This is a genomic window from Fontimonas sp. FW305-C-3 (assembly GCF_058783185.1).
Map to the genome: position 1 here is coordinate 797,442 of NZ_JBYSYK010000003.1, position 93,066 is coordinate 890,507.

Consider the following 93,066-nt stretch of genomic DNA (forward strand, 5'->3'; position numbering starts at 1 on the left):
GTGCTGGTGATCGGCGCGGCGGCGCGCAGCAGCGCAGGCCAGACGCCGAGGCTGTCGAGGATGCGCTGGCTGGCGAGATTGATCGCAATGCAGCGCTCGTCCCAGCTCGCTGCGCCGGCGGGCGGCGCGGCGGACTCGATCAGCACGACGCGCAGCTGGGTTGCCGCCAGACCGAGCGCGACGCTCGCGCCGACCAGGCCGCCGCCGACGATGGCGACGTCGAAGCTCGGGTTTTCGCTGCCGGCGCTCATGCGCCAGCCATCAGCCGCTCGATGTCGCGCACGGTCTTGGGCACCGCGGACGTCAGCACTTCCGGCCCGCGCTTGCCGACGACCACGTCGTCCTCGATGCGCACGCCGATGCCCCAGTACTTCTCGGCCACGCCCTTGGTGCCGGGCGCGATGTACAGACCCGGCTCCACCGTCATGACCATGCCCTGCTCGAACGGCCGCGGTTTGCCATCGATCCTGTAGCTGCCGACGTCGTGCACGTCCATGCCGAGCCAGTGGCCGGTGCCGTGCATGTAGAACTGGCGGTGACGGCCTTCGGCGATCAGGTCCGCCGGCTTGCCCTTCAGCAGGCCGAGTTCGACCATGCCTTCGGTCAGCACCTTTGTCGCCACTTCATGCGGCCGCGCCGACGAGTTGCCGGCCTTGAGTTCCTTGATCGCGCGGACGTTGGCTTCGAGGACAACCTCGTAGACCGCCTGCTGCGCCTTGGAGAACTTGCCGTTGACCGGGAAGGTGCGCGTGATGTCCGCCGTGTAACCCTGCAGCTCGCCGCCGGCGTCGATCAGCAGCAGATCGCCGTCGCGCAGCTCGGCGTTGTTCTCGGTGTAGTGCAGGATGCAGGCGTTGTCGCCGCCGCCGACGATCGAGCCGTAGCCGCACTCCATGTCGTGACGCGCAAAGTGGTGATGCAGCTCCGCGGCGATCTGCCATTCGTACAGACCCGGCTTGGCGGCGAGCATGGCCTTGCAGTGCGCCTCGGCGCTGACCTGGCAGGCCACCGCCATCAGATCCAGCTCCGCCTTGGTCTTGATCAGGCGCATCTCGTGCAAGGTCGCCTCGAGCGCAATGAAGTCGACCGGCGCCGCCGCACCACGGCGTGCGACTTCGCGAATCTCGCGCACGACCGTCGTGATGCGCTTGTCCAGAGCCTCGCGCTCGCCGAGCGTGTAATGCAGGTGCTGGCGCCCCTGCAGCAGTTTCGGCAACTGGGCGTCGATGTCGTCGAGCGTGAAAGCCTGGTCGGCGGCGTAGCGCTTGACCGCGCCCTGCGGTCCGGCGCGGCGGCCGTCCCAGATCTCGCGCTCGGGATCGCGGCGGCGCACGAACAGGATGAACTCGGCGCGCTTGCCATCGACCTTGCGGCCCGGCGCGAACACCGCCAACGCATCCGGTTCCGGAAAGCCGGTCAGGTAGGCGAAATCGCTGTCCTGACGAAACTTGTAGTGAGTGTCGCGGGCACGCACGACTTCATGCGAGGCGGGCACGATCGCGATGCCGTCCTTGCCGATGCGCCGCATCAGTTCGGCGCGGCGCGCGGCGTATTCCCTGCCAGCGGTCAGTTCTTTCATGGCTTTGGGCTCAGTGAAGGTGCTGCGAATCGGAGGGGTCCAGCGTCGGCCGCGGATGCAGTTCCATGAACACCAGCTGCGCGCCGACGCGGACGTACTCGACCAGTTCGGTGTAGGCGCTCTCTTCCATGTTGGCATCGGCCTCGTCGCCGACGCTGGCATGGGTCAGCTCGGTGAAGTCGCGGACGACTTCCTTGAGATCCTCCGAGCAGCGCTCCAGGTTCAGCCCGGGCCGGCTGACGAGGCCGAACAGGAAACCCTCGCACCAGGCCACCAGCGCGGCGACGCGCGGCACCAGCGCGACCTCGTCGTCCGGCAGCAGCGGCGCAAAGCGCATGTCGTCGTCGGCCAGATCGTCGAGCGTCTGGTTGCGCAGCTTTTCGAGCTCGGCGCGCACGGCCGGATTCGACACCGGCGCGGAGCTTGCCGGCTCGATGACCTTGAAGGCATCGATCGCCGCGGCGGGGGCAACGCACAGCGCGCCGCACAGGGCGCCGTGATACTCGGCGGCCTCGTCGACATAGCCGATCTGCTGCAGCAGGGCGTTGAGGGCGTCGAAGTCGAGGGCTTGGGAATCGGGTGTGGAGCTCATCGGCCAATTATAGGCCCTGACGGCGGCCGCCTTGGCCCCGGAAACCGCCTGGAAGCCCTCTATAATCCGCCCATGAGCTCCCTCGACTTCGTCTCCGTCCTGCGCGCCTGCGCGCCTTACGTGCACGCCCACAACGGCCGCGTGTTCGTCATCGCCTTCGGGGGCGAGGCCGCCGAGCGGGCAGATTTTGACCAGTTGATCTACGACATCGCCCTGCTCCACAGCCTCGGCGTGAAGCTGGTGCTGGTGCATGGCGTGCGTCCGCAGATCGACCAGCGCCTGCGCGCGCTGAAGCTGGAACCGCGGATCGTCAACGGCCTGCGCGTCACCGATCGCGCCGCGCTCGACTGCGCGAAGGACGCGGTCGGCAGCGTGCGGATGGACATCGAGGCGCGCCTGTCGACCTCGCTGGCGTCGAGCCCGATGGGCGGCGCGCGCATCCGCGTCGCCAGCGGCAACTGGGTCACCGCGCGGCCGGTCGGCATTCGCGGCGGCATCGATCACCTGTTCACCGGCGAAGTGCGGCGCATCGACGTCGATTCGATCCGCCAGGTGCTCGACCAGGACCGTATCGCCCTGCTCTCGCCGATCGGTTATTCGCCGACCGGCGAGATCTTCAACCTGCGCGCCGAAGACCTCGCGACCGCGACCGCCGCCGCGCTGGGCGCCGACAAGTTGGTGTTCGTGACGCCGACCGAGCCGGAGCAGTGGCGCCTCGGCGAGGAGTCCGGCGATGCCGGCCAGCTGTCGCAGGCCCAGGGCGCGGAGCTGCTCGCCAAGAGCAGCGACCTCAGCGAACTCGATCGCACCTATCTGGGTGCGGCGCTCGCCGCCGCGCGCGGCGGCGTCAAGCGCGTGCACCTCGTCGGCCATCAGGACGGCGCGCTGCTGCGCGAGCTGTATACGCGCGACGGCGTTGGCGTGATGCTGTACTCGGACCCCGACTACGAAGCGATGCGCGACGCGACGATCGAAGACGTCGGCGGCGTGCTGACCCTGATCCAGCCGCTGGAGCAGGAAGGCATCCTGGTGCCGCGCTCGCGCGAGCAGCTGGAACTCGACATCGCGCAGTTCAACGTCATCGTCCGCGACGGCCTGGTCATCGCCTGCGCCGCGCTGTTCCCGTTCCCGCAGAACCAGATGGGCGAACTCGCCTGCGTCGCCGTGCACCGCGATTACCAGCGCGCCGGCCGCGCCGGCGTGCTGCTCAAGCGGGTCGAGGCCGAAGCGCGCCAGCTGGGCCTCAAGCGCCTGTTCAGTCTGACGACGCACACGCCGCACTGGTTCATCGAACACGGCTTCCGCAAGGCAACGCCCGAAGACCTGCCGATGCAGAAGCAGCGGCTGTACAACTACCAGCGCAATTCGCTGGTTCTGATCAAGGATCTATGAGCCTGAACAGCGAATGGGTGCAGCGCTCGCTCGCCCATGTGTGGCACCCCTGCACGCAGATGCACGACCACGCCGGCGCCGATCCCGCGCTGCCGCTGGTGCCGATCAAGCGCGGCGAAGGCGTCTGGCTGGAAGACTTCGAAGGCCGGCGCTATCTGGATGCGGTGAGTTCCTGGTGGACCAACCTGTTCGGCCACGGCCATCCGCATATCGTCGGCCAGCTCAAGGAGCAGCTCGACCGTCTTGACCACGTCATGCTCGGCGGCTTCACGCACGAGACTGTCGTCGAGCTGTCGGAACGCCTCGTCGAACTCGCGCCGCCGGGTCTGACGCGCTGCTTCTACGCCGATAACGGTTCGTCGGCGGTCGAAGTCGCGCTGAAGATGTCCTTCCACTACTGGCGCCATGCCGGCAAGCCGCAGAAGACCCGCTTCATCGCGCTGACCAACAGCTACCACGGCGAAACCCTGGGCGCGCTCGCGGTCGGCGGACCGAGCATGTATCGCGACACCTACGCGCCGCTGCTGCTCGAACCGATCCATGTCGAGTCACCGGACTGTTACGAGCGCGCGCCGGGACAGAGCTGGGAAGACCACACGCGGCAGCGCTTTGCGCAGATGGAGCTGGCGCTGCAGCGCCATGCACACGAAGTTTGCGCGGTCATCGTCGAGCCGCTGATCCATTGCGCCGGCGGCATGCGCATGTACCACCCGCTGTATCTGACGCTGCTGCGCGAGGCCTGCACGAAATACGGCGTGCACCTGATTGCCGACGAGATCGCGGTCGGCTTCGGCCGCACCGGCCGGCTGTGGGCCTGCGACTGGGCCCCCGCACCGCAGGGCAATCGCGACGCACAGCCCGGCATCACGCCGGACTTCATGTGCCTGTCGAAAGGTCTGACCGGCGGCACGCTGCCGCTCGCGGTGACGCTGACGCGCGACGACATCTACGCGGCGTTCTACGCCGACTACAGTGCCGGCAAGGCTTTCCTGCATTCGCATTCCTACACCGGCAATCCGCTCGCCTGCCGCGCGGCACTGGCGACGCTGGACCTGCTGGAACGCGAACGTCCGCTGCGCACCAACGGCCTGCTGTCGGAGCTGATGTGGAGCCAGACCGCCGAGCTGCGCTCGCATCCGCACGTCGCTGAGGTACGCCTGCAGGGCATGGTGATGGCGATCGAACTCGCGAAGAACGTCCGCAGCAAGGAGCCGTATCCAGCGAGCGAGCGGCGCGGGCTGCGTGCGTATCGCCACGCACTGAACGCGCACAAGGACTACGGCGTGATCCTGCGGCCGCTCGGCAACGTCATCTACTTCATGCCGCCTTACGTGATCGCGCCGCGCGAGATCGAGCAGATGTGCAAGGCCGCCATTGCGGCGATCCACGAAGCGACGCGCGATTGAACATGACTCGCGTGTACGTCAATCAGGCGCTCGCGGCCGGCACCGAATTCGCCTTGCCTGAAGATGCTTTCCGGCATCTGGTCCAGGCACTGCGCATGCGCCCCGGAGATACCTTCGTCGCCTTCAACGGCCAGGGCGGCGAGTACAGCGCCAGCCTTGTCGATGCCGGCAAGCGCGCCGCAACGGCGCGCATCGATGCGCATGACGCCGTCGAGCGCGAATCACCATTGCAGCTGACGCTGGCGCAGTGCGTGTCCAAGGGCGACCGCATGGATTACACGATCCAGAAAGCCGTCGAGCTGGGCATCTCGCGCATCGTGCCGCTGCTGTCGTCGCGCAGTGTCGTGCGTCTCGATGGCGATCGCTGGGAACGCAAGACCGAACATTGGCAGGGCGTCATCGCGTCCGCCTGCGAGCAGTCGGGCCGCACGCGTCTGCCCTCGCTCGAAGCGCCGCAGGATCTGGCCCGCTGGCTGGATGCGCCGCGTGGCGCGGCGCTGGAGCTGACGCTGGATCCGAAGGCCGCGCACAGCCTGCGCAGCCTGGCGCCGCCGTCGGGCGCAGTCACCTTGCTGGTGGGACCGGAGGGCGGCCTCAGCGCTGCGGAAATCGAGCATGCGCAACGCAGCGGCTTCAGTGGCCTGCGGGTTGGGCCGCGTGTGCTGCGTACCGAAACCGCCGGCGTGGCGACCCTGGCGGCGATCCAGTCGCTCTGGGGCGACTGGTAAGACTCAGGACGGGTCGACCGTCTCGATCCAGACGCGGCTGACCTGACCGCCGATCAGCTCGACCCACAGCAGCTTGCCGGGCTCGGCATCGCGGCCGAAGTACATCCACTGCTGGCCGATGCGCACCGACTCGCCGTGGCGCAGGACGACATCGCGATCGGGTGCGCGTTGCGTGACCTCGCGCACTCTTGCGCGGCTGTCGCCGACGGCAATGCTCGCGCCGTGCCAGCTCACCGGCTGCGCGGTCACGAAGGGGCCCAGATCCTGTTGCGCCTGCGCGGAGCCGGCAAGGCCTAACGCAATCGCGGCAATGAATCGCTTGTTCATGCCGCCAGCTTACGCCTGAGATGGCTAGGCGCGCACGCCGCCCATCGCGATCCTGATCGCGTAACGCATCAAGGCGTGAGTGCCGCGAATGCCGAGTGCATCCATCATCCGCGCGCGGTGGGTCTCGACGGTCTTGATGCTGACGCCCATCTCGTTGGCAATCTCGCGGGTGGAGTTGCCGCGGCCGATCATCTGCAGCACCTGACGCTGGCGCTGGCTCAGCGAGGTTGCATGATCGGGTTGATGATGGCCCGGCGGTGTCGCCAGGTAGTGTGAAATCGACGGGCTGACATAGAGCTGCTGGCGCTGCGCGGCGGACAACGCGGCGTACAGGTCGTTGGGTTCCGCCGCCATGTCGACAATACCCAGCGCGCCGAGGCGTACCGCCGCACGCAGCAGCTGCGCATCCGGCGCACCGGTCAGCATCAGCACCGCCGTGCGCGTCACCTCGCGGCGGATGCGGGCCAGGGCTTCCAGCCCGCTCAGCTGCGGCAGATCGAATTCGGACAGCACCGCATCGGGTTGATTGCGGCGGACTGCCTCGAGCAACGCCGCGCCGTTGTCGGCAACCGCAGCGACCTGAACGTTCGGGCGCTCTTCGACGAGGCGCTTGAGCCCCGCCCTGATCAGACCCTGCGCCGTGGCTATGACGACCCGCATCGGCCCTGCTCCATCCATTTGGTAAGACTGGATTGCAGTCTCCACGCTTGCGGGCACTCGACGACCGCATGGCCGTCGAGCGTCGGGGCCCGGCTGACGGACGGTGGACTGGCGGCCGGCGCGGCCCCGGGCGGCATGGGTGGAACCCCGGTATGCGGCCGGCGGTGGAGACTCTACTATCGGCGGCAGACAACTCCAGGTGCGGCCAGCCTCGCACCGGGGTTTGAGTTTGGTTACGGGGGAGCGCCGCGTGACAGCAGCGCCGCGACTGACGGGGGAATGTCGCGCATGACGACCGATCACACCGCAACGCCGTTGGCGTCCGGCGCCGTTATTGGCGACTACCGGATTCGCCAGAGTCTCGGCGCGGATACTCAGGGCTTCCACTATCTGGCCGAGCATCCCGTGCACCGCACGGTGCTTCTCCATGAGTTCTTCGCGCACGAGTTCGCGCAGCGCGAAGCGCAGAGCATGGCCGCCAGCGATGCCGGCGACCGCGTCGCCCTGCGCTGGTGGGTGCGCAGTTACCTCGACCGTGCCCACGCCGTCGCGGCGGTTCGGCATCCGCGCCTGCTGCGGCTGATCGACAGCGCCGAACATCAGGGCGGCGCCTGGTACAGCTGCAGCGCACCGGCGGCACCGCTGCTCCAGGAACGGCTCGGCCGCGGCGACGCGATGGCCGCCGGCAGCGTCGAAACCCTGCTGACCGATCTGATGGAAGCCGCCGAAGCCCTGCACACGGCCGGCATCGTCCATCGTGCGATCGGCCCCCAGCTGATCTGGGCCGGCGATCAGGGTCGCGCGACGCTCGGCGGCTTCGGCAGCCTGCGCGCGGCCATCCGATTCAGGAAGCGCGCATTGCATAGCGTGGCGCCAGCGCCCTATGCAGCGCCCGAGGAACTGCAGGCGGACGCGCAGATCACGCCCGCGGCAGATATCTACGCGATCGCCGCCGTCGTCCATCACGCCGCGACCGGACAGGCGCCGCCATCGGCCGATCAGCGCCTCGCCGGTGCGACGCCGGGTTCGCTGGCGACCGCAATCGACAACGGCTTGCCGGCGACGCTTGCCGCGGGCATCGAACAGGCGCTGGCGCTGGATGCAACGCAGCGTCCGCAGACGATCGCCCAATGGCGCGCGCTGATGAAGCTGCAGGCCCCAGCCACCGTCGTTCCGGCGAGCAGCATGGCGCCTGCGGCGCCCACGGCAGGCGGCGCGCGAACCTGGATGCTGATCGGCGCACCGCTGGTGCTGATCGCGGCAATCGCCGGCTTCATGCTGCCCAAGGACAAGGCGCCGGCAGCGGCTGCCCAACCGGCGGCGACCGCCATCGACCCTTACGCCCGCGCACCCACCGACACCGATCGCCCGCGTTTCGTTTCCCTGGGCAGCGGCAGCGAAGCGCCGGTGCTCAATCAGGCGGCAATCGATGCGATCAGCGCAGAGACGGAACAAACCGGCGCCGCACCGGCGCCATTGCCGGTCGCACCCAAGCCCAGCCTTGCGCCCGTCGCAACCGGCCGGCCGCCAGCCACGCCGCCGCCGGCAGCGGTTGCCGAAGCCCCGGCATCGCGCGAGATCGCCGCACCCGAAGCCACCGCGGCGGCGAACCAAGAGTTGGCGGTGCTGACGCCGGCGACGGCCGATGTCATCGCCGCCACCGAAGCGGTACCCGAGCAGCCGGGCGACAGCGGCGCAATGAATCACGCGCAGCAGCTCGCGCTCGAACGCTCGCGCTGTTCGCGGCATGTTTCCGAGCTTTTCGCCGGACGCGATTTCACCTACGCCGACATCGCCAAGTTCGAAGACGTCGTCAAGCTCGAGGGCGGGCGACTGGAGACACCGAAGCTGCGCACCGACGATGGCCGCCGCTTCTCGTTCCTGATCGACAACCAGGGTTGCGTCATGCGCATGCTGCGCTGACGGCGGACGGCGATGTCGGGCCGCCCCCGACCGTTGCTCGCCGCGCAATCGCCGCTCGTCGCAACTCGCTCAATTGCGCCGAACACGCGCCGTAGCATCTGTTCATCGGAAGCTGTCGCGCGCCAAGTTTCGAATTTCCGGACCACGCCCCAGCCTCGATGTCTCTACGGAGCTAGGACTATGGACAGAATGCAGATCAACAAGGCAACCGCCGTCGCCATCGGCGCACTCTTCGGCATGACGGCGGGTAGCGCGCTTGCACAGACGTCGACCGATGACTTCCAGGTCAGGATCACGATCGAGAAAAGCTGCCTCGTCGAATCCGCCCAGACCACCGACATGGAATTCGGCACGCGTCAGCTGCTCAACACAGCCTATGAGGCGGAGTCCGCGATCGCGGTGACCTGCACGACCGGCGTGCCTTACACGGTCGCTCTCAACGCTGGCGCGCACGCCAGCGGCGGCGACACGACGACACGCCACATGGCCAAGGGCAGTGAGCTCATCGCCTATGACCTGTTCCAAAACCAGGGCCGCACGACTCACTGGGGCACGGTTGCCGGCGGCGCTTCGCTCGGCAGCGTGGGCACCGGCGTGACGCAGACGCTGCCGGTGTATGGCAAGGTGCCGGCAGGTCAGACCACGCCTTCGGTCGGCCTGTACACCGACACCATTACGGTTGAAGTTGCGTACTGACATCCATCGACTTCATCGATCGCCGGGATGACCTGCCCCATGGCCAGACACATGAAACGGATCCGCGCGGCGGGCTTGCTGATCGCCTCGCTGTGCGCGCTGCCTTTCGCGGCCAGCGCAGGCGGGTTCAGCGTTTCGCCGACGACGCTGGAGTTCAAGGCGGGCCAGACGGCGGAAGGTCTGCGCCTGCATAACAGCGGCGATCGGCCGATCAACGCCCAGCTGCGTGTCTTCGAGTGGACGCAGACTGCCGACGAGGACGTGCTGACGCCGAGCAAATCGCTGGTCGTCAGTCCGCCGATGGCAACCCTCGCACCGGGACAGCAACAGTTCGTCCGCGTCATCCGCACCGACGCCGCACCCGGCGCCGCGGAACGCAGCTACCGCCTGCTGATCGACGAACTGCCGCCGCCGGCAGCGCCGGCCGGAGTACCGGTTTCCGGTCTCGATTTCGTCGTGCGCTTCTCGGTGCCGGTGTTCGTCGCGGCGGCGAACGATGCGCCGGGCGAAGCGCGCTGGTCGCTGCACCCGGCCGCCGACGGCACGTTGCAGCTGCGCGGCGACAATCCCTCCGCAACGCACGTCCAGCTTGCCGATCTGCGCATCCTCGATGCGAGCGGCGGCACGCTCTACGAACAGGCGGGCCTGGTCGGCTATGTTCTCGGCGGCACGCAGCGCGGCTGGTTGCTGAAGACCGCGTCGTCTGCCAGCCTGAGGAACGCCAGGGAGATCGAAGCTCGCATCGATGGCCAGATCCGTCGCCAACCGCTGGAGCCCGGCGCTCCCTAGCCTTGTCGCGTCCGGCCTGATCCTTGCCTTGCTCGCCCACGGCGCGCTCGCGCTGGACGGCAGGCCGCAAGACGGCGCCCTCGATCTCCGCCAGCTCGGGCCGGCGGCGAACATCGCGCTGCTGCAGGGGCCAGGCATCGCCAACAGCGTCGAAGATCTCTACCTCGAGATCTATCTCAACAGCGTGCATACCCGCCGCGTGCTGCAGGTCAGCGTCACGCCGGATGGCCGCATGCTCGCGTGGGCCGAGAATCTTCGCGACTGCGGATTGAAGGTGGACGCCGGACAGATCGGCCGTTACGTCGCGCTGGACGGTCTGACCGACGTGAGCTACCGCTACGACGCGCCGAACCAGCGCCTGTATTTCGACGCCGGTCCGGCGCGCCTCAACGTGCGCGCGCAGCGCTACGGCTACGACGAAGGCAAGATCTGGCAGGCCAGCGTCAGTCGCGGCGCGCTGCTGAACTACGACCTCTACGCCAGCGCCGGCGAACAGCAGGCCCTGTCCGCCGGCACCGCGCTGCGCGTGTTCGGCGCGCATGGCGTGATCGAATCCAGCGGACTGACGCGCCTCGCGGAGAATCAGGATTCCGAGCCTTACGTCAGGCTGGACACGGCCTGGACCTACTCGATGCAGGACGAACTGCTCAGGCTGATCGTCGGCGATCACATCAGCGGCAGCCTGCCGTGGACCCGGCCGACACGGATGGGCGGCATCCAGCTGCGTCGCGACTTTGCGCTCCAGCCGGGGCTGCTCACCTATCCGGTGCCGCAGTTCTTCGGCGAAGCGGCGCTGCCTTCGCGCATCGAGCTGTACGTCAACGGCGTGCGGCAGTACGAAGGCACGACACCGCCCGGCCCCTTCCAGCTGAGCACGCCGCCGAGCGTCAGCGGCGCCGGACTCGCGCAGGTCGTACTGACCGATGCACTGGGCCGGGCGCAGACGATCGACTTCTCGTTCTACAACGCCAACCGTCTGCTGCGCGAAGGCTACAGCGACTACGCGCTCGGGCTCGGCGCGGTGCGCCGCGATTACGGCATCGATTCGTTCGACTACCGCGAGCGCGTCGCGGCCAATGCTTCGATCGCCCATGGCCTGAGCGACTGGCTGACGCTGGAAGCGCATGGCGAAGGCGACGGCAATGTGTGGATGGGCGGGCTGGGCAACGTCGTCCGCCTCGGCAGCTTCGGCAGCGCGCGCGCTGCCTACGCGCACAGCCGCAGCAGCGCTCAGGCGCAAGGCATGGACGCCGATCCGTACAGCGGCAGCGGCGGCCAGTTCGCGGTCGGCTACAACTACACCGCGAACGGCTACACCGCGGACTACAGCCTGCAGCGCGCCGACGACGGCTTTCGCGACCTGGCCTCGGCCGAAGGCCGCGCGCCGAGCCTGCGCAGCGAGCAGGCGCTGCTCGGCACCGCGCTGGGCCGCTACGCGAACGCCTCCGTCAGCTACGTCAGGCTCGACAGTCCGGACGACGAACGCTTCCGCAGCGTCGGCCTCAATGCCAGCACCTTGCTGATGCGCTCGCTGTCGCTGTTCCTCAGCGTTTCGCGCGATCTCGACGGCGATCACGACCTCAGCGTCTTCGTCGGCCTGTCCGCCAGTTTCAGCCCACGTCTGAATGCCGGCGGCGGCTACAGCGACAACAGCGGCTCCCGGGCCTACGACGCCTACGTCGCTTCGCCCATCCCCGCCGACGGCGGCAGCGGCTGGCAGCTGCGCGCGCGGCATGCGCAAGACATCGACACGCTGCAGGCCGACGTCGGCGGCCGCGGCGACTACGGCAACTGGAGCGCCGGCGTGCAGGCCATCGACGATCGCTACAACGGCTTTGCCGCGGCGAGCGGCGGCATCGTCATGATGGATTCGGCGTTGTTCCCGTCGCGCCAGGTCGATCAGGGTTTCGCGCTGATCACCACCAACGGCATCGCCGATGTGCCGGTGCTGTTCGAGAACCGCCCGATCGGCAAGACCGATGCGGGCGGTCACTATCTACTGACCGGTCTCAACGCCTACCAGCCGAACCGGGTGTCCATCGACCCGCTCAATCTGCCGCCGCAGATCCAGGCGGCGCACGAGGTGGTCACCGTGGTCCCGGCGGATCGAGCGGGCGTCCGCGTCGAGTTCGGCCTGCGTGAATCGCGCGCCGCGCTGCTGATCCTGCATGACATGCACGATCAGCCGATCGGCGTCGGCAGCGCCGTCATCCGCGACGGACAACCGCTCGGCATGGTCGGCTTCGACGGCCAGAGCTATCTTGAGAATCTCGGCACCCGCAATCGCCTCATGATCGAGCCGGCCGGGCAGGACGAATGCGTCGTGAAGTTCGACTACCCGCCCAAGACCGCGGGCATCCCCGTCATCGGTCCATTGAGGTGCCAGCCATGAGCATTCATCTGCGCCTCTGCGTCGCCGCTCTGGCACTGTTCGCGCTGCTCATGCCCGGCCGCGGTCAGGCGTCGACCAGCTGCAACGCCAGCATGAGCAACGTCAGCTTCGGTACGGTCGATCCCTTCGTCGGCAACGTCGACATCACCGCGACGATCACCTACAACTGCTCGACCAGCGGCCTGCTCGGCGTCGGCCTGCGCGGCGCGCGGCTGCGCATGTGCTTCAGCATCGGCAGTGGCGTCAACGGCGGCGGCAGCCTGGATCCGCGCCGCATGACCGGCGGCGTCGGGCCGATGTGGTTCCAGCTCTACAAAGATCCCGCGCGTACGCAGATCTGGGGCACCCGCGCGGACAGCTACGGCGCGGTGCAGGTCGATCTCGAATACAGCGCGCTGCTCGGCAGCTCGTCGGGCGGCAGCACGGTGACGGTCTACGGCCGAGTCCCGCTCGGACAGACCACACTCTCTCCCGCCAGCTACAGCAATCCCTACACCGGCATCCACACCGAATGGATCTTCCGCGGCAACGAGGGGCTGCTCAACCTGACGAGCTTCCCGACCAGTTGCTCCTCCGGCGGCAGCCAGAGCGGCAACGGCACGTTCCCGTTCACCGCCTCGGCCTCGGTCGACAGTCGCTGCAATCCGGTCTTCTCGGTCGAGGATGTCGATTTCGGCACGCATGGCCTGCTGAAATCGGCGATCGTCACGACGGCCACCGTATCGCCCCAATGCACCAACACGACGCCGTACCAGATCGGCCTGAACAACGGCCAGAACGCCGTCGGCAATGTCCGGCGCATGCGTAGCCCGGCCGGCAATTTCGTCAGCTACGAGCTGTACCGCAACAACGGGCGCACCTTGCGCTGGGGAAATTCCGTCAACAGCGACACCGTCAGCCAGACCGGATCCGGCTCGCCGCAGTCGACGACGATGTACGGCCGCGTGCCCGCGCAGACCAGCGCACCCGCGGGCAGCTACAGCGACACGGTGACCGTGACGATCACCTACTGATTCGTCAGCCGCCGCAGGCGTGGGCGATAATGGCGAATGTCCGACCTTCCCCTGTTTGTCACCTGCCCGCGCGGCGTCGAACCCCTGCTGGCGCAGGAGCTGATCGCACTCGGCCTGGTGGACACCAAGGAGCGTCCGGGCGGCGTCTCGGCGCAGGCGACGCTGGAACAGGCCTACCGCGCCTGCCTGTGGTCGCGTCTGGCAAGCCGCGTGCTGCTGCCGCTGCAGCGTTTTCCCGCCGCCGATACCGATGCGCTGTACGACGGCGCCAGCAGCATCGAATGGCCGGATGTCTTTGCCGCGACAACGACCTTCGCGATCGAAGTCGCCGGCCGCTCGCAGACGATCACGCACACGCACTACGCCGGCCTCAAGATCAAGGACGCGATCGTCGACCAGTTCCGCGCGCGCGAACAGGACCGGCCGAATGTCGATACCGACAACCCGGGCATCCGCATCCATCTGCATCTGGATCGCGAGAACGCCACGCTGAGCCTCGACCTCGCCGGCGACAGCCTGCACCGCCGCGGCTATCGCCGCATGGGCGTCGAAGCCCCGTTGAAGGAAAACCTCGCGGCGGCACTGCTGGTCCGCGCCGGCTGGCCGGCACTGGCCGCGCAGGGCGCGCCGCTGCTCGATCCGATGTGCGGCTCCGGCACGCTGGCGATCGAAGCGGCCTGGATGGCCACCGACGTCGCCCCCGGCATCCTGCGCCAGCGCTGGGGCTTCGAGGCCTGGCTCGACCACAAACCGGCGGTCTGGGCGCGCGTGCGCGAGGAAGCGCTGGCCCGCCGCGAAGCCGGCAAGGCGTCGCTGCCGGCGATTCGCGGCAGCGACCTCGATCCGCGCGCGCTTGAGGCCGCACGCAGCAACAGCGAACGCGCCGGGCTCGGCAAATCGCTGGTCTTCAGCCAAGGCGATGTGCTCGACGCCGACGCCGCGGGCGCACCGACCGGCCTGCTGATCAGCAACCCGCCGTATGGCGAGCGCATCGGCGCCGAAGCGGACCTGATCAAGCTCTATTCGCTGCTCGGCGTGCGCATCAAGCAACACTTCGGCGGCTGGCGCGCGGCGATTTTCACCTCGCGCGTCGACCTCGGCCATCGCCTCGGTCTCAGCGCCGACACCAAGCACACGTTCTACAACGGCGCGATTCCCTGCGTGCTGCTCGGCTTCGACATCCGCCGCGACACGCGCAGCGAGCCTGGGTCCGCGACTGGAGCCTCCAGCGCACCGCCGGCGCCGCGCGGCGGCGAAGACTTTGCCAACCGCCTGCGCAAGAACTACAAGCACCTCGCCAAATGGGCACGGCGCTCCGAGGTCGGCAACTACCGCGTCTACGACGCCGACCTGCCGGACTACGCGTTGGCGGTCGATCTGTATGCCTCGCCCGAGCTGCATGCGCATGTGCAGGAGTACGCGCCGCCGAAGACCATCGAACCGGCCAAGGCGGAGCAGCGCCTGCGCGAAGGCCTGGCGCAGTTGCAGGCGGTACTCGAGCTGCCGGCGGCAAACATCCATTACAAGCTGCGCCGCGCACAGAAGGGCGACACGCAGTACAGCCGCCAGGCCGAGACCGGCACCTTCCATGTCGTCGCCGAGCACGGCGCGCGGCTGCGCGTGAACTACGACGACTACCTCGATACCGGCCTGTTCCTCGATCACCGGCCGATCCGCCAGCGCATCCAGCGCGAGGCGGCCGGCAAGCACTTCCTCAACCTGTTCTGCTACACCGGCGCGGCGACCGTGCATGCGGCGGTCGGCGGCGCGGCGAGCACGCTGTCAATCGACCTGTCGAACACTTACCTTGAATGGGCACAGCGCAATCTCAACGAGAACGACATCCGCTCGTACGTCTATGAGCGCGCACCGGCAGCGGATGCCGATATCGCAACGCATGCGCTGGTGCGCGCCGACTGCCGCGAATGGCTGGCGGCCAATGCGCAACTCGACGACGCGCTGCAGTTCGACCTGATCTTTCTCGATCCGCCGACCTTCTCGAACTCGAAGAAGATGGAAGGCACGCTCGATATCCAGCGCGACCATGGCGAACTGATCCGCCACTGCATGGCGCTGCTGGCGCCGAAAGGCACGCTGTATTTTTCGACCAACCGGCGCGGCTTCAAGCTCGATGCCGAGCTGGCCGATGTCGCGCAGATCGAGGACATCACCGCACAGACCCTCGGCGAGGATTTCAAGCGGCCACCGCCGCCGCACAAGTGCTGGCGCATCCGTCATCCGGCCTGACCCGGCAGTCACCAAACGGAAATCTGGCCGTAATATCGGCGCTCTAGGATTCGGGCCTGCCTCGATCTGAAGAGCCTGCCGTGCAGACTGTCACGGATGATGTGGCGCGACTGCGCCTCAGCCTTGCCCCCTTGCCGCCGTCGACGACCATCGACCAGGCGGCCGACCTGTTCCTGTCCAGCGCCAATGCGCGAATGCTGTGCCTGCCGGTGGTGGGCGACGACGGCGTCCCGGTCGGCACGATCAGCCGCCACACGCTCAACGGCATCTTCCTGACCCGCTACGGGCGCGAACTGTATGGCAACAAGTCGATCACGACGGTGATGAACCGCACCGCGCTGATCGTCGAGCAGCGCATGCCGCTCGAACAGGCCGCCGCCTATGTCACCGCCAAGCTTGGCTCACCGATCACCGAAGACTTCGTGGTCGTCGACGGCGGACGCTATGCCGGCATGGGCATCGTGCTCGATCTGCTGTCCGCGCTGGAACAGCGCGTGGCCGGCCACACCCAGCAGCTGCAGAGCGCCTACAGCCAGCTGCAGGCCTCGCAGGCGCAGCTGGTGCAGTCCGAGAAAATGGCGTCGCTGGGCCAGATGGTCGCCGGCGTCGCCCATGAGATCAACACGCCGCTGGGCTATGTGCGCAACAACGTCGAGATGGTCCAGGGCGTTTTCGACCTGACCGCCGCGGCGCTGCAGACGCATCAGCATCTGCTGAAGATGATGACCGACGACGGCACCGACGAAGCGCAGCTCAGCGCGGCGATGAGCGCCTGCGCGCAGAGCATGGACGCGATCGGCGATGTCGCCGTCATCGAGGACGCGCAGGCCTTATTCGGCGACACGCTGTTCGGCGTCGACACGATCAAGGATCTGGTCGTCAACCTGCGCAACTTCTCGCGCCTGGATCAGGCCAAGACCGTCGACGTCAGCGTCAACGACTGCCTCGACCAGACGCTGACCATCGCCAACAACGTGTTGAAGAGCAAGGTCGAGATCATCAAGCGCTACGGCGACGTGCCGAAGCTGCGCTGCTCGCCTTCGCAGATCAACCAGGTATTGCTCAACATGATGACCAACGCCGCGCAGGCCATCGAACACGACCAGGGCAAGCTGTTGCTGAAGACCGAGTTCGACGGCACCTGGGTGCGCATCCATATCCAGGACAACGGCAAGGGCATCCCGCAGGAGCAGATCGACAAGATCTTCGATCCGTTCTTCACGACCAAGCCGGTCGGCCATGGCACCGGCCTGGGCCTGTCGATTTCCTTCCAGATCATCCAGGCCCACGGCGGCGCGATCCGCGTGGTCTCCGAACCGGGGCGCGGCACCAAGTTCGTCATCAGCCTGCCGCTGCGCGGCGCCGATGCCCTCGCCGCATGAACGCCCTGACCTCGCCATGAGCGCCAAACCTTCCCTGCTGCTGGTCGACGACGAAGAGCGCATCCTGCGTTCGCTGGCGATGCTGTTCCGCGGTCATTACGAGCTGCACCACGTCACCGATCCGCGCGAAGCGCTGCCGATCATCGACAAGCACCGCATCCACGTCGTCGTCAGCGACCAGCGCATGCCGCAGATGCGCGGCGCCGATCTGCTGCGCGAAGTGCGCGCGCGTTCGCCGAACACGATGCGCATCCTGTTGACCGGCTATTCGGAACTCGATGCGGTGATCGCCTCGGTCAACGAAGGCGAGATCTTCCGCTTCATCCAGAAACCCTGGGACGCGCAGGAGCTGCGCGACACGGTCAAGCAGGCGTCCGACATCTCGCGCGCGCTGTTCGATGCCGGCGCCTATGCGCCGCCGGTGCCGCTGCTGACCGAGACCGGCAGCTTCGTCGCACCGCCGGCCCAGGCACTGCAGGCCGAAGTCGTGCTGGTCATCGACGACGACGAGGAGATCTACAACACGGTCCGCGAAGTGGTCGGCAATTCGCAGCCGGTGCTGTGGGCCAACTCGCTGAACCGGGCGCTGGAAATGCTCGGCCAGCATGACGTCGGCGTGGTCGTCTCGGAACTGGTCGTCGGCAACGAAAGCGTCACGGCGCTGCTGAAGATGCTCAAGGCCGAACGCCCCGAGGTGGTCGCCATCGTGCTGACCCCGTTCGAGGACGTCAGCGTCTTCATCGGCCTGATCAACCAGGGCCAGGTCTACCGGCTGCTGCCCAAGCCGGTCCGCAAGGGCGCGTTCTCGATGAGCCTGGCCAGCGCTCTGCGCCACCACCGCGTCCTTGCCGCGGCCCCCAGCCTGCGCGCCGCCCACAAGGTCGAACAGCTGCGCGAGCCCGAGGAAATCTCGGTCGCCGGGCGCGTCATGGGCTTCCTGTCGCGGATGCGGGTGCGCGCCGCGGCATCCTGAAATCTACATTTCAGGCCGGCAGGATTTGGCCAGGACCAAGCCGGGATTGGCCGGGATCGGTCTGCGGTCCGCGAATGGGACTCGGCGCTAAGTTACCGATTCGCTATCATGGGCAATCTCCACTGATTCCCGAGTCTCCACATGCGTGCTGGCCCCGCCTACCGTTCCACTTCCGGTCTGGCCCTGAGTCTGCTGCTGGCGCTTGCCGCGCCCGCCGCCCTTGCCGCCGAGGCCGAGCCCGGCTGCCAGACGTATATCGACAGCCAGTGGCAGCCGGCCAAGGCCACGTCCATGAGCGGCTGCCTGCTGCAGATCGATGCGGCCACCACCGTCTACGACGCCCAAGGCTTCAAGTTCGGCCTCTGGGGCACGACGCTGCTGTCGGCCGACGTCCGTTACTTCTACAGTTCCATGGACAGCGGCGCGTCCTGGCAGGTGGTCGGCGAGAAGGCTTCCATCACCCCGGATAGCCGCACCCAGCAGGCTGCGAAGGCCCCGGCCGAGCAGGTCGCGGCAGCCCCGGCCGAACCGCCGGCGCCGGTCAAGTCCGGCGGCATCTTCAGCCGCATCAGCGATTTCTTCACGACCGCCGACGACGAGAAGGCCGTCGCCGCCGAGGAAGAAGCCATGGCACCGCGGCCGGTCACCGCCGAGATGCCGGCGCCGGCCACCTACACGCCGCGCAACCAGACCCAGGGCGTGCCGCTGCGCAGTGAATCGGCGTCGGCCGCCATCGTCAGCCAGGCGCCGGGCAACGAAACGCTGCACAGCTGCAACATGCGCCTGGGTTCGCGTTGGGAAGTGGTCAACAACCAGACGCTGCAGCAGTGCGTCGCGCTGTTCGATCGCAGCCCCGACCAGTTCGACAACAACGGCTACAAGTACGGCTACTGGGGCGGCATCTATCTCGCCGCCAACCGCAGCGAAGTGCTGCAGTCGGGCAATTCGCGCGACTGGACGACCGTGCTGAACCGCTGAGTTCGCTGAGCCGCCGCGTATCGCTAGTCTTCGTCGGTCAGCACTTCCGAGACTCGCGCTCGCAGCAGCGGGATCAACTCTCTCTCGAACCACGGGTTCCGGCGCAGCCAGAGGTTGTTGCGCGGGCTCGGATGCGGCAGTGGGACGACGCCCGGCCAGTGGTCACGCCAAGCGTGGACCGTATTCGTCACAGACGCCCCTGCCTTGGGCAAATGGTAGGCCTGCGCGTACTGGCCGATGACGAGCGTGAGCCTCAAGCTTTTCAGATGATGCAGAAGCTTCTCGCGCCACGCCGGCGCGCATTCCGGACGTGGCGGACGATCACCGGCCTTGCCGGTACCCGGAAAGCAGAAACCCATCGGCAGGATGGTCACCCGTTTCGGGTCGTAGAAGACTTCGGGCGTTAGACCCAGCCACTCGCGTAGACGATCGCCGCTGGCGTCTGCGAAAGGCACGCCGGATTCATGGACCTTCCGGCCCGGCGCCTGCCCTGCGACCAGAATGCGGGCCTGCGGATGCAACTGCAGGACCGGTCGCGGGCCGAGCTGCAGGTGCTCCGAACAGAGCGTGCAGCGGCGCACTTCGCTGAGCAGCGATGCCACAGACGTCATGCGTGAACCTCGAATGCAGCCTAGCGCCGGAACCAAGCCGCGCCGCGAAGCGGCGTCTGCCTGAGTGAAGACGAAGAACTACGATCCACCGGCAGCGGCTTCATAGGCGCGCAGCTCAAGTGTCCTGGATTTGGTCAGCTCCAGCCACTTGCCGGTGGCCACGAGCTGAAACATCGTTCCCTGTTGTTCGGCGACTACCTTGGAGATCACCACCCCTTCCGAATCACGAAACGCAAGCCAGTTTCGCTGCGCCGTGCGAAGTGCCGCCTGCTGATCGGCCGACAGCTTCTTCATCAGTCGACCATAGCTGGCATTCATCTCCTGATCCCACATTTCGCGCGCTCTATTCGTGGCGTCGCGCATCCCCGCCGTCGAATAATCCTCAGCCATGGCCGAGTCGAGCCAAGCATCGATTGGGTCTTTGCTGGCCGTGTCGCAGGGCTCCTCTGCAATGCCACGACTCGCGGCCAGGGCAAGAAGCGCTCCGACCAACAATGCACGGGCGATCATTCGCACTCTCCGTCTAAGGCCAGTTGGACATCAATGGGCGCCCACGAGGGCAACCAGCACCCGCGCAAGGCTCCAGCCGCTGCTTCACGACCGTCCGGACTCGGCGCCTCAGTTCTGCCAGTAGACGTACTCGTCGTCCGCCGCTTCGGGCTGGTCCAGCGTCTTGTCGACCATGATCGGTGCTTCGATCAGCGACGGCCAGGCGGGTGCCACCATCTGCGCATTGTGCTCCGCCAGCAGGCCTTTGAGCGCGGTGACCTTGTCCGGATTCGCGGCGGCAAGATCGTGCTGTTCGGTCGGATCCTCGGCCAGATTGAACAGCCAGTCGCGCTTCGGCCGCTCGGAGACCTGCAGCTTCCAGTTCTCGACGATCACCGCCTGATAGCTGCCGTCGCGCCAGAACAGCGGGCGCGGCGCTTGCGTTGCAGTGCCGCGCAGATACGGCAGCAGGTCGACGCCGTCGATCGTCACGTCGCGCGGCGCCGCAGTGCCGGCGGCGGCGAGCAGGGTCGGCAATAGATCGATGTTCGAGACGCGCTCGCCGTAATGGCTGCCGGCGGGAATCACGCCCGGCCATTTGGCGACATACGGCACGCGGATGCCGCCTTCGAACAGCGTCAGCTTCCAACCCCGGTAAGGTTCATTGACCTGCGGAATGCCCAGATAATTCGGTGCGCCGTTGTCGCTGGTGAAGACCACCAGCGTGTTGTCGTCCAGGCCTTCCTCGCGCAGCGTTTCGAGAATCTTGCCGACGCTGCGATCGAGCGAGCGGACCATCGCCGCGTAGACGCGCTGGCGATGATCGGGGATCTGCGACAAGGCGTCGTAGTCGTCCTTGAACGACTGCAGCGGCGTATGCACCGCCCAATGCGCGAGGTACATGAAGAACGGCCGGTTGCGGTTGGCGCGGATCGCCGCGCTCGCCTCTTCGGTCAGGTAGTCGGTCAGATAGGTGCGCGGCTCGAACCAGGGGCCGGCGTTGTAGCTGACCGCGAAACGCATGTTCGGCCACAGGAAGCGATCGATCGGATCGAAGTCCTGCTTGGAATTCACCGAACGTGGATCGTCCTCGGGCAGGTACAGGCCGCTTTCCATGAACAGGCTTTCGTCGAAACCCTGGTTGGCCGGGCGCATCTCAGGCGTGCTGCCAAGATGCCACTTGCCGAGATGGATCGTGTGATAGCCGCGTGCCTTGAGCAGTTCGGCCGTCGTCTGCTCGGAAGGCGGCATGCCGAGTTCGTTGAAGTCCGCCACCTCGCTCGCGCGCTCGATATGCGTGACGACCGGACGCAGACGATCCTTGCCGTTGGAAATCGCGGCGACGACGCGCGCCATCGGCCCCGGTGTCGGCGTGAACTCGAAACCGAAGCGCGTTGCGTAACGGCCGGTCAGCAGCTGCGCGCGCGACGGCGAGCACACTGCATTGCCGGCGTAGCCGTTGTCGAAGCGCACGCCGTCGCGCGCGATCGAGTCGATGTTCGGCGTCGGCACACCCATCTGCGACCAGCCCGCGCCGTAGGTCGTCACGTCGTTGATGCCGAGGTCGTCGGCAAGAATCACGATGATGTTCGGCGGCCGCTGGCTGCCGGCTTCGCTTGCCTCGGCCTGCGCCGGCCCCTGCTGCCAGGGCACCGGCCGGTTCGGCTCGCGCGGATGGCGCAGGTCGGTGATGACGCCGAGACTGTGCAGCAACAGCGTCTGCCGATTGGCGTAAGCCACCGCGCCGAGTACCGCGACGACACCCAGCGTGACGACGACTCGTTTGCCCCAGGCCATCAGTACATCTCCATCAATGCACAGAGAAGTGTCGAATAAGCGTTGTGAGCGCGCGTCTGGCGCTGACCGCCGGAGCGCAGGAACCGCAGTGTATGTGCGAATACATGAGGATTCCGAGCACCGCCGGGCAGCGCCAGACGCGCGCGCAGCAGCTTAGTCGGCACTTCTCAGCTGCGACCCAGCTTTTGCAGGTTTTGCGGTGTAAAGAAGCCCGCTGGCAGCTTGCCACCGAACTTGGCGATGAAGCCCTGCTCGTTCGGCAGATTGTTGACCGCGTAGCGACCGGAGAACAGGTCGTAGGTGACCTGCGGCGCGGCGACGACCGCCTTGTCGGCGACCAGCGGCAGCACGAAGCCTTCCTGGTAGCGCCACAGCTGGTCGCGCGAGTCGTAGCAGTCGACGGCAGCAACGTTCCAGCTGTCTTCGTCGATGTAGAACATGCGCTTCTTGAAGACATTGCCCTGGCCCGGCTTCAGCGTCGCCTCGACGACCCAGACGCGATGCAGCTCATAGCGCAGGTGCTGAGGATTCAGATGGCCTTGCTTGATGATGTCGGCGTACTTCAGCTCCGGCCGCACCAGCCGGTAGTTGTTGTACGGGATGTACATCTCCTTCTTGCCGAGCAGCTTCCAGCTGTAGCGCGACTGCGAGCCGTTGAACATGTCGGTCTGGTCGACGTTCTGCAGGCCGTCGGCACCGTTGACCGGATTGTCGAAAGCGACGACCGGCGCGCGGCGGATGCGGTTGCTGCCCGGCGAGTACTGCCAGGCGTCGCGGCGGCCATCGAGGTACTCCCAGATCAGCGTCATCGAGCCGGCGAGGCGCGCCGGCGAATCGTCGCGCCGCATCAGCTGCAGGATCAGGCCTTCGTCGTCCGCGCCGGCCTTCTTCACATTGCCGTAGGAGAACTGCACCGAGCTGGTGAAGCCGTTGATCTGGAACTTGCCGTCGCGCGCGACGACGAACAGGCTGCCCGACAGCACGACCGAATCGCCGCGGTAGCGCACGCGATGGTTGACCATCGCCTCGCCCCCCGTCTTGGGAATCGGGAACGGGAAGCCGAGCTTGGCGCCGCTCAGCGCATCGTCGCCCTGCAGTTCGGCCGTTGTTGCGTTGGCCACCGTCGCATCGAGGATTTCCTGCGGATAGGTCGCCGTGCGGCGCGTCGGATAGACGTTGAAGTAAAGGCCCTTGTTCAGCGTCAGCAGCTTTGCCGCGCCGGCCGGCAGCTGCGCCGCATATTGCGGCAGGTTCTCCGGCGTGATCTTGAACTGCGGCTTGTCTTCCGGAAACGGATCGGGGTAGTACTCGCCGGCGCCGGCGTCGTAGTTGGCGAACATCGGCGGCAGCGTCGTCATGCCGCCGCTCCACGCCGGGATCGTGCCGTCCTTGCTGGCTTCCGCCTGCGCGCCGACCAGCGTCAGCGTCTTGCCGAGCTTGGCGGCTTCCTCCGGCGTGACCTTGGCCTGCGCCGTCATCGCAACGAAGCCTAGCGTGCCGAGCAACGTGGAAATCAGTAGTCGTTTCATGATGCCTCTCCGGTGCAGCACCGGACTAGAAGTCGTAACTCAGGTTGACCTGAACGTTGTCGCGATCGCTGAGCAGATTGGCAATGCCGCCGCCCATGAACCAGGTATAGCGCAGATTCGCCGTCAGGCTGTCGCCGTAGACCATCGACAGGCCGGCGCTCGCCTGGCGCCGGCCCTGCACGAACTCGCCACTGGGCAAGGGCGCGCGGCCGTTCATGTCATGGAAGAACGTGAACTGCGGAATCAGGCGCGTGCGCGGCAGCACGTCCTCGTAGCTCAGGCCCAGCAGCAGGCGATAACCCCAGGAGAAGTCGGTCGCGAAGCCGCCGGCCTGGTAGGTCGGGTTGAGACGCCGCGCAGGGTCGGCAGCGGCCTGGTCGGCATTGATCGGGCCGGTTTCGTCGACGCCCGCGCTGTGGTGATACTGCACGCCCGGCGTGGCGATCTGCAGCTGATCGAGCGACGGCAGGTCGATGACCTGATAGGCGCCGACCTCGAGCAGCGTCGTCACCTGGTCGGCGCCGAAGGGATTCTCGCTCGCACCGCTGAGCAGCAGGAAGGACGTGTTGTAGTTCAGCGTCTCGAAGCGCTCGTAGCCGTGGATCACCTGCCCCGGCAGCACGTTGTCGTTGCCGCGATAGATCGTCTCGATGTAGTCCGGCACCGCGACGCGGCGGCCCGGAATCGCGGTGATGCCGAACTCCAGCGTCTGCGCCGGGAAGATCGGCTGCAGCGCGGCGAAGCCGACGTCGGTCGGATCGACCTGCAGCGGCTGGTTCGGCCGGTAGACGACCTCGCCGGTCCAGGCGACTTCGCCCAGGCTGGTCGCGAAGCTGAAGCCGAAGGTGTCGATGTCCTCCGGGTACTCGAGGTAGTAACGCACGGTGTCGATCGGCAGCGGCTCGACGCCGAGCGGCGTGGTCGCAAAGCCGCGGCAGGCGATCAGCGCCTGCGCCGAAGTCGTCGAATCGTGCGAACAGCCCTTCTCCGCCGCGTAGAAGCTGCCGATCGGCAGGCGGCTGTGCAGCCGCAGATAGGCCAGATCGAAGCTGGTGTTGTTGAGCCAGCTGGCGAGGTAGCTGAGGCTGAGCCCGAACTGGCCGCTGTCGCGCGCATCGACCGTGTCGGTGCGGAACAGCGTGCGGCCGGCGTTCGAGAGCAGCTCGGCATTGCCCGGGGTACGGCCCGCTGCGCCCGCGAGGTTGTCGGGGTCTTCGCGGACTTTGCCGAACAGCAGCATGTTGTAGTAACCGCCGATCGATGCGGCATCGTTGGTCGAGTAGTAGGTGCCCATCGCCGGGATCTCGGCCGGCTTCCAGGCGAACTGGTAGAAGCCCATCGCCGAGACGCTGTCGTTGAGGCTGACGCCCAGCGTCAGCAGCGGCACGCGCTGGAACACGTCGCGCACGTCGGCGCCGGGCACGAACAGGCGGTTGGTGTCCGGCGGATTGACGGTGTTGAGGCTGTTGAGCACCAGCAACGTGCTGGTGCCGATGCTCAGCAGCTGGTTGCCGGCCTTGACCGACAGTTCGCGCTCGCCAGGCAGCGGCAGCTGCGTGGTGACGTAGGCATCGAGCAGCACGACACCGGAACCGATCGCGCCGCGCACGGCTTTGCTGCGTCGCGTGTGGCGCGGCTGGAAGCCGTTGTTGTCCTGCGAGTTGCTCGGATGATAGTCCTCGAAATCGTCGTTGACCGGGTCGTAGAACGCCAGCGCGCCGATGTCGACGCCGAAGTATTCGTGGGTCAGCTGCAGGCGCGGCGCGAAGCGCAATGCGGCGTTGACGATGTCGCCCTTGTCGTAGTTCAGGTTGCCGTTGTCGGCATTGACGCTGGCCGAGCCGGGCAAGGCCAGGTAAGCGGCGTTGCCTTCCACCGTCGTGCAGTCAATACCGGCCGCCAGCGCCGGAATCAGCGCGTCGTCGCAGAACTGCTCCTGGCCCGGCAGGTTGAGCTTGCCGACCAGATTGGGGTCGCGCTCCTCGGCACGCATGGTGGCGCCGATCGACATCTGCGCACTGAGCGTGCCTTCAAGATTGAGTGCGTCGAAATTCAGGTCGAAAGCGTCTGCCAGCGGCGCAAACACGAGGGCGCCGGCGACGGCCGCGCCTTTCAGTGCAGACTGCATCTCTGTGACGATCGCGGAAGAACGGCCCATCGCGATGAATCTCCTCGGTGCTCCGCTCGATGTCGGCCGGATGTTATTTACAATGTGTAACTATTGTCTGCATGCTAGCCATTTTTTACACTCTGTCAAGTTATAAGCTCAGCATTCCAGAATCCACCGCCCGAGACCAGACGATGAAACTCTTCACCAGCAAAGGCGCCATCACCCCGGCCCGCGTGCAATTCTTCCTGGCCGAGAAAGGCCTGGACATCGAGTTCGTGCAGGTGAACCTGATGCAGGGCGAGCACAAGACCTCGGCCTACCGGGCCATTTCGCCGAACGGCCGCACGCCGGCCCTGCAACTCGACGACGGTCGCGTGCTGTGCGAGAGCGTCGCGATCTGCCGCTACATCGAGGAACTGCATCCGGAGCCGTCGCTGTTCGGCCGCACGCCGTTCGAGCGTGCCCATGTCGAGATGTGGCAGCGCATCGTCGAACTCGAACTGATGCTGCCGATGGCGATGGCCTTCCGTCACACCTTCCCGGCCATGAAGGCGCTCGAAGACCAGGTGCCGGAGTGGGGCAACAAGCAGCGCGTCGCGGCGCAGAAACGCATCAAGCGTTTCGAGCAGCAGCTGGCGACGCAGGACTACATCGCCGGTGCGGAGTTCTGCATCGCCGACATCACCGCCTGGTGCTCGTTCCGCTTCTTCCGGGTGGCCGGTTTCGAGATGGGCGAAGACCAGCCGAACCTGCGCGCCTGGTTCGAGCGCATCAAGGCACGGCCGGCAGCTGCGAAAGCGTTCAGTTGATCGGCGCTTCGTAACCGTAGCCCGGATGAAGTCCGGGTTCCGCACCGCCCGAAACGGGGAAATCCCGGATTGCATCCGGGCTACATGACTACGTGACGAGCAAGGCCTCGCAACCGGTGCCGTACAGCGCGGCGCGCAGCCAGCCGCGATCCGCTTCGGGCAGACGCGCGAAATGCTCGCGCAGCCAGCCCAGACATTTGGCCTGGTAGGCGAAGACGTTCTGTTGCCAGCGCTCGCCGCGGATCGTGCAGACCACCTGCTCGGCGCCGGCCTGCTTCGCCGCCGCGTTCGCCAGCAGGAACGGCACATAGCTCGCACCGATTTCCGTCAGCAGGGGCCGTAGCGCCGTCAGCGCCGCGTCGCGCTGCAGCCACTGCGCATCGCCGACGACCCAGCCGCTGAGGTCTTCGATACGCTCGGTCCAGGCCACGACCCGCGGCGCCAGCTGCTCCGCCAGCCGCGACGAGGTCGGATCGAAGCCGCAGAGCTGGCTGAGCTGACCGTACAGGCCGAAGTCAGCTGCCGCCGGGCGATCGCCGAACAGGAAGCGACGCTGCTCCAGCAGACCGCTGAGCGCCTGCAGCAGGTTGCGGTAGCCGTCCTCGAGAATGTGGCGCGTCTCGTCGCTGGAACCGACCACCGCGCGCCGGCCGATCTGGCGGTCGCCAAACCACTGGGCAAACTGGTCGAGCTTGTCGGCCGGCACGCTGTGGTCGATCTGCAGCATCAGATGGCGCCGCGCCCAGGCGATGCCCGCCTCGTCGGTCCAGCGGTAGTGGAACATGAACTTGGTGCCCCACTCGTCGGCGTAGTCCTCGATCAGCGCACTCAGAAACGCCAGCGCGGGGTCGGCCGGCACCAGCGAACGCCCGCTGACCTCGCGTTCAAGACGCTGGATCTGCGGCGTCGAGTCGACCATCGCCTCGCGCATCGTGCCGTCGTCGTTGTGCCAGACCAGCACCGGGATGACCTTGACCGGCACCGGCGGTGGCGGCACGTAGCCGGGCCCAAGCTGCGCAATCCACACATGGGGAATTCGCCGGTAGCGCAGCACCGCGCGCATCTTGCGCGAATACGGCGAGCCTTCGTTGCCGATGATCGTGAGCGGGTGCGCCATTGCGGGCTCCATGATTGAGCGATGAAGGATCGGCCGGTTGCCGGGAATTATCCGGACGATATTTACAGGGTGTCAATCGTATGCCAGTCTGCCGGCGCCATGACGTCCAAGCCCACCCGCCTGCGCCGCACCGCCCAGTATTGCGCAACCGTTGTTGCGGCGGCGGCAACCGCGTTGTTGCTGGTCAAGCCGGTACTCGGCGTGTTGATGGAACGGCACAGCATCCACAACGGCCCGTGGCGCACCAGCGCCGACACCGGCAGCGTCGATGCCGATCCCTGGACTCGCGCCGCGGTGGCGGTTGCCGGCCTCTATGCGCTGAGCCGCAAGGAGGCGGTGTACTTCACCGCATTCAGCGACAGCGATAACGAGCCGCTGCGCGGCGAGTGCGATTACCTGGTCAGCGGCGTAACGCCGGACGCACGCTGGTGGAGTCTCACGGCTTACGGCGCCGATCACTTCCTGGTGCCGAACGGCGCCGACCGTTATGCCGTCAATGCCGGCAACCTGCCGTCGGCCAGCAGCGGCCGCATCGAACTCGCGCTGTCCGCCGTCGGCAACGTCGAGCGCGCAGACCTGTTGCCGATTCCGGCGAAAGGCGCGTTCTCGCTAACGCTGCGCCTCTACAATCCGCCCGAGGCACTGGCGACGCAGCTGGCCAGCGTTGCGCTGCCGCAGATCCGTCGCGGAGACTGCCGATGAACTGGCGCCGGCATCTGCTGCTGTTCATCGTGCTCGTCCCGCTGTTCAACACGCTGGCCGTGCTGGCGCTGCCGCATGCGATCAATGCCTTCGTGATGCACCGCATCGTCAAGCAGGCACTGGCCGACGCCGCGATTCCCAGCGACGATCCGCTGGTCCAGGCGCACAAGCAGTTGATCCTCGACCGCCGCGGCATCAACGTTGCGCTGCCCGCGAAGCGCGCCGACGCCAGCGCCCGCACCGTCGTCCGGCCGAGTCCCGATCTGCTCTACACCGCCTGCGTATTCGACCTCGGCGAAGAACCGCTGCACGTCACGGCGCCGGTGCCCGACAGCTATCTGTCCATTTCCGGGTTCGCCGCCGACACGAGCAATTTCTTCGCGATCAACGACCGCGATGTCGCGGCGGCCGACGGCGCGCCGCGGCGGCTCGACGCCTGGCTGGTCACGGCGCCGCAGGCCGTCGCAGACACGCGCATCCATGCACCGACGCAACGTGGATTGCTGTTGTTCCGGATGCTGGTTCAGGATCGCACGCCCGATCCCGCCCTGCTCGCGCTGCGGGCGGAGCAGCGCTGCGACCCCGCGCACTGATCGCAGAAGCCCCGGCAAGCTGCCAGGCTTCGAGCAGGCGCCGCGCGATCGCTTCCCTACAGGCGCCGGCTGACCGACACCACCAGGCCCTGACCATGCTCGGCCAGACCGGCCTGGCGGTGATGCAGCGCGGCGCGATAACGCTTCAGCGTCGCCATGCGCTTGAACGTCGCACGGCCCGGATACTGGACCAGTGCGAACTCATCCCACAGACCGACGCCGGGATCGCCGTCGTTGCCGATCAGCATCTGCTGGTAACGGCTGATGAAGAACGCCTTGGCGCCGAGGCTGTGCAGCACCTGGAACGCGACCTTGCCGTACAGGTAATACGCCGCCTTGCCGCTGATGCGCGGCCCCTGCTGACCGGCGTACTTGGCGTCCTTGCGGAAGCGTAGCCAGTTGATCATGACGATCGGCGTGTTCTGCTCGCGGTTGTCGATGAATTCCTCCATCGCCGCCTCGGTCGGCATCACCGTCGTACCCATGCCCGGCTCCGGCGTGTCCTCGGCGGCATTGTTGAACGGCACCCAGGGCAATACACGGCCCATCAGGCCAATCACCAGACGCGACACGCGCGGCTGTTCCGAAATCACTGCGACCTGCAAACCCTTCACACCCTGCAGAAGCTCTGCATGCAGGGGATCCTGCACATGCTCCAGCGCCGCGCCTCGACTGAGGAAATGCAGGCAACAGCAATATTGATACAGCTCGACACGACCGATCAGTACCTGTTGCTCTGCGCCCGTCCAGCGCAACAGGCCGTCATGCGTGCGCGCCAGCTTGGCGAGGCGCCGCGCCAGTCCGGCCGCTGCGCTGGCCGACTTGCAGCGGTACTCGTAGAACAGCACCACCGGCGGGTGATGCGGGCGCTCTTTGTACCTGGCGAGTTGGCTCGCGCTGGGGCTGGGGCTGATGGTCATGGATCTCCTCGATGCTCGATGACAGCCTGGCTTTGCGGTGCACTGTAAACGAGAAGCGGGGCGCGTCCTATGGCGAGTCCAGCGGCGGGCGCGGCAGATCCCAAGGCGTGCCGCGCAGCAGGCGCAGGCCATAGAAGCCACGCGCCGCTGGATAGCGCTGTTCCAGCGGCAGGGCGAATTCCGCATCGAGACCGGCGGCGACCGGCGTGGCGCGCTGCAGCCATGCACCGACGCCGCTGGCGGCAAGGCGCTGCTGCACCCGCGCCTGTGCTCCGGCATCGAGGGCGGCGTAGGCCTTGAGAATCTGCTCGCGACAGGCGACGCGATAGCGCACGACCGGCATCGCCGGATAGCCGGCGTCGTGCAACTGCAGATCGAAGCGCCGCATGCCGCGCGCATACGCATCGGCGTTGGCATCGAGATAGCGCAGGTAATCGCGACCGATCTCGCCGAACACGGGATTCCAGTCGGTACTGTCGAAATCCTCAAGCACCGCCTCGCCCTCGCGATCGGCGCGCGCATTCCACACGCGGCCGACCCAGGCGTAGACCGCCGGCGCAGTGTCGATCATCTGCTTCGCCGAATGCGGGTCGAGCGCGAAGTGGCGGAACATCGACGCGAAGTACGCGAAGTCGACGATGCTCGGCCGCGAGCCAAGCAGGAACGGCCGCGCGTCCAGCAGCTGGCCCAGCTGCACCAGCGTGCGTGCATACAAGGCCTGCACCGCGGGCTCGTTGTGCCTGCGCACACCGTCGCCGCGCACGAAGGTCAGGTACTGGCGCCAGCGCATGTACCAGCCCAGGCCGCTGGCGTTGTACAGCGTGTCGATCGACAGCTCGCGGCCGAGACGGCGGCGCAGCAGGCTGTGCGAATCGACGAACTGCCAGCGGTAATACATCGCCGGGCGCCACAGCCATTCGTCGGCATAGTCCTCGACCAGCAAGGCCATGAAGCGCTGCGCCGGATCGGCTGGATAGATCGACGGCTGGCCGTGGCGCGCATCGAGCCAGGCGATCATCGGCGTCGTGTCCTTCAGCCAGCGGCCGTCGGCGCACTGCATGGCCGGCACTTTCATGAAACCGGTCGCAGGAAGAACGATCTCGCGCAGGATGCGCGTGTTGATCTCGATGCGCTCGTGCGGAATCCGCGCGTAGCGCAGGTAGGCCTCAAGCTTGCCGCTGTAGTACGAGACGTCGGAGACGTAGGCCTTGTACTTGCCGGTTTCGCTCACCGCCTTACTCCGGGCGCACAGTCAGCGCGTCGCGCTTGAGGCGCGGAATGCGCAGCTGCATGGCCATCTCGCCGCCGACGCCCGCGAGCCAGCGGTCGACCGTCGTGCGCGCGGTGGCATCCAGTGCGCGATAGGCATCGATCGCGCGCTGCGCCATCCACAGGCTGTACGGCCGCGCGCTGAGACAATACGGCTGGCCCGCCATCGGCGCGGTGATCCGCCCCAGCGAGCGGCGCAGGCCGCGCCCCGGCTTGAGCTTGGGAATCGCCTGCTCGACTTCAGCGGCGGTGGCCGCCAGCTGCGGCCAGAACTCGCCGAAGATCGACGCGAAGACCGGATTGAGGGTCTCGGGCACGGCATCAGCGGCGAGAAACTCGCCGCTGCGCGCCTGCGGCGGATGCAGCATGCGCTGCACCCAGGCATGCAGATGCGGGCGCGGACCGACCAGCGTGCGCAGTGGATATGGATCGCGGCCCAGATGCGCATACAGCGGACCGATCAGACCATAGTCGCCGACGCTCGGCCGCGTGCCGAACAGGTAAGGATGCTGCGCGAAGTGCGTATCGAGCGCATCGCACATCGCGTTCGACCATTGCTCGATGATGGGATTCTGCGCGGGCTCGACACCGAGTGGCGGCAGGAAGGAACGCATTGCATCGGCGACCTTGTCGGCCAGCAGGTTCTTCACGAAGCGCGGCGCATACGGCAGCAGATTGTTACCGCCCTCGGGCCGGAAGATCGCCTTGAAGTTCTCCGGGAAGTTCCAGCGGTAATGCATTGCACTCGGCAGCCAGTACTCGTCGCCCCAGGCTTCGATCAGCAAGGCAGCGACACGCTGGCGCGGCGTGGATGGCAACACGGGCGCGTCCGGGTAACGCGCTTCGAGCACGTCGATGATGTCCGAAGTGTCCTGCAGCCACTCGCCCCGCGGCGTGACGACGACCGGCATCACCTGCGCACCGACGCGGCGCTTGATCTCGCGCATGTCGGCGAGCCACGGCCGCTTCTCGCGATGCGGGATGTCCTTGTAGCGCAGGTAGGCGCGAAGCTTGCCGCTGTACAGCGACATTTCCCAGCCGTACAGCGTGTGCGTGCCGCTCACTTCTGCAGCATCGTCTGCGCGCCCTTGACGAAGGCCTTGCTGGCGTCGCTGTCCTTGTCGAGCGACGGCAGCTTGACCGGAATCTCGATGCCCTTCAGGCAGGCCGGACGTGCGTGCATCGCATCGTTCCAGCGCTGCAGATGCTGCAGGCCGTCGATGCTGACACCGGACCACTTGTAAGTGCGCACCCAGGCCCAGTTGGCGATGTCGGCGATCGAATACGCATCGGCCAGCCATTCGCTCTCGCCAAGCCGGCGGTCGAGCACTTCGAACAGGCGCCGGCTCTCATTCTGGTAGCGATCGATGGCAGGCTGGATCTTTTCCGGGAAGTAGCGGAAGAACACATTGGCCTGGCCCATCATCGGACCGACGCCGCCCATCTGGAACATCAGCCACTGCAGGACTCGCGAACGGCCCCTGGCGTCCGTGGGCATCAGCTTGCCGGTCTTCTCGGCGAGATAGATCAGGATCGCGCCGGACTCGAACACCGCGAAGTTGTCGGCTTCGGTGTCGACGATCGTCGGGATGCGGCCGTTCGGATTGAGCTTCAGATAATCCGGCTTCTTCTGCTCGCCGCGCATCAGATCGATTGCGTGCACGGTGTACGGCAGCGCCAGTTCCTCGAGCGCGATCGAGGCCTTGTGGCCGTTGGGCGTGGAAGCGGTGTACAGCTCAATCATGGCCTGACCTCCGGCGATAGGGATGAACGGAGTCTAGCAATGAACTTTACATATTGTAACTAAGTGGTTCTACTACGCCTGTATATTCGCAAAGCCGACCTCGAATGGCAGGAAGCCGATGAAAGCAGAAAAGAAAACCGCGAGAAAGGCGCCTCAGCCAGCTCAGAAACGCGCGTATCTGTCGCGCGACGAGCGGCGCACCGCGCTGCTCGACGTCGCCGCCGCGGTGGTCGAGTCGCAAGGCTGGCAGGCACTGAGCATGATCTCGGTGGCCGAGGCCGCCAAGGTCAGCCGCCAGCTGATCTACCAGCATTTCGCCTCGGTCGACGAGCTGATGGCCGATACGATGTCGCACCTGTTCCGCAGCCGCTATGAGAGCATCCGCAGCGGCATCGCCGAGAATCCGACCGACCTGGTCGCGCTGCTGCGGCTGGTCGAGGAGCAGACCTTCGGCGATTCGCCGGAACGCGTCCGCGCGCTGTGGCAGATGCTCACCGCCACCTATTCAGACAATGTCGAGGCGCGTCGCATGGGTCAGCGCCTGCGCCATCTGCTGACGAAGATGTGGGCGCCGTTCATGCAGCAGCGCCTCGGCCTCGACGAGAAGCGTGCGCAAGCGCTGTCGTGGATGCTCAACATGGCATTCTGGGGCGCGCATCAGCTGGTCGAAGAAGGTGAATTGAGCCGCAGCGCGGCGCTTGAGCTGTTCAACGGATTGCTGCTGAGCCTGGACGACACGAAAGTGCCGCCCGCTCCGCGCAAGACCACCAAGACAAAGGCTTCCGGCAAATGAGTTCGTTCCTCCGCTACCGTCCTCTGCTCGCCGTACTGCTGGCCTGCTGCGCACCGCTGCATGCGGCCGACGCGCCGACGCCGGCCACACCGGCCGCGCAGCGCCCGAACATCGTCGTCATCGTCGCCGACGACATGGGCTACACCGATGTCGGTGCCTACGGCAGCGAAGTGCGCACGCCGACACTCGATGCGCTCGCCGCGCGCGGCGCGAAGCTGTCGAACTACCATACGGCGCCGCTGTGCTCGCCGTCGCGCGCAATGCTGATGAGCGGCGTCGACAGTCACGTCGCCGGCATCGGCAACCTGCCGGAGACGACGCCGCTGCGCCATCAGGGCAAGCCGGGTTATCTCGGTCACCTCGACGATCGCGTCGTCACGCTGGCAACCCGCCTGCACGACGCCGGCTACCGCACCTACATGACCGGCAAGTGGCACCTGGGCATGGAGGAGCGCGCGATGCCGCACAAGCGCGGCTTCGAGAAAGCGTTCTTCCTCGAGGCCTCCGGTGCCGACAACTGGGAGAAGCGCAGCTACCTGCCGATCTACGACGACGCGCCGTGGTTCGAGAACGGCAAGCCGGTGGATCTGCCCGACGACTTCTACTCGTCGCGCTTCCTGGTCGACAAGCTGTCCGAGTACATCGACAGCGGCGCCGGCGACGAGCGGCCGTTCTTTGCCTACCTCGGCTTCCAGGCCATCCACATTCCGGTGCAGGCGCCGCGCGCCTACGTCGAGAAGTACAACGGCGTCTACGACAAGGGCTGGGACCCGATCCGCTCGGCGCGCCATCAGCGCACCATCGAACTCGGCATGGTTCCCGCCGAGACCGCGCTTCGGCCGATGCCCGCCAGCATGCGCAGCTGGGATGCGCTGCCGCAGCCAGTGCGTGAACGGCTGGCGATGAACATGCAGGTCAACGCCGGCATGATCGAAGCGATGGACTTCCACCTCGGCCGCCTCATCGAGCACCTGAAGGCGAACGGTCAGTACGACAACACCGTCTTCGTCTTCGTCTCCGACAACGGCCCGGAACCGAACGATCCGCTCGACACGCCGGGCGTACAGGAGTGGCTGGACTGGGTCGGCTACTCGCTGGATGTGAAGACGCTCGGTGAGAAAGGCACTTACGCGTACATCGGTCCCGAGTTCGCGAATGCGGCGGCTTCGCCCTATGCCGACTTCAAGTTCTATGCGACCGAAGGCGGTCTGCGGGTGCCGATGATCATGGCCGGTCCGGGCGTCCCGGCCAGTGGCGTCGTCGATGCGCTGAGCTTCTCCTCCGATATCGCGCCGACCTTGCTGGAGATCGCCGGCGTCACCGCGGTCAATGCGCCGGGCAAGATCGTCATGACCGGCCGCTCGATGATGCCGGCGCTGCGCGCGCCCGGCACCAGGCTCTACGGCGAAGAGGAAGCGGTCGGCATCGAGACCGCCGGCAACGCCGCACTGTTCCTCGGCGACTACAAGCTGACGCGCAACCTGCCGCCGTATGGCGACGGCCAATGGCATCTATTCAACATCGTCCGCGATCCGGGCGAAGCACAGGACCTGTCGAAGGAGATGCCCGAGCAGTACCAGCGCCTGCTCGCCGCCTACGGCGACTGGTCGCAGCGTGTCGGCGTCCTCGAAGTGCCGCCGGGCTATTCGTCGGTGCGCCAGCTGTCGATCAATCACTTCCGCAAGCTGGCGATTCAGCGCGGCTGGATTGCCGGCCTGGTGCTGCTCGCCATCGTCCTGTTGATCTGGCGCTGGCGGCGTCGGCGCCGCGCGTCAGCTGCGTAAGGAGAGCATCAGCCCGCGGCTCGGCGGCACCTGGTTGTCGAGCATCGCGAGGTAGTTCCGCAGCACGGCGTCGCCGCCGCGCAGATGGACAACTTCGATCTGCCCGGCGACCGCTGCGGCGATGCGCGTGCTGGCGGCGAAGGTCTTCGGCAGCACCGAGCCGGCGCCCCACTCCTTCTCGCGCTGCGCGATGTGATTCGGCGCGAAGAACATCGTCGGCTTCGCGCCGGGCAGCTCGCCGCGCTTGCGCTGCGCATCCCAGTGCGTGGCGCCGACGATGCAGCTTTCCTTCACGTTATCGCCGAAATGCATATGCACCGCCGCGATGACCGGACCGGCGCCCGCCATGTCGACAAAAGCGGCTGGCTTGGCGGCGTCGAGGCGCTGGATGTCCGCGTAGCCGATCACCTCGTCGCAGATCTGCAGACCTTCGACAAAACCGCGATTGGCCGGCGAAGTCATGCCGATCACGCGCGGCTTGCTGCCCTTGTGTTCGCGCAACAACCAGGCCAGACCGAAACCGGTTTTCGACGAAGCGGAGCCAATCAGGATCTGCTCGGCGCCGAACCAGTCGTGCGCCAACAGGTAGTCGTAGAGGATGAATGAGGTCGCGAACAACGGGAACATCAGGCAGCGCTCGTCTTCGAGCGCCTTGAGCTGCGGTGCGTCGTTGGCTGTCCGGTAATAGAGGTTGTAGAGGCTCGGCAAGCCTTTGCGGTGCGGCGCGAAATCGAAGAATTGCGCGGGGCCGAGCTTGCCCGGGGTCAGCACGACCTCGCTCGCCATCGGCAGGAAACCCCAGACCCGCTCGCCGACGCCAAGCGCCGCGCAACGCGACTCGACCACGTCGGCAAAACCCCAAACCGGCACGATGCCCCACTCACCCTCGGCGGGGTAATAGCGCCAATAGCCAAGCATGTCGCCGGACAGCGCGTAGGTGATGTTGTTCGCGGTCAGCGCGAACTTGTCGATCGCCAGCCGCACGTCGCCATCGACAAGTGCCGCGGCGTCGCGTTCGACCAGCCTGGCCTTGCGCAGATCCTTGCGATCGACCCAGAGTTCCTGCGTCTTCATGTGCGTCTCCAGTTGTTCTACAGACCTTGTTCTATCGACGTCGTTTTATCAGCAGCGTTGTAACAGCTTCTTGACAGCGCCGTCTCCAGATCTTATTTACATGGTGTCCAAATCAATAAACCACGGCCACGCATGACTGACTTGTCGAAGCACCGGATCGATCCCCTGCCATTGGCCGGACTGCCGGGATCGTTTCGGTCGAAGGTGGCGATGCGCATTGCCAGCTCGCGCGATCCGCTATCGCGTCTGCTCGCGGGCGGCGCACTGGAGCTGTACTACGAAGTCGGCGATGCCCACTCGCAGCTGTGCGCCGCACTCGCGCGCCGCCTGCTGCCGCGCCTGAAGATCGGCCTGAACATCCGCCTGGTGCCGGCGCCCGATGCGCGCACCTATCCGGAGGAGACCCGCCAACGCGAGTTCGCGACGCTCGATGCGCAGCGCCTCGCACCCTGTCACGGCCTGCCGCCGCCCCAGGCGATCGCCGCCGATCAACGCGAAGCGATGGAAGCGCTGCTCGCACGCGCCGGCGACGCCGCGGCGTTTCTGGAGATCGAGCAGCGCTGCCTGCAGCAGCTCGCACAGGGCCAGCGGCTGGCGCCTGCTTCGACGGCGGAGCTCGCCCACAGCAAGGCGCTGCTGCACAAGCAGCGCAAACGTCGCGCAAGACTCGGCCATTACCTGCCCGCGATGTGGCAGTACCGCGGAGAATGGTTCTGGGCGCTGGATCGGCTGGAGTTTCTGCGCGCACGCCTGCAGGCCCATCGCGCGCTGCTCGGCGACATGTCGCTGTCGTCCATCGACGCCGGCCAGCTGCCGATGGCGCCGGCCATGCCCGACGCGCCGCTGGAGTTCTGGTTCAGTTTCCGCAGCCCTTATTCGTATCTTGCCGCCGTCGAACTGCTGCGCCGCCAGCAAAGGACGGCACGCGCACTGCAGGTGCGTCCGGTATTGCCGATGGTAATGCGCGGCCTGCCGGTGCCGCGCATCAAGCGCCTGTACATCGTCCGCGACGTCAAGCGCAGCGCGGATGCGCTCGGCATCCCGTTTGGCCACATTCATGATCCCGTCGGCTACGGCGTGCTGCGCCTTTTGACGGTCTATCCCTACGATGCCGACAGCGCGACCCAGCTGCGCTACTGCGCGATCGCCGGGCAGACGGTATGGGCCGAAGGCCTCGACGTCTGTCGCGACGATGTGCTGAAAAGCATCTTTGATCGCTGCGGGCTCGACTGGGCCGCTGCGGAACGCAAGCTCGCGCTCGGCACCGATACCCAGCGCGCCGAACTCAATCGCGATGCGCTGTTTGCGGCAGGCCTGTGGGGCGTACCCAGTTTCCGCGTCGGCGCGTTCGCGACCTGGGGACAGGACCGTTTATGGATGATCGAGCGGGCCCAGAAAGCTGTCGAGTAATTCATCCCCGCAGGGAAAGCCGGTCAATGCACCACTCGGCAGAGCCTGCGCCTTCGCACAGAGATCGCGCCAGACCCTGACCTGGAAAGTCTTGACGACGCTACGTGCCGGTGCGCCGCGCCACTCAAGCTCATACAACGCCTCGCCGCGATTGAATGCCGCTTCGTTCCAGCGCGTCTGCCCGTCTGCGCGACAACGCGTGTAAGCGTCGGCGTTCGCCCGCATCAAGGGGATGAAGCAGCTGCCGATCCAGGCCATCAGGGGCTTCAGGCTGTCATGCAGCGACAGCGCGCCTTCGCTGACCGCGTGATTGCCGTCCTCGATGCGCTGCAACCAGCTTCGCAAACCGGGCGCTCTCTCGCGCAGCCTGCGCTCCGACGATGGATCCGACATGTTCATGTTGAGCTGGCCGTACAGCGCGGCATCGGCCAGCGTGAAGCGCTCCCCGAGCAGATAGGCACGACCGTCCAGGGCATGAGCGGCGGCGTCGACCAGCTCATCCCAGGCACATTCGATGCGCGCATGCGTCGCCGGAAATCCCGGCCGGCCCGGCGGCGCTGGCCGGCCATCGTCGATCCCTTGCGCAGCGTCATGAGCGACCGAGAACAGATAGGGCAGACGGCGGATCTGCCGCGCCGAGAAGCGCCGGGCGATCAGTGGCCGCAGCGGCGGCAACAGCAGGCTGCGAAACTCCTGCGCGAGCCGGGCGCCGGCGGTGTTGTCGCTGTGCGAGACCACCCAGCGATGATGATGCACGAGGTAGAGCCCGACCTCATCCAGGGCCTCGTCGATCAACGCGCAGATGAACGCCAGCGCTGGATCTTCGGGAATCAGTGCCGGCATTCCGGGCGCGCGGGTCTCATCCAGCCAACCGGCGATACCGCTGCTGTCGTAGTGAACCGCGCCATCGGCCGTCATCAGGAACGGCACCAGCGGATATTCGTCGAGCGGATCGGCGACCGGCCAGCGACGCACGCTGCGCCGCCGCTTGGCCTGATCGAGACGGCGCATCAGATCCAGGTTCTCGAGCAACCCGCCGCCATCCGGCCGGCGCTGCACGACGCGCCCGCTCTGCCGGCACAGTGCCTCGATCTTCAGAAAGTACGGCGACAGCTGAGAGCCCCACAGGCTCATCGCAGCGGCGTCCATGCGTGCGCTCCATTTCCTTGGGCGTTTCCCGTTTGATTGTCCGGCCAGCGAACTATACTTTACACTGTGTCAATATTGTAAATGACGGGGGAGCTGTCATGAAACGTATCGTCAAGCTGGCATTCGCCACGATTGCAGTCGCCGCAGTCGGGGCCGGCGCGCTGAGTTATCCGCCGCTGCAGGACCGCCTCGTCGATCGCGCGATCCGCAAGCAGATGGACAACAGCAAGCGCCAGGCACTGTTCGCCGATGACGCGCTGCGTCTGCTGGTTTGCGGCAGCTCATCGCCGTTTCCGTCGGAAGACCGCGCGCGGCCATGCCTGGCGGTGATTGCAGGCGGCAAGTTCTACGCCGTGGATACCGGACCCGGCTCCTGGAACCGGCTGGCGCTGCTGCGCATCCCCGGTGAGCGGATCGGCGGCGTGATGTTCACGCACTTCCACTCCGACCACATCGGCGATCTTGGCGAGTTCAACATGCAGACCTGGGTCGCCGGTCGCCCTGCACCGCTGCAGGTCTATGGACCGGAAGGCGTCAGTCGCGTCGTCGCCGGCTACAGCGAGGCCTACGCGCTCGACAACGGCTATCGCGTCGCGCATCACGGCGCCGAGCTGCTCGACCTCGCGAAGGGGCAGATGCAGGCGCAGACGCTGGCGCTGTCCAGCGACGGCAGCCCGACGACCTTTCTGGAAGACGGCGATCTGAAGGTCAGCGTGTTCGCCGTCAGCCATGCGCCGATCTCGCCGTCCGTCGGCTACCGCTTCGACTACAAGGGACGTTCTCTGGTGATCAGCGGCGACACGATCAAGGACGCCCATCTGATTGCCGCCGCGAAAGGCGCGGACCTGCTGGTCCATGAGGCGCAGAACCAGGAACTGGTCGCGCGCCTGCGCGCCACCGCAGGAGAGCTGGGCCTGCAGCGCATGCACAAGGTCTTCGGCGACATTCCGGACTATCACACGAGCCCGGTCGAAGCGGCGCAGAGCGCCAACGAAGCCGGCGTGCCGCTGTTGCTGATGGTTCACCTGACGCCGCCGCCGGCGAACCGCTTCCTCGAGCGCATCTTCTTGCGCGGCGTCTCGGAGGTGCGCAAGGACGGCGTCGCGCTTGCACGCGACGGCATGCTGATCGAGATCCCGCTCGCTGGCGGCGCGGCGAAGATCAGTCAGCTGCGCTGAGCCTCGGCGCAGCCTCGGAAGGCGGGAAAGCGCGCAGCGTATCCCGCCGGCCAGGCCGGCGTTAAACGCGCTTGCGCAGCACCAGCATCGCGATCCCCAGACCGCCGAACAGGACGATCTCGCCGATCAGGGCCGGGCCGACGAGTTCGCGCATCGTCGTGTTGAGCAGGAAGAAGGCCACGCGCATCGCCGCGAACAACAACAGCGTCAGTGCCAGCGACAGCAGCAACTTCGACGTCGTCGCGCCGCTCAGCGCATCGCCCAGCACGCGGCCAAGACCGAACATCAGGCAGCCGCAGAACGCGGCGAGATAGTAACCAAGGCTGTCGAGCGGCAGCTTCAGCGCGGCACCGGCGAGATACGCTGCGGCGAGCGCGAGGAAACCGAGGCCGGCCCAGCGGAATGAAACGGCGCAGATGCGCAGCAGCTTGCTGGCGGCGGGCGAAGAGGTTGCGGTCATGACGATGCTCCACGATTGCGGCCCGTCATGCGGGCCATGAAATATTCCAGTACGGCCGGCGACAGGCGCTTGGTCCAGTAACCCGATCGCGCATCGCGGCCGACGACGACCAGGCGGCGATTGCGCCGCACGCCGTCGAGCGCCTTGCGGGCGACGGTCTCCGCCTCGAGATCGTTACGCTCGAACCAGTTGTCGATGAAGCGCCGCGTGCGCGGCGTGTCCATGCTGCCGAACAGGCGCAGCTTGCCGGCGATGGGCGTCTTGACGAAGCCTGGACACACGGTCGTCACGCCGATGCCGCTGCCATGCAGCTCGCCGCGCAGGCTCTCTCCAAATCCGACAACCGCCGCCTTGGTTGCCCCATAGGCGCCAAGCCCGGTGAAACCGACGAGGCCCGCCGCCGATGCGATGTTGACGACATGCCCGCCACCCTCGCCGCGTGCCGCACGCGCGAGCATGTCCGGCAGCGTCGCCTGCAGCACGCGGACGACGCCGAGCACATTGATGTCGTGCAGGCGCCGCCATTCCTCGAGCGGCACTTCCTGCACATTGCCGGCGCTGACGATCCCGGCGCAGTTGATGACCAGATCGGCGGCGGGTGCCAGACGCTTGATCGCCGGCGCGAGCGCCTGCATCTGTTCGTCGCTGGCGACGTCGGCGCTGAGCGTTTCGACCTCCGTGGCGCCCAGCCCCCGCAAGCGCTCCGCGGCGGACGCCAGCATCGCTTCATCGCGGGCGACGAGCAGCAGGCGCGCCTGCTGCCGCGCCAGCAATTCCGCAATCGCCAGGCCGATGCCGCTGGACCCGCCGGTGACGACGCACAACTTGCCTGTGAACTGCCCGCTCAAGCCCATCCCCAATATGACCAGATGACGGGCATTAGATGATCTTTATTTACATCATGTCAATATTTGAGCATCGTGCCGGCGAGAGCGAACGCAGCGGCGTCAGGATGGGGTGTCGTCGCTCTGGAACAGGCGCATGAATTTTGCGAACTCGAGCTTGCTGCCGGTCGTGACTTCAAAGTCGCGCAGCAGGCTGACGGCTGGGTTGCGCACCTGCGCCAGCATCTCCTTGAAGGCCTGCGCGGAAACCCGCACGACGATGTCCGCGTCCGGCCGCAACTCAGGCACGACCTCGCTCGCGCCGCGACGGATCAGGTAGGTGTAGCGCTCCGGGCTGTCGGTGAATTCGAATCCGACCGCGATCACCGTTTCCGCAGCAGCTTCGGCATCGAGATGTACCGCGAGCCCGTCGAACATTCGCGACAGCGGCATCTGCGCGAGCATCTCCGGCGTCGGCACGACGATGCGCTTGGGCAGCGTGAACTCGCCGGCCAGTTCGCGCGCCGACATCAGATACCAATGCCGTGCGTTCGGATTGGCCTCTGCCTCGCCCAGCGCACGCAACGCGGCAATCCGTGCCTGCTTGACGGCGACATGCCCGGGCTGCAGGCGCAGCACGGCGCTCGACAGTTCCAGCGCCCATTGATGATCGCCGGCGGCTTCGGCTTCCTCGGTCTGGCGCGCCAGCGCATCGAGACCACCGGCGAGCTTCGCCAGCTTCCGGGCCTGCTCCATCGGCGGCAAGGGCTGCAGCGTCGCTGCATCGCCGTTGAACCAGCCGAGGTTGCCGCTGTAGATGTTGCGTGCCGACCACGACGGCTTGCCGTAGAACTCCTGCAGATAGGGCGAGGCGGCCAGATGCGGCGGCAGCTTGATCCGCGCCGCGATCTCATCCGGCGTCAGACCGAGATTGATCATGCGCAGGGTCTGGTCGTAGAGATAGCGGATGCCGTCGCGATAGTCGGTCAGCGTGGCATCGATCAGCTGCTCGCCCTGCAGCGGCCGCGTGTGGCTCGGCACGACGATCTCGGCCTTGAGCGCGCGCATCCGGTCGATCGAATCGGCCCACAGGCGCGGATCGCGGTAGGACGTACCGCGGATCGTGTAGAGGTTCGGGAACGCCTTGTAGAGATTGTCGCCCGGCAGCAGGATGCGCCGCTCCGGCAGCCAGACGTACAGATGGTCTTCGGTCTCGCCGGGCGCATGGACGAGTTCGAAATGGATACCGGCGACCGTGTCCTCCAAGCGCTCGTCGAACTCGCGCGTCGGCCGCAGCATGCTGATCGTGCTGCCCTCGTGCAGATCCAGCTCGGGGCCGACGCCGACGTTGACCATTTCCTCCGGCGGCAGCTTCGCGCCGTACATGCGCAGCGAACGTCGCGTGATCGCCGTCTGCAGTTCGATCGAGGTCTTCTCCATGTTGCGGACCACGCCGCGCTGCGCGTAGACCGCGACATCGGCATTGCCGTCGGCGAACACCTTCGCACCGCCAATGTGATCCGGATGCGAGTGCGTGTAGATCAGCGCCTTGACCGGCTTGTCGGAGATCTTGCGGAACTCGGCGAGCACGGCCTGCGCGCTCTGCTCGGTCTCCATCGTGTCGACGATGATCAGGCCATCGCCGCCTTCGAGCATGATCGAGTTGGCGATGCCGTAGCCGATCGCGACATGCACGCCGTCCGCGACCTTGAAGACGCCGCGTTGGAACTCCGCGCCATGCGCGCGCAGGGCGTCGGGTGAGGTGACCGAAGCAGTCGGTTCAACCGCAGGTCGATTGCAGGCAGCCAGCAACAGCGAAAGCAGCCCCAAGGCTGCGGCAGAATTCAGACGCATGGTGCTCAGTTCAGGACGCGATAACCGCGGCCGCGCAGGCAGTTCTTGACGACGGCTTCCCGCTCGCTGGCGCCCTGCGTTGCGCCGCGCGCGCCGCCGAGCACACCGCCGACGCCGGCACCTCGGGCGACCGTGCCGCTATTGCCGACGATGGCGCCGAGCACGGCGCCGACTGCGGCGCCACCGACGGCCCCGGCACCCGCCTGCTTGCCGGTAGCGACCTGATCGCCGTAAGCCCGGCATTGGGCGAGGTCCTGCTCGTAGCGGACCATGTCGGTGTTCTGCGTGTCGATGATGGGACCGTCGCTGGCGCAACCCACCAGCGCAAGCGCGCCGATCAGGGCGACGGCCGCTGCCAGGGAAATCTTCAGCTGAGGCATGGGACCTCCGGCTCTACAGGGGTCCTTGGAAAATACCACGACCTACCACGACGCGCCGATCAGGTTTTCGGCAGCGTCACGCCGGTCTGACCCTGGTACTTGCCACCGCGATCCTTGTACGAGGTCTCGCAGATCTCGTCGGATTCGTAGAACAACATCTGCGCAACGCCTTCGTTGGCGTAGATCTTTGCCGGCAGCGGCGTCGTATTGGAGAACTCCAGCGTGACGTGGCCCTCCCACTCCGGCTCCAGCGGCGTGACGTTGACGATAATGCCGCAGCGCGCGTACGTGCTCTTGCCCAGGCAGACGACCAGCGTGCTGCGCGGAATGCGGAAGTATTCGACCGTGCGCGCGAGCGCAAACGAATTCGGCGGAATGATGCAGACATCCGCCTTGACGTCGACGAAGGATTTCTCGTCGAAGTTCTTCGGATCGACGATCGTCGAATTGATATTGGTGAAGATCTTGAACTCGTTCGCGCAGCGCACGTCGTAGCCGTAGCTCGACGTGCCGTAGGAAACGATCTTGTGGCCGTCGACATGCCGCACCTGACCGGCCTCGAACGGCTCGATCATGCCCTGCGCCGCCATGCGGCGTATCCACTTGTCAGCTTTGATGCTCATAGTCCGGCGTCGCCAGTTTTTCGGAGATGTTGAAGGTTCATGAGGGTCGACCCGATCAGTCGTCCGAGATCACGATCTGCGGCGAATCGGCCAGCGGCGTGCCGTAGGCCAGGCGCGCCGCGGTCTTGCGCGCGATGTCGCGGTAGCGCAGCGCGATGTCGGAATCCGGCTGGGCGACGACGGTCGGCGTGCCGCTGTCCGACTGCTCGCGGATGCGGATATCGAGCGGCAGCTGCCCGAGCAGTTCCACCCCGTACTGCTCGGCCATGCGCGCACCGCCGGCACTGCCGAAGATCGCTTCGTGATGGCCGCAATTCGAGCACTCGTGCCAGGCCATGTTCTCGACGATGCCGAGCACCGGCACTTCGACCTTGCGGAACATCTGCAGGCCCTTGCGCGCATCGAGCAGCGCGATGTCCTGCGGCGTCGTGACAATGACCGCACCGCTGACCGGGATGCGCTGCGACAGCGACAGCTGGATATCGCCCGTGCCTGGCGGCAGATCGATGATCAGATAGTCGAGATCGTTCCAGCGCGTTTCGCCGAGCAGCTGATTGAGTGCTTGAATGACCATCGGCCCGCGCCAGATCATCGGCTGTTCTTCGTCGATCAGGAATCCGATGCTCATCGCCTGGATGCCGTGGGCGACGATGGGATTCATGTTCTTGCCGTCCGGCGACGTCGGCCGCGCATCGGTGCCGAGCATGCGCGGCTGGCTCGGGCCGTAGATGTCGGCGTCGAGGATGCCGACGCGCGCGCCTTCGGCGTGCAGCGCGAGGGCCAGATTGGCGGTGACCGTCGACTTGCCGACGCCACCCTTGCCGCTCGCCACCGCGATGATGTTGCGGATCTGCGGCAGCGGCTTGAGGTTGTTTTGCACCGCCTGTGCGCTGACGTTCCAGGACAGATGGATATTGACCGGAGCCGACTCGTTGAGGCTCAGGCTGCGCAGCAGATGCTGGTTCAGGCGCGAGGCGAAGTCCGCCGCATAGCTGGCGATCGGAAAGGCCAGTTCCAGCGCGACATCGACACCATCACCGCTGAGTTCCGCGCGCTGGATCGTGTCCGCGGCCACCAGGCCCTTGCCGATCAGCGGATCGACGAATTGTTCCAGGGCATCGAGCAGGTTCTGACGGGTCAGCGGCATGGTCGCGGGGTCATACGGTGGGCGCGCAGTTTAGCCCGCCGCAACAAAAAACGGCGGACCGAAGTCCGCCGTTCCGGTTTTGAGCCAGCCCGGTCTTACTGACCGGTGTACAGCAGCGTGTTCGGCGAACCGGTGCCCGGGTTGGTCACCTTGCCCAGGGTCGCGGCGCCGACCAGCGCATCGACGACTTCATCCGGCGAGGCCGACGGATCGGCACCGAGCACCAGCGCAGCAGCGCCCGCCACGTGCGGCGAGGCCATCGAGGTGCCGCTGATGGTGTTGGTGGCTGTATTGCTGGTGTACCAGGTCGACGTGATGTCGGTGCCCGGCGCGAAGATGTCGACGCAGGCGCCGAAGTTGGAGAACGACGAGCGGGCGTCGGTGTTCATCGTCGCACCGACCGTGATCGCCTCCGGCACCTTGTTCGGCGAACCCGTGCAGGCGTTGGCGTTGTCGTTGCCGGCGGCCACCGCGAAGCTGACGCCTGCGGCAATCGCGTTCTGCACCGCCGTGTCCAGCGCCGGCGAATCACCACCGCCGAGCGACATGTTCGCCACAGCCGGCAGCTGTGCATTGGCCGTCACCCAGTCGACGCCGGCGATGACGCCGGAATTCGCACCGCTGCCGTTGCAGCCGAGCACGCGCACCGGAATCACCTTGGCCGCCTTGGCGACGCCGTAGGTCGTGCCGACCGCCGTGCCGGCAACGTGCGTGCCGTGGCCGTTGCAATCGGTCGTGTTGGTTGCGACCGGCGCCGGGCAACCCAGGCCCAGCAGCTGGCACAGGATGCTGCCGTTGGTGTTCGGCGCGAAGTTGCGGCCCGCTTCGACACGACCCGCGAAGTCGGTATGCGCGGCATTCAGGCCGGTGTCGATCACATAGACGCGCACGCCGGCGCCCGCCTGATCGGCGTAGACATAGGTGCCGTTGAGCGGCAGGTTGCGCTGGTCGATGCGATCCAGACCCCAGGTTGCGCCGGTCTGCGTCGCCGACGCGCTGACGATCTGATCCTGCTCGACGAGCTTGACCAGCGGCAGCTTGGCCAGCGCGGCCGCCTGCGACGCCGTCATGCGCACCGTGAAGCCGGTCAACGCGTGCTCGTACTGAGCCACCACTTCACCGCCGCCGACGACGGCGAGCACCGACTGCACCAGGCCGCTGATGCCCAGGCGCGATTCAGGACTGCCGGCCAGCGGCGACTTCAACACGACGATGTACTGGTTCTTGATCAGGTTCGGTGCGGCTGCGGATGCGGAGCCGATCGACAGGCCCATCGTCACCGCAACTGCAGCCAGGCCGGCAAGCAGCTTCTTGGTCGTAAACATTGTGTGGGGGTCCCCTTCTATCTAGGTTTACGTCGACGCACCGGAACTCCGGCGAGGATCCGTCCCCTGCCTCCGGCACCGACGGCCCGAAGCTATGTTTCGTCCCAGTAACTAAGCAACGGGGATTTTCCGTGCCCAACGGCATGTCACTGATTTAGCGGCGCCTTTTCCGCATTTTTGTAGGTCGCGCCTGACAAGTTCCTGGTGGTTTTTACCTAGAAGTCGCGCAAAAATTCCCCCCATATGGGGGGTATATTGGCCGCTGCGCCCACCTGCGAAAGCCCCGAGCAGCACCCCTTGGCATTCAGGGCTGCGCGAGTCCACTTTTTGCGACGGTTCACCATAGGCCGCGTGCGATAATTTGCGGTTCTGTCAGTCGAAACCCAACGAATACTTAGCCATGTCCCGCAAGATCCTGGTCACCAACGCACTGCCCTACGCCAACGGCCCGCTGCATCTCGGCCACATGGTGGGTTATGTCCAGGCCGATATCTGGGTGCGCTACCAGCGCATGCAGGGCAACACGGCGCACTACGTCTGCGCCGACGATGCGCATGGCACGCCGATCATGCTCGCCGCCGAGAAGGCCGGCGTTACGCCCGAAGCCTTCATTGATGCGATCCGTGCCGAGCATGAGCGCGACTTCGCCGACTTCGGCGTGGCCTTCGATCACTACCACTCGACGCACTCGGAAGAAAATCGCCAACTGTCCGAGCGCATCTACACGCGCCTGCGCGACGGCGGCGCGATCGCCCGGCGTACGATCAAGCAGCTGTTCGATCCGACCAAGCAGATGTTCCTGCCGGACCGCTACATCAAGGGCGAATGCCCGAAATGCGGCAGCGCCGATCAGTACGGCGACAACTGCGAAGTCTGCGGCGCCGCCTACGCGCCGACCGACCTGAAGAATCCGCGTTCGGTCGTGTCCGGCGCGACACCGGTGCTGCAGGACTCCGAGCACTACTTCTTCGAGGTCGGCAAGTTCCAGGCGCTGCTGCAGGACTGGCTCGCCAACGACGTCGCCAACCCGGCGGTCAAGGCCAAGCTGCGCGAATGGTTCGACGCCGGCCTGCGCGACTGGGACATCTCGCGCGACGCGCCCTACTTCGGCTTCGCGATTCCCGACGCGCCGGGCAAGTTCTTCTACGTCTGGCTCGATGCGCCGATCGGCTACATGGCGAGCTTTGCGGCGCTGGCGAAGAAGAAAGCGATCGACTTCGACGAATACTGGAGCGCCGGCGCGACGAGCGAGCTGCATCACTTCATCGGCAAGGACATCGTCAATTTCCACGGCCTGTTCTGGCCGGCCATGCTGCACGGTTCCGGCCACCGCACGCCGACCAAGCTGCACGTCAACGGCTACCTGACGATCAACGGCGCGAAGATGTCGAAGTCGCGCGGCACGTTCATCCGTGCGCGCACCTATCTCAATCATCTGCAGCCCGAGTACCTGCGCTACTACCTCGCCGCCAAGCTCGGCGCCGGTGTCGACGACCTCGATCTGAATCTCGAGGACTTCGGCAACCGCATCAACAGCGACCTGGTCGGCAAGTACGTCAACATCGCCAGCCGCTGCGCCGGCTTCATCGAGAAGCGCTTCGGCGGACGCCTGGCGCTGCAGCTGCACGATCGCACGCTGTTCGATCGCTTTGCCGCGAAATCGGATGCGCTTGCAGCGCTGTTCGAGGCCGGCGAATACGCCGCCGCCGTGCGCGAAATCATGCTGATGGCCGACGAGGCCAATGCGCAGATCCAGCAGCTCGCGCCCTGGACAATGGCCAAGGATCCGGCGCAGGCCGAGGCGCTGCATCAGGTCTGCACGACCTTCCTCAACCTGTTCCGCCAGCTGACGCTGCTGCTCAAGCCGATCCTGCCGGGCATTGCCGCGCAGGCCGAGAGCTTCCTCGGCGTCGAGCCGCTGGTCTGGGCGGACCTCGGCCAGCCCTTGCTCGATCACCCGATCCGCGTCTACGCACCGCTGGCGACGCGCGTCGAGGCAGCGGCGGTGACTGCGATGCTCGCCGAGGAGGCCGCGACGGCTCCAGCCGCTGCCACAGCCGTTGCTGCACCGGCCAAGCCTGCGAAGGCGGAAGCCGCGGCACCGGTGGCTGCAACGGATGCCGCGACGATTTCGCTCGAGGACTTCATGAAGGTCGACCTGCGCATCGCGCGCGTCGCGGCTGCCGAACATGTCGAGGGCGCCGACAAGCTGCTGCGCCTGCAGCTCGATCTGGGCGAACTGGGTCAGCGTCAGGTCTTCGCCGGCATCAAGGCGCACTACGCGCCGGAGCAGCTGCTCGGTCGCTTCGTGCTGATGGTCGCCAATCTCGCGCCGCGCAAGATGAAGTTCGGCATGTCCGAGGGCATGGTGCTCGCCGGCAGCGACGAGTCCGGCCTGTCCGTGCTGTCGCCGGACAAGAACCTGCAGCCGGGCAGCAAGGTGAAGTAAACCGATGCGCGCCGTCTCCGCACGCAGGGTTCCGGTGTTGATGGCGGCGCTGCTGGCATTGACCGCGAGCCTGTTCAGCGGCCTGTCACCGCTGTCCGCGGGCGTGAGTGCCGCGGCCCTTTTTCTGCTGGGCACACCGGTGCTCGCCGCCTTGCAGGAACGCCTGCAAAGCCTGCCGGCGCTGCTGGGCGCGGCAGGCTTGATCCTGCTGGTGCTGCTCGGAATTCTTGGCTGATGCAGGCGCAGACCGACAACACCGCGCTTGCCGAGCGTGCAGCCCGCATCGACCGAGAGCTGCCGCAGACCCAATGCGGACAATGCGGCTACAACGGCTGCATGCCTTATGCGACGGCGATTGCCGAAGGCAGTGCCGAAATCAACCAGTGCCCGCCGGGTGGCGAGCGCGGTATCGCGAGACTGGCGGCGCTGCTCGGCCGTGCGGTGCTGCCGATGAATCCGGCCAACGGTGTGCCGAAGACCGCGACGACGATCGTGCGCATCGACGAAGCCCGCTGCATCGGCTGCACCAAGTGCATCCAGGCCTGCCCGGTCGATGCGATTGTCGGCGCCAACCAGCTGATGCACACGGTCATCCGCGCGCATTGCACCGGCTGCGATCTGTGCCTGCCCCCCTGCCCGGTGGATTGCATCGTGATCGAGTCGGTCACTGCGCTCGCCGGCGAACAAGAAGAGCGCGCCTTTGCCGACCGCTCGCGCGGACGCTATCTCGCCCGTGGCGCACGCCTGCAGCGCGACGCCGAAGCAGCCGAGGCCGCGCGCCGGCGGCGACGTGAGCTGCTGAATCAGGGAGCGGCGACAGACCTGGCCGCGCCGGCCGTCGATCCGGTGACCGCAGCGCTCGCCCGTGCCCGCGCCAGGAAGGCATCGACCCCGGACCAGGGCGCTTGAATCCGAACACTGGCAGCACAGCGGCGATGCGCTCGCTGTTGCTCGCACTCGTCCCCGGCGTCATCGCGCAAACCGTCGTCTTCGGCTCCGGCACCTTGCTGAATCTGCTTCTTTGCGCGGCAGCTTGCGTCGCCGTCGAGTTCATCTGCCTGCGCATCCGCACACGCGCCACCATGCAGCAACTGCGCAACGCGTTGGGCGATGGCAATGCTTTGCTGAGCGGCTTGCTGCTCGGCCTGGCACTGCCGGCACAGGGTCCCTGGTGGCTGCCGCTACTCGGCGCCGTCCTGGCGATTGCCATCGGTAAACATCTGTTGGCATCCCATGGCGCCAGCCCGTTCAACCCGGCCATGGTGGGCTTGGCCCTGATTCTGCTCTGTGTGCCGCAGGCAATGACAAGCTGGCTGCCCGCCATCGATGGCCTGTCCTCGGCAACGCTGCTCGATCACGTCCGCACCGAACTGCATCTGGAGCGCACGCTCGGCGAAATCTTTGCAGGCACGAGCCTGCATGAGCACGGCGAGGCCTGGATCAATCTGGCATTTCTCGCCGGCGGACTCTGGCTGCTGCAGCGACGGTTATTGCCCTGGCAGATTCCGCTGGGCGTCGTCGCCGGCGTCGCGTTACCGGCGCTGCTGTTCTGGGCGGGCGATACGAGCCGGCATCCCTCGCCGTTGTTTCACCTGTTCTCCGGCAGCACGATGCTCGCGGCGTTCTTCATCGCGACGGCGCCGCCATCGAGTCCGCGCACTGCAAAGGCTCGACTTGCTTACGGCCTGGGCATCGGTGCGACGGTCTATGCGGTGCGCAGCTGGGGCGCGTACCCGGACGGCATCGCGTTCGCGGTGCTGCTGCTCAATGCCGCCGCGCCAGCACTCGATCGTTGGACGATGCCCTCGCGACCGCGCTGGCCATTGCTTGGCGCGGCGCTGTCGCTTGCAGCGCTGGCAACGCTAACTGCGCTGCTCATCGAGCGACATCGCGCCAACACGCTGCCCGATCTCGCCGAACTGGGCGTCGGTGACGGCACTGTCGCTGGCTTCGAGACCGTCCAGGATTCGCCGCTTGGCGCGCTGAAGCTGTATCGCCTCGAGCAGAACGACGCGCCTTACGGCGTGATTTTGCGCACACAGACCGAAGGCTACGCCGGCGAGGTCGATGTCCTGACCGCGATCCATCGCGATGGACGCATCATCAGCGTGCGCGTCCTGCATCACGACGAAACCCGCGGCATTGGCGATCGCATCGAAGCGGCGCGCGATCCCTGGATTCTCGGCTTCAGCGGCCGTTCTCTGGACGATGCGGCGGTCGATCAGCTCAGCGGCGCAACGGTCAGTGCCCACGCGGTCAGCACTGCGGTTCAGCGCTCACTGGAATACTTCGCCGCGCATCGCGACAATTCACCCACGCCATGAATCCAGCCAAACGCCACGCTATCTACACGCGTCTGCGCGCAGCCAATCCGACGCCGACGACGGAACTGCACTACTCGTCGCCGTTCGAGCTGCTGGTGGCCGTCGTGCTGTCCGCGCAAGCCACCGACGTCGGCGTCAACAAGGCCACTGCGCGCCTGTTTCCCGTCGCGAATACGCCGGAGGCGATTTTTGCGCTCGGCGAGACCCGCCTGCGTGAATACATCAAGACGATCGGCCTTTATCAGACCAAGGCGAAGAATGTCATCGGCCTTTGCAAAGCGCTGATCGAGCAGCATGACAGCGAAGTGCCGCGGTCACGCGAAGCCCTGGAAGCGCTCCCCGGCGTGGGCCGCAAGACCGCGAATGTCGTGTTGAACACCGCGTTTGGTGAAGCCACGATTGCGGTCGATACGCATATCTTCCGCGTCGCGAACCGCACCGGCCTCGCGCCGGGCGCCAATGTTCGCGCGGTGGAAGACAGACTCGTGAAGTTCACGCCTGCCGAGTTCGCGCGCGATGCACATCACTGGCTGATCCTGCATGGCCGCTACGTCTGCAAGGCACGCAAGCCGGAGTGTTGGCGTTGCAGCATCGTCGACCTCTGTGAGTTCAGGCAGAAGACGCCGAGCCCAGACCCGGCGCCGGTTATCGAATAGTGCTTAGCTCGCCAGCGCCTTCAACGCAGGCAGATAAGGATGACGCAGCGCTTCAGCGACGGCCTGATAGGTGATCGCAACCCTGTAGACGTGAGTAGCCCGGGTGCAACCCGGGATCGCGCTCACCGATAGCGCAACATCCCGGATTGCATCCGGGCTACAAGCCCCGGACAGTGAGCTCAGATCCGACGCCAGTGCTGGAGTGGAACTCAGTTCGCCAGCGCCTTCAGCGCGGGCAGATAAGGGTGACCGAGCGCTTCGGCGACGGCCTGATAAGTGATCGCGCCCTTGTAGACGTTGAGCCCCGCGCGCAGGTTGGCGTCATCCGTCAACGCTTGCCGGCTGCCCTTGTCGGCGAGTGCGAGCACATGCGGCAGCGTGGCGTTGGTCAGTGCGAATGTCGACGTACGGGCGACGCCGCCGGGCATGTTGGCAACGCAATAGTGAACGATGCCGTCGATGACATAGGTCGGGTCCTGGTGCGTCGTCGCATGCGAGGTCTCGAAGCAACCGCCCTGGTCGATCGCGACGTCGACCATCACCGTGCCATTGGGAATCGACTTGAGCATGTCGCGCGTCACCAGCTTGGGCGCGGCAGCGCCGGGCACGAGCACGGCACCGATGATCAGGTCCGCCTTGTGCACGCTGGTCTCGACGGCGTCGCGCGTCGAGTACAAGGTCGTCGCCCGGTTCTCGAACACGCTGTCGAGCCAGTTGAGCCGCGCCAGCGAGCGATCGAGGATCGTCACCCGCGCGCCCATGCCGATCGCGATACGCGCGGCGTTGTAACCGACCACGCCGCCGCCGATGATGACCACATCCGCGGCCGGCACGCCCGGCACGCCGCCGAGCAGCACACCATTGCCGCCCTGCGCCTTTTCCATCGCATGCGCGCCGGCCTGGATCGACATGCGCCCCGCAACCTCGCTCATCGGTGCCAGCAGCGGCAAGCCGCCGGCGTGATCGGTCACCGTTTCGTAGGCGATTGCGATGCTGCCGGAGCCCATCAACGCCTTGGCCTGTTCCGGATCCGGCGCGAGGTGCAGGTAGGTGAACAGCACCTGCCCGGGCCGCAGCATGGCGCACTCGACCGGCTGTGGTTCCTTGACCTTGACGATCATGTCCGCGCTGCCGAACACGCTGGCCGCATCGGGCGCGATCTTCGCGCCGGCGGCGATGTATTGCTCGTCGGTCAGGCCGATGCCCAGGCCGGCGCGCGTTTCGATCAGCACCTCGTGACCGTGTGCGACCAGTTCACGGACACCGGCCGGCGTCAGGCCGACGCGATACTCGTGGTTCTTGATTTCCTTGGGCGTGCCGATGCGCATGAGCTTGTTCCGCGACCGATTGGAAATTCAGTATCACACGCGAAAATGAACGCTCGCCTCATGGATTTCCCCTAGAGGCCGCGCATTCGTCGGCGCGCTTCCGCGGCACCGGCATGCGTACAATCGGCAACTTCTTCAAGCACCTGCACGCCGGAAACCATGCGAACAGCACCCCGCCCGATGTCGACAATTCCGGCCTTCATGGTCGCCTTGGGCCTGGGCCTGATCGGCTATTACGGCATCGAGTGGTACCAGCTGCCGAAGTACAGCCCGTCGGACATCGATGTCTCGGCCGAACTCAACCTGCGGCTGGACCTGCAGCGCCGCGGGCCGCATCTGCAGCCGCAAGGAGAAGAACTCGAACGCCTGCGCCGCATGGTGCGCGCCGAGGTCGAAGGCGAGATCAAACAGGAGCAGCAGAAGGTTCAGACCCGCTTCGGCATCGGCCTGGTGTCGCTGATCTTTGGCATCGGGCAGTTCATGTTTGCGGCGATGCTGCGTCGCTGACAAAGAAAAACGCCCTGCCGGTGGTGCCGGCAGGGCGTGATCGAAACTTCAGCAGACGAAACTCAGCTCAGTTCGGGTTGGCACAGCTGGAACTGGTGCCGTACGGACTGCCAATGGCGTTCACGTAGCGGAAGCCCGGCGGCGCAACGCCCTCGTCGCTGACATCGTCCGCCAGCACCGGCAGCACGAAGTCGGCGATTTCCAGCGACTCGGTACCCGCCACGACCGCTTCGGCGCGCAGGCGGATCTGCACCCAGTTGCCATGGGTCTGCGGATACGTGATATCGAAGAACGCCGTGCCGTCCTCGTTCAGCGTCGGCGTGCCCTGAACCACTGCGACACCGCCTGGATCGAGAATGCCGTTGCCATTGAAATCCTCGCCCGCATCCAGAATACCGTTGCCCTTGCGCCCGTCGGTTCCATTACCCGGCACATCCTCATTGATACATCCAAAGAGCGGCGGCGTCGGCAGCAGCGGCGACGCGACCTCAACGAGCGGGTCGATCGTGTAATTCGCGACCCACAGTTCGCCGTTCCAAATATAAATGCCCTTCTGGTAGCTCACCGGTTCCAGCGAAATCCGGAACACCGTGTTCTTCGGCGGCGGATTGCCGGCGGCATCCGTGACGATGGCGACCCACGGCATGGCATAGGTCGTCGCCGAAGGTTCGGCGATCTCGTTGCCGGTACCCAGCACGATACGCAGTGCCTGATTGCCGACCGTTAGCGTGGTATCGGCCGAGATCGTCGGCGCCGCATTCAGCGTGCCCGTCACCTCAACGCCCTCGACCGCGCTGGAGGTCGCCGTGGCACTGTAGGTGACGCTTGCCGAGCCGAGGCTGTCGGTGATCGCAAATGCCGCCGACAGTGAACCACCGGTCGGATCGGACAGCGCGAAGTTGACGCGCTGGTTCTTCACCAGATTGTTGTTCGCATCGCGGACAACCGCACGGATCGTTCCGGTCCCGTTGATCGGAACGACGGATGGATCGGACTGCAGGGTGATCGCCGCCGGCGTCGTCGCGACGAACTCAATCGGCAAGGACGCGGAGACATCGTTGCCCGCAGTCGCCGAGATGACGGCCCCGCCGGCACTGCCGGTGCCGCTCGCGCGAATCGAAACGGTGGCCCGGCCATTGGCATCCGTCGTCGCGGAGACCGTCTTGCCCTCGACACCTGCTGCATTGCGGATCAAACCACGGGTAATCGAGAACGTGATCGCACGATCGCGCACCGACTGTCCGTCCTCGGTCAGGCGGACGGCCACCTGCGTATCGAATGCCGAGCTGAACAAGACTTCGGGACGCGGCGCCGGCGGCGGCGATGGATTCTGGAATTCCAGCTTGAGATCGGAAACGGCGACCTCGACGATGCGTGTTACACCGACGCTGCTGATCTCGATGCGGTCGTCGCCACCCACGGCGCCGGTATAGACAAACTCGATCTTGCCGTCCGCGTTTGTGGTCGAACGATTACCGACGAAGGTGATGGGATTGCCGAGATCCAGCGACGTAACCGTAGTGGCCTGATTGGGAATCGGCCCGCTGGCGGCGTCGAGGAGAGTCGCTACGAATTTTTCCTGGTCCCCAGAGCCAATCGTCAGCGGTCCGGTGGTGTCGATACGGGTACCCGTCACCGGAATGGCGATCGAGCGCGTTGCGCTGCCAGCTTTCGCGGTGACGGTGATGTCCTGATTCCGCGGATCGCCTCCGGTCGTCAGGATTGCGGTCGCAGCGCCGGTGTCGTCCGTCGTTCCGCTGACCACTTGCAACGCCCCAAGGCTGGCATCGAATTCGACCGTTACCCCGCTCAGCAGTCGGTTGGCACTGTCGCGCACCAGCGCAGTGATCGTGACGCCCTCAGTCGAAGTGTCGGCGCTTGAAGGCAGGCTGCTGGCACTAGACAGCAAGGTGACCGTCGCTGCGACCGGCTCGGGGTCTCCACCCGTAGTTCCGCCCAGCGTGCCGCCGGTCGTGCCTCCCCCTAACGTGGCCTCGCCACCGCAGGCGGTCAAAACCAGGGCCGCAAACGCAGCAGCAATCAACGACCAGGAACGCGTGTTAGCCATGGGCCTCTCACCTGCCGCAAGTCCCCCGCGGCAAAAGTCAACGAATGTCATCGGATGCTAAACCTAAAATCCAACGAAAACAAGCAAATCCGCGTGAATCTGAAACCAGCTTAGGAGGTGCAAAATCGGCCTTGGCTGAGACCGTTTCACGACTAAAAATAGCCAATCCCGCCCGGATGTTACCGATAAATTTGGTGCCCTCGGCAGGAATCGAACCTGCGACCCCCCGCTTAGGAGGCGGGTGCTCTATCCACTGAGCTACGAAGGCATGGCCTGCCAGTCGGCGGCAATGGTAGTCGAAGCGGGTTCAGCGCTGCAGTACCTGCCCCAGAAAAGCCTGCAGGCGTGGATGGGCGGTATCGCTGAAGAAATCCCTGGGCGCGGCAGCGTGACCGATCTCGCCGGCTTCCATGAACACGATCCGGCTGGCGACGGCCTTGGCGAAGCCCATTTCGTGGGTGACGACGCACATGGTCATGCCTTCGGCGGCGAGGTCTTTCATGACGTCGAGGACTTCGTTGACCTTTTCCGGATCCAGCGCGCTGGTCGGTTCGTCGAACAGCATGACTTTCGGATTCATCGCCAGCGCGCGGGCGATGGCGACGCGCTGCTGCTGGCCACCGGACAGTTGCGCCGGATACTGGTCGTGCTTGTCGGCCAGACCCACCTTCTTCAGCAGGGCTTCGGCACGTTGCCGCGCTTCCGCCGCCGACACTCGCTGTACGGCGCAGGGCGCGAGCGTGAGGTTCTCAAGCACCGTGCGGTGCTCGAACAGATTGAAGGCCTGGAACACCATGCCGACCTGCGCGCGCAGCTGATTCAGATTGGTGCGCGACGCATGCACCGACTGGCCGAGCACGCGCACTTCGCCGCCGCTGATCGTCTCCATCGCATTGATCGTGCGAAGCAGCGTCGATTTCCCCGAGCCGCTGGGACCGACGATGCAGACGACTTCGCCGCGGGCGACATCGAGCGACACGTCCTTCAGCGCGCTCACGCCGTTGCCGAAGGTCTTGCAGACGCCACGCAGCGAAATCAGGGTCTGGTCGGCGGACTCAGCCATGCCCCGCTCCCTGGCTGATGCCATAACCCAAGCGCTTTTCGAGACGGCGCACCCACAGCGACAGCGCGCCGGTCAGCACGAAATACATCGCAGCGACGGTGAACCAGACCTCGAAGGGGCTGAACGTCGAGCTGACCACTTCGCGCCCCGCCTTGGTCAGGTCGGTCAGTGCCATCACCGAGACCAGCGAAGAATCCTTGATGAGATTGATGAACTGCCCGGCCAGCGGCGGCAGGGCCTTCTTCAGTGCCTGAGGCAGGATCACGTGGCGCATCGCCTGAAAATAGTTGAGGCCCAGGCTGCGCGCCGCTTCCATCTGCCCGCGCGGCACGGCTTCGATACCGGCGCGGATGATCTCGGCCAGATAGGCGCCGGTGAAAACCGCCAGCGCAGCGACACCCGCCGCGAGCGCCGACAGATTCAGCACGGTGCCGACGAAGAAATAGAAAATGAAAATCTGCACCAGCAGCGGCGTGCCGCGAATGATCTCGACATAAGTCGCCGCCAGCGAGCGCGCCGCCGGATTCTGCGCGACACGGCCCAGGCCGGCGAGCAGGCCCAGCGGCATCGCGAAGATCAACGACAGCACCGACAGTTTCAGCGTCAGCCACAGCCCCCAGGCCAGCGGACCTGCGGAAACCCCGCTGCGGATCGCCAGCACGTCGCCTTCGAACACCAGATCGCCGTCGCCGACGACGACGCGATTGAAATCGCGGATCTCGGCCGTCTCGGCGGTGCGCAGCGCGGTCATCCTGATCGTGCCGGCCTGCGTGTCGATCGCGGCGAAGCCGTCGAACGGCGCCTTCAGTTCCTCGCCGTCGAAGCTGACGATGTACTGCGGAATGCGCTCCCAGCGCCAGGTGTAGTCCACCCGCTTGCCGGCCAGATAGATGCCGGCCGCCAGCGCCGCGAGGATCGCGACGTACAGGCCGTACCAGGCAAGGCGGCGTGGCTTCATCCGGTGACGTTCTGCAGCCACGCGGTGTTCTCGAACCACTTGCGGTACAGCGCGTCGTAGACGCCGTCTTCGCGAATCTGCCGCAGGAAATGGTTCAGCCAGTTGAGAAAATCCGGATCGCCCTTACGCACGCCGAAGCCGAGTGCTTCCTTGGTGAACGGTTCCTTGAGATGCACGAGCGCATCCGGAAACTGCGCGGCGTAGATCAGATTGAACGGCTGGTCATAGACGAAGGCGTCGGCGCGGCCACTGCGCGCTTCCATCGCGCCATCGGCTTCGGACTCGAAGCTCTTCAGCTTCGCCTTCGGCAGATGGCGCTTGGTCGCGATCTCGCCGGTCGTGCCGAGCTTGCTGGCAATCGTGTACTTCGGGTCGTTGAGCTGCTCGTAGCTCGTGATCTGCCCGGCGAGCTTGCGGCTGAGCAGCACCGACTGGCCGATGTAGATGTAAGGGTCAGTGAAGTTCACCTGCAGGTTGCGCTGCGGCGTGATCGTCATGCCGCCCATCAGCAGGTCGAACTTGTCGGTCAGCAGCGCGGGAATGATGCCGTCCCACTGCATGTTGACGACCGTCAGCTTGACGCCCATCTCCTTGGCCATCAGGCGCGCGAGATCGATATCGAAGCCGATGATGTTGCCCTTCTTGTCGCGCATCTCGAAGGGCATGTAGCCGGCCTCGACGCCGATGCGCAGCTCGCCGCGCTTGATGATCTTGTTCAGCGTCGACTGTTGCCACAGCTCATCGCCGGCGATTGCCGCCGACGGCAGCGCCAGGCCCAGAACCAGCGCCAGCAAGCCCCCCAGGATTTTCCTCATGCGCGGCCGTGCATACTCAAGAGACGATCTGGCACATTAGAGCAGATGACGTCCGGCAGATGCGAGTCATGACGGAACAGGAGACCGCAGCGACAGCTTGGATCGACGCGCAGCTTGCCGAGCTGCGTGACGCGACGCTGCGGCTGGCCAACCAGAACTCCGGCAGCTTCAATGTGCCGGGCGTGCGCCTCACCGGCGAGATGATGCTGGAACGCTTCGCACCGCTCGAATGCTCGGCGGAATGGCTCGATCTCGCACCCTATGCGCGCACCACCGACGGCGGCCGGCGCAGCACGACCGCCATCGCCCCCGCCCTGCGTCTGCGCCAGCGACCGCAGGCACCGTTGCAAATCTTTCTGGGCGGCCATCTCGATACCGTCTACGGCATCGATCATCCGTTCCAGCAAGCGGTGCGCGATGGCGACGACAGCCTGCACGGCCCCGGCGTCGCCGATCTCAAGGGCGGGCTGCTGGTGATGTGGGCCGCACTGGCGGCGCTGGAACGCAGCCCGCATCGCGAACGCATCGGCTGGGAAGTGCTGCTGAACCCCGACGAGGAGATCGGCTCGCGCGGCTCCGATCCGTTGCTGCGCGAAGCCGCCGCACGCAATCACTTCGGGCTGATCTTCGAGCCCGCCTTCGCCGATGGCGGTCTGGCGTCCGCGCGCAAGGGCAGCGGCAACTTCGACGTCGTCGTCCACGGCCGCGCCGCACACGCCGGGCGCAATCCGGAGGCCGGCCGCAATGCGCTGCGTACCGCCGCGGACATCATCGGTGCGATCGATCGGCTCAATGGTCAGCGCGTCGGCGTCACGTTCAATCCCGGTTACGTCCGTGGCGGCGGCGCGCTCAATGTCGTCCCCGACCTCTGCGTCTTCAAGTTCAATGTCCGCACCGGACTGCCCGACGATGCGCGCTGGGTCGAGGAGGAGCTTGAGCAGATCCTGACGCATGCGCAGCGCGAAGGCATCAGCATCGATCTGCACGGCGGCTTCACCAGACCGCCGAAAACGGTCGATGCGAAGCTCGAACGCCTGATGGGCCTGCTCGGCGACTGCGGCCGCGACCTCGGCACGCCGCTGACCTTCAGCCCGACCGGCGGCTGCTGCGATGGCAACAACCTCGCCGCGTACGGCCTCGCCAATGTCGACAATCTCGGCGTCGTCGGCAGCGACATTCACTCGGAGCAGGAACGCATGCGGATTTCCTCGCTGACGGAACGCGCGAAGATTTCAGCCCTGTTGCTGCTGCGCCTCGCCAGCGGCGAGATTGCCTGGGAATAGCCATGCGCATCATCCGCCCCATCGCCCTTCAGGATCTCGACGCGTTGCTGCACATGGCGCAGACCGCCGGCGCCGGTTTCACTTCGCTGCCGCCGGAGCGCGAGACCCTGCGCAAGAAGATCGAGCGCTCGCTGGCCTCGTTCGCCGAAGCGGTCGAAAGCCCTGGCCATCAGCGCTACATGTTCGTCGTCGAGGAATCCGGCAACGGCGAAATCGGTGGCTGCTGCGCCGTCGAAGCGGCCTGCGGCCTGGACGAGCCGTTCTACAACTACCGCGTCGGCCAGACCGTGCACGCCAGCCGCACACTGGACGTCTACAGCCGCGTGCCGACGCTGTATCTGTCGAACGATCTCACCGGCACCAGCGTGCTGTGCTCGCTGTACCTGACCCCGGAATTCCGCGCCGGCGGCATCGGTCATCTGCTGTCGAAGTCGCGCTTCCTGTTCATGGCCGCGCATCCGCGCCGCTTTGCCGACAAGGTCATCGCCGAGATGCGCGGCGTGTCGGACGACAACGGCCGCTCGCCATTCTGGGAAGGCCTGGGGCGACACTTCTTCGCGATCGAGTACGACGATGCCGAACACATCGTCGGCCAGGGCAATAAGGCCTGCATCGCCGAGCTGATGCCCAAGCATCCGATCTACACCGTGCTGCTGCCGCCGGAGGCGCAGGCGGTCATGGGTCAGGTCCATCCGACCACCGCCCCCGCGTTGAAATTGCTCGAGCAGGAGGGCTTCCGCTACCAGGGCTATGTCGACATCTTCGACGGCGGCCCGTCGGTCGAGGCCCCGGTGGAAGCCGTGCAATCGATCGCGCGCTCGGCGCGCCTGCCGATCCGCGTCGGCGAGGCGTCGAGCGGCGCGATGCATCTGATCGCCAACGAGGGTCTCGCCGATTTTCGCTGCGCGCTGGCCGAACTGACCCCGACGGCGGACGGCGTCGCCATCGATGCCGCACTCGCCGCGCAGCTCGGACTGGATGAAGGCGCGGTCGCCCGCGTGGTTGCCCTGTGATGGAGACCGGCATGCTCAGTGGAGAACTCTTCATCGATGGCCAGTGGCGGCGCGGCGGCGGCGCGGCAATGAGCAGTCTCGCGCCGCACGACCTGCATGCAATCTGGAACGGCCAGGCCGCCGCAGTCGCTGATGTCGACAGCGCTTTCGACACGGCGCGGCGCGCCTTCGAGCGCTGGTCGGTACTCGACGGCAGCGTCCGCGAACAGCACCTGCTCGCTTACGCCGAAACGCTGAAGACGGATAGCGAAGCACTGGCGCGCTGCATTGCCGAAGAGGTCGGCAAGCCGCTCTGGGAAGCGCGTACCGAAGTCGCCGCGATGATCGGCAAGATCGCGATCTCGATCCGTGCCTATCACGACCGCACCGGCACCATCGAGCAGGCCACCGACTTCGGACGCCACGTCCTGCGTCACCGGCCGCATGGCGTTGTCGCCGTGTTCGGCCCGTACAACTTCCCCGGTCATCTGCCCAACGGCCATATCGTGCCGGCGCTGCTGGCAGGCAACACGGTGCTGTTCAAGCCCAGCGAACAGACCCCGGCAGTCGGCGAGATGACCGCACGCCTGTGGCAACAGTCCGGCTTGCCGGCAGGTGTGCTGAACCTGCTGCAAGGCGAGCGCGCGACCGGCGAGCTGATCGCCACGCATCGGCAGCTTGACGGCCTGTATTTCACCGGCAGCTCACGCACCGGAGCGATCCTGCAGCGGCAGTTCGCCGGCGCAGGCCATCGCATTCTTGCGCTTGAGATGGGTGGCAACAATCCGCTGATCGTGCGCGAAGTCGAGGCGGTCGACGCCGCGGTTTTGGATATCGTCCAATCCGCGTTCATCACCTCGGGCCAGCGCTGCACCTGTGCGCGCAGGCTCTATGTTCCGAAAGGAAGCTGGGGCGACCAGCTGCTGCGCCGTCTGGTCGACGTCAGTGCAGGCCTGCGCGTCGCGCGCTGGGATGCGGAACCTCAGCCGTTCATGGGGCCGGTCATCGGCAGCGCCGCGGCGAAGATGCTGATGGCTGCGCAAAGCCAGTTGCTCGAACTCGGCGCGCGCGTGCTGCTGCCGATGGAAGTACCGCCGCATGGCGCGGCGTTCCTGACGCCCGGCATTCTCGATGCGACAGATGCCCGCGATATTCCCGATGAAGAATTCTTCGGTCCGCTGCTGCAGGTATTCCGCTACGATGGCCTCAACGCGGCCATCGACGCGGCGAACCTCACGAACTACGGCCTGTCGGCCGGCTTCATCGGCGACAACGCCGATGAATATGCCCTGTTCAACCGGCGCATCCGCGCCGGCATCGTCAACTGGAACCGCCCGACCACCGGCGCCTCCGGCGCATTTCCATTCGGCGGCATCGGCGCCAGCGGCAATCACCGGCCGTCCGCGTACTACGCCGCCGACTACTGCGCCTATCCGGTGGCCAGCAGCGAAGCACCGCGCGGCCAACTGCCCGCGCAGCTGCCGCCGGGGCTTTCGCTGTAATCTTCCCACCCCGCTGCGTGCCGCCACCAAAGGCTATCCATGAGCCCGACACGAACGACCGCGACAGTAGAAGCGAACTTCGACGGCCTGGTCGGGCCGACGCACAACTATGCCGGACTGTCGTTCGGCAACGTCGCGTCGACGCGGCATGCCGACAGCAGCTCGAACCCGCGCGAAGCCGCGCGCCAAGGGCTGATGAAGATGCATGCGCTGGCCGAGATGGGCCTGTTCCAGGGGGTGCTGCCGCCGCAGGAGCGCCCGCACCTTCCGACGCTGCGCCGGCTCGGCTTCAGCGGTTCCGACGCGCAGATCCTCAACACCGTGCGCAAGCAGGCACCGACGTTGCTGGCGACAGTGTCTTCGGCGTCGGCGATGTGGGCCGCCAATGCCGCGACGGTTTCGCCCAGCGCGGACACTGCCGACGGCCGCGTGCACTTCACGCCGGCCAATCTGTGCACCAACCTGCATCGTGCGATCGAAGCCGAGGCGACGGCGCGCGCGCTGAAGGCGATCTTTGCCGACCCGAGCCTGTTCGCCCATCACGCGCCGCTGCAGGCCTCGCCGACGCTGGGCGATGAAGGCGCGGCGAACCACACGCGACTGTGCGCCGACTACGGCGAACCGGGGCTGGAGCTGTTCACCTACGGCCGCGACGGCGGCATCGAACAGGCCACCCGGCGATTCCCGGCGCGCCAGAGCCTGCTGGCCAGCCAGTCGGTGGCGCTGCTGCATGAGTTGTCGGCGCACCACACGACCTTCGTCCGCCAACGTCCCGAGGCGATCGATTCGGGGGTGTTTCACAACGACGTCATCGCGGTCGGCAACCGCGAACTGCTGATGTATCACGAGCAGGCCTTCGTCGACACGCAGGCACTGCGCGGCTGGATCTGCACGCATTTCGGCGGCGAGCGGCGGCCGTCCTTCATCGAGATCGGCAACGACGAACTCAGTGTCGGCGACGCCGTCGCCTCGTACCTGTTCAACTCGCAGCTGGTCTGCCCGCCCAACGTCGGCATGCAGATGATCGTCGCCCGCGAATGCCAGGAGAACCCGAAGGTCTGGGCCACGATCCAGCGCATCATCGCCGACCCGGCAAATCCGCTCGAAGGCGTCAAGGTCTTCGATCTGCGCGAATCGATGAACAACGGCGGCGGCCCGGCCTGCCTGCGCCTGCGCGTCGTGCTGACGGCGGCGGAACGCGCAGCCGTCAACACCGGCGCCTGGCTCACCGCCAAGCGCTACAACGAATTGATGGCCTGGGTCGACAAGCACTATCGCGATCATCTGGAGTTCGATGATCTGGCCGATCCGCAGCTCCTCGAGGAAAGCCGCATGGCGCTCGATCGGCTGACCGGCATTCTCAAGCTTGGCAGCATCTATGAATTCCAGCGCAACTGAGCCGGTGCCGCTGCGCTGGGCCGCCTGGTCCGAGATGAGCGCGAATGATGTCCACGACATGCTCCGGCTGCGCGCGGAAGTCTTCATCGTCGAGCAGAACTGCGTCTATCAGGACATCGACGGCCTCGATCCCGCCTGCCGTCACCTGCTCGCGCGGGATGCGCACGGCCAGCTGCTGGGCTGCCTGCGCCTGCTGCCCGCGGGTCTGACCCGCCGGGAGCCTGCACTGGGACGCCTGGTGGTCGCCGCAAGCGCCCGTGCCAGCGGCCTGGGCCGGCGTTTGATGCTGGAAGGTCTGCGCATCTGCAACGCGGCAGCGCCGACACAAGCGGTCTACATCCATGCCCAGCAGTATCTGCAGGGCTTCTACGAATCGCTGGGCTTCCGGCAGGCCTCGGAGATTCATCTCGAGGACGGCATCCCCCACATCGACATGCTGAAAGACCCGCCGTAGCGCCCACGGCCGGGTTTCCGCGCAGTATCCCCACGTTCAAACCGGCGCCAGCGCCGTATACTCGCCGCCTGCAACACCCACCATTCCGAATATCGTGTACGTCGAGTACTTCCAGCTCCGGGAGATGCCGTTCTCCATCACCCCGGACCCCGCCTATCTGTATCTGACGCCGCGCCACCAGGAGGCGCTGGGTCATCTGCTGTACGGCACCGGGCAGTACGGCGGCTTCGTCCAGCTGACCGGCGAAGTCGGTACCGGCAAGACGACGATCGTGCGCAGCCTGCTCGAGCAGAAGCTGCCGGATGTGGATGTCGCGATGATCCACAACCCGCGCCAGAACGAGCAGGAATTCGTCCACAGCATCTGCGACGAGCTCGGTGTCGACTATCCGCGCAACAGCCCCACGCTGAAGATGCTCGTCGACGCGCTCAATGCGCACCTGCTGCGCGCGCATGCCGCAGGCCGGCGCACGGTGCTGATCATCGATGAAGCGCAGAACCTGATGCCGACGGTGCTGGAGCAGGTGCGTCTGCTGACCAACCTCGAGACTGCAAAGGAAAAGCTGCTGCGCATCATGCTGGTCGGCCAGCCCGAACTCACCGCGCTGCTCGCCCGCCCCGACCTGCGCCAGCTCGCCAGCCGCATCACCGCGCGCTATCACCTGACGCCGCTGACACCGGCAGAGACGCGCGAGTACGTCGAGCATCGCCTGCGCATCGCCGGCGCCGCGCGGCCGCTGTTCAGCGCGCAGAGCCTGCAGCTGGTGCACAACGCCGCGCGCGGCAATCCACGCCTGATCAACATCATCTGCGACCGCGCGCTGATGGGCGCCTACGCGACGCGCGAGACCCAGGTGACGCCGCAGGTGCTGCGCACGGCGGCGCGCGAAGCGCTGGGCGACATCGATGGCAGCGATCTGCGTACACCGCTGCGCTGGCGCTGGATCGAGCTGAGCCTGGTCGTCGCGCTGTTCGCCTGCCTCGGCCTGTTCGCGTACACCTACTGGCCCTGGCGTGCGCCGGTTGTGGCGGTCGCGGCACCTGTCGCCGTGGTGGTTCCGCAGCCATCGCCAATCGCAGCTCCGACACCTGCCCCGGCGGTTGTCGAACCGGTGCAGGCAAGTGCCGAAGCGGCCGCAACGCCCGCCGCCGCAATGCTCGAAGCGGACATCCATCCGACCGATCTGTCGGCCGATCTCGCCGCCGCCGCGCAGCCGCTGTCGACGGTGCTGGCGCAGCTGGTCACGCTGTGGGGCGCCGACGCCGGCAACAGCGACAACAAGAATCTGTGCACGACGCTGAAGGCGCAGGCGCTGGAGTGCTACCGCAGCAGCGCGACCTGGACCGATCTGCGCCTGATGAACCGGCCGGCGGTGCTGACGTTGCAGCTCGGCGAAGAAGGCCAGCGCTACTTCCTGCTGAAGTCGCTGGATGCCGAACGCGCGGTGCTGATGACCGCGCTCGGCCCGCTGAGCATCCCGCTCAAGGCGCTCGACCCGCTGTGGAATGGCGAGTTCCTGCTGCTCTGGCATCGCGACAGCCAGTCGATCCGCATCGACACGACCACGCGCGGCGCCGACATCACCTGGCTCTATGCGCAACTCGTCGCGCTGCAGTATCTGCCCGCTATCGACAACGTGCCGGAGCGCCTGACCGTGCCGATGGCCGAGGCGGTCCGCCGCCTGCAAAGCGCCCGCGGGTTGCAGGCCGACGGCGTTGCCGGCGTGCGCACGCTCATCGAACTCGGCGACTCGCGCCCCGACACGCCGACGCTGGTCGCCGCCGAGGCCAAGCCATGAGCTACATCCTTGACGCCCTCAAGCGCGCCGAGCACGAGCGCAGCGGCGCGCTCGGCACCGCGCCGACGCGCGACAGCGCACCCGATGGCCTGAGCCGGCTGTCGCCGCTGCTGCTGATGGCGATCGGCGCGCTGCTGTTTGCCGCCGGCATCGCGATCAGCTGGTTCCTGTTGAGGCCGGACACTGTCGCCGCGCCAGCGCCGGTCGTGGCCATCGCCACCGCGGCGCCGATCCCAGCACCGACCCCGGTGCCGACTATCGCACCGACACTCGCGCCTGCGGCCGTCGCTACACCGGAGTCGCAAGCGACCGCGGAAGAAAGCGCGATGACGCCGGAAGGCGATGCCGCCGACGGCGAATTGCTCGCCGACGCCGCGGAGATCGAACCGGCTCTCGCGGGCTACGAAAGCCTCGACGATCTGACGCCCGTGTTCCAGGGCATCGGCGCCGGCGCTGGGACCGCCACCGCGAAGCCGGCAAGCGCCGCCAAGCCGAACAGCACCGTCAGCGCCAGCCAGGGCTTCGTCCCACCGCCGGCCACCGCCGCGCCGACGCATCTGGAGCCGCTGCTGCGCGACATGCCGCAAGCCTATCGCGACCAGTTCCCGAACCTGACGATCCAGGTCCACGTTCACAACGCGTTGCCGGCAAAGCGCTGGATCATGATCGACGGCAAGCGCTACGGCGAAGGCTCGCAGCTCGACAGCGGTCCGCAGATTACGGAGATTGCCGCGGACGGCATCGTGTTTTCGTTCCGCAACGAACGCGTGTTCTGGCCGCTGACGCGCTAGAGCAGCCATGAAAAAGCCCCCTCCCGCCTGCGCGGGAGAGGGCCGCTGACACTGAGCTGAAAGTCAGCCTGTCAGTTTCTTGCAAGCCTTGTCGAGACGCGCGAGACCTTCGGCAACATCGGCTTCCGTGATGTTCAGCGCCGGGGCAAAGCGCAGCACATCCGGACCGGCGACCAGCAGCCAGACGCCTTCGGCGAGACCCGCATTGACGATGTCCTTGGCGCGACCCTTCCAGGCGTCGACCAGCGGCGCACCGATCAGCAGGCCCATGCCGCGCGGCTCGCCGAACAGCCCGTACTGCTTGCCGAGCACTGCAAGACCGGCGCGCAATTGGGCGGCGCGCTCGGCAACATTGCGCTGCAGCTCGGACTTGGCGATCTCGTCGACGACCGCACCCGCAACCGCGCAGGCCAGCGGATTGCCGCCGTACGTCGAACCATGCGTACCGAAGGCCAGAATTTCGGCATGCGCCTGGGTCGTCAGCATCGCGCCGATCGGGAAGCCGCCGCCCAGGCCCTTGGCCGTCGTCAGCACGTCGGGCACAACACCCATCTGCTCGTGCGCGAACAAGGTGCCGGTACGGCCGTTGCCGGTCTGCACTTCGTCGAGAATCATCAGCGCCTGGTGCTTGTCGCACAGCGCGCGGATGCCCTTGATGAACTCCGGCGTCGCCGGCAGCACGCCGCCCTCGCCCTGCACCGGCTCGACGACGACCGCGCAGACGCTGTCGTCCATCGCTGCGGTCAGCGCCGCCAGATCGTTGAACGGCAGGTGGCGGATCGCGCCCGGCAGCGGCTCGAAACCCTGCGTGTACTTGGGCTGACCGCCGACACTGACGGTGAACAGCGTGCGGCCGTGGAAGGCGTTGTGGAACGAGATGATCGTGTTCTTGTGCGGGCCGAACTGGGTGTTGCCGCGGCGGCGGGCGAGCTTGAACGCGGCTTCGTTGGCCTCGGCGCCGGAATTGCAGAAGAAGACCTTGTCGGCAAAGCTCAGGTCGACCAGCTTGCGCGCCAGCTTGAGCGCCGGCTCGTTGGTCATCACGTTGGACAGGTGCCACAGCTTGCCGGCCTGCTCGGCCAGCGCGCCGACCAGCACCGGATTGGCGTGGCCCAGCACCGTCACCGCGATGCCGGCGGCGAAATCCACATATTCACGTCCTTCGGTGTCCCACAGGCGCGAACCGATACCGCGCTCGGGAATGAGCTCGGCAGGCGCGTAGTTGGGAACCATCACCTCGTTGAACGTGGCACGACTGACAGCAGACATGACAAACACCTCACACATTCGGCCGCCTAGCCGGAATGACGGCGGCCCGAAAAGGAACCTCTGAACAGGGGCCGGAACGGCGGCACCTGATCGGAGGCTCCTTATGAAGGCGCGCAGTATAAGACCTGCCGCCCGGCGGGAGGTATCCGGGGGAAGTTTCCAATAGACTTCGGGGGATAAATCCGAGGAGCGGCACTACGTGGCAAAAAAAGCACTGATCACCGGCATCACCGGCCAGGACGGCGCCTATCTGGCCGAGTCCCTGCTGAAGAAGGGCTATGAGGTCCACGGCATCAAGCGCCGCTCGTCGCTGTTCAATACCGACCGCATCGATCACCTGTACCAGGATCCCCACGAGAAGGGCCGCAAGCTGTTCCTGCATTACGGCGACCTGACCGATGCGACGAACCTGATCCGCATCGTGCAGAACGTGCAGCCGGACGAGATCTACAACCTCGGCGCGCAGAGCCACGTCGCGGTGTCGTTCGAAAGCCCGGAGTACACCGCCAACAGCGATGCGCTCGGCACGCTGCGCCTGCTCGAGGCGATCCGCATCCTCGGCATGGAAAAGACCACGCGCATCTACCAAGCCTCGACGTCCGAGCTGTACGGCAAGGTGCAGGAGATTCCGCAGCGCGAGACGACACCGTTCTACCCGCGCTCGCCGTACGGCGTCGCCAAGCTCTATGCGTACTGGATCACGGTCAACTACCGCGAATCGTATGGGATGTACGCTTGCAACGGCATCCTGTTCAACCACGAGTCGCCGATCCGCGGCGAGACCTTCGTCACCCGCAAGATCACGCGTGCGATCGCACGCATCGCGCTCGGCATGCAGGAGTGTCTCTACCTCGGCAACCTCAGCGCACTGCGCGACTGGGGCCATGCGCGCGACTACGTCGAGATGCAGTGGCTGATGCTGCAGCAGGAGACGCCGGACGACTTCGTCATCGCGACCGGCGTGCAGCATTCGGTGCGCGACTTCGTCGATCGCAGCGCCGCCGAACTCGGCATCACGCTCGAGTGGCGTGGCAGCGGCGTCGACGAGATCGGCGTCGTCGCCAAGGTCGACAATCCGGAATTCAAGCTCAAGCCGGGTCAGAAGATCGTCGCCGTCGATCCAAGCTATTTCCGCCCAACCGAGGTCGACACGCTGCTGGGCGATCCGACCAAGGCGCGCGAGAAACTCGGCTGGGTGCCGACGACGACCTTCGAGGAACTGGTCAGCGAAATGGTCAGCGAAGACCTCAAGACCGCGCGACGCGACCGCCTCGTCCAGGGCGCCGGCTTCCAGGTCTTCGAGCATCACGAGTAAGGCACGCATGCAGACCGACGCACGCATCTACGTTGCCGGCCACAACGGCCTCGCCGGCTCGGCCATCGTCCGCGCGCTGAAGGCGGCGGGCTACACGCAGCTCATCACGCGCAGCCACCGCGAGCTGGATCTGACGTCGCAGACGGCGGTCGACGCCTTCTTTGCGAAGGAGAAACCGCAGTACGTGTTCCTCGCCGCGGCCAAGGTCGGCGGCATTCACGCGAACAATATCTATCCGGCCGAGTTCATCCGCGACAATCTGGCGATCCAGACCAACGTCATTCACGCGGCCTGGACGCACGGCGTCAGCAAACTGGAATTTCTCGGTTCGTCATGCATTTATCCGAAGCTGGCGCCGCAGCCGATGGCCGAGCAGAGCCTGCTGACGGGTTCCCTGGAGCCGACCAACGAGTGGTACGCGATCGCCAAGATCGCCGGCATCAAGATGTGCCAGGCCTATCGCCGGCAGTACGGCTTCGATGCGATCAGCCTGATGCCGACCAACCTCTACGGCCCGGGCGACAACTTCAATCTCGAAAACGCCCATGTGCTGCCGGCACTGATCCGCAAGTTTCATGAAGCCAAGCAGCGCGGCGACAGCGAAGTCGTGCTGTGGGGCAGCGGCACGCCGCGCCGCGAGTTCCTGCATGTGAATGATCTGGGCGCCGCCGCGGTGCTGCTGATGCAGCGTTACAGCGGCGAGGACATCATCAACGTCGGCGTCGGCAACGACGTGTCCATTCTCGAACTCGCCCAGCTCGTGCAGAAGATCACCGGCTTTGCCGGACGTATCGTGCAGGACCTCAGCAAACCCGATGGCGCACCGCGCAAGCTGCTCGATGTCGGTCGCCTGCATGCGCTGGGCTGGCAGGCGCAGATCGGCCTGGAAGACGGCATCGCCGGAACCTATCGCTGGTATCTCGACAACAGCGAAAAATTGCGCGCCTGAAACCATGCGCAAGCATCTCGGCGCAGTCGGCACGATCCTGATCGTCGGGCTGGTCGTGTTCGGCATTGCGTTGGCCACACCGGTGCTTGGTGTCTATGTTGCCTTCGAGTGGTCGACACGACTCGGCTGCGCGCTGCCCAACTTCGGCGGTAGCTGTGCCGAGCATGGCTATGTGCTCGACAAGCTCGCGCTCTACGACGCCATCCCAATCGCCAATCTGATCGGCACGCCGCTGATCTTTCTGGTTGCGTTCTGGGACATCCTGCTGGCTTGGATCGCCTTGATCCTCGCCTGCAAGGCGCTCGCGCCAGCGCGCGAACGCTAGATTGCCTGACCGGCTGCGTAGCCCGAGGCCCAGGCCCACTGGAAGTTGAAGCCGCCCAGATGCCCGGTGACGTCGACGACTTCGCCGACGAAGTACAGGCCTTTCTGCTTCTGCGACTCCATCGTCTTCGATGACAGCTCATCAGTGTCGACGCCGCCCAGCGTGACCTCGGCGGTGCGATAGCCTTCGGTGCCGCTTGCGGTGATCGGCCAGCACTGCAGCTGATCGGCGATCTCGCGCAGGGTCTGCTTGCGGATGTCGCGCATCGGCTTGTTGTCGAACCAGACCTCGCACAGGCGCTGGGCGAAGCGCTTGGGCAGCAGTTCCGAAAGAATGGTCTTCAACTCCGCCGCCGGATGCTTCTGCTGTTGTTCGGCAAGCGCTTCAAAAACATCGACGCCCGGCAGCAGATCCAGCAGCAAGGCAAGGCCGGGCTCCCAGTACGAGGAGATTTGCAGGATCGCCGGCCCGCTCAGGCCACGATGCGTGATCAGCATGGCGTTGTTGAACTCGGTATCGGCGCAGCGCGCGACGACCGGCACAGCCACACCGGCCAGATCCGCATAGTGCTGCTGATGCGTTCCGCTCAAGGTCAGCGGCACGAGGCCCGCGCGAGTCGGCAGCACGTTGTGGCCAAACTGACGAGCGAGCGCATAGCCGAAGCCGGTCGCGCCCATGCTCGGGATCGACAGGCCGCCGGTCGCGACGACCAGGGCGCCCGCACGATGGCGGCCATGCGCGGTATCGACGATGAACTGCTCTTCGAAATGGCCGACCGCACCGACGGCGCAATCGACCTCGATACGCACGCCCGCCGCCGCGCACTCGTCGAGCAGCATGCGCACGATCTGCTTCGAGGAGTCGTCGCAGAACAGCTGGCCCAGCTCCTTCTCGTGCCAGGCGATGCCATGCCGATCGACCATGTCGATGAACTGCTGCGGACGGAATCGCGCCAGCGCCGACTTGCAGAAATGCGGGTTGCGCGACAGGAAGTTCGCCGGCGTCGTGTGCAGGTTCGTGAAATTGCAGCGCCCGCCGCCGGACATCAGGATTTTCTTGCCGACCCGGTTGGCGTGCTCGACGACCAGCACGCGCTTGCCGCGCTGAGCGGCCGTCAGCGCACACATCAAGCCGGCGGCACCGCCACCGATGATCAGCGCATCAAACGACATCTGAGTCCGCTCCTCCGGATGATTCGCGCGTTGATCGGGCACCGCGGCCGGCGCCCTTTCCCTCGTCGCAAAAGCGCGCTAGCTTAAAGGTTCAGCGACACAAGTAATAAGTGCGGCCACAAAGAGCCGCGCGTCGCGGAGGGCGAAACATGTTTGCTGAGCACATCAGTGATCCTGCGCTGGATGCTTCCTGTGGAAGCGTCCCACTCCTGGCGTTTTCTTTGATCGGCCGGACGCCGTCGGTCAGGCCCGCATGCGGGCTCCTGTCTCGGGTCATCTCACAAGGAGAGTTGGATGAAAACTTACGGTGCGGAATTTCTTGGAACGTTCTGGCTGGTGTTGGGCGGTTGCGGCAGCGCGGTGCTGGCGGCCGCATTTCCCGACGTCGGGATCGGCCTGCTCGGGGTCTCCCTCGCATTCGGCTTGACGGTGCTGACGATGGCCTACGCCATCGGTCATATCTCGGGTTGCCATCTGAATCCGGCAGTGTCCATCGGACTATGGGTCGGCGGCCGCTTTCCGGCGCGGCAGCTCGGGCCCTACATCGTCGCGCAGGTTCTCGGCGCCATCGCGGCGGGCGGCGTGCTCTACCTGATCGCCAGCGGCGCGCCGGGCTTCGATGTCAGCAAGGGCTTCGCATCCAACGGCTACGGCGCGCATTCGCCGGGCGGTTACTCCATGATTGCAGCACTGGTCGCGGAAGTCGTTCTGACTGCATTCTTCCTGATCGTCATTCTCGGCAGCACCGACGCGCGTGCGCCGGCCGGTTGTGCGCCGCTGGCCATCGGCCTGGCGCTGACGGTGATCCACCTGATCAGCATTCCGGTCACGAACACTTCGGTGAATCCTGCACGCAGCACCGGCGTCGCACTGTTTGTAGGCGACTGGGCCATTGCGCAGTTATGGCTGTTCTGGGCGGCGCCGATGGTCGGCGGCATGCTCGGCGCAGTGTGCTATCGCCTCATCTCGACGGAAGACGGCTGGCCGCGGAAGCGCTGAGCGCTGGCGCTGTCTGGCGGCTCCACGGAGGGTCGCCAGACAGTCGCTAGCTGTCCTTGCGTCCGTAGATATCCTCGAAGCGGACGATATCGTCCTCGCCGAGATAGCCGCCGGATTGCACTTCGATCAGCTCCATCGGCTGCATGCCCGGATTCTCCAGGCGATGCCGCCCGCCGATCGGGATGTAGGTGGACTGGTTTTCGCTGAGCAGGAACTCCTTGCCGTCGCAGCGTACCTTGGCGGTGCCGCTGACGACGATCCAGTGCTCGGCGCGATGGTGGTGCATCTGGTCGCTGAGCTTCTGCCCCGGCTTGACGATGATGCGCTTGACCTGGAAGCGCGGTCCGACGGCCAGCGTCTCGTAGCTGCCCCAGGGGCGATGCACCACGGCGTGCGCATCGGCCTCGCTGCGCTTGGCCTCCTTCAGCCGCGCGACGATGGCCTTGACGTTCTGCGCATGCGCCGGTGTCGTCACCAGCACGGCGTCCTTGGTCGCGACGATCACCGTGTCGCGCAGGCCAAGCGCGGCGACGAGGCGATGCTCGCTGTGCGCCAGAACGCCCTCGCTCTGCTCGATCAGCACATCGCCATGGCTGTAGTTGCCGTGGGCGTCCTTCGTCAGCTTGTCGAGGTAAGACCAGGAGCCGACATCGTCCCAGCCGGCGTCCATCGCGACCAGCGCGGCCTTGTCGGTTTTCTCCATCACCGCGTAATCGAGCGAATCGGAGCGGCAGTGCGCGAAGGCCTGCGCATCGAGGCGGATAAAATCCAGATCCTGCTTCGCCAGCTCCAGCGCCTCGCGGCAATGCGCAACGATGTCTGGAATCGCCGGATTCAGCGCCGACTCGAAGCGACTCAGCTCGGCCAGGAACAGGCCCGCCGGAAACAGGAACAAGCCGCCGTTCCAGTCGTAGTCGCCCGCCGTCAGAAACTGCGCGGCGCGCTCGGCGCTCGGCTTTTCCACAAAACGGTCCAGCGCGTAAACGCTGCTGCCCAGAGCGGGGCCGCGCTTCAAGTAGCCGTAGCCGGTCTCGGCGCGCGTCGGCTTGATGCCGAACACCATCAGCCGGCCGTCCTGCGCGGCACCGGCCGCCAGATCGGCAGCGGCGCAGAAAGCCGCCACATCGGCGACGACGTGATCGGCGCTCATCAGGAACACCAGGGCCTGATCGCCGTGCTGTTGCTGCACGTACAAGGCCGCCACGGCAGCGGCCGCCGCGGTGTTGCGACCGGCCGGTTCGAGGATGATCGCGGCGCCGTCGATGCCGATCTCGCGCAACTGCTCGGCGACGATGAAACGATGGCCTTCGCCGCAGATGACGACCGGCGCCGTTGCGCCCGCAACGTTGCGTGCACGCAACGCCGTCTGCTGCAGCAAGGTGTGCTCGCCGCCGATGCGCAGGAACTGCTTGGGATACGTCTCGCGCGACAGCGGCCACAGGCGCGTGCCCGAGCCGCCGGCCAGAATCACCGGCACCAGCACGGCGGCCGCATTCTTCGCACGATCAGTCGCAGGCATCGATCAGGCTCAGCAATTTGTCGGTTTGTTCTTGCATCAACGCGGCATCCCCACGCGCTTCGACGTTGAGACGCAGGACCGGCTCGGTATTCGAGCCGCGCAGATTGAAACGCCAATCCGCGTACTCCAGGCTCAGACCGTCGGTGCGATCCACATGCAGCGCGCTGCCAGCGTACTCCATCTCGATACGCTCGATCACTGCAGCAATATTGCGTACCTTGCGGTTGATCTCGCCGCTGGCCGGAAACTTCGCCATGCGCTCGCCGACCAGCTCGGCCAGCGAACTGCCGCTGGCGCTCATCAGCGCCGCGACCAGCAGCCAGGGAATCGTGCCGTTGTCGCAGTAGGCGAAGTCGCGGAAGTAATGGTGCGCGCTCATCTCGCCGCCATAGATCGCGTTCTCCAGGCGCATGCGCTCCTTGATGAAGGCGTGGCCGGTCTTCGACTGCACCGCAATGCCGCCAGCGGCGGCGACCAGATCGATCGTGTTCCAGCTCAGGCGCGGGTCGTGGATGATCTTCGCGCCGGCTTCGCGCTTCAGCATCGCCTGCGCGAGCAGGCCGACGATGTAGTAGCCCTCGATGAAAGTACCCTGCGCGTCGAACAGGAAGCAGCGATCGAAATCGCCGTCCCAGGCAATGCCGAGATCGGCGCCATGCGCACGCACCGCATCCGCGGTCGCGGCACGATTCTCTGGCAGCAGCGGATTCGGAATGCCGTTGGGAAAATCCGGATCCGGCTGGTGATGGACGCGGATCAACTCGAACGGCAGATGCGGCGCCAGCGCGTCGACCACCAGGCCCGCCGTGCCATTGCCGGCGTTGACGACGATCTTCAGCGGCTTGAGCGCGGCGACGTCGATGTAGCCGAGCAGATGGCGCACATAGTCCGCCCGCAGATCCAGCGGCTTGAGCTGCGCTTGCCCGCTCGGCGCCGTGGTGGCGTTCTCGACGGCGCGCTGCAGCTCGCGCAGGCCACTGTCGCCGGAGATCGGCTGCGCACCGGCGCGCACCAGCTTCATGCCGTTGTAGTCGATCGGATTGTGGCTGGCGGTGACCATGATGCCGCCGTCGAATCCGGCGTGGAACGTCGCGAAATAGACTTCTTCGGTGCCGCAGAGGCCGAGGTCGAACACTTCGGCGCCGCCGTGATTCAGCCCCAGCGCGAGCGCCTTGAGCAGCGCTTCCGAGCTGTGGCGGATATCGCGGCCGAGCACGACGCGCCGGGCCCGCAGCTGATCCGCATAAGCCAGGCCGAGCCGGTAGGCGACGGTTTCGTTGAGCTCGTCGGGCACGCGCCCGCGGATGTCATAAGCCTTGAATGCGGCGGCCGGATTCATGGCGGGTTGCCGGCCTGGCTCAGTACGCCGGTCGCTGATGCCAGCGCCAGGCCGTTTCGATGATCGTGCGGATGTCGCGGTACTGCGGCTGCCAGCCCAGCTCCGCATGCGCCTTGGCGCTGCTCGCAACCAGACGCGCCGGATCGCCGGCGCGGCGCTCCGCGATCTCGACGCTCAGCTTGCGGCCGATGACCGCTTCGACGGCGGCAAGAATCTCGCGCACCGAATAGCCCTGGCCGTTGCCGAGGTTGTAGCAGGCAAAACCGGGTTGCCGATCCAGCGCCAGCAGCGCCTTGAGATGGGCGTCCGCAAGATCGTTGACGTGAACGTAGTCGCGAATGCAGGTGCCGTCCGGCGTCGGGTAATCGATGCCGAAAATCTTCACCGGCAACGGCTCGCCGGCGGCGGCCTTCAGCAGGCGCGGAATCAGATGGGTTTCGGGTTCGTGCGCTTCGCCGATCTCGCCGGACGGATCAGCCCCGGCGGCATTGAAATAACGCAGGGACACGGCACGCAGACCGTAAGCCCTGGCGCAGTCTTCCAGCAGCTGTTCGACCGCCAGCTTGGTCGAACCGTAGGGATTGACCGGATGCTGCGGATGGGTTTCGTCGATCGGCGCCGTCTGCGGCTCGCCGAAGATCGATGCGGTCGACGAGAACACGAAGCGCGAAACGCCGTGACGCTGCATGGCCTCAAGCAGCGTCACCGTGTTCGAAACATTGTTGCGATAGAAGGGCAGCGGATCGGCGACCGATTCGGCGACGATCGAGCTGGCCGCGAAGTGCATCACCGCATCGATCGCATGCGCCTCGAACAGCGCGTCGAGCGCCGCGGCGTCGCCGATGCTGGCTTCGACGAACTCGCCCCAGCGCACCGCGGCACGATGACCGCTGGCAAGGTTGTCGCAGACCACGACGCGATGGCCGTGGTCTGCGAGCTGCTTGCACATATGGGCGCCGATATATCCCGCCCCACCGGCGACCAGCACATTCATGCGCGCGACCGCCCTGGGATCAACAGGACCTGGGCTCAGCCTTCGGTCTTCGCGTTCTTCTTGGCGAGATGCTCAGCCAGCGCGGCCGGCGGCATGTATCCGTTGACGACTTCGCCATCCGGCAGGATCAGCATCGGCGTACCGCGCAGACCCAGCTCGCCGCCGAGTGCGTATTCGCGGGTGATCGGGTTTTCGCAATCGGTCTTCATGGGCTCGGGCAGCGGCGCGCCGGCCTTGGCGATCGTCAGCGCTTCCTTGCGGTCGGCCGAGCACCAGACGGCTTCGGCCTTGCGGAAGGAATCCGTGTTCGGGCCCGAACGCGGATAGAAGGCATAGCGGATCTCGATGCCGAGATTGTTGTAGTCGGCAATCTCGCGATGCAGCTTGCGGCAGTAACCGCAGTCGACATCGGTGAAGACCGTCACGACATGCGCCGGGTCGGCGCCGGCTTCCGGTGCGAACACGATCAGGTTCTCTTCGCCCAGCTCGTTGAGCTTGGCGACGCGACTTTCCTTGCGCTTGTTCTCGGTCAGGCTCTGGCCGCTGGCGAGGTCGAACAAATCGCCTTCAATCAGGTACTTGCCGTCGGCCGTGACGTACGCAAAGTTGGGGCCGTGCTGGACTTCGTAGAGGCCGTCGACATTGGTCGGACGGATGTCCGCCGTTTCCATCGCCGGCATCAGGCGGATCAGGCTGGCGCGGATGGCTTCGACGCCGCCGGGCGCGACATCCGCGCTCTTTGGCGTATCGCCATCGACGGACGGGGCACAGGCGGAAACGAGGGCGCCGAGCAGCAGCAGGGCCGAGGCGGAAAAAGCGGTGCGCAGATTCATTGCAGGTCCAACCGTGGGAAGGTGCGCATTATGACAGCACCAAGGGAAAAGGATTCCACCGCCCGCCCGATCTAACCGCGCGGATGATGCCTGGCGTGGATTTCCCGCAACCTGGCCTGGGCGACGTGGGTGTAGATCTGCGTCGTCGACAGGTCCGCGTGACCGAGCAGCGACTGCAGCACGCGCAGGTCCGCGCCATGTTCCAGCAAGTGTGTCGCAAAGGCGTGGCGCAGCGTATGCGGCGACAGCTGCACCGGAATACCCGCCCGGCCTGCGTACAATTTGATCAGGCGCCAGAAATTGTGACGGGTCATGACTTCGCCCCGCGCCGTCAGGAACAGGCCTTCGGGGCTGCTGTTACCGGCCAGTTCCGGTCGCGCATCGCTGACGTAGCGCCGCAGCCAGTCCATCGCGACCTCGCCCATCGGCACCAGCCGCTCCTTGCCGCCCTTGCCCATGACCTGGACGACGCCGGCACGCAGGTCGACGCTGGTGCGATTCAGTCCTACCAGCTCGCTGACGCGCAGGCCACTGGCATACATCAGCTCCAGCATCGCGCGATCGCGCAGGCCCAGCGCCTGAGCGATGTCCGGGGCCTCCAGCAACTGCTCGACATGCTTCTCGCTGAGCGTCTTGGGCAGACGCAAGCCCTGCTTCGGCGAATCGAGGCGGGCGGTCGGGTCGTCCTTGCGCTGATTGTCGGCCTGCAGGTAGCGGAAGAACTGGCGCAGCGCCGACAACAGCCGCGCCTGCGAGCGGGCGCTCAACTGGCGGGCGACGAAATACTCGCGGATGTCCGCCTCGCTGGCCTGCGCCAGCGCCAGCGCCCGCGGTTCCAGCCAGCGCGCGAACAAGGCCAGGTCCGATCGGTAGCTGAGCTGGGTGTTCTTCGACAGGCCGCGCTCCATCCACAGGCGGTCGAGAAAGCGTTCGATCGCCGCCTGGTCCTCGGCCGTCGGCTGCGCCGCCAGCGGCGATCCTGCGTCCGGCTTGGATGGGGTTGTGACGGTAGGCACGCGCAAAAGCTTACACGTCCTTTCCGCTCACCCCCGCAGCCGCGATAATCGGCGGATGCTCAGACGACTGCTGGACCTCAGCTACACCGGCCTCGGAATCCTGATTGCCGTCCCGGTCACGGTGCTGGTCTGCATCGCCGTCATCGTCGGGCCGACCCTGACGATCCGCCGCGAAACCGGCCGCCTCGGCGTGCGCCTGATGCTCGCCAGCATCGGCATTCCGCTGCTGGTGCGCGGCCGCCAGCATCTGCCGGCGGGCGCCAGCATCGCGGTTGCCAATCACGCGAGCTATCTCGACGGCCTGGTACTGACCGCGGCCCTGCCGCGACGCTATACCTTCGTCGTCCAGGACGGCGCCGCGAACTGGCCGCTGGTGGGCCTCACCCTGCGCCGCATGGGCGTACTGTTCGTCGATCGCGCCTCGCCGCGCAGCAGCGCCCAACTGACGCGCCAGATGATCCGGCGCCTGCACAACGGCGAGCCGCTGGCGATCTTTGCCGAAGGCACCTTCAAACCGCATCGCGGCCTGCTGCCGTTCAAGAGCGGCGCCTTCCTGATGGCGGCGCGCACCCAGGCGCCGGTGGTGCCGATCGGCATCCGCGGCACCCGCGACGTCTTCGGCGGCGGCCGCAGCGTGCTGCGGTGGGCGCCGATCACGGTCGAATTCAGTGCAGCGCTGGCGGCCGTCGACAGCGAGGGGGCGCCGCTGCTGCGCCAGCAGACCCGCGCAGCGGTGCTTGCCTTGTGCGGCGAGCCGGATACGCAGCTCGGTGTGGCGGAATCCATCGACTGATTCCGGTATCCTGCGCCGCCCGCTCCAACCCGCATCCCCATGATCCACCGCAAGCGCAGCTGGACCAATTGGTCGGGGACCGTGCACTGCGAGCCGTCGCATTGCGCTTATCCGATCAACGTCGAACAGATCCAGGCCGAGGTGCTGCGCGTCGCCGAGGAAGGCCAGCGGCTGCGCGTGATCGGTGGCGGCCACTCCTTCTCGCCGCTGTGCTGGACCGACGACAACCACCTCTCGCTTGATCGCTTCACCGGCATCGAGTCGATCGACGTCAACACGCAGCGGGTCTGGGTGCGCGCCGGCACGCGCCTGCGCCGGCTTGCCGAGGCGCTCGGCGATCGCCGTCTCGCGCTGATCAACGCACCGGACAACGACCAGCTTTCGCTGGCCGGTGCTCTGGCAACCGCGAGCCATGGCAGCGGCGCCGCGTTCGGCAGTCTCGCCGCGCAGGTCACCGGCCTGCGCATGGTCTGCGCCGCCGGCTCGCAGCGCAGCCTCAGCGCGACCAGCGATCCGGACGACTTCCATGCAGCGGTCGTCTCGCTCGGCGCACTCGGTGTCATCACGCACGTCGAGCTGCAATGCGTCGAGGACTACCGCCTGCACGTCGCCCACCATGTCGCGACGCTCGCTGAAACCCTCAACGACCTCGATCGCTGGCGCGCGGAGTACCGCAATCTCGAGCTGTTCTGGTATCCGCACACCGACACCGTCATCGTCCGTCACGCCTCGCTGACCGACGCGATGCCGTCGACCCTGTCGCCGCTGCGCAATGCCGCTCGCGCGGGCCTCGATCGCGCCGTCTTCCGAACCCTGGCGCGCACCGCGCAGCGCGCGCCGATGCTGTCGGAACGCCTTGGCCGGCTCGCCGTGCGCCAGGTCTCCAATCGCAGCAGCATCCACAGCGCGCGCGATGCCTACGCGCTGCGTCAGCGCAATCGCTTCCAGCAGCTCGAGTACGCGCTGCCGCGAGCCAGCCTCAAGCCCGCGCTGCGCTCGCTGGAGCGCGTCGTCCGCGCGCTCGACATCCGCGTGCACTTCCCGCTGGAAATCCGCTTCGTCGCGAAGGACAACTTCTGGCTGTCGCCGTTCTACCAGCGCGACAGCGTCTGCATTTCGGTGCCGGCATATACCGACACTTCGTTCGAGAACTATTACGCGCTGATCGCCGAGTTGATGGAGCGCCACGACGGCCGCCCGCACTGGGGCATGGTTCACGAGCTGAATGCCGAACAGTTGCGGCCGCTGTATCCGCGCTTCGACGATTTCCGCGCCGTGCGCCGCAAGTGCGATCCGCGCGGCGTCTTCCTCAATCCGCATCTCGCCGCGTTGCTCGGCGAGCCGATGCGCTGATGATCCAGCACTGAGATGCAGAAGCTGAGCCCAGCCGAACGCTACGAACGCGATCTGCAACGCGAGGACTTCAGTCGCGATCCGGCGCAGGCCGCTGCCGTCGCCGCGCTGCAGCAGGTCTACAGCGAGCTGAGGGAACGCAAACCCAAGCGCCTGTTCGGCCTCGGTCGCGGCGAGTGGCCGGCCGTCAACGGACTGTATCTGTGGGGCGGCGTCGGTCGCGGCAAGACCTACCTGATGGACGCGTTCTACGAATCGTTGCCGTTCTCGCGCAAGCTGCGCACGCACTTCCACCGCTTCATGCTCGACGTGCACGAGCGTCGCAAGAAGTATCCGGACGAGCAGGACCCGCTGAAGCTGGTCGCCGCCGAGTACGCCAGGGAAGTCCGCGTGCTGTGCTTCGACGAGTTCTATGTGTCAGACATCGCCGACGCGATGATTCTCGGCCGCCTGTTCGAAACCCTGTTCGATCTCGGCGTCACGCTGGTCGCGACCAGCAACATCCCGCCGGACCGCCTCTACGAGAACGGCCTGCAGCGCGCCAACTTCCTACCGTTCATCAAGATCCTCAAGCAGCATGTCGGCGTGCTCAATGTCGACGGCGGAGTCGACTACCGGCTGCGCACGCTGACCCATGCGGACATCTATCACAGCCCCTGCGATGCCGCGGCGGAAACGCGCCTGCAGACCTGGTTCACGCAGATCGCGCCGGACAAGGGCAAGGCCAATCAGGACATGACCGTCCACGGCCGCACGATTCACAGCCGCCGCCTCGCGGACGGCGTGGTCTGGTTCGACTTCAACCAGCTCTGCGAAGGCCCGCGCAGCGCCGCCGACTACATCGAACTGGCGCGCACCCATCAGACCGTGCTGCTGTCGCGCGTGCCGCAGCTGACCGCCTTTCATGAAGACGCCGCGCGGCGCTTCATCAATCTGGTCGACGAGTTCTACGATCGCGGGGTCAAGCTGATCATCGCCGCCGACGTACCGCGCGAAGATTTGTATATCGGCGAGAAGCTGAAGTTCGAAATCCAGCGCACGCATTCGCGCCTGATCGAGATGCAGTCGCAGGAGTATCTGGCGCGACCGCACCTGCCCTGATCGTCTCGATCAGGGCATGCCGATCTGCGGCGCCGCCTCCGCAGCCGGCAACGGTGCGTCGGCGAAGATGTCGCGATACATCCAGTAGTACGAGGCCATCAGCACCGGCCCGGCAACCAGCCAGCCGAGCAGGAATGGAATGGCCGCGACCATCATGATCAGCAGCGCGAACAGGCCCCACAGGCTGAGCACCCACATGTTGCGCCAGCAGGCGGCAAAGCTGAGCTTGAGGCTGTCGACCGGATCGACGCGCGCCAGCATGACCAGCGGTGCGGCAAACCACAGCGCCATCGCGACCGGCAGCAACAGCAGCAGGATCACCAGGCCGCCGATCACGATGCCGGCACCCATCTGCTCGAACTCGGTGTCGACGCCGGCTGCCAGCGTCGCGATGCTGCCGAAACCGAACAGCAAGGCCACCAGCACGACCGCGACGATCGCCACGATGCCAAGCACGCCGAGGATGATCAGCGCGGCGAGACGATCGCTCTTGAAGGCGAGAAACAGGTCTTCGATGCGCAAGGTCTCGCCGCGCTCGACGCGCAGGCAACCGAGGAAGATCCCCGCCGTGAAAACCGGACCGAGCAGATTGCTCGCGAGGCTGCCGAGCAGCGGCACACTGCCGAGCACGGCGAGCAACAGCACCCAGACGACAACAAGGCCGATCCAGGTTCCGGGCGACTGCTTGAACATCGTCCAGCCCTCGCCGATCCACTCGCTGCCGCGCCCCAGGGCGGCCTGCCTGATGCTGTTCTGATCCACGTTACCCCCGCCGATGCCGTTCGAAACTCAAAGCTGCCGCAGCTTGCGCAGCTCCCTGATGCCTACCGCCAGCGTCATGAAATCCTGCGCGCCGACCGTCTGCAACTCCTGCAGGCGCTGCATGCCGAAGCGGATCTTCGCCTCGTTGCTGGCGATCCACGCATCGATGCGCGCCTCCGGAGAATTGCCGGGCTGACGCAGGATGCGCTCCGCCAGCTGACGGTGCAATCGATAGCAATCCTCGCGCAGGTTCGATCGCGCGAGTGCCTGCCATTTGTTGTTGACGCTGAAGCCGATGATCGACGACAGCAGCCACAGGATGCGCAGGCGATCGCCGATCTGGAAGTACACGCCGGCGGCTTCGCCGAGGCTCACCTGCGCTTTCGCCGCAAGCTCGATGATGTCCGGCGCGCTGCCAAGCACCATCGTGTTGGCCAGCTGATGGGCGACCTCGACCGGCACGCCATCGGCCACCATGCTCTCGACCGCCTTGTCCCAGTCGGCGCGATAACTTCCCGGCAGTCCCGCGGGCAGCTGCGCGGCAAGCGCGGCGATGCCGGCATCGAAGGTCGCGATGGCTTCGGCCATCGGTCGCGCGCTCCACTGGTAGTTCAGCAGCCAGGTCGTCGCGTGCTTCATCAGGCCAATCGCGCGACCGAAAAGGCGTAGCTGGGTGGTTGCCGGAACCTGCGCGTCGAGTGCCTGGATCGGCAGCCAGTAGCGGTCGCCGTCGAACATCTCATGGGCAATCGCATAAGCCTTGACGACCTCGGCGCGCGGCACGCCGTGATCCTCGGCAAATCGATGCGCAAAAGCGAAGCCCATGCGATTGACGACTGCGTTGGAGAGAATCGTCGCGACGATCTCGCGGCGCAGGCGATGCTTGAGCAGCGCATCCCGATACTGTTCGACCATCCGCGGCGGAAAATAGTTGAGCAGGTCGCGGTCGAAGAACGGATCGTCCGGTACTTCCGAAGCGATCGTCGACTCGAACAGCGAAATCTTGCCGTAGGACAGCAACACCGAAAGCTCCGGCCGCGTCAGGCCCTGGCCCGCGGCGCGACGCTCCTTCAATCCCTCGTCATCCGGCAGGAATTCAACGGCGCGCACCAGCATGCCGTCGCGCTCCAGCGTGCGAATCAGATTGCTGTGCTCGTCGATCCGCGCGGCGGAGTCGCGATCGAGCAGAGAGACCGCAAGGCTCTGTACGTAGCTGTCCTGCAGCACGTCGCGGACGATGTCTGGCGTCATCTCCGCGAGGAAAGGATCGCGCACCTCGCGCGTCAGCCCGCCTTCGCGCATCAGCTGGTTGAGCGGGATCTTGATGTTGACCTCGCGATCCGAGCTGTGGACGCCGCCGGCGTTGTCGATGAAGTCGGTATTGAGGCGGATGCCATTGAGCGCGGCTTCGACGCGGCCCAGCTGCGTCGTACCCAGGTTGCCACCCTCGCCGACCACCTTGCAGCGCAGGTCGCGGCCGTTGACGCGAATCGCATCGTTGGCGCGATCGCCGCATTCCTGATGCGACTGATGATGACCCTTGATGTACGTGCCGATGCCGCCGTTCCACAGCAGGTCGACCGGCGCCAGCAGAATCGCGCGCAGCAGTTCGTTCGGCGTCAGCGAGGCGCGGTTGATGCCCAAAGCCTGCTGTGCCTCGGCGGACAGCTTGATGAGCTTCGCCGAGCGCGGGTACACGCCGCCGCCGGCGGAGATCAACGACTTGTCGTAATCGTCCCAGCTCGATCGCGGCAGCGCGAACATGCGCTCGCGCTCGGCGAGGCTGCGCGCGGCATCAGGCGTCGGATCGATGAAGATGTGCCGATGGTCGAAGGCCGCGAGCAGATGAATCTGCGGCGACAGCAGCATGCCGTTGCCGAAGACGTCGCCAGACATGTCGCCGACACCGACGACCGTGAACGGCACGGTCTGGATGTCCTTGCCGATACGGGAGACGCCCGCGGCATCGGTCCACGACACTTCGCGGAAATGACGCTTGACGCTCTCCCAGGCACCCCGTGCGGTGATGCCCATCTTCTTGTGGTCGTAACCCGCCGAGCCACCGGACGCGAAACCGTCACCCAGCCAGAAGCCGTACTCGGCAGCGAGGGTGTTGGCGATGTCGGAGAACGTCGCGGTGCCCTTGTCGGCGGCAACGACAAGATAGGGATCGTCTTCGTCGTAACGCACGACGGCCACCGGCGAAACGATGTCGTCGCCGACGCGGTTGTCGGTGATGTCGAGCAGGCCACGCAGGAAGATGCGATAGCAATCGACGCCCTGCTTGAGCCACAGGTCGCGATTGCTCGGATCGCCCTGCTTGACGACGAAGCCGCCCTTGGCGCCGACCGGCACGATGATCGCGTTCTTGACCATCTGCGCCTTCATCAGGCCCAGCACCTCGGTGCGGAAATCCTGCCGGCGGTCGGACCAGCGCAAGCCACCGCGCGCGACCTTGCCGCCGCGCAGATGAATGCCCTCGACTTCCGGCGCGTAGACGAAGACCTCGAACATCGGCAGCGGTGCCGGCAGGTCCGGCACCAGGCGCGAATTCAGCTTGACGCTGACGTAATGCTTGGGCGTGCCGTCTGCGTTCGGCTGGAAGTAGTTGGTGCGCAGCGCCGCGCGCACCACCGCCGTGTAGGCGCGCAGCACGCGATCACCATCGAGCGTCGCGACCTGATCCAGCAGATGGTCGAGCGCGTGGCTGATGCGCAGCACTTCCGATTCGCGACGGTCCGCGTTGTCGATCTGCGGATCGAAGCGCGTCTCGAACAGCTCGACCAGCAGGCGCGCGATCGGCGCATGCTCGGCGAGTAGACGCTCCATGTAGTCCTGGCTGAACGGCAGGCCGGTCTGGATCAGGTACTTCGTCAGCGTGCGCAGGCAGACGACTTGGCGCGCTTCGACGCCGGCGAGCAGCACCAGCCGGTTCAAGCCGTCGTTCTCGGTACGACCGGACCAGGTGCCGAGGAACGCCGCCTCGAAGTAGCTGCGCTGCTGCGTCGCGTCGAGCGCGCAGTCGCCACTGACCTGGATCTGGAATTCCTGGATCCACAGCGGATCGCTCTCGGCGACCTCGATCTTCGTCGGATCCTGCCAGATCACGCGCAGACCGAAATTCTCCAGCGCCGGCAGCACGTCGGACAACGGCAATGGCCGCTTCCAGCAATACAGCTTGAGTGCCGTCGGGCAGACTTTTCCGGTTGCGCTACCATCGACCAGCAGTCGCGGCAGCACCGGCGTCTCGGCGCTCAGCTGCGAGAGGAAATGCAGATCCGTCGCCGCTTCCAGCGGCGTCGCGGTTTCCTGATACGACAGCGGAAATCCATCGAGCAGGGCGTAGACGCGACCGCCCGGCGTGACGCGCTTCTGCAACACATCGCGTAGCTGGTCGCGCCAGCTGCGCGTTGCGGCCTGCAAGCGCGCCTCGACTTCGTTGGTGCTGAGCGGGATCGTCGTGCCCGGCGGCGTGCGCACGATGTAATGGATGCGCGCAATGCTCTGGCGCAGGAACTCGGTATTGCGATCGATGCCGCTGCTGTTGAAGATGTTGCCGAGTTCGTTGGCGATGCGGATCGCCAGCTCGCGCGAATAGCGATCGCGCGGCAGATAGACCATGCACGAATAGAAGCGCCCGTAACGATCGCGGCGCATGAACAGGCGCAGCTGATGGCGGTCGCGCAGCGCGCGGATGCCGGTGCAGACCTCGAACAGCTCGTCCTCGCTGGACTGGAACAGTTCGTCGCGCGGCAGCTGGTGGAGGATCTCGCGCAGGTTCTTGCCGGAGTGCGAGTCCTCGCGTAAACGCGAGCGCTGCATGACGTACTCGGCCTTGCGCCGGATCAGCGGGATGTTGCGGGGGCGCTCGATGTAGGCCTCGGACGAAAACAAGCCGATGAAGCGGCAGACGCCGCGCACGCTGCCGTCCGGGTGGAAGCGACGCACCGAAATGACGTCGATGTATTCCGGATGATGGATCGTCGAACGATAGTTGGCCTTGGTGACGACGATCAGCCGGGTCGACTCGCTGTACTTGTCGAGTTCCTGCGGCGGTGCGATCAGCTGATCCGGATCGTTGTAGCGGCCGCCGCTGCGCGCAAGGCCCAGCGAAGCTTCGGGAATCGTCACGAAGCGCGTGCGCCCCTGCCCGCTGACGGCCGCGGTTTCGGCGACGCCGAGAAACGTGAAATGACCGTCGTCGAGCCATTGCAGAAAGCTCTGCGCCTCGGCGATTTCATCCGCCGGTGCGCCGGTCGGCGTGGTCTTGAACGCCGCGGAGACTTCCAGCAGGCGCTCGCGCATCGCGCCGAAGTCGCTGACGGCGGCGCGCAAGTCCTGCGCGACCTGGCGCAGGTCGGCTTCCAGCGTCGCGTACGCCGCGTCGTTGCGCAGCGGCTCGAACTCCAGATGGATCAGCGATTCGGTGGACTCCGCGCCACCCGCAGTCGCCGGCCGCACCTGCAGCAGCGTGCCCTGCGTGTCGCGGCGCATGCCGAGCACCGGATGCACGGTCCAGTCGATCGAACTGCCGGCCGCGCGCACCGCCATGCTCATCGAGTCGACGAGGAAAGGCATGTCATCGAAGACGCTGTCCAGCGTCGCCAGGCTGCGGCCATCCGCCGTCGGGGGCTGCAGCCGCAACGACAGTTCGCCGGCGCTGCGCTTCTGGGCGAGCAACCAATGTTCGTGGCAGGTCGTGAACAGCGCCTCGGCCGAGCGCATGCGCAGCGCATCGGTCGACGACATCTCGTAGTAGTGCCTCAGGAAGCTGCGAAACGCGGCGCGCTGGCCCGCATCCACGCGCGTCTCGGCGATGGCTTCCACCTGGGCCAGCAGCAGATCCTGCTCCTGGTTCGACTGAGATCCCATGGACTGTTCTCCTCATCGAAGCGATGCGGTCGGTGCCCGCACTCTGAGCCGCAGTATAACCGCGCCCTCCGTGGCTGACCTCCGGACAAACCCCTGATTTCAGAGACTTACAATCGCAACAATGTGCGTTGCAGCACGCTGGATGAGATCGGAAGCCCGGATCAGAAGTCGAGATCCAGGGCGCCGCAAAGCCAGTCCAGCATCGGCTCCAGCAAGCGGTAGCGCAGCATCAACTGCTTGAGCAGGTCGGGTGACAGTACGGTTTCGTCGTCCAGCGGCGCCGAGGCGATGAAGTCCTTGCGGCGCAGATCGTCGATCAGCTCATGCGTCGCGTCGTAGCCGCGCGGCGGCCGCGCGAGGGAGTCACCGCCGAGCTCGAAGTACTTCAGCATCTTCGGATCGCGCGTCGCCTTCTTCCAGCTCACCGGATTGCTGAGCATGTAGTCGCGCACGCGCTTCACGCTGGGCGGTTGCGGATGCCAGATGCCCCCGCCGAGAAAACACGCGCCCGGCTCCAGATGTAGATACAGACCGGGCGCGTCGAGCCGCCCCGGCGATGCATTGCCGGCTTCGCCGCGCGCTGTTTCCTTCGTTGCCGCATGCGCGAAGTACATGCCGGCATGCGTCTTGTACGGCGTCTTGTCGTTGGAAAAGCGCGTATCGCGATGGATGCGGAACAGCGAGCCGCCGACCGTTTTCGGATTGGCGATCAGCTGCGGGCTGATGCCATGCAAAGGTTCGATCAGATCAGTGATCAGGCGCTGACAGGGCTGCCGGACCTCGGCCTCGTAACGCGGCTTGTTGGCGAGAAACCATTCGCGTGAATTGTTCTTTTTCAGGTCCCGAAGGAACTTGAACAGGCTCTTGTCGAAATGCGCTTGCTTGGCCATGACGCTCCGGGAATGGCGAACAGATGCAGCCTCGGTCGAGGCATGAATTCTTAGCACAATCAGCGCCTGCCAACAGGTAGCGCCCGGCGCTGCGAAAGCTGGCACTATTCAGTCCCCCCGACTGCTGATGCCGCCATGCCTGTTCCGGATTCCGCGATCACCTGCGTTCAGCCCGCCCTATGGCAGCCGTTCCGCTGGTGCACTGCAGCATGAGCGCGCAGCACTGGGTTGAGTCCGCCGGCATCCGCCTCGCCGCCCGCAGCTGGGGCACCCCGGACAAACCCACGGTCATCCTCGTTCACGGCTATCCGGATTGCAGTCATGTCTGGGATGCCGTCGCCCAACAGCTGTCGCGTGAATTTCATGTCATCACCTACGACGTCCGCGGCAGCGGCGAATCGGATGTTCCCAAGGCGCAGAGTGACTACGCGCTCGCCCAGCTGGCGGCGGACACCCTGGCGGTGGCCGACGCGCTGGCGCCGGGCAAACCCTTTCATCTGGTCGGCCACGATTGGGGCTCGATCCAGTCCTGGGAAACCGTGACGACGCCGGAGCTGCAGACGCGCATCGCGTCGTACAGCAGCATCTCCGGCCCCGGCCTGGATCACGTCGCGCACTGGCTGCAGGCCGAGCATTCCAGCGCCGGCTCGCGCCTGTGGCGGCGCCTGACCCAGCTGCGTCAGTCCTGGTACATCGCCGTATTTCATCTGCCCGGCGCACCGCTGGCCTGGAACCTCGGCGCTGCGCGCTACTGGCCGCAGCATCTGCGCCGTACCGAAGGCCTGCGCGTGGCGCCGAGCCCCACGCAGCTCAAGGACGGCCGCAACGGCATCAACCTGTATCGGCAGAACGTGCTGCCCTGCATGCGCAATCCGCGCGAGCGCTTCGCGACGATGCCGGTACAGCTGATCGTCGCGCTGCGCGATGCGTATGTGCGCCCCGCACTGTTCGAGGGCCTGACCCGCTGGGCACCGCGGCTGTGGCGCCGCGACATCGACAGCACGCACTGGTTGCCGCTGCTGGAACCCGTGCTGGTTGCCGATCATATCGGCGAGTTCGTCCGCTTCGTCGAGAGCGGCACGGAATCCGCCGCACTTCGCGATGCGCGCGTGGTCGAAGCCTGAACCGAACGGCTGTCGAATGAGCTCGCAACCACCCATCCCTGAAACGCCGGACACCACGCGGCTGGCGAACGAGGTGTTTGCGCACAAGTTCTTCGCGCCGCCGGCGTTTCCCGGCACGGTGCGGCGCGATGAGCTGCTGACCCGCCTGCTGCGCGATCCCGCCTATGGCGTCATCGTCGTCCAGGCGCCGGCCGGTCACGGCAAGTCGACGCTGCTGCAGCAGGCCAAGGCCGCCAGCGAAGCCAGCGGCGCACTGACCGGCTGGATGTCGTTCGACGAATCCGACAACGACCTGCGGCGCTTCACCGCACATCTCAGCGCACTGATCCGCGGCTTCGGCAGCGAAGCACGCGAGCGCCAGGCGCCGTCGAGCATCCGCCGTCGCCTGTCGGATTGGGTCGCCAGCACGCTGGTGCAGCTGAACCGGCCGGTGTGGCTGTTCTTCGACGAGTTCCAGACCCTGCGCAGCCCCGAAGTGCTCGGCATGTTTCGCGATCTGCTCGAACGCATTCCGGAGAACGTCACGCTGATGATCGGCACCCGCGCGATGCCGGAAATTGGTCTCGCGCGCCTGGTCGTCAACAACCAGGCCTTGGTGCTGCGCGCCGACGAACTGCGCTTCTCGCCCGAAGAGGCGGAGACCTTCTTCCGCCAGGCCAAGGACCTCAGCGTCAGCCGCAACGAGCTCGACACGATCTACCGCCAGACCGAAGGCTGGCCGGCGGCGATGCAGCTGTTCCGCCTCAGCCTCGCCAGTCCGGCCGTGCGCAAGTCGCTGGGTGATCTCAAGGCCTCGCGCCCACGTGAGCTCGCCGAGTATCTCGCCGACAACGTGCTGACGCTGCAGACGCCGCGCATCCAGGAGTTCTTGCGCCGCACCTCGGTGCTGACGCGCCTGTCCGCCGCGCTGTGCGATCACGTCACCGGCTGGCAGGACTCGCAAAGCATTCTGCTGTTCCTCGAGCGCTCCGGGCTGTTCCTGCGCTGCCTCGACTCCGACCTGTGCTGGTTCCGCTATCACACGCTGTTCTCGTCGTTCCTCGCCGAGCAGCTGCGCATGGAATCCGAGGACAGCGCGATCGAAGTGCACTCGCGCGCCGCCGAATGGTTCGAGCGGCACGGCATGTTCGAGGATGCGGTGCATCACGCCATCGCCGCCAACAATCACGCGCAGGCCGCGGACACGATGAGCCGCTGGGCGGATCGCCTGATCCTCGACGCCGAGCTGACGACCGTCGAGCGCTGGTCCGACGCGCTGCCGCTCGACGAGATCGAGAAGCGCCCTGAGCTGGCGGTGAAGATCTGCTGGGCGCTGGTGTTCCTGCGGCGCATGCACAAGGTCAAACCGATCCTCGACGCACTCGCGGCGCAGGAGCCCAACCGCTGCGATACCGATGTCGTGCTGACGATGCGCGCGTTGATGAACGACGAGATGGTCGAAAGCTTCGAGCGCGTGCAGCGGATCTCCTTCCTCGACGAGAAGCCCACCGGTTTCCGCGCCTTCGAACTCGGTGCCGCCGCCAACGCCAGCGGCTTCCGCGCGATCTGCAGCGGCGAATACGACACCGCGCGCGCGCACCTCGCACTGGCACGCTCGTTCAGCCAGAGCGGCGATGCCGCGTTCAGCGGCGGCTACACCGTCGCGGTCGTCGGCATGAACCTGACAACTCAGGGCAAGCTCGATCAGGCACTGGAGCAGTACCGCAGCGGCCTCGCCGAGCAGCATCTCGATCTGGAAAAGTCCTTCGCCTCGGCCGCGCTGGTCGCCTGCTACGTGCAGGCCCTCTACGAAAGCAATGCGCTGGAACATGCCGAAGCGATGTTCCGCCAGTTCCACGATGTCATCGTCAACGGCGTGCTGCTCGACTTCCTGGCGCTCGGCTACATCTCGATGATTCGCACGCAGGACGTGTTCGGCAATCCGGCGCGCGCCGAAGACCTGCTCGCGGAAGCCGATGACATCGCCTACACCGCGAACTGGCCGCGCCTGACCCGGCTGCTCGCCTGGGAGCGCGTGCGCCGCCTGCTGATGAGCGGCGACACCTCACGCGCGCAGGCCATCGCCAGCCGCATTCCGAAGACCGCGCCGCCGGATCTGCCGGAAGGCACCTCGCTGTACTCGGAGATCTTCGAGGGCGAGAGCATCGGCCGCCTTCGCCTGGCGATCCACAGCGGCCAGACCGATGCCGCGCTCGCGCAGCTGTCCGACGAACTCTCGCTTGCCCAGCGCAAGGGCCGCATCTACCGCCTGATCCGCCTGCTGGTGCTCGACGCCATCCTGCAAAGACGGCGCAGCAACGACAACCAGGCGCATCGCAGCATGCGCCGCGCGCTGCAGCTGGCGCTGCCCGGCGGCGTCTTCCGTCTGTTCCTCGACGAAGGCAAGGACGTCATCCCGCTGCTGCGCGAAGCCTACGCCGCACTCGGCACGGACAGTGCCGAAGCCGGCGACGAAAGCGCCGAGCCGCTGCGCGGTTTCATCACGCGCCTGCTCGAAGCCGCCGGTGAACAAGGCATCTCGACGACCCGCGGCGGCGACAACGCCTTCCAGCCGCTCGAAGCGCTGACCGAGCGCGAACGCGAAATCCTCGTCTATCTCGGCAACGGCGTTTCAAACAAGGAAATGGCGCGGCGCCTGTTCGTTTCCGAGAACACGATCAAGTTCCATCTGAAGAACGTCTACTCGAAACTCGGCGTCAGCAGCCGTCTGCAGGCCATCAACGCAGCGCGGCAGATGGGCATCCTCGTCTAGCAATCGCCACGCGCAGCGCGTTCACGATGCGCGCCGTGAGAACCATGCGTGGATCACTACTGCCGCAGAATCTTCTCCATCGCCTTGCCCTTCGCCAGCTCGTCGATCAGCTTGTCCAGATAGCGGATCTTCTGCATCAGCGGATCTTCAACCTCCTCGACGCGAACACCGCAGACCAGACCCTTGATGAGCGAAGCGTTCGGATGCATCTTCGGAGCCTGCGCAAAGAAGGTCTCGAAATCGTTTTCCTGCTTGATCTGCCGCTGCAGCCCCGCCTGGTCATAGCCGGTCAGCCAGCAAATCACCTGATCGACCTCCGCCTTCGTGCGGTTCTTGCGCTCCGCCTTCTGCACGTACATCGGATAGACCTTCGCGAACGCGGTTCCGAAAATGCGATGCCCGGGCATCGTCTTTCCTCCTGTGGAGACGACGTCCCCCCGCATTTGAGTAGCAAAACAGTTTGGAGTCCAATCCCATGAGCAAGGAGATTGGACGTGAAGAAGCGATATACGGAAGAGCAGATCATTGGCTTTCT

Annotated in this window: 82 protein-coding genes and 1 tRNA gene (1 of these 83 cut by a window edge); 41 read left to right on the forward strand and 42 right to left on the reverse strand. The window is 66.0% G+C overall.

What is annotated here, in order from left to right:
* The 3 genes in view from ubiH to AC3WUF_RS15140 are tightly spaced (at most 10 nt apart) and all read right to left on the reverse strand, a layout consistent with a single transcriptional unit that may run on beyond the window.
* Positions 1 to 251, reverse strand: partial view of a 2-octaprenyl-6-methoxyphenyl hydroxylase gene (ubiH, locus tag AC3WUF_RS15130; RefSeq protein WP_492427014.1) — the start only. Its footprint begins 982 nt before the window's first position; only the first 251 of its 1,233 coding nucleotides appear in the window; its start codon is at positions 249 to 251; its stop codon lies beyond the left edge, outside the window.
* Entirely contained in the window at positions 248 to 1,579 is a 1,332-nt protein-coding gene (locus tag AC3WUF_RS15135) for an aminopeptidase P N-terminal domain-containing protein (RefSeq protein WP_492427016.1), read from the reverse strand. Before AC3WUF_RS15135 ends, ubiH begins: the two co-directional genes overlap by 4 nt.
* Before the next feature lie 10 nt (positions 1,580 to 1,589).
* On the reverse strand, positions 1,590 to 2,171 hold the full coding sequence (locus AC3WUF_RS15140; protein ID WP_492427018.1) for a UPF0149 family protein: 582 nt from the start codon (positions 2,169 to 2,171) through the stop codon (positions 1,590 to 1,592).
* A gap of 72 nt (positions 2,172 to 2,243) precedes the next feature.
* Between AC3WUF_RS15140 and argA the strand changes: the two genes are divergently transcribed.
* The 3 genes from argA to AC3WUF_RS15155 are packed head-to-tail and all read left to right on the forward strand — an operon-like array spanning position 2,244 to position 5,697.
* Positions 2,244 to 3,563 carry an amino-acid N-acetyltransferase gene (argA, locus tag AC3WUF_RS15145; protein WP_492427020.1) on the forward strand — a complete coding sequence of 440 codons (1,320 nt, stop codon included), beginning with the start codon at positions 2,244 to 2,246 and terminating at the stop codon, positions 3,561 to 3,563.
* Positions 3,560 to 4,969 carry an adenosylmethionine--8-amino-7-oxononanoate transaminase gene (bioA, locus tag AC3WUF_RS15150; protein ID WP_492427022.1) on the forward strand — a complete coding sequence of 470 codons (1,410 nt, stop codon included), beginning with the start codon at positions 3,560 to 3,562 and terminating at the stop codon, positions 4,967 to 4,969. Before argA ends, bioA begins: the two co-directional genes overlap by 4 nt.
* A gap of 2 nt (positions 4,970 to 4,971) precedes the next feature.
* Positions 4,972 to 5,697: a 16S rRNA (uracil(1498)-N(3))-methyltransferase gene (locus tag AC3WUF_RS15155; protein ID WP_492427024.1), complete on the forward strand. Its 726-nt coding sequence runs from the start codon at positions 4,972 to 4,974 to the stop codon at positions 5,695 to 5,697.
* A 3-nt stretch (positions 5,698 to 5,700) separates the two neighbouring features.
* Here AC3WUF_RS15155 and AC3WUF_RS15160 read toward each other — a convergent pair whose 3' ends face one another.
* Positions 5,701 to 6,024, reverse strand: a complete 324-nt coding sequence (locus AC3WUF_RS15160; protein ID WP_492427026.1) for a hypothetical protein — start codon at positions 6,022 to 6,024, stop codon at positions 5,701 to 5,703.
* Between the two features lie 24 nt (positions 6,025 to 6,048).
* The gene (locus AC3WUF_RS15165; protein ID WP_492427028.1) at positions 6,049 to 6,684 is read right to left on the reverse strand and encodes a response regulator; all 636 of its coding nucleotides are present in this window, start codon (positions 6,682 to 6,684) and stop codon (positions 6,049 to 6,051) included.
* Positions 6,685 to 6,972: 288 nt separating this feature from the next.
* Here AC3WUF_RS15165 and AC3WUF_RS15170 point away from each other — a divergent pair, with 288 nt between their 5' ends.
* The 9 genes from AC3WUF_RS15170 to AC3WUF_RS15210 all read left to right on the forward strand — a co-directional run bounded on the left by AC3WUF_RS15170 (position 6,973) and on the right by AC3WUF_RS15210 (position 19,077).
* Positions 6,973 to 8,607: a protein kinase domain-containing protein gene (locus AC3WUF_RS15170; protein ID WP_492427030.1), complete on the forward strand. Its 1,635-nt coding sequence runs from the start codon at positions 6,973 to 6,975 to the stop codon at positions 8,605 to 8,607.
* A 180-nt stretch (positions 8,608 to 8,787) separates the two neighbouring features.
* Positions 8,788 to 9,303: a Csu type fimbrial protein gene (locus tag AC3WUF_RS15175; RefSeq protein ID WP_492427032.1), complete on the forward strand. Its 516-nt coding sequence runs from the start codon at positions 8,788 to 8,790 to the stop codon at positions 9,301 to 9,303.
* 51 nt (positions 9,304 to 9,354) lie between these two features.
* Complete coding sequence (locus AC3WUF_RS15180; protein ID WP_492427034.1) at positions 9,355 to 10,092, forward strand: fimbrial biogenesis chaperone; 738 nt, start codon at positions 9,355 to 9,357, stop codon at positions 10,090 to 10,092.
* Entirely contained in the window at positions 10,049 to 12,484 is a 2,436-nt protein-coding gene (locus tag AC3WUF_RS15185) for a fimbria/pilus outer membrane usher protein (RefSeq protein WP_492427036.1), read from the forward strand. Before AC3WUF_RS15180 ends, AC3WUF_RS15185 begins: the two co-directional genes overlap by 44 nt.
* The gene (locus AC3WUF_RS15190; protein ID WP_492427038.1) at positions 12,481 to 13,497 is read left to right on the forward strand and encodes a Csu type fimbrial protein; all 1,017 of its coding nucleotides are present in this window, start codon (positions 12,481 to 12,483) and stop codon (positions 13,495 to 13,497) included. Before AC3WUF_RS15185 ends, AC3WUF_RS15190 begins: the two co-directional genes overlap by 4 nt.
* Before the next feature lie 36 nt (positions 13,498 to 13,533).
* Positions 13,534 to 15,744 carry a bifunctional 23S rRNA (guanine(2069)-N(7))-methyltransferase RlmK/23S rRNA (guanine(2445)-N(2))-methyltransferase RlmL gene (gene rlmKL / locus AC3WUF_RS15195; RefSeq protein WP_492427040.1) on the forward strand — a complete coding sequence of 737 codons (2,211 nt, stop codon included), beginning with the start codon at positions 13,534 to 13,536 and terminating at the stop codon, positions 15,742 to 15,744.
* Between the two features lie 80 nt (positions 15,745 to 15,824).
* Positions 15,825 to 17,126 carry an ATP-binding protein gene (locus AC3WUF_RS15200; RefSeq protein ID WP_492427042.1) on the forward strand — a complete coding sequence of 434 codons (1,302 nt, stop codon included), beginning with the start codon at positions 15,825 to 15,827 and terminating at the stop codon, positions 17,124 to 17,126.
* A 16-nt stretch (positions 17,127 to 17,142) separates the two neighbouring features.
* Positions 17,143 to 18,099, forward strand: a complete 957-nt coding sequence (locus AC3WUF_RS15205; RefSeq protein WP_492427044.1) for a response regulator — start codon at positions 17,143 to 17,145, stop codon at positions 18,097 to 18,099.
* A 141-nt stretch (positions 18,100 to 18,240) separates the two neighbouring features.
* Complete coding sequence (locus tag AC3WUF_RS15210) at positions 18,241 to 19,077, forward strand: hypothetical protein (protein ID WP_492427046.1); 837 nt, start codon at positions 18,241 to 18,243, stop codon at positions 19,075 to 19,077.
* A gap of 23 nt (positions 19,078 to 19,100) precedes the next feature.
* On the opposite strand, the gene AC3WUF_RS15215 is transcribed toward AC3WUF_RS15210, so the two are convergent.
* From AC3WUF_RS15215 to AC3WUF_RS15235, 5 genes are all read right to left on the reverse strand, one after another.
* Entirely contained in the window at positions 19,101 to 19,688 is a 588-nt protein-coding gene (locus tag AC3WUF_RS15215) for a uracil-DNA glycosylase family protein (RefSeq protein WP_492427048.1), read from the reverse strand.
* Positions 19,689 to 19,766: 78 nt separating this feature from the next.
* Positions 19,767 to 20,198, reverse strand: a complete 432-nt coding sequence (locus tag AC3WUF_RS15220; protein WP_492427050.1) for a lysozyme inhibitor LprI family protein — start codon at positions 20,196 to 20,198, stop codon at positions 19,767 to 19,769.
* A 108-nt stretch (positions 20,199 to 20,306) separates the two neighbouring features.
* Positions 20,307 to 21,974 (reverse strand): sulfatase-like hydrolase/transferase, encoded by a 1,668-nt coding sequence (locus AC3WUF_RS15225; protein ID WP_492427052.1) that lies wholly within the window; start codon positions 21,972 to 21,974, stop codon positions 20,307 to 20,309.
* Between the two features lie 167 nt (positions 21,975 to 22,141).
* Entirely contained in the window at positions 22,142 to 23,503 is a 1,362-nt protein-coding gene (locus AC3WUF_RS15230; protein WP_492427054.1) for a DUF1329 domain-containing protein, read from the reverse strand.
* Between the two features lie 25 nt (positions 23,504 to 23,528).
* A complete protein-coding gene (locus tag AC3WUF_RS15235) occupies positions 23,529 to 25,661 on the reverse strand; it encodes a DUF1302 domain-containing protein (protein WP_492427056.1) in 2,133 nt (710 codons plus the stop codon).
* A 143-nt stretch (positions 25,662 to 25,804) separates the two neighbouring features.
* Here AC3WUF_RS15235 and AC3WUF_RS15240 point away from each other — a divergent pair, with 143 nt between their 5' ends.
* Positions 25,805 to 26,422 (forward strand): glutathione S-transferase family protein, encoded by a 618-nt coding sequence (locus AC3WUF_RS15240; protein ID WP_492427058.1) that lies wholly within the window; start codon positions 25,805 to 25,807, stop codon positions 26,420 to 26,422.
* A gap of 88 nt (positions 26,423 to 26,510) precedes the next feature.
* Here AC3WUF_RS15240 and AC3WUF_RS15245 read toward each other — a convergent pair whose 3' ends face one another.
* Positions 26,511 to 27,539, reverse strand: a complete 1,029-nt coding sequence (locus tag AC3WUF_RS15245) for a glutathione S-transferase N-terminal domain-containing protein (RefSeq protein ID WP_492427060.1) — start codon at positions 27,537 to 27,539, stop codon at positions 26,511 to 26,513.
* A gap of 99 nt (positions 27,540 to 27,638) precedes the next feature.
* Between AC3WUF_RS15245 and AC3WUF_RS15250 the strand changes: the two genes are divergently transcribed.
* Complete coding sequence (locus tag AC3WUF_RS15250) at positions 27,639 to 28,241, forward strand: DUF1214 domain-containing protein (protein WP_492427062.1); 603 nt, start codon at positions 27,639 to 27,641, stop codon at positions 28,239 to 28,241.
* Positions 28,238 to 28,834 (forward strand): DUF1254 domain-containing protein, encoded by a 597-nt coding sequence (locus tag AC3WUF_RS15255; protein WP_492427064.1) that lies wholly within the window; start codon positions 28,238 to 28,240, stop codon positions 28,832 to 28,834. The genes AC3WUF_RS15250 and AC3WUF_RS15255 overlap by 4 nt, the downstream gene beginning before the upstream one ends.
* Before the next feature lie 56 nt (positions 28,835 to 28,890).
* On the opposite strand, the gene AC3WUF_RS15260 is transcribed toward AC3WUF_RS15255, so the two are convergent.
* The 4 genes from AC3WUF_RS15260 to AC3WUF_RS15275 form a co-directional block, all read right to left on the reverse strand.
* Entirely contained in the window at positions 28,891 to 29,754 is an 864-nt protein-coding gene (locus AC3WUF_RS15260; protein WP_492427066.1) for a DUF1330 domain-containing protein, read from the reverse strand.
* Positions 29,755 to 29,821: 67 nt separating this feature from the next.
* Positions 29,822 to 30,985: a glutathione S-transferase family protein gene (locus AC3WUF_RS15265; protein WP_492427068.1), complete on the reverse strand. Its 1,164-nt coding sequence runs from the start codon at positions 30,983 to 30,985 to the stop codon at positions 29,822 to 29,824.
* Positions 30,986 to 30,989: 4 nt separating this feature from the next.
* Positions 30,990 to 32,087: a glutathione S-transferase family protein gene (locus AC3WUF_RS15270; RefSeq protein ID WP_492427070.1), complete on the reverse strand. Its 1,098-nt coding sequence runs from the start codon at positions 32,085 to 32,087 to the stop codon at positions 30,990 to 30,992.
* Positions 32,084 to 32,767: a glutathione S-transferase family protein gene (locus AC3WUF_RS15275; protein WP_492427072.1), complete on the reverse strand. Its 684-nt coding sequence runs from the start codon at positions 32,765 to 32,767 to the stop codon at positions 32,084 to 32,086. Before AC3WUF_RS15275 ends, AC3WUF_RS15270 begins: the two co-directional genes overlap by 4 nt.
* A gap of 118 nt (positions 32,768 to 32,885) precedes the next feature.
* Between AC3WUF_RS15275 and AC3WUF_RS15280 the strand changes: the two genes are divergently transcribed.
* A complete protein-coding gene (locus AC3WUF_RS15280) occupies positions 32,886 to 33,560 on the forward strand; it encodes a TetR/AcrR family transcriptional regulator (protein ID WP_492427074.1) in 675 nt (224 codons plus the stop codon).
* Positions 33,557 to 35,344: an arylsulfatase gene (locus tag AC3WUF_RS15285; protein ID WP_492427076.1), complete on the forward strand. Its 1,788-nt coding sequence runs from the start codon at positions 33,557 to 33,559 to the stop codon at positions 35,342 to 35,344. The genes AC3WUF_RS15280 and AC3WUF_RS15285 overlap by 4 nt, the downstream gene beginning before the upstream one ends.
* Here the strand turns inward: AC3WUF_RS15285 and AC3WUF_RS15290 are convergent.
* Positions 35,333 to 36,418 carry a DUF2855 family protein gene (locus AC3WUF_RS15290; protein ID WP_492427078.1) on the reverse strand — a complete coding sequence of 362 codons (1,086 nt, stop codon included), beginning with the start codon at positions 36,416 to 36,418 and terminating at the stop codon, positions 35,333 to 35,335. The two genes, AC3WUF_RS15285 and AC3WUF_RS15290, sit on opposite strands and share 12 nt — an antisense overlap.
* Before the next feature lie 210 nt (positions 36,419 to 36,628).
* Here AC3WUF_RS15290 and AC3WUF_RS15295 point away from each other — a divergent pair, with 210 nt between their 5' ends.
* The gene (locus AC3WUF_RS15295) at positions 36,629 to 37,828 is read left to right on the forward strand and encodes a DsbA family protein (protein ID WP_492427080.1); all 1,200 of its coding nucleotides are present in this window, start codon (positions 36,629 to 36,631) and stop codon (positions 37,826 to 37,828) included.
* Here AC3WUF_RS15295 and AC3WUF_RS15300 read toward each other — a convergent pair.
* Entirely contained in the window at positions 37,790 to 38,977 is a 1,188-nt protein-coding gene (locus AC3WUF_RS15300) for a glutathione S-transferase C-terminal domain-containing protein (protein WP_492427082.1), read from the reverse strand. The two genes, AC3WUF_RS15295 and AC3WUF_RS15300, sit on opposite strands and share 39 nt — an antisense overlap.
* Before the next feature lie 98 nt (positions 38,978 to 39,075).
* Here AC3WUF_RS15300 and AC3WUF_RS15305 point away from each other — a divergent pair, with 98 nt between their 5' ends.
* Complete coding sequence (locus AC3WUF_RS15305; RefSeq protein ID WP_492427084.1) at positions 39,076 to 40,155, forward strand: MBL fold metallo-hydrolase; 1,080 nt, start codon at positions 39,076 to 39,078, stop codon at positions 40,153 to 40,155.
* Positions 40,156 to 40,216: 61 nt separating this feature from the next.
* Here AC3WUF_RS15305 and AC3WUF_RS15310 read toward each other — a convergent pair whose 3' ends face one another.
* The 7 genes from AC3WUF_RS15310 to AC3WUF_RS15340 all read right to left on the reverse strand — a co-directional run bounded on the left by AC3WUF_RS15310 (position 40,217) and on the right by AC3WUF_RS15340 (position 46,768).
* On the reverse strand, positions 40,217 to 40,615 hold the full coding sequence (locus AC3WUF_RS15310; protein ID WP_492427086.1) for a hypothetical protein: 399 nt from the start codon (positions 40,613 to 40,615) through the stop codon (positions 40,217 to 40,219).
* Positions 40,612 to 41,463, reverse strand: coding sequence for an SDR family NAD(P)-dependent oxidoreductase (locus AC3WUF_RS15315; RefSeq protein ID WP_492427088.1), 852 nt, complete (start codon positions 41,461 to 41,463; stop codon positions 40,612 to 40,614). Before AC3WUF_RS15315 ends, AC3WUF_RS15310 begins: the two co-directional genes overlap by 4 nt.
* 99 nt (positions 41,464 to 41,562) lie before the next feature.
* Positions 41,563 to 43,293, reverse strand: a complete 1,731-nt coding sequence (locus AC3WUF_RS15320; protein ID WP_492427090.1) for an alkyl sulfatase dimerization domain-containing protein — start codon at positions 43,291 to 43,293, stop codon at positions 41,563 to 41,565.
* A gap of 5 nt (positions 43,294 to 43,298) precedes the next feature.
* Positions 43,299 to 43,673: a glycine zipper family protein gene (locus AC3WUF_RS15325; protein WP_492427092.1), complete on the reverse strand. Its 375-nt coding sequence runs from the start codon at positions 43,671 to 43,673 to the stop codon at positions 43,299 to 43,301.
* Between the two features lie 59 nt (positions 43,674 to 43,732).
* Positions 43,733 to 44,296, reverse strand: coding sequence for a dCTP deaminase (gene dcd, locus AC3WUF_RS15330; RefSeq protein WP_492427094.1), 564 nt, complete (start codon positions 44,294 to 44,296; stop codon positions 43,733 to 43,735).
* Between the two features lie 55 nt (positions 44,297 to 44,351).
* Positions 44,352 to 45,443, reverse strand: a complete 1,092-nt coding sequence (gene apbC / locus AC3WUF_RS15335) for an iron-sulfur cluster carrier protein ApbC (RefSeq protein WP_492427096.1) — start codon at positions 45,441 to 45,443, stop codon at positions 44,352 to 44,354.
* Between the two features lie 95 nt (positions 45,444 to 45,538).
* On the reverse strand, positions 45,539 to 46,768 hold the full coding sequence (locus AC3WUF_RS15340) for a S8 family peptidase (protein WP_492427098.1): 1,230 nt from the start codon (positions 46,766 to 46,768) through the stop codon (positions 45,539 to 45,541).
* Positions 46,769 to 47,168: 400 nt separating this feature from the next.
* On the opposite strand from AC3WUF_RS15340, the gene metG reads away from it, so the two are divergent.
* Genes metG through nth form a run of 5 tightly spaced genes read left to right on the forward strand, consistent with a single transcriptional unit; the run spans position 47,169 to position 52,197 of the window.
* Positions 47,169 to 49,217 carry a methionine--tRNA ligase gene (gene metG / locus AC3WUF_RS15345; protein WP_492427100.1) on the forward strand — a complete coding sequence of 683 codons (2,049 nt, stop codon included), beginning with the start codon at positions 47,169 to 47,171 and terminating at the stop codon, positions 49,215 to 49,217.
* 4 nt (positions 49,218 to 49,221) lie between these two features.
* Complete coding sequence (locus AC3WUF_RS15350; protein WP_492427102.1) at positions 49,222 to 49,452, forward strand: hypothetical protein; 231 nt, start codon at positions 49,222 to 49,224, stop codon at positions 49,450 to 49,452.
* Entirely contained in the window at positions 49,452 to 50,126 is a 675-nt protein-coding gene (locus AC3WUF_RS15355; RefSeq protein WP_492427104.1) for an RnfABCDGE type electron transport complex subunit B, read from the forward strand. The genes AC3WUF_RS15350 and AC3WUF_RS15355 overlap by 1 nt, the downstream gene beginning before the upstream one ends.
* Positions 50,123 to 51,541, forward strand: coding sequence for an RnfABCDGE type electron transport complex subunit D (locus tag AC3WUF_RS15360; RefSeq protein ID WP_492427106.1), 1,419 nt, complete (start codon positions 50,123 to 50,125; stop codon positions 51,539 to 51,541). Before AC3WUF_RS15355 ends, AC3WUF_RS15360 begins: the two co-directional genes overlap by 4 nt.
* On the forward strand, positions 51,538 to 52,197 hold the full coding sequence (gene nth, locus AC3WUF_RS15365) for an endonuclease III (protein WP_492427108.1): 660 nt from the start codon (positions 51,538 to 51,540) through the stop codon (positions 52,195 to 52,197). The genes AC3WUF_RS15360 and nth overlap by 4 nt, the downstream gene beginning before the upstream one ends.
* A 3-nt stretch (positions 52,198 to 52,200) precedes the next feature.
* On the opposite strand, the gene AC3WUF_RS15370 is transcribed toward nth, so the two are convergent.
* Together AC3WUF_RS15370 and ald are read right to left on the reverse strand one after the other, a co-directional pair.
* Positions 52,201 to 52,323, reverse strand: a complete 123-nt coding sequence (locus tag AC3WUF_RS15370; protein WP_492427110.1) for a hypothetical protein — start codon at positions 52,321 to 52,323, stop codon at positions 52,201 to 52,203.
* 83 nt (positions 52,324 to 52,406) lie between these two features.
* On the reverse strand, positions 52,407 to 53,525 hold the full coding sequence (ald, locus tag AC3WUF_RS15375) for an alanine dehydrogenase (RefSeq protein ID WP_492427112.1): 1,119 nt from the start codon (positions 53,523 to 53,525) through the stop codon (positions 52,407 to 52,409).
* Between the two features lie 180 nt (positions 53,526 to 53,705).
* Between ald and AC3WUF_RS15380 the strand changes: the two genes are divergently transcribed.
* Positions 53,706 to 54,032: a hypothetical protein gene (locus AC3WUF_RS15380; RefSeq protein ID WP_492427114.1), complete on the forward strand. Its 327-nt coding sequence runs from the start codon at positions 53,706 to 53,708 to the stop codon at positions 54,030 to 54,032.
* A gap of 67 nt (positions 54,033 to 54,099) precedes the next feature.
* On the opposite strand, the gene AC3WUF_RS15385 is transcribed toward AC3WUF_RS15380, so the two are convergent.
* The 5 genes from AC3WUF_RS15385 to AC3WUF_RS15405 form a co-directional block, all read right to left on the reverse strand.
* Entirely contained in the window at positions 54,100 to 56,100 is a 2,001-nt protein-coding gene (locus AC3WUF_RS15385; protein ID WP_492427116.1) for an autotransporter outer membrane beta-barrel domain-containing protein, read from the reverse strand.
* Positions 56,101 to 56,292: 192 nt separating this feature from the next.
* Positions 56,293 to 56,368 (reverse strand) — tRNA-Arg (locus tag AC3WUF_RS15390).
* A gap of 39 nt (positions 56,369 to 56,407) precedes the next feature.
* Complete coding sequence (locus tag AC3WUF_RS15395; protein WP_492427118.1) at positions 56,408 to 57,163, reverse strand: amino acid ABC transporter ATP-binding protein; 756 nt, start codon at positions 57,161 to 57,163, stop codon at positions 56,408 to 56,410.
* Positions 57,156 to 58,121, reverse strand: coding sequence for an amino acid ABC transporter permease (locus tag AC3WUF_RS15400; protein ID WP_492427120.1), 966 nt, complete (start codon positions 58,119 to 58,121; stop codon positions 57,156 to 57,158). Before AC3WUF_RS15400 ends, AC3WUF_RS15395 begins: the two co-directional genes overlap by 8 nt.
* Entirely contained in the window at positions 58,118 to 58,936 is an 819-nt protein-coding gene (locus tag AC3WUF_RS15405; RefSeq protein WP_492427122.1) for a transporter substrate-binding domain-containing protein, read from the reverse strand. The genes AC3WUF_RS15400 and AC3WUF_RS15405 overlap by 4 nt, the downstream gene beginning before the upstream one ends.
* A 68-nt stretch (positions 58,937 to 59,004) precedes the next feature.
* Here AC3WUF_RS15405 and AC3WUF_RS15410 point away from each other — a divergent pair, with 68 nt between their 5' ends.
* The 7 genes from AC3WUF_RS15410 (at position 59,005) to AC3WUF_RS15440 (ending at position 67,154) form a co-directional block, all read left to right on the forward strand.
* Complete coding sequence (locus AC3WUF_RS15410) at positions 59,005 to 60,219, forward strand: hydrolase (protein ID WP_492427124.1); 1,215 nt, start codon at positions 59,005 to 59,007, stop codon at positions 60,217 to 60,219.
* Positions 60,220 to 60,221: 2 nt separating this feature from the next.
* Positions 60,222 to 61,232, forward strand: coding sequence for an arginine N-succinyltransferase (gene astA / locus AC3WUF_RS15415; RefSeq protein WP_492427126.1), 1,011 nt, complete (start codon positions 60,222 to 60,224; stop codon positions 61,230 to 61,232).
* An 11-nt stretch (positions 61,233 to 61,243) separates the two neighbouring features.
* Positions 61,244 to 62,713 (forward strand): succinylglutamate-semialdehyde dehydrogenase, encoded by a 1,470-nt coding sequence (gene astD / locus AC3WUF_RS15420; RefSeq protein ID WP_492427128.1) that lies wholly within the window; start codon positions 61,244 to 61,246, stop codon positions 62,711 to 62,713.
* A gap of 39 nt (positions 62,714 to 62,752) precedes the next feature.
* A complete protein-coding gene (gene astB / locus AC3WUF_RS15425; RefSeq protein ID WP_492427130.1) occupies positions 62,753 to 64,111 on the forward strand; it encodes an N-succinylarginine dihydrolase in 1,359 nt (452 codons plus the stop codon).
* Positions 64,092 to 64,565, forward strand: coding sequence for a GNAT family N-acetyltransferase (locus AC3WUF_RS15430; protein ID WP_492427132.1), 474 nt, complete (start codon positions 64,092 to 64,094; stop codon positions 64,563 to 64,565). The genes astB and AC3WUF_RS15430 overlap by 20 nt, the downstream gene beginning before the upstream one ends.
* Before the next feature lie 124 nt (positions 64,566 to 64,689).
* On the forward strand, positions 64,690 to 66,363 hold the full coding sequence (locus tag AC3WUF_RS15435; protein WP_492427134.1) for an AAA family ATPase: 1,674 nt from the start codon (positions 64,690 to 64,692) through the stop codon (positions 66,361 to 66,363).
* The gene (locus tag AC3WUF_RS15440) at positions 66,360 to 67,154 is read left to right on the forward strand and encodes a general secretion pathway protein GspB (protein ID WP_492427136.1); all 795 of its coding nucleotides are present in this window, start codon (positions 66,360 to 66,362) and stop codon (positions 67,152 to 67,154) included. Before AC3WUF_RS15435 ends, AC3WUF_RS15440 begins: the two co-directional genes overlap by 4 nt.
* Before the next feature lie 63 nt (positions 67,155 to 67,217).
* On the opposite strand, the gene AC3WUF_RS15445 is transcribed toward AC3WUF_RS15440, so the two are convergent.
* On the reverse strand, positions 67,218 to 68,423 hold the full coding sequence (locus AC3WUF_RS15445; RefSeq protein WP_492427138.1) for an acetylornithine/succinyldiaminopimelate transaminase: 1,206 nt from the start codon (positions 68,421 to 68,423) through the stop codon (positions 67,218 to 67,220).
* A gap of 199 nt (positions 68,424 to 68,622) precedes the next feature.
* Here AC3WUF_RS15445 and gmd point away from each other — a divergent pair, with 199 nt between their 5' ends.
* From gmd to AC3WUF_RS15460, 3 genes are read left to right on the forward strand one after another with little or no spacing between them, the layout of a single operon-like run.
* Positions 68,623 to 69,738, forward strand: a complete 1,116-nt coding sequence (gmd, locus tag AC3WUF_RS15450; protein WP_492427140.1) for a GDP-mannose 4,6-dehydratase — start codon at positions 68,623 to 68,625, stop codon at positions 69,736 to 69,738.
* 7 nt (positions 69,739 to 69,745) lie between these two features.
* On the forward strand, positions 69,746 to 70,687 hold the full coding sequence (gene fcl / locus AC3WUF_RS15455; protein WP_492427142.1) for a GDP-L-fucose synthase: 942 nt from the start codon (positions 69,746 to 69,748) through the stop codon (positions 70,685 to 70,687).
* A gap of 4 nt (positions 70,688 to 70,691) precedes the next feature.
* Positions 70,692 to 71,012: a hypothetical protein gene (locus tag AC3WUF_RS15460; protein WP_492427144.1), complete on the forward strand. Its 321-nt coding sequence runs from the start codon at positions 70,692 to 70,694 to the stop codon at positions 71,010 to 71,012.
* Here AC3WUF_RS15460 and AC3WUF_RS15465 read toward each other — a convergent pair.
* Positions 71,009 to 72,184, reverse strand: a complete 1,176-nt coding sequence (locus AC3WUF_RS15465; protein ID WP_492427146.1) for a BaiN/RdsA family NAD(P)/FAD-dependent oxidoreductase — start codon at positions 72,182 to 72,184, stop codon at positions 71,009 to 71,011. The genes AC3WUF_RS15460 and AC3WUF_RS15465 overlap by 4 nt on opposite strands.
* A 294-nt stretch (positions 72,185 to 72,478) precedes the next feature.
* Here AC3WUF_RS15465 and aqpZ point away from each other — a divergent pair, with 294 nt between their 5' ends.
* On the forward strand, positions 72,479 to 73,183 hold the full coding sequence (aqpZ, locus tag AC3WUF_RS15470; protein WP_492427148.1) for an aquaporin Z: 705 nt from the start codon (positions 72,479 to 72,481) through the stop codon (positions 73,181 to 73,183).
* Positions 73,184 to 73,229: 46 nt separating this feature from the next.
* Here the strand turns inward: aqpZ and AC3WUF_RS15475 are convergent, their stop codons facing one another.
* From AC3WUF_RS15475 to xerD, 5 genes are all read right to left on the reverse strand, one after another.
* On the reverse strand, positions 73,230 to 74,702 hold the full coding sequence (locus AC3WUF_RS15475) for a mannose-1-phosphate guanylyltransferase/mannose-6-phosphate isomerase (RefSeq protein WP_492427150.1): 1,473 nt from the start codon (positions 74,700 to 74,702) through the stop codon (positions 73,230 to 73,232).
* Positions 74,689 to 76,041 (reverse strand): phosphohexomutase domain-containing protein, encoded by a 1,353-nt coding sequence (locus AC3WUF_RS15480; RefSeq protein ID WP_492427152.1) that lies wholly within the window; start codon positions 76,039 to 76,041, stop codon positions 74,689 to 74,691. Before AC3WUF_RS15480 ends, AC3WUF_RS15475 begins: the two co-directional genes overlap by 14 nt.
* 19 nt (positions 76,042 to 76,060) lie before the next feature.
* Positions 76,061 to 77,035, reverse strand: a complete 975-nt coding sequence (gene galE / locus AC3WUF_RS15485; protein ID WP_492427154.1) for a UDP-glucose 4-epimerase GalE — start codon at positions 77,033 to 77,035, stop codon at positions 76,061 to 76,063.
* A 35-nt stretch (positions 77,036 to 77,070) separates the two neighbouring features.
* Complete coding sequence (locus AC3WUF_RS15490) at positions 77,071 to 77,868, reverse strand: DsbC family protein (protein ID WP_492427156.1); 798 nt, start codon at positions 77,866 to 77,868, stop codon at positions 77,071 to 77,073.
* A 71-nt stretch (positions 77,869 to 77,939) separates the two neighbouring features.
* Positions 77,940 to 78,890, reverse strand: a complete 951-nt coding sequence (gene xerD / locus AC3WUF_RS15495) for a site-specific tyrosine recombinase XerD (protein ID WP_492427158.1) — start codon at positions 78,888 to 78,890, stop codon at positions 77,940 to 77,942.
* A gap of 49 nt (positions 78,891 to 78,939) precedes the next feature.
* Here xerD and AC3WUF_RS15500 point away from each other — a divergent pair, with 49 nt between their 5' ends.
* From AC3WUF_RS15500 to zapE, 3 genes are read left to right on the forward strand one after another with little or no spacing between them, the layout of a single operon-like run.
* Entirely contained in the window at positions 78,940 to 79,677 is a 738-nt protein-coding gene (locus tag AC3WUF_RS15500) for a lysophospholipid acyltransferase family protein (RefSeq protein WP_492427160.1), read from the forward strand.
* 39 nt (positions 79,678 to 79,716) lie between these two features.
* The gene (locus AC3WUF_RS15505) at positions 79,717 to 81,030 is read left to right on the forward strand and encodes a D-arabinono-1,4-lactone oxidase (RefSeq protein WP_492427162.1); all 1,314 of its coding nucleotides are present in this window, start codon (positions 79,717 to 79,719) and stop codon (positions 81,028 to 81,030) included.
* Between the two features lie 15 nt (positions 81,031 to 81,045).
* The gene (zapE, locus tag AC3WUF_RS15510) at positions 81,046 to 82,131 is read left to right on the forward strand and encodes a cell division protein ZapE (RefSeq protein WP_492427164.1); all 1,086 of its coding nucleotides are present in this window, start codon (positions 81,046 to 81,048) and stop codon (positions 82,129 to 82,131) included.
* Between the two features lie 9 nt (positions 82,132 to 82,140).
* Here the strand turns inward: zapE and AC3WUF_RS15515 are convergent, their stop codons facing one another.
* From AC3WUF_RS15515 to AC3WUF_RS15525, 3 genes are all read right to left on the reverse strand, one after another.
* Positions 82,141 to 82,893 carry a BPSS1780 family membrane protein gene (locus tag AC3WUF_RS15515; protein WP_492427166.1) on the reverse strand — a complete coding sequence of 251 codons (753 nt, stop codon included), beginning with the start codon at positions 82,891 to 82,893 and terminating at the stop codon, positions 82,141 to 82,143.
* 27 nt (positions 82,894 to 82,920) lie between these two features.
* Positions 82,921 to 87,765: an NAD-glutamate dehydrogenase gene (locus AC3WUF_RS15520; protein WP_492427168.1), complete on the reverse strand. Its 4,845-nt coding sequence runs from the start codon at positions 87,763 to 87,765 to the stop codon at positions 82,921 to 82,923.
* A gap of 161 nt (positions 87,766 to 87,926) precedes the next feature.
* Positions 87,927 to 88,655 (reverse strand): DUF2461 domain-containing protein, encoded by a 729-nt coding sequence (locus tag AC3WUF_RS15525; RefSeq protein ID WP_492427170.1) that lies wholly within the window; start codon positions 88,653 to 88,655, stop codon positions 87,927 to 87,929.
* A gap of 179 nt (positions 88,656 to 88,834) precedes the next feature.
* On the opposite strand from AC3WUF_RS15525, the gene AC3WUF_RS15530 reads away from it, so the two are divergent.
* Entirely contained in the window at positions 88,835 to 89,779 is a 945-nt protein-coding gene (locus AC3WUF_RS15530; RefSeq protein ID WP_492427172.1) for an alpha/beta fold hydrolase, read from the forward strand.
* A 16-nt stretch (positions 89,780 to 89,795) separates the two neighbouring features.
* The gene (locus AC3WUF_RS15535; protein ID WP_492427174.1) at positions 89,796 to 92,531 is read left to right on the forward strand and encodes a winged helix-turn-helix domain-containing protein; all 2,736 of its coding nucleotides are present in this window, start codon (positions 89,796 to 89,798) and stop codon (positions 92,529 to 92,531) included.
* Positions 92,532 to 92,587: 56 nt separating this feature from the next.
* Here AC3WUF_RS15535 and AC3WUF_RS15540 read toward each other — a convergent pair whose 3' ends face one another.
* Positions 92,588 to 92,938: a DUF2200 domain-containing protein gene (locus AC3WUF_RS15540; RefSeq protein ID WP_492427206.1), complete on the reverse strand. Its 351-nt coding sequence runs from the start codon at positions 92,936 to 92,938 to the stop codon at positions 92,588 to 92,590.
* Positions 92,939 to 93,066: the final 128 nt, after the last annotated feature.

What these genes read in the sequence shown, in the direction of transcription:
- AC3WUF_RS15135 (WP_492427016.1), bottom strand. Translation starts at nt 1,579, where the DNA reads ATGAAAGAACTGACCGCTGGCAGGGAATACGCCGCGCGCCGCGCCGAA.
- AC3WUF_RS15140 (WP_492427018.1), bottom strand. Translation starts at nt 2,171, where the DNA reads ATGAGCTCCACACCCGATTCCCAAGCCCTCGACTTCGACGCCCTCAAC.
- argA (WP_492427020.1), top strand. Translation starts at nt 2,244, where the DNA reads ATGAGCTCCCTCGACTTCGTCTCCGTCCTGCGCGCCTGCGCGCCTTAC.
- bioA (WP_492427022.1), top strand. Translation starts at nt 3,560, where the DNA reads ATGAGCCTGAACAGCGAATGGGTGCAGCGCTCGCTCGCCCATGTGTGG.
- AC3WUF_RS15155 (WP_492427024.1), top strand. Translation starts at nt 4,972, where the DNA reads ATGACTCGCGTGTACGTCAATCAGGCGCTCGCGGCCGGCACCGAATTC.
- AC3WUF_RS15160 (WP_492427026.1), bottom strand. Translation starts at nt 6,024, where the DNA reads ATGAACAAGCGATTCATTGCCGCGATTGCGTTAGGCCTTGCCGGCTCC.
- AC3WUF_RS15165 (WP_492427028.1), bottom strand. Translation starts at nt 6,684, where the DNA reads ATGCGGGTCGTCATAGCCACGGCGCAGGGTCTGATCAGGGCGGGGCTC.
- AC3WUF_RS15170 (WP_492427030.1), top strand. Translation starts at nt 6,973, where the DNA reads ATGACGACCGATCACACCGCAACGCCGTTGGCGTCCGGCGCCGTTATT.
- AC3WUF_RS15175 (WP_492427032.1), top strand. Translation starts at nt 8,788, where the DNA reads ATGGACAGAATGCAGATCAACAAGGCAACCGCCGTCGCCATCGGCGCA.
- AC3WUF_RS15180 (WP_492427034.1), top strand. Translation starts at nt 9,355, where the DNA reads ATGAAACGGATCCGCGCGGCGGGCTTGCTGATCGCCTCGCTGTGCGCG.
- AC3WUF_RS15185 (WP_492427036.1), top strand. Translation starts at nt 10,049, where the DNA reads ATGGCCAGATCCGTCGCCAACCGCTGGAGCCCGGCGCTCCCTAGCCTT.
- AC3WUF_RS15190 (WP_492427038.1), top strand. Translation starts at nt 12,481, where the DNA reads ATGAGCATTCATCTGCGCCTCTGCGTCGCCGCTCTGGCACTGTTCGCG.
- rlmKL (WP_492427040.1), top strand. Translation starts at nt 13,534, where the DNA reads ATGTCCGACCTTCCCCTGTTTGTCACCTGCCCGCGCGGCGTCGAACCC.
- AC3WUF_RS15205 (WP_492427044.1), top strand. Translation starts at nt 17,143, where the DNA reads ATGAGCGCCAAACCTTCCCTGCTGCTGGTCGACGACGAAGAGCGCATC.
- AC3WUF_RS15210 (WP_492427046.1), top strand. Translation starts at nt 18,241, where the DNA reads ATGCGTGCTGGCCCCGCCTACCGTTCCACTTCCGGTCTGGCCCTGAGT.
- AC3WUF_RS15215 (WP_492427048.1), bottom strand. Translation starts at nt 19,688, where the DNA reads ATGACGTCTGTGGCATCGCTGCTCAGCGAAGTGCGCCGCTGCACGCTC.
- AC3WUF_RS15220 (WP_492427050.1), bottom strand. Translation starts at nt 20,198, where the DNA reads ATGATCGCCCGTGCATTGTTGGTCGGAGCGCTTCTTGCCCTGGCCGCG.
- AC3WUF_RS15225 (WP_492427052.1), bottom strand. Translation starts at nt 21,974, where the DNA reads ATGGCCTGGGGCAAACGAGTCGTCGTCACGCTGGGTGTCGTCGCGGTA.
- AC3WUF_RS15230 (WP_492427054.1), bottom strand. Translation starts at nt 23,503, where the DNA reads ATGAAACGACTACTGATTTCCACGTTGCTCGGCACGCTAGGCTTCGTT.
- AC3WUF_RS15235 (WP_492427056.1), bottom strand. Translation starts at nt 25,661, where the DNA reads ATGGGCCGTTCTTCCGCGATCGTCACAGAGATGCAGTCTGCACTGAAA.
- AC3WUF_RS15240 (WP_492427058.1), top strand. Translation starts at nt 25,805, where the DNA reads ATGAAACTCTTCACCAGCAAAGGCGCCATCACCCCGGCCCGCGTGCAA.
- AC3WUF_RS15245 (WP_492427060.1), bottom strand. Translation starts at nt 27,539, where the DNA reads ATGGCGCACCCGCTCACGATCATCGGCAACGAAGGCTCGCCGTATTCG.
- AC3WUF_RS15250 (WP_492427062.1), top strand. Translation starts at nt 27,639, where the DNA reads ATGACGTCCAAGCCCACCCGCCTGCGCCGCACCGCCCAGTATTGCGCA.
- AC3WUF_RS15255 (WP_492427064.1), top strand. Translation starts at nt 28,238, where the DNA reads ATGAACTGGCGCCGGCATCTGCTGCTGTTCATCGTGCTCGTCCCGCTG.
- AC3WUF_RS15260 (WP_492427066.1), bottom strand. Translation starts at nt 29,754, where the DNA reads ATGACCATCAGCCCCAGCCCCAGCGCGAGCCAACTCGCCAGGTACAAA.
- AC3WUF_RS15275 (WP_492427072.1), bottom strand. Translation starts at nt 32,767, where the DNA reads ATGATTGAGCTGTACACCGCTTCCACGCCCAACGGCCACAAGGCCTCG.
- AC3WUF_RS15280 (WP_492427074.1), top strand. Translation starts at nt 32,886, where the DNA reads ATGAAAGCAGAAAAGAAAACCGCGAGAAAGGCGCCTCAGCCAGCTCAG.
- AC3WUF_RS15285 (WP_492427076.1), top strand. Translation starts at nt 33,557, where the DNA reads ATGAGTTCGTTCCTCCGCTACCGTCCTCTGCTCGCCGTACTGCTGGCC.
- AC3WUF_RS15290 (WP_492427078.1), bottom strand. Translation starts at nt 36,418, where the DNA reads ATGAAGACGCAGGAACTCTGGGTCGATCGCAAGGATCTGCGCAAGGCC.
- AC3WUF_RS15295 (WP_492427080.1), top strand. Translation starts at nt 36,629, where the DNA reads ATGCGCATTGCCAGCTCGCGCGATCCGCTATCGCGTCTGCTCGCGGGC.
- AC3WUF_RS15300 (WP_492427082.1), bottom strand. Translation starts at nt 38,977, where the DNA reads ATGGACGCCGCTGCGATGAGCCTGTGGGGCTCTCAGCTGTCGCCGTAC.
- AC3WUF_RS15305 (WP_492427084.1), top strand. Translation starts at nt 39,076, where the DNA reads ATGAAACGTATCGTCAAGCTGGCATTCGCCACGATTGCAGTCGCCGCA.
- AC3WUF_RS15310 (WP_492427086.1), bottom strand. Translation starts at nt 40,615, where the DNA reads ATGACCGCAACCTCTTCGCCCGCCGCCAGCAAGCTGCTGCGCATCTGC.
- AC3WUF_RS15320 (WP_492427090.1), bottom strand. Translation starts at nt 43,293, where the DNA reads ATGCGTCTGAATTCTGCCGCAGCCTTGGGGCTGCTTTCGCTGTTGCTG.
- AC3WUF_RS15325 (WP_492427092.1), bottom strand. Translation starts at nt 43,673, where the DNA reads ATGCCTCAGCTGAAGATTTCCCTGGCAGCGGCCGTCGCCCTGATCGGC.
- dcd (WP_492427094.1), bottom strand. Translation starts at nt 44,296, where the DNA reads ATGAGCATCAAAGCTGACAAGTGGATACGCCGCATGGCGGCGCAGGGC.
- apbC (WP_492427096.1), bottom strand. Translation starts at nt 45,443, where the DNA reads ATGCCGCTGACCCGTCAGAACCTGCTCGATGCCCTGGAACAATTCGTC.
- AC3WUF_RS15340 (WP_492427098.1), bottom strand. Translation starts at nt 46,768, where the DNA reads ATGTTTACGACCAAGAAGCTGCTTGCCGGCCTGGCTGCAGTTGCGGTG.
- metG (WP_492427100.1), top strand. Translation starts at nt 47,169, where the DNA reads ATGTCCCGCAAGATCCTGGTCACCAACGCACTGCCCTACGCCAACGGC.
- AC3WUF_RS15350 (WP_492427102.1), top strand. Translation starts at nt 49,222, where the DNA reads ATGCGCGCCGTCTCCGCACGCAGGGTTCCGGTGTTGATGGCGGCGCTG.
- AC3WUF_RS15355 (WP_492427104.1), top strand. Translation starts at nt 49,452, where the DNA reads ATGCAGGCGCAGACCGACAACACCGCGCTTGCCGAGCGTGCAGCCCGC.
- nth (WP_492427108.1), top strand. Translation starts at nt 51,538, where the DNA reads ATGAATCCAGCCAAACGCCACGCTATCTACACGCGTCTGCGCGCAGCC.
- ald (WP_492427112.1), bottom strand. Translation starts at nt 53,525, where the DNA reads ATGCGCATCGGCACGCCCAAGGAAATCAAGAACCACGAGTATCGCGTC.
- AC3WUF_RS15380 (WP_492427114.1), top strand. Translation starts at nt 53,706, where the DNA reads ATGTCGACAATTCCGGCCTTCATGGTCGCCTTGGGCCTGGGCCTGATC.
- AC3WUF_RS15385 (WP_492427116.1), bottom strand. Translation starts at nt 56,100, where the DNA reads ATGGCTAACACGCGTTCCTGGTCGTTGATTGCTGCTGCGTTTGCGGCC.
- AC3WUF_RS15395 (WP_492427118.1), bottom strand. Translation starts at nt 57,163, where the DNA reads ATGGCTGAGTCCGCCGACCAGACCCTGATTTCGCTGCGTGGCGTCTGC.
- AC3WUF_RS15400 (WP_492427120.1), bottom strand. Translation starts at nt 58,121, where the DNA reads ATGAAGCCACGCCGCCTTGCCTGGTACGGCCTGTACGTCGCGATCCTC.
- AC3WUF_RS15405 (WP_492427122.1), bottom strand. Translation starts at nt 58,936, where the DNA reads ATGAGGAAAATCCTGGGGGGCTTGCTGGCGCTGGTTCTGGGCCTGGCG.
- AC3WUF_RS15410 (WP_492427124.1), top strand. Translation starts at nt 59,005, where the DNA reads ATGACGGAACAGGAGACCGCAGCGACAGCTTGGATCGACGCGCAGCTT.
- astA (WP_492427126.1), top strand. Translation starts at nt 60,222, where the DNA reads ATGCGCATCATCCGCCCCATCGCCCTTCAGGATCTCGACGCGTTGCTG.
- astD (WP_492427128.1), top strand. Translation starts at nt 61,244, where the DNA reads ATGCTCAGTGGAGAACTCTTCATCGATGGCCAGTGGCGGCGCGGCGGC.
- astB (WP_492427130.1), top strand. Translation starts at nt 62,753, where the DNA reads ATGAGCCCGACACGAACGACCGCGACAGTAGAAGCGAACTTCGACGGC.
- AC3WUF_RS15430 (WP_492427132.1), top strand. Translation starts at nt 64,092, where the DNA reads ATGAATTCCAGCGCAACTGAGCCGGTGCCGCTGCGCTGGGCCGCCTGG.
- AC3WUF_RS15435 (WP_492427134.1), top strand. Translation starts at nt 64,690, where the DNA reads ATGCCGTTCTCCATCACCCCGGACCCCGCCTATCTGTATCTGACGCCG.
- AC3WUF_RS15440 (WP_492427136.1), top strand. Translation starts at nt 66,360, where the DNA reads ATGAGCTACATCCTTGACGCCCTCAAGCGCGCCGAGCACGAGCGCAGC.
- AC3WUF_RS15445 (WP_492427138.1), bottom strand. Translation starts at nt 68,423, where the DNA reads ATGTCTGCTGTCAGTCGTGCCACGTTCAACGAGGTGATGGTTCCCAAC.
- fcl (WP_492427142.1), top strand. Translation starts at nt 69,746, where the DNA reads ATGCAGACCGACGCACGCATCTACGTTGCCGGCCACAACGGCCTCGCC.
- AC3WUF_RS15460 (WP_492427144.1), top strand. Translation starts at nt 70,692, where the DNA reads ATGCGCAAGCATCTCGGCGCAGTCGGCACGATCCTGATCGTCGGGCTG.
- AC3WUF_RS15465 (WP_492427146.1), bottom strand. Translation starts at nt 72,184, where the DNA reads ATGTCGTTTGATGCGCTGATCATCGGTGGCGGTGCCGCCGGCTTGATG.
- aqpZ (WP_492427148.1), top strand. Translation starts at nt 72,479, where the DNA reads ATGAAAACTTACGGTGCGGAATTTCTTGGAACGTTCTGGCTGGTGTTG.
- AC3WUF_RS15475 (WP_492427150.1), bottom strand. Translation starts at nt 74,702, where the DNA reads ATGCCTGCGACTGATCGTGCGAAGAATGCGGCCGCCGTGCTGGTGCCG.
- AC3WUF_RS15480 (WP_492427152.1), bottom strand. Translation starts at nt 76,041, where the DNA reads ATGAATCCGGCCGCCGCATTCAAGGCTTATGACATCCGCGGGCGCGTG.
- galE (WP_492427154.1), bottom strand. Translation starts at nt 77,035, where the DNA reads ATGAATGTGCTGGTCGCCGGTGGGGCGGGATATATCGGCGCCCATATG.
- AC3WUF_RS15490 (WP_492427156.1), bottom strand. Translation starts at nt 77,868, where the DNA reads ATGAATCTGCGCACCGCTTTTTCCGCCTCGGCCCTGCTGCTGCTCGGC.
- AC3WUF_RS15500 (WP_492427160.1), top strand. Translation starts at nt 78,940, where the DNA reads ATGCTCAGACGACTGCTGGACCTCAGCTACACCGGCCTCGGAATCCTG.
- AC3WUF_RS15505 (WP_492427162.1), top strand. Translation starts at nt 79,717, where the DNA reads ATGATCCACCGCAAGCGCAGCTGGACCAATTGGTCGGGGACCGTGCAC.
- zapE (WP_492427164.1), top strand. Translation starts at nt 81,046, where the DNA reads ATGCAGAAGCTGAGCCCAGCCGAACGCTACGAACGCGATCTGCAACGC.
- AC3WUF_RS15520 (WP_492427168.1), bottom strand. Translation starts at nt 87,765, where the DNA reads ATGGGATCTCAGTCGAACCAGGAGCAGGATCTGCTGCTGGCCCAGGTG.
- AC3WUF_RS15525 (WP_492427170.1), bottom strand. Translation starts at nt 88,655, where the DNA reads ATGGCCAAGCAAGCGCATTTCGACAAGAGCCTGTTCAAGTTCCTTCGG.
- AC3WUF_RS15530 (WP_492427172.1), top strand. Translation starts at nt 88,835, where the DNA reads ATGGCAGCCGTTCCGCTGGTGCACTGCAGCATGAGCGCGCAGCACTGG.
- AC3WUF_RS15535 (WP_492427174.1), top strand. Translation starts at nt 89,796, where the DNA reads ATGAGCTCGCAACCACCCATCCCTGAAACGCCGGACACCACGCGGCTG.
- AC3WUF_RS15540 (WP_492427206.1), bottom strand. Translation starts at nt 92,938, where the DNA reads ATGCCCGGGCATCGCATTTTCGGAACCGCGTTCGCGAAGGTCTATCCG.